Raw genomic sequence first — 101,117 nt, forward strand, 5'->3', positions numbered from 1 at the left:
CTAAGCTGTTGATTCTCTTTTTCAAGCTTGCGGTTGAACCACATATGGCCTCCGGATGGCATAGGTGCGGGCAGTCGATGTCAAAGGGAAACCTCTGGCTCTCTTGTCTCTGTCGATGCTGGCGGATCCCGGGCCGGATTTCACCTGTAAATGCAGGATCTTTGATCCTGATCCTGATTCCAATCGAGGCCACACGCATGACTGTGCAAAAGATCGCCGCAAAGAGGCAGGGTGAGGTAGATAAGAGGAAGAGGAAAAAGAACGCGGAAATACCGGCCCTACAAAAAATGAAGCCCAATGTCATCAAGACGTTGGGCTGTAAAAAGGTGCTACGGAATTGCGACTCTCATCGCAGAAAATTAGAAGGGGTCACCTTCTAAACTGGCACAGGGATATTAACGAGGCGCAAACGTTTTACATAGCGTAATAAACCAGGATTGAGAACGGCATCTCACTATTTAAAAAATTCCCTGCCAGCCACGGCCGCCCTCTTGGCAATCTTCCAAATATCAGTACAGCCTGTCACCAGAAACAAAAAAGCCCTGACAAGTCAGGGCCTTGCCGGTAATGAGGCAGACTAGAAGCGGCGCACGAACTCGCTCACCGGCAGCTCGCGCAGCTTGCGGGCCTCCAGCATGGGGGTACCGAGGTAGAGGAAGCCCACCAGCTGATCCTCCGGTGCCAGTCCCAACCCTTCATTGATCTGCTCGTCGAAAATGAACCAGCCGGAGCGCCAGATGCCGTTGAAGCCTTGGGCCTGGGCCGCCATCTGCATCGCCATCAGGGCGCAGCCGGCGGAGAGCTCCTGCTCCAGCCGCGGCACCTTGGGATGCTCCTGATAGCGGGTTGCCACCGCGATCAGCAGCGGTGCGCGCAGCGGGGCCTCCTGACACTTTTTGATGCTCTCCTCATCCTCGCCGCGGCTGCGAGCGGCCTGTGCCAGCAGGGTACCGAGCCGTTCGCGACCCTCCCCTTCGAACAGGATGAACTGCCAGGGGGTCAGGGTGCCATGATCCGGCGCCCGCAGCCCGGCCTTGAGGATATTGTCGAGTACCTCGCCGCTCGGGGCGGGCTCGGCCAGGCGACCACAGGAGTGACGATTCAGTAACAGGTGGAGGGCATCCATGGGCAGTTCCTTGTCAGGGGCTATGATGGCGCTACCTTAGCACAGCACCGGATGAAGAAAACCCCTGAGCATCAGGGGTTTGTCGCAATACGTGGCGGCCCGTCGACTAGATGACCGCAGCCAGTTCGGCCCCCTGGCGGATGGCACGCTTGGCGTCCAGCTCGGCGGCCACGTCGGCGCCGCCGATAATGTGTACCGGCTTGCCCGCCGCCTGCAGACCGGCCTGCAGCTCCTTGAGCGGCTCCTGGCCGGCACAGATGATCACCTGATCCACCGGCAGACACTGCTGCTGTTCGCCCACCTGAATGTGAAGCCCCTCGTCGTCGATGCGCAGATACTGCACGCCGGAGAGCATCTCCACCTTGCGGTTCTTGAGCACGGTGCGGTGGATCCAGCCGGTGGTCTTGCCAAGGCCGTCCCCCACCTTGCTCTCCTTGCGCTGCAGCAGCCAGACCTGGCGCTCGGGGGCGTCGATCACCGGGGCCATCAGGCCGCCGCGCTCGCCGAGCTGCTTGTCGATGCCCCACTCCTTGAGCCAGTGATCGCGACTGCGATCCCCCTTGCCCTCTACCAGGTATTCCGCCACGTCAAAGCCGATGCCGCCGGCACCGATCACCGCCACCTTCTCGCCCACCGGCTTGTGATCCCGCAAGACATCGAGGTAGCTCATCACCTTGGCATGCTCGATGCCCGGAATGTTGGGGGTGCGCGGGCGGATGCCAGTGGCGAGGATCACCTCGTCAAAACCGCCGCCCAAGAGGCTCTCGGCACTCTGGCGCTGGCCCAGATAGAGCTCGACGCCGCACTTCTCCAGCCGCTTGGCAAAGTAGCGCAGGGTTTCGTGAAACTCCTCCTTGCCCGGGATCTGCTTGGCAAAGTTGAACTGGCCGCCGATTTCGCTCGCCTGATCGAACAGGCTCACCTGATGGCCACGCTCGGCGGCGTAGCAGGCAAACGCCAGCCCGGCGGGACCAGCGCCCACCACCGCCAGCTTCTTGGGTTGGGGCACCCGACCAAACGTCAACTCAGTCTCGAAGCAGGCACGCGGGTTGACCAGGCAGGAGGCCCGCTTCTGCTTGAAGACATGGTCAAGGCAGGCCTGGTTGCAGGCGATGCAGGTGTTGATCTCGTCCGCCCGGTTCTCGGCGGCCTTGATGACAAATTCGGGGTCGGCCAGGAAGGGGCGCGCCATGGAGACCATGTCCGCCTCGCCGCCCGCCAGAATGCGCTCGGCCACCTCGGGGGTGTTGATGCGGTTGGTGGTGATAAGCGGCACACTCAGATGTTTCTTGAGCTCCGCCGTCACCCAGCTGAAGGCGCCGCGCGGCACGCTGGTGGCGATGGTGGGAATGCGCGCCTCGTGCCAGCCGATGCCGGTATTGATGAGGGTGACCCCCACCTGCTCCAGCGCCTTACCAAGGGCGATCACTTCCTCAAGGGAGGAGCCCTGCTCCACCAGATCCAGCATGGAGAGGCGGAAGATGATGATGAAATCCGGCCCGACCCGCTCGCGGATGGCGCGGACAATCTCCACCGGGAAGCGCATGCGGTTTTCGCTGCTGCCACCCCAGCCATCGGTGCGCTTGTTGGTGCGCTCGCAGATGAACTGGTTGATGAGATAGCCTTCCGAGCCCATCACCTCGACCCCGTCGTAGCCCGCGCTCCTGGCCAGTTGCGCGGTGGCGGCGAAGTCGCGGATGGTGCCGCGGATCTGGCGCTCGCTCATGGCGCGCGGCTTAAACGGAGAGATGGGGGCCTTGAGGGCGCTCGGCGCCAGGCTGAACGGATGATAGGCGTAGCGGCCGGCATGGAGGATCTGCAGTGCTATCTTGCCCCCCTCCTGATGCACCGCACTGGTCACCTTCTTGTGCTTGGCCACCTGCCAGGGAAAGCTCAGCTGGGAACCGTGGGGCACCAGCCGGCCACGCAGATTGGGGGCGATGCCGCCGGTCACGATGAGGCCGACCCCGCCCCGGGCTCGCTCGCCATAGAAGGCGGCCAGCTTGTCAAAGCCCCCCTTCTCCTCTTCGAGGCCGGTGTGCATGGATCCCATCAACACGCGGTTGCGCAGCTGGGTAAAGCCGAGATCGAGGGGGGTCAGCAGGGTCGGGTAACGGCTCATCATGAACTCCTTGTCGGGGCCGGGCTGGATGGCACCACGCCCATTCCCCGCCGCCCGGACTCAAGCCCGAGACACGGCGGCAGGATGGGTGGGCAGCTCACAGGGCCTCCAGTTAATTTTTTGTTATCAAACCGAGGCTAGAGTAAAGAATCGAAAATGCTTTTTCAAACAAATGTTTGGACAATTTTTCGGCGAACAGACGTGTTCCGAACAACCGGGCTCCGATCCTGTCCAAGCGGAAATGGCATTTCACCGGCCAACTGGTTAATAATGGCGCTTCCCTCCCCATTAACAGGGCGATAACGCGACTATGTCTATTTTCAAAGGTCTGGGTTGGCTGTTTCGCAGCCTGTGGCGCCTGCTCAATTTCACCCGGCTGATGCTGGTCAATCTGCTGTTTCTCGTCGTGGTCTTGATCATCGTCTTCAGCGTCAGCCAGAAAGAGGCGCCCAGCGCCCCCATCGAAGGGGCCCTCACCCTCAATCTCTCCGGCGTGCTGGTGGAACAGCGCTCGCAGACCGATCCCACGGTGCAGCTGCTGCGCCAGGTGGACAACAGCGACGAGCTGCCCAGCGAGATCGTCCTCTCCGATCTGCTGTGGGCCATCAAAAGCGCCAAGGATGACGATCGCATCAAGGCGCTGGTGATCAAGCCCCAGGGGCTGCAGGGCACCAGCTTCTCCAAACTGCAGGAGGTGGCGAGCGCCATCGATGCATTCAAGGAGAGCGGCAAGCCGGTCATCGCCATGGCCGACTTCTACACCCAGGGCCAATATCTGCTGGCCGCCCACGCCGATCACGTGCTGCTCAACCAGAGCGGCGCCGTGGTGATCGAGGGGCTTGGCGTCTACCAGACCTACTACAAGTCGGCGCTGGAGAAGCTCAACATCACCCCGCACGTGTTCAAGGTCGGCACCTACAAATCCTTCGTCGAACCCTACACCCGTGACGAGATGTCCCCCGAGAGCAAGGAGGCGAACCAGCGCTGGCTGGATCAGCTGTGGCAATCCTATGTGGCCGACGTGGCCGAGCAGCGGGAGATCGAACCGGACGCCGTGGCACCGGGCAAGGATCGCTTCCTCGAGCTGCTGCGCAAGGCCGGCGGCAACGCCGCCAACTACGCCCTCGACAACGGTCTGGTGGACCAGCTGGCGACCCGCGACGAGATGACCCAGGCGGTGATCAAGGAAGTGGGCGAGAGCGATGACCACGGCTGGAAGGGGGTGGGCCTCAAGGAGTATCTGGCCGCCATTCCGAGCCAGTATCCCCAGAGCGGCAAGGATGAGGTGGGCCTCATCGTCGCCAGCGGCGCCATCATGGATGGCGTCCAGCCAGCCGGCACCATCGGTGGCGACAGCCTCGCCGACCTGCTGGCCGATGCCCGCCGCGACGACAAGGTGAAAGCCCTGGTGCTGCGGGTCGACAGCCCGGGCGGCAGCGCCTTCGCCGCCGAGCAGATCCGCGCCGAACTGCTGGCCCTCAAGCAGGCTGGCAAGCCGGTAGTGATCTCCATGGGCAGCTACGCCGCCTCCGGTGGCTACTGGATCTCCGCCGATGCGGACAAGATCTTCGCCTCCCCCACCACCCTCACCGGCTCCATCGGGGTGTTCGGCATGTTCGCCACCATCGACAAGGCGCTCTCCCAGTACGGGGTACACACCGACGGCGTCGGCACCACCGACTATGTCGGCGTCGGCCTGACCCGGGCCCTGCCGGAACACGTCGGCCAGGCGATCCAGCTGAGCGTGGAAGACACCTACCAGCGTTTCGTCGGTCTGGTGAGCAAGGGCCGTGGCCTGAGCCCGGAAGAGACCGAGAAAGCGGCCGAAGGCCGGGTCTGGACCGGTCAGGATGCCAAGGCGCTGGGACTGGTGGACGAGTTTGGCGATCAGGAGGCGGCCATCAAGGCGGCGGCCGAGCTGGCCAACCTCAAGGAGTGGCAGGTCACCCCCATCGAGCAGGAGGAGTCGGCCAAAGACAAGTTCCTGCGCCAGCTGTTCGACAGCAGCGCCCAAGTGCTGGCTTCCCACCTGCAGAGCTGGTTGCCGGCCGGGCTTGGCAAGGCACTGGTGGAGGTAAACCGCAGCCTGGACCCGCTGACCCGCTTCAACGATCCGCAGGGCACCTATGCCCTCTGCCCGGTCTGTACGCTCTGATCGGCAGCAAACGAAAAAAAACCGCCTTGGGGCGGTTTTTTTTATGGCGTGCGGGTTGCGTTCAGCCCAGCAGGCCGGCGCCGTGCCAGTGGTGCAACTCAGCCAGCACCCGCGTCTCTCGCACCGTCCACTGCGGACAGGGGCCTGCCAGCTGGGTCTTGTTGGTCTGCAGCGCCTCGGCCAGTTCGAACCAGCCAGGGGTGAAACCGAGCCTTATCTCGTAGGGCTGGGGCTGCGGTTCACACCACTCCTCCCCCACCTGACAGAGGTAGTAGAAGGAGCGGATGCAGTAGGCGTCGTAGTCAGCCTCGCGGGCCGGCCGGTATTCCCGCGTCTCGCCGAGCAGGGCACCGACCGCCACCAGCTCGGCGCCGCACTCTTCGCGCAGCTCGCGCGCGAGGGCCGTGCGGTGACACTCCCCGTGCTCGATGCCGCCACCGGGAAACATCAGATCGCCGTTGACCTGGGAGTGCACCAGCAGCAGTTGATCGCCGCGCAGCACGACGGCCCTGACGGTGACCCGCTCCAGCTGGCGGCCATCTGTGTTGACCCGGCCGTGGGTGAGCCGGATGTCGAAGGGATGCGGCCAGTCGCTGGCCAGAGATTCAATATGATTCATCAGAGTTCAGGGACGATAGATCCCGCTTTTCAGTTGTTCGACCAGGGTGGCGGCCTGGCTGTCCAGGCTCTCCTGCTCTTGCTTGCTCAGGGAGTGATAGAGGCTGAAACGGGTGGCCGACACCTCGGCGGCATTCTGGAACGACTCGCTCACCTTGCCCCACAGATAGGCCTGCCCGTACTGCTTCTGGCCCATGTAGAGGGTGCTGAGGGAGGTGAGGATCCGGCCATTGACCTGATCCCCTTCCCGGTAGAGGGAGAGGGCGTGCTGCATCAGCGCGATGGCCTTTTGCGGCTCGCTCTTGGCATAGATGCCGCCGAGTGCCAGTTGCAGCTCGGGCTCCTCCAGCACGGGTTGCCCCTCCAGCGCCAGAAACTGCTGGCGAGCCAGCTCGTTGGTGTTGTTGGTCCAGTGCCAGAGCAGCAGGTAGGGATCTGTGGCGTTGCGGGTGGCGGCATCGAGCTGGGCCAGCTGTTCGCCGGCCGCCAGCATCCCCTCCACCCGCGGGCTCTTCTGCTCGCGGGCCCGCTTGTACTCGATGTTGGTGGAACGTTCAGCGCATTTGAGATAACGCTCCAGGCTGCGCATCAACTCATACTGGTGCCGCTCTGTTCCCTCCGCCTGCAGGTAATAGCGGGCCCGGATGATGTCGCTGCGTTCGTAACGACACCAGCCGTCGTCCACCAGATCCTCACAGAGGGCCGGGTAATTGGCACAGATGTTGTGGATCCTGTCATCGTCACAGGCGGTGAGCAGCAGGCTACAACAGAGGCCAAACAACAGGGAACGAGCTGGAAAAGGGGTCATGGTTCATATCTTGTTGGTAACAATTGCAGCCTGCCATGGCCACCCTTGGCTAGCAAACGGATTACATATCCATTACAATGCGCGCGCCGTATAAGGCCGCGACTGCAGAATAATATAACGAAATATACACCCCTACACTGATCTGCATTCGACGAATTTCTATTTGCCCCAACAACGTGAAATAAAGGATCTGGTTAATGACCCACGAGCACTATCTGCAGGCGTGGCAGGAGAGCCAGGAGCTCGCCGAAGCCATGCAACCCTTGATCGGTCGACTCTACCGCCAGCAGGGGATCGAGATCACCCTCTACGGCCGCCCGCTGCAAAACGCCTCCACCATCGATATCCTCAAGGCCCACCGGGTCGTTCGCCGCCACCAGGGAGCACCCCTCCCGATCCAACAGAGCTTTCCCCTGCTGCAAGCCATCCTGGCCCTGAACCCGACCGCCGCCGAGATCGATCTGGGCAAGCTGGCCGTGGGTTACTGGCAGGATCACCAGGATGAAGCCGGCATCGACGACTACCTGCGTGCCAAGCTGGCACCGGCCCTGGGTCGCGGCGTGCCGGCCCCCACCGACGTGGTGTTGTACGGCTTTGGCCGCATCGGCCGCCTGCTGGCCCGGCTGCTGATCGAGCGCACCGGCGCCGCCAACTCCCTGCGACTGCGCGCCATCGTGGTACGCGGTGGTCGTGACGGGGATCTGGAGAAACGCGCCAGCCTGCTGCGCCGCGACTCGGTGCACGGCCCCTTCAACGGCTCCATCGAAGTGGATGTGGAACGCAGTGCCATCATCGCCAACGGCACCTTCATCCAGGTTATCTACGCAAACAGCCCGGCCGACATCGACTACACCGCCTACGGCATTCACGATGCGCTGATCGTCGACAACACAGGGGTCTGGCGCGACGAGGCGGGGCTGTCTGAACATCTCAAGGCGCGCGGCGCCGCCCGGGTGCTGCTGACTGCTCCCGGCAAGGGGGAGATGAAGAACGTGGTGTTCGGGGTCAACCACGAGGTGATAGGGCCCGATGACAAGATCATCTCCGCCGCCTCCTGCACCACCAACGCCATCACTCCGGTGCTCAAGGTGATGCAGGACAAGTACGGCATCCGCCACGGCCACGTGGAGACGGTCCACTCCTACACCAACGACCAGAACCTCATCGACAACTATCACAAGGGCGAGCGCCGCGGTCGCAGCGCGGCCCTCAACATGGTGATGACCAGCACCGGCGCCGCCAAGGCGGTGGCCAAGGCGCTGCCCGAGCTCAAGGGCAAGCTGACCGGTAACGCCATCCGGGTGCCCACCCCCAACGTATCGCTGGCCATCATCAACCTGTCGCTGGAACAGACCACCGATCGGGAGAGCCTCAACGCCTATCTGCAGCAGATGGCGCTGAGCTCCGCCCTGCATCGCCAGATCGACTTCAGTGCCAGCACCGAGCTGGTCTCCTCCGACATGGTGGGCTCGCGTTTTGCGGGTATCGTCGACTCCCAGGCCACCATCGCCGAGGGGGATCACTGCGTGCTCTACGTATGGTATGACAACGAGTTCGGGTACAGTTGTCAGGTAGTGCGGGTGATGGAGCAGATGGCTGGCGCAGTCCGCCAGGATCTGCCGGCCTGACCCCGATTCGTCATGGCTCAATGTGCAAGGAGAAGGCCGGATGTCGTTTCAACAAGGTGAGTTTCTACAAGCAATCAGGCAGATGCCCGCAGAGGTGTACGAGCGCCTCAAGACGGCGGTCGAGCTCGGCAAGTGGCCCGATGGCAAGCCGCTCACCGACGAGCAGAAGGCCACTTCCCTGCAGGCGGTGATGGCCTGGCAGGCGATGCACCTCGACAACCCCGAGCACATGAACATCGGCCGTGACGGCGAGATCGTGATGAAGAGCAAGAGCGAGCTCAAGCGTCAGTATCGCGACGAGGAAGAGATAGTGCGGGTCGACCTCAACCACTGAGTCTGACCCACCCGTCACAACTAAAGAGGGGAGCCAATATGGCTCCCCTCTTTTTTCCTATCTATGCAGGGTGACTCATCCCCCTCATCCCCGACCCCTCTCCCGCCAGGGGAGAAGGGAGCAGGCTCGCACCTGCGAACAGTAAGCGGGCCACCTGCCGGCGATCTTCATGACAAACCTCGCCACCTCGATCTATCCCCTCTCCCGCCGGGAGAGGGTTAGGGTGAGGGGGAAACCAGTCAGGGGGTCAGCTCACCGCGCAGGGACTGCTGCATCAGCTCGCGGATGCGCGGCGCCGGCAGATCCTGGCTCAGCAGGAAGTGCAGCTTGGTCAGCGCCGCCTCGGCGGTCATGTCGAAGCCAGAGATGACCCCGGCCCGCGACAGGGCGTTACCGGTGGCATAGCCGCCCATGTTGACCTTGCCGTGCAAACACTGGCTCAGGTTGACGATGATGACGCCGCGGGCCGAGGCCTCGGAGAGCAGCGCCAGCATGGCCGGATTCTGCGGCGCATTGCCCACCCCGAAGGAGAGCAGGATCAGCGCTCGCACCGGCTGCTGCAGGATGTTGGCGATCACCTCGGCCGAGATGCCGGGGTAGAGGGTCACCACGCCGATGGGCTGGGGGGTGATGTCGTGCAGCACCAGCGGCCGCTCGGACGGCACGCCCAGCTCGCCCGCTTCCAGCGAGATGGCGATGCCGGCGTTGAGCAACGGCGGGTAGTTGGGCGAATCGAAGGCGTGAAAGCCGTCGGCGTGCACCTTCTTGCTGCGGTTGCCGCGATAGAGCTGGTTGTTGAAGAACAGTGTCACCTCGTGGATCGGGTAGTTGGCCGCGATGTAGAGGGCGTTGAGCAGGTTCTGCTGACCGTCGGAGCGCAGCTCAGCGAGCGGGATCTGGGAGCCGGTGATGATCACCGGCTTGTGCAGATCTTCGAGCATGAAGGAGAGCGCCGAGGCGGTGAATGACATGGTGTCGGTGCCGTGCAGAATGACGAAACCGTCGTACTTGTCGTAGTTGTCACGAATATCCTCGGCGATGCGCTGCCAGTCCGCCGGCGTCATGTCGGAAGAGTCGATGAGGGGTGCATACTCGTGAATATGGTAATCCGGCATCTCGGGGCGATGGAACTCGGGCATCCGCGCCAGACAGTCTTCCATGAAGCCCGCCATCGGCACATAACCGTGGTCGGAACGCTGCATCCCTATGGTGCCGCCTGTGTAGGCGATGTAGATGGACTTCTTCACACCCTCTCCTCTTTGATGGGCACAACACCCGCGAATCGTGGCTCACACGGGGCGAAACGGCGGCATCGACTGCCCGCCGTATTTGCCATGGGCCGAAAGCCCGCCCATGATAGCGCGCCGGGCCGCCGGCTCACATCCCACCAGTGCCGTCCGGCGGGCCAAAAACCGCCGAATTATAGGGACTGGCGCCCCAAATGACAGCCGGGAAATGGCCTGCGGCCGGTATTAAACGGCGACTAACCCAATAGTGTTAAATGTCACAAGATACATCAAGAGTGACCATTTATCTGACAAATGTGGATATAAGTGGTGCTTTTTGCTACTATCCGCTCGATTTTTCATAAATCTCATCTGGAAGCCTGACCTGTTCAGGCCCGCACTGGTCCCATTTTTACGTGGGGCGGGGGCATGTCGCCCCTTCTTTGTTGGCACCTGAGCCACACTGTTTTTATCCCGGCTGAATCTGTGAGTCTGCATCAACGAAAGACACAGCCAATCAACATGGGAGTACTGAATGCTACAACTTGATTCCTACGCCACCCTGGTCGCAGCCACCCTGGTGTTGCTGCTCGGTCGTTTGCTGGTGACCCGAGTCGGGCTGCTGCGAACCTTCAACATCCCCAAGCCGGTTGCCGGCGGCCTGGTGGTCGCTCTGGTGCTGCTGCTGCTGCGCTCCACCCTGCAGATGGAGCTGCAGTTCGATACCAGCCTGCAAACCCCGCTGATGCTGGCGTTCTTCGCCTCCATCGGTCTCTCCGCCGATCTCGCCAGCCTCAAGCGCGGCGGCAAGGCGGTGCTCACCTTCCTGCTGGTGGTCACCGGTCTGCTGCTGGTGCAAAACAGCCTGGGCGTGGGTCTGGCGACCCTGCTCGGTCTGGATCCCCACATGGGACTGCTGGCAGGTTCCATCACCCTCTCCGGCGGCCACGGTACCGGAGCGGCCTGGGGTGCCACCTTCACCGAGAAGTACGGGGTGCAATCCGCCGCCGAACTGGCCATCGCCTGTGCCACCTTCGGCCTGGTGCTGGGCGGCCTCATCGGTGGTCCGGTCGCCCGCTATCTGGTGAAAAAGGTGAAAGTACCCGGCGAGGAGCACAACCGGGATGACGCGCCGCAAGGCTTCGAGATGCCGGACATGGAGCGCCCGCTCACCACCTTCAGCCTGATCGAGACCCTGGCACTGATCGCCATCAGCCTGAAAGGGGGCGAGATGCTCTCTGCCTACCTCAAGGGCGGCGCCTTCGAGCTGCCGGTGTTCGTCTGCGTGCTGTTCGTCGGCGTGCTGCTGCGCAACGTGCTGACCCTGCTGAACTGGCACGAGGTGAGCGACCGCGAAGTCTCCCTGCTCGGCAACGTCAGCCTGTCGCTGTTCCTGGCGATGGCGCTGATGAGCCTGCGACTGTGGGATCTGGCCAACCTGGCGCTGCCCATCTTCGTCCTGCTGGCGGCCCAGACCGTGGCCATGGCGCTCTACGCCATCTTCGTCACCTTCCGGGTGATGGGCAGCAACTACGATGCGGCCGTGCTGGCGGCGGGCCACTGCGGTTTTGGTCTGGGGGCCACCCCCACTGCCATTGCCAACATGCAGGCCATCACCCAGCGCTTCGGCCCCTCCCACCTGGCGTTTCTGGTGGTGCCCATGGTGGGCGCCTTCTTCATCGACATCATCAACGCCATGGTGATCAAGCTGTTCCTGGCACTGCCCTTCCTGTAATTCCTTTCCCGTCAGACGTCTATGAACAGAGCCCACCCCTTGGTGGGCTCTGCCTTTTCTGCTCGCCAGCGGCACTACACCCCACCCTTCATGGCTGCCCGCGGCGAGGCACATAAACAAAAAGCCCCGCACTCGGCAGAGGGCGGGGCTTTGTCATGGCGGCCGTGCTCGCCGCGTTTCAGAACTTACAGGATAAAGGTCGAGACCTGCTGGTTCAGGTCGGTGGCCCGGCCTTTGAGGCTCTCGGCCTGATCCAGATCGCGCATGGCGGCGGCGGTGATCTCGTCACTCACGTCCTTGATGGCGGTGGTGTTCTGGGTGATCTCGCCGGTCACCTGGGTCTGCTCCTCGGCGGCGGTGGCGATCTGACCCGCCATGTCGGAGATGAGCGACACCGCCTGGGTGATCTCTTCGAGCGCGGCGGCGGCGGCATCGGCGTCTTTCACGCTGTTGTCCGCCAGCCCCTGGCTGGTCTGCATCAGGCTCACCGCACGGGCCGTGGTCTGCTGCAGGGTCTCGATGGTGGACTGGATCTCCTGGGTGGAGTCCTGGGTACGGCGCGACAGCACCCGCACCTCGTCCGCCACCACCGCGAAACCGCGACCCTGTTCACCGGCGCGGGCCGCTTCGATGGCCGCGTTCAGCGCCAGCAGGTTGGTCTGCTCGGCGATGCCCTGAATGGTGGAGAGGATGCCGGAGATAGCCTGGGCGTGGCGGCTCAGCTCGCCGATCACCTCGGTCGCCTGCCCCACTTCCTCGGCCAGACCATTGATGGACTGACGGGTCTGGTTCACCAGCATCTTGCCCTGCTCACTGCTCTGGGCGGATTGCTGGGCTGCGGCGGCGGTGTTCTCGGCGTTGCCGGCGATCTCCATGGTGGCGCTCGCCATCTCGGTGACGGCGGTGGCGACCATGGTCACCTCCTGCTGCTGGCGCTGCAGCTCGTCCACGGCGGCCTGGTTGGTCACCAGACTGCGCTCGGCATCGGCGTTCAGCTCGTTGGCCAGCTTGCGGATATTGCCGATCAGCTGATGCTGGCTGCCGACGAAGCGGTTGAAGCTGTTGGCCAGCTGACCCACTTCGTCGTTGGTGTCGATCTTGATGCGCTGGGTCAGATCGCCGTTACCGTCGGCAATGCGCGCCAGGGCCTGGGAGACCTTGCTGAGCGGGCCGAGCAGCATGCTGACCAGCCAGGAGATGGCGAGGATGCTGCCCACCAGCACCAGCAGGGCCAGGCCGAGCTGGGTCATCAGCAGGGAAGAGAGCGGCGCCTCCAGGGTCTCCTTGTCCAGTACCAGTACCAGCTCCCAGTCGGTATTGGGGATGTCCACCGCCCACAGCAGCTTGTCGCGCCCTTCGTTGTCGAAGTAGGCCGGCACCAGGCTGTTGCTGGTCTTGCTCTGCTCGATCAGGGCATTGGTCAGATCGTTGTCGATCTCGGTGGCCGGTTTCATCGCCTTGGCGGCGTCCTTGTAGGCGATGACGGTGCCATCCTTGTGCATCATGATGGCGAAACCGTCGGCAGGCAGCTTCATCTTGGTGACGTCTTCCACCAGCGAGGCGATGGAAAGGTCGCCGCCGACCACGCCGCCCTGAGCCGGCTGGGCCAGGGTCACCACCATGATGTTGTAGGCCACATCCAGATAGGGTTTGGTCACGATCAGGCCGCCCTTGCTCATCGCTTCCTGATACCAGCCGCGGGAGCGGGGATCGTAACCGTCACGGTTGATGGAAGGGTCGGAGTCGTTCATCTTGCCGCTGCTCTCGCCAAAATAGGTGAGCTGGAAGCGACCGGAGACTTGCGCCTGTTGCAGGGCATTGAGGGGTTCGGCACCGGCCTTGTTGCCGAGCGCCTGAATGACGTCGCGACGGGCCGCGAGCCAGTCACTGACACTGGCGGCCTGCTGGCTGCCGAGGCGTTGTACCTGTTCCTGACTGCCTTGCAGCAACAGGGACTTCTGGCTGGTATAGCTCTGCCAGGAGAGCAGCAGGATCACCAGCGACAGGGCGATCACCACCGACAACAGTATCTTCTGCTTGAGTGATAGGTTTTTCATCATGCGTTCTTCTTATGAGGTCAGGAACAGGATTTCCCAAAAAGTGCACAGCACTGCGTAGTTATTAACGACCCGTCGGCGCAAAACTAAACCGGAAAATGGGCCGGCGGGCGATATTTTCCACCGAGTTGGGGAAAACTGCACCAGAAATTGACTACGAGGCACGCACAAGGACAGCCGACCCTGTTTATTCCTTCCACAATTGGCTAGAATATCCCGTTTTTAAATCACATCGACCCCGAGAGTTTTCACGATGTTTGAAGTCAATCCTGTATTAAACAAGCTTAAGGAGCTGTCTGAGAGGACCGAGCTGCTTAGGGGGTACCTTTGACTATGACGCCAAGAAAGAGCGTCTAGAAGAGGTCAACGCCGAGCTGGAACAGCCGGACGTCTGGAATGAACCCGAGCGCGCACAGGCGCTGGGCAAGGAGCGCGTGGCGCTGGAAAACGTGGTCGGCACCATCGACACCCTGACCCAGGGCGCCGACGACGTGGCCATGCTGGTCGAGCTGGCCGTGGAAGGTGAAGACGAAGACACCTTCAACGAAGCCGTGGCCGAAGCCGACGTGCTGGAAACCAAGCTCGTGGATCTCGAGTTCCGCCGCATGTTCTCCGGTCAGCACGATCCCTCCGACTGCTACATCGACATCCAGTCCGGCTCCGGTGGTACCGAAGCGCAGGATTGGGCCAACATGGTCCTGCGCATGTACCTGCGCTGGGGCGATGCCCACGGCTACAAGCCCGAGCTCATCGAATGCTCCGAAGGCGACGTGGCCGGCATCAAGTCCGCCACCATCAAGTTCACCGGTGAGTATGCCTTCGGCTGGCTGCGTACCGAGACCGGCGTGCACCGCCTGGTGCGCAAATCCCCGTTCGATTCCGGTGGCCGTCGCCACACCTCGTTCTGCTCGGTGTTCGTCTACCCCGAGATCGACGATGACATCGACATCGAGATCAACCCGGCCGACCTGCGTATCGACGTCTACCGTGCCTCCGGCGCCGGTGGTCAGCACGTCAACCGGACCGAATCCGCGGTACGTATTACCCACATTCCTACTGGGGTCGTGGTACAGTGCCAGAACGATCGTTCCCAGCACAAAAACAAAGATCAGTGTATGAAGCAGCTGAAGGCCAAGCTCTACGAGCTGGAAATTCAGAAGCAGAATGCCGAGAAGCAAGCCCTCGAAGAGACCAAGTCCGATATCGGCTGGGGCAGCCAGATCCGTTCCTATGTGCTGGATGATGCGCGCATCAAGGATCTACGTACCGGCGTCGAAACCCGCAACACCCAGGCGGTACTCGACGGCGACTTGGACAAGTTTATCGAAGCTAGCCTGAAATCAGGCCTGTAAAAAAACAGAACAGCAGGAATCACCATGTCTGAACAAACCACTACTCCGGAAGTCGACCAAACTCTCGATCTGAACAACGAGATGCAGGAGCGTCGTTCCAAGCTGGCCGCCTTGCGCGCCCAGGGCAACCCCTTCCCCAACGACTTCCGTCGTGACAGCCTCTCCGGCGATCTGCACGCCGAGTTTGGTGACAAGAGCGCCGACGAACTGGCCGCACTGGGTAAACGGGTGAAGATTGCCGGTCGCATCATGACCCGCCGGATCATGGGCAAGGCATCTTTCGCCACCCTGCAGGACATGGCTGGCAAGATCCAGGTCTACGTCACTCGTGACGACCTGCCGGAAGGCTTCTACAACGAGCAGTTCAAGAAGTGGGATCTGGGCGACATCGTGGGTGTCGAAGGTACCCTGTTCCGCACCAACACAGGCGAACTCTCCGTTCATGTCTCCGACATTCGCCTGCTGACCAAGGCCCTGCGCCCGCTGCCCGAGAAGCACAAAGGTCTGACCGACCAGGAAGCCCGCTGCCGTCAGCGTTACCTGGATCTGATCGCCAACGAAGAGTCCCGCAAGACTTTCGTGACCCGTACCAAGGTCGTGGCCGGTATCCGCAAGTTCCTGAACGACAAGCGCTTCATGGAAGTGGAAACCCCCATGATGCAGGTCATCCCGGGTGGCGCGTCTGCTCGTCCGTTCATCACCCACCACAATGCGCTGGACATCGACATGTACCTGCGTATCGCTCCGGAACTCTACCTGAAGCGTCTGGTGGTCGGTGGTTTCGAGCGTGTCTACGAGATCAACCGCAACTTCCGTAACGAAGGTATCTCCGTTCGCCATAACCCCGAGTTCACCATGCTCGAGTTCTATATGGCCTACGCCGACTACATCGATCTGATGGATCTCACCGAAGAGATGCTGCGCACCCTGGCGCAGGACATCCTGGGCGACACCAAGATCCGTTACGCCAAAGAGGGCGAAGAGGGCCTGACCATCGATTTCGGTCAGCCGTTCCAGCGCCTCTCCATGGTTGACTCCATCCTGAAGTACAACCCGGATGTGACCCGTGACGATCTGGCGACCCTGGAGAAAGCCACCGCCGTCGCCAAGCGCCTGCACATCGAGCTGATGAAGAGCTGGGAACTGGGCCACGTGATCACCGCGATCTTCGAAGAGACCGTGGAACACATGCTGCTGCAGCCGACCTTCATCACCGAGTACCCTGCCGCCGTTTCTCCGCTGGCCCGTCGCAACGACCAGAACCCGGACGTTACCGACCGCTTCGAATTCTTCATCGGCGGCCGCGAGCTGGCCAACGGCTTCTCCGAGCTGAACGATGCGGAAGATCAGGCCGAGCGCTTCCAGGCTCAGGTTGACCAGAAAGCCGCAGGCGATGACGAAGCCATGTTCTACGACGCCGACTTCGTGACCGCGCTGGAACACGGTCTGCCGCCGACTGCCGGTCAGGGTATCGGTATCGACCGTCTGGTGATGCTGTTCACCAACAGCCACACCATCCGCGACGTCATCCTGTTCCCGGCTCTGCGTCCACAAAAGTAAGAGCCGAAGAAACAGGGCCGCAGCTGCACAGCTGCCGTCCATGACAATCAAAACGCCCCGCAACTGCGGGGCGTTTTTTATGGCAGGCACAAACCGGTGACGAACCTTCAATACGCCACCAGCTTGCCGCTTATCAGGCCACTGGCAGCAACCACTCCCCCTGCCACAAGGTGACGGCCTGACCGGCCATCAGCACCCGATTCTCCTGCAGTGCTAGTCGCAGCTCCCCGCCCCTTGCCGAGATCTGGCGGGCCCGCAACTGCCGTTTGCCAAGCCGCTCAGCCCAGAAGGGCACCAGGGCGCAGTGGTTGGAGCCGGTCACCGGATCCTCTTCCACCCCGACCCAGGGGGCGAAGTAGCGGGAGACGAAGTCATGGTCCGGGTCGCTCGAGGGAGCCGTCACCATCAGGCCGCGACCTGGCAGCGCGCGCAGGGCCTGAAAATCTGGGCTGAGCGCACGAACCTCCTCCTCGCAGGCGAGCTCCAGCAAGAACTTGGCGCCAGCCGCCAGGGTTTGCAGCGGCTGGCAACCGACCGCGGCCGCATAGGCCGGATCCAGAACGAGCGGCGCCGGAGCAATGCGCGGAAAATCGAGCCAGATCCACGCCCCTTCGCGCCGGGCCAGCAGCTCGCCGCTGCGGGTCTCGAAGCCAATCACCTCACCCTCTGCCACCGCCCCCGTCTGCCACAGCACGTGTGCCGCCGCCAGGGTGCCGTGGCCGCAGAGATCCACTTCCAGCTCGGGGGTGAACCAGCGCAGCTGATAGCGAGCATGGCCAAGGGGCACCAGAAAGGCGGTCTCCGACAGGTTGAACTCGGCCGCCATGGCCAGCAAGGTGGCATCCGGCTGACTCGGCCCCAGCACCACCACCGCCGGGTTGCCGCCAAAGGGCTGCCGGCTGAAGGCATTGACATGAAACAAGCTGATGGTCGACATTCACGTTTCCTGTATGGGTAATACGGGCTCATTCATCGCCCTTTATACCATGAGAGCCCTGTCGACCTGAGTCGCTTTGCGACCCTCTCCATCGCCTTTTTAATGCAGTAATAGAATAAAAAAGACATTTTTATTCTTTGTTGTTATCCATCACACCCCTTAACCTGACCAAAAATCAGACCATGGAAGACGTGTGTGATGCAATTGAAGGACTCCCTGACCAACCTGACTCCCCTCTCCGACGAGCAGCAGCGACAGCTGAGCCAGGCGCTATCGACCCTCAATACCCAGCAACTGGCCTGGGTCAGCGGTTATCTCTACGGTCTCTCCCAGGCGGGCAGCCAGCCTGCCGTGACCGGCACAGCCGCCACAGCCCCCAGCGGCAATCTGACCATTCTCTACGGCTCCCAGACCGGCAACGCCAAGGGCGTGGCCAGCGCCATCAAGGCGCAGGCCGAGGCCCGTGGCCTGCCGGTGACCCTCACCTCCATGGCAGACTACAAACCCAAGCAGCTCAAGAAAGAGACCCATCTGCTGGTGGTAGTGAGCACTTACGGGGAGGGTGAACCGCCGGAGAGCGCGGTCGATCTGTTCGAGCAGCTCAAGAAGGGCAAGGTCGGCAAGCTGGAAGGGCTCAAGTTCGCCGTGCTGGGGCTAGGTGACAGCTCCTATGAATTCTTCTGCCAGACCGGCAAGGACTTTGACAGCCTGCTGACCAAGGCCGGCGCCGATCGGGTGCATGAGCTCGCCAGCCTGGACGTGGATTATCAGGATGCCGCCAAGGCGTGGGGTGAACAGGCGCTCAATGCCATTGCCGCCACTCTCTCCACCGGTCCTGCCGGCAGCAGCGTGGCCAGCGCGGTACAGCAGGCGGTCGGCCACAGCCAGTACAGCAAGGAGAACCCCTTCCCGGCCAGACTCTCGGTCAATCAGAAGATCACCGGCCGCGACTCGACCAAGGATATCCGCCACATCGAGATCAGCCTTGAAGAGTCCGGCATCCGCTACCAGCCGGGCGATGCCCTCGGCATCTGGTTTGACAACGACCCCGCACTGGTGAACGAGGTGCTGGCGCTGGCCGATCTCTCCGGCGACGAGGCCACCGCCCGCGGCAGCCTGCGCGAAGTGCTCAGCCGCGAGCTGGAGCTGACTCGTTTGCACGGCGGCTTCATCACCGGTCTTGCCGAGATCTCGGGCAACGCGGCACTGAAAGATCTGGCTGGCGACAAGGCCCAGGTCAACGCCCTGGTGGCCTCTGCCCAGGTGGTGGATGTACTGAAACGCTTCCCGACCGCGCTCACAGCCGAACAGCTGCTGGGCCTGCTGCGCCCGCTCACCCCGCGCCTCTACTCCATCGCCTCCAGCCAAAGCGAGGTGGAAGAGGAGGTGCACCTGACCGTTGGCGTGGTGCGCTACCCGCAGGAAGACGGCACGGTGCGCAGCGGCGCCGCCTCCTCCTACCTGGCGGATCGGCTGGCCGAAGATGGCGAGGTGCGGGTATTCGTCGAGCACAACGACAACTTCCGCCTGCCGCCAAACCCCGACACCCCGGCCATCATGGTGGGCCCAGGTACCGGCATCGCCCCGTTTCGCGCCTTCCTGCAGGAGCGCGAGGCCCAGGGGGCCGAGGGCAACAACTGGCTGTTCTTCGGCAACCCGCACTTCACCCAGGATTTCCTCTATCAGGTGGAGTGGCAGCGTTATGTGAAGAGCGGGCTGCTCAGCAAGATCTCGCTGGCCTTCAGCCGGGATCAGGCCGAGAAGGTCTATGTACAGCACCGCCTGCGGGAAGCGGGCCAGGAGCTCTACCAGTGGCTGGAAGCAGGCGCTCACTTCTATGTGTGCGGCGATGCCAACCAGATGGCGAAAGATGTGCAGGAAGCCCTGCTGGATGTGATTGCGGAACATGGCCACAAGAGCCGTGAGGAAGCAGAAGAGTATTTGAGCGAATTGCGTCGTGCCAAACGTTATCAAAGGGATGTCTATTGATGAGCAAGCAACTGATTCCAGGGCCGGTGGAAGGACCGCTGGCCGACAACGAACGTCTGAAACGCGAGAGCGATCACCTGCGCGGCACCATAGCGCAGGATCTCACAGACCCGCTCACCGGCGGCTTCAACGGCGACAACTTCCAGCTGATCCGCTTTCACGGCATGTACCAGCAGGATGACCGCGACATCCGCCCGGAGCGCACCGCCCAGAAACTGGAGCCGCTGCACAACGTCATGCTGCGCGCCCGCCTGCCCGGTGGCATCATCACCCCGGCCCAGTGGCAGGTGATCGACAAGTTCGCCGAGGATCACAGCCTGTACGGCAGCATCCGCCTGACCACCCGCCAGACCTTCCAGTTCCACGGGGTGCTCAAGCGCGACATCAAGATGATGCACCAGACCCTCAACAGCACCGGCATCGACAGCATAGCCACCGCCGGCGACGTGAACCGCAACGTGCTCTGCACCAGCAACCCGGTGGAATCCGAGCTGCATCAGGAGGCCTACGAGTGGGCCAAGAAGATCTCCGAGCACCTGCTGCCCAAGACCCGCGCCTACGTGGAGATCTGGCTGGACGGCGAGAAGCTGGGGGGTGACGAGGAGCCGATCCTGGGTTCCAACTACCTGCCGCGCAAGTTCAAGACCACAGTGGTGATCCCGCCCCACAACGACGTGGACATCCACGCCAACGATCTCAACTTCGTGGCCATCAGTGATCACGGCAAGCTGGTGGGCTTCAACGTGCTGGTGGGCGGGGGTCTGGCCATGACCCACGGCGACACCAGCACCTACCCGCGCAAGGCGAGCGATTTCGGCTTCGTGCCACTCTCTCACGTGCTGGAAGTGGCCGCCGCCGTGGTCAGCACCCAGCGCGACTGGGGCAACCGGGTCAACCGCAAGAACGCCAAGACCAAGTACACCCTCGAGCGCGTCGGCGTCGAGGCCTTCAAGGCCGAGGTGGAGAGCCGCGCCGGCATCCCGTTCGGGCCGGTACGTCCCTATGAGTTCACCAGTCGTGGCGATCGCTTCGGTTGGGTGGAGGGGATCGACGGCAAGCACCACCTGACCCTGTTTATCGAAAACGGCCGCCTGCTGGACTTCCCGGGCAAGCCCCTCAAGACCGGCATGCTGGAGATCGCCAAGGTACACCAGGGGGATTTCCGTCTCACCGCCAACCAGAACCTGATCATCGCAGGCGTACCTGCCGGCGAGAAGGCCTGCATCGAAGCACTGGCACGCCAGTACGGCCTGCTGGATGACGGCGTCAGCGAGCAGCGCAAGCAGTCCATGGCCTGCGTGGCCCTGCCCACCTGCCCGCTGGCGATGGCCGAGGCCGAGCGCATGCTGCCTGCCTTCGTCACCGATATCGAAGGGCTGCTGGCCAAACACGGCTTGGCCGATGACGCCATCATCTTCCGGGTCACCGGCTGCCCCAACGGCTGCGGCCGCGCCATGCTGGCGGAGGTGGGTCTGGTGGGCAAGGCGCCGGGGCGCTACAACCTGCACCTGGGGGGCAACCTCGAGGGGACCCGCATCCCGCGCCTGCACCTGGAGAATATCACGGAGCCGCAGATCCTGGCCGAGCTGGATGCCCTGATCGGTCGCTGGGCCAAGGATCGCAACGCGGGCGAATGCTTCGGCGACTTCGTCATCCGCGCCGGCATCATAGCCCCGGTCATCGACTCCGCGAGGGACTTCTATGCAGCCTGATCAGACCGATACAGAGCGGCTGGCGCGTACCGCCGACGGCCGGCTCGATCTCGACGCCCTGCTGGCCTTGAGTCGCGAGGAGCAGGTCGAAGCGCTGGCCCCTATCAATCGGGCTCTCGATGCCATCAGCGCCCCCGAGCGGGTGCGCTGGGCGCTGGCCAACCTGCCGGGAGAGCACGTGCTGTCATCGAGCTTCGGCATCCAGGCGGCGCTGATGCTGCACCTGGTGAGCCGCGAGCAGGCCGATGTGCCGGTGGTGCTGACCGACACCGGTTATCTCTTCCCCGAGACCTACCGCTTCATCGACGAGCTGACCGAGCGGCTCGCGCTCAACCTCAAAATCTACCGGGCCGAGCTCAGTCCGGCCTGGCAGGAGGCCCGCTTCGGCCTCTTGTGGGAGCAGGGGGTAGAGGGGATCACCCGCTACAACCAGCTCAACAAGGTGGAGCCGATGGACCGCGCCCTGAACGAGCTCGGTGCCCGCACCTGGTTCTCGGGCCTGCGCCGTGAGCAGTCCGGCAGCCGGGGCAAGCTGCCGGTGCTGGCCATCCAGCGCGGTCGCTTCAAGTTCCTGCCGGTGATCGACTGGAGCAACAAGGACGTCTTCTACTACTTCAAGGAGTTCGACCTGCCCTACCACCCGCTGTGGGAGCAGGGCTACCTGTCGGTAGGCGACGTGCACACCACCACCAAGTGGGAGCCTGGCATGAGCGAGGAGCAGACCCGCTTCTTCGGCCTCAAGCGCGAATGTGGCCTGCACGAGGAGAACGGCGAGAACGACGGCTCCGGCATCTGATCCAGGCTGTCCACCCGCACGGCGCCCATAAAAAACGCCCGGCAACAGCCGGGCGTTTTTCTTTGCGCAAAGAGCGAGCTACCGCCCCTCATTACTTGGCGGCGGCGCGCGCCTGGGTCAGCCAGTCGTTCACCAGCGCCTCGTGACCCTTGAGCCAGGCGTCGGCGTGACGTTCCACGTCCGCCGGCTTGTTCTGCCCCTTGTTCATCAGGCCGTTCTGGACGTTGATGTCATTAAGCGGCAGCTTGACGATGGAGAACAGCCTGGCGGCTGCCGGGTTGGCCTCGGCGAACTGCTTGTTGGCGACGATGTGGATGGTGTTGACCGGGAAGCCGTAGTTCTTGCCGTTCGGCAGCCGGGTCTTGGCCGCATCAGGGCCGTCGGCGGGCACCTCCAGCCACACCACGTCCTTGCCCGGCACCAGCTCGCTGCTGAGCCAGTAGGGAGTCCAGGTGTAGTAGAGCACCGGCTTGCCGGCCTGGTAACGGGCACGGGTATCGGCGATCAGCGCCGCGTAGTTACCCTGCTTGTGGGTGACAGTCGGGGTCAGGCCAAACCCGGCCAGATGACGGTTGATCGCCTCTTCGCAGCCCCAACCCGGGTTGCAGCCCACCAGGTCGGCCTTGCCGTCGCCATCGCCGTCAAACAACGCCGCCAGTTTGGGATCCTTGAGCTGACCCAGGTTGGTGATGCCGTACTGGGTCGCGGTCTGCTTGTCGATGAGATAGCCCTGGGCGGCCCCGGCCACATAGGTGCCCTCGCGGAAGAACACCTTGTCACCGCCAGCTTGTTCATACTTGTTGTTTTGCAGCGGTATCCAGTTGAAGGCGAGGAAGGTGCCATCCCCCTGCGCCACCGAGGCGTAGGCCACGTTGTAATCCACCTCCTGGGCCGGCTGGACGTCATAGCCCAGGCGCGCCATCAGCTTGCTCACCAGCAGGGTCTGAAAACTCTCCTCCGGCAACGAGCTCTGCAGGGGCTGGACGCGCACGCCCTCCCCCGGCAGCTCGGTGCTGGCCATGGCGAGCGGGCCGAGCAGTTGGGAGCTCAACAGCAGGGAACCCAGGGTCAGCGTCTTGGTGATAAGCCTCATGCATTTACTCCTTTGTAATCGATTGACTTGTCGCGGCCGAGCAGGCGCAGCAGCAGGGCGGCGGGGCCGCGTTGATACCAGCGGCCGGTACGGCTGCGATCCGGCTGCCCCATCGCCTGGGTCAGGCGGTCGAGCACGATGGCCAGCAGCACGATGCCGAGGCCGCCGATGGAGGCGAGCCCCATGTCGAGCCGGCCGATGCCGCGCAGCACCATCTGGCCGAGGCCCCCCACCGCGATCATGGAGGCGATCACCACCATGGAGAGCGCCAGCATCAGGGTCTGGTTGACCCCGGCCATGATGGTGGGCATGGCGAGCGGCAGCTGTACCTTGAACAGCAGCTGGGAGGGGCTGGCGCCGAACGAGTGGGCCGCCTCCACCAGATCGGCTGGCACCTGACGAATGCCCAGCATGGTCAGCCGGATCATCGGCGGCAGCGCGAAGATGACGGTCACCACCACCCCGGGCACGTTGCCGATGCCGAACAGCATGACGATGGGGATGAGGTAGACGAAGGCCGGCGTGGTCTGCATCGCATCCAGCAGCGGCCGGGTCCAGCGCGACAGTCGCTCGCTCCTCGCCAGCAGGATGCCGACCGGCAGCCCGATCAGCACACAGAAGAATAGCGAGGTCAGCACCAGCGACAGGGTCACCATGGCATCGGACCAGGCGCCGATCAGGCCCACCACCACCAGTGAGAACAGGGTCCCCAGCGCCATGCGACCGTTCACCAGTTGCCAGGCGATCAGGGTCAGCAAGCCGATCATCAGGGTGGAGGGCACCGTCTGCAGCAGATGGGTCATGCCGCCCAGCGCCAGCTCCACAGGCGCACGGATCAGCTGAAACACGGGTCGCAGGTTGTCCACCAGCCAGCCGATGCCGCCCTCGACCCAGCTATCCAGCGGCACCAGCGCCTGCTGGAAGGGATCCAGCCAGTCGACGGCGGCAGTGGTATCGACCGCCTCGATCTGGTTCTGCCAGTCGGTAGCCTCAGCGTCGGTACTGCCCCAGGGATCGGCAACCTCGGTGGCAGTTGCACTGGCCCCCCAGGGGTCGACAGCAGCCTCATCGGCACGCAGGGAGGGGCTCGCCAGCAGCACCAGGGCCAGCAGCCCGCTCAGTAAAAAATGGGGATTCATCCGCTTCATGCCGGGGTACTCCTGTCCAGGGTGTTCAGCAGGTTGGCCTTGGAGATGAGGCCCAGGTAAGTGCCATCCTCCTCGACCACGGGCACCTGACAGGGAGCGGCCGCCACCTGGCTGATCAGTTCGTTGAGGGCGGTGTCCGCCAGAATGGGCTGGATGTCAGTCAGCAGCGCCTGCTCCAGGCTGCCTTTGGCCCTGACCGCCTGACCGAGCGACTCCACCGAGACGACCCCGATGAAGCGGCGCCGGCGATCCACCACGTAACCGAACTCCCGCTCCTGCTCCTTGAGCTGGCGCAGGGCGTTGCCGGGCCCGTCGGTGGTGTGCTTCTTGATGAGCGGCATCTGCTTGCGGCTGGCCACGTCGCGGGCGCTGAACACGTTGGCCAGATCCACCCCGCGAAAGAAAGCGCGCACATAGTCGTTGGCGGGCTGGTTGAGGATCTCGTCCGGGGTGCCGACCTGCACCAGCTGGCCGTCCTGCATGATGGCGATGCGATCGCCGATGCGCATTGCCTCGTCCAGATCGTGGGAGATGAAGACGATGGTGCGCTGCTGGCTGGCCTGCAGCTTGAGCAGCTCGTCCTGCATCTCGGTACGGATCAGCGGATCCAGCGCCGAAAAAGCCTCGTCCATCAGCAGGATGTCAGGGTCGTTGGCCAGCGCGCGGGCCAGACCGACCCGCTGCTTCATGCCGCCAGAGAGGGCATCGGGGAAGGCATCGATCCACTGACCCAAGCCCACCTGATGGAGCGCCTGGCGGGCGCTCTGCTGGCGCTCCGCCAGTGGCACTCCGGCCAGCTCCAGCCCGAAGGCGGTGTTTTCCAGCACGCTCAGGTGCGGCATCAGGGCGAAGGACTGGAATACCATGCTGATCTTTTTGCGCCGAACCTGACGCAGCTCGCTGTCGGAGATGGCGGCGATATCCTCGCCATCGATCAGCACCTGGCCGCGGGTCGGCTCGATCAGCCGGTTGAAGAGACGCACCAGGGTGGATTTGCCCGAGCCGGAGAGGCCCATCACCACGAAGATCTCCCCTTCGTCGATGGCCAGATTGACATCCTGGACCCCCAGGGTCTGCCCGGTTTTTTGCAGGATGCTGGCGCGGTCATGCCCTTTCGCCAGCAGTTTGAACGCTTTTTCCGGCTGATCGCCGAAGATTTTGTAGAGTGATTTAACCTCGAGTTTGACTGTCATATTGTCCTTTTTTCTTGGCCGACGACTTGCCTGGCAAACCGTCGAACGTGAGCCAATTACTTTCAACACTAAGTAATTTTCAGCCAAAACAAAAGAACCAAAAGAGTCCAAACAAAAAGACAAAATCACAAATAATTGATTTTTAAGGATTATTTAACACCATAAAAATTCATCAAAAGATGGTACAAGACTCTATATCAAGCCATGAAATGCAAATGAATTCAATCTAAACACCTGAACGATTGAGAAAGAAAGCCGGTAAAAGGCCAAGAAGATGCGCCAGACAAGGAAGGAATCGCGCGTATCTGCCAAGGGCAACAAAATAATTAGACAGCTAATGAATTTTTAGTTCCATTTTAGGAAAAAACAGAGAGGGCGCAGGTCAATCGATACCCTGATCAACGCCGCCATTCATCCCTAACGAGGCAGCTACGGGCAACAAAAAGGCCCCTTGTGCAGCACAAGGGGCCTTTTATCTGCCAGAGCGGTAACGTCGCCCGTCAGCGCCGCTGCCAAGTCTCGAAACAGTAGGAGTGGGGGTTCTTCTCGTCGGGCTGATGTGACTCGCGCTCGATGCACGACCAGTCGCCCTCGTCGAAGGCCGGGAAGCGGGTATCCCCCTCCACCGCCAGATCGATGCGGGTCAGATAGAGCCTGTCGGCCCGTGGCAGCAGCTGGCCGTAGAGATGACCGCCCCCGATCACCATCAGCTCGGCCACGTCGCTGCCGGCCAGCAACGCCAGCGCCGCCTCCACCGAATCGATGACCTCCACGCCGTCGGCCCGGTAGTCGGGGTTGCGGCTGATCACCAGATTGCGGCGGCCAGGCAGCGGCCGCCCGATGGATTCAAAGGTCTTGCGCCCCATCAGCACCGGCTTGCCCAGGGTCACCCGCTTGAAGTGGGCCAGATCTGCCGGCAGGAGCCAGGGCATCTGGTTGTCCAGCCCTATCACCCGATCGTGGGCCATGGCGGCAATCATGGAAATCATCATGGGGTCAACCTCTCGAACCGTCGGTCAGATAATGGGGCGGTTACGGTACACGACCAGGGAGGGGATCGCCAAACCGAAACTCAGGGCCCCCACGATAAACAGCGCCTTGAGGCCGTTTTCCACCGCGCTCTGGATAAGCTCCATGGTTACTCCGGAGATATTGAGCTCCACCACCGCGATCATCGCCTTGAACGCATAGCTGCCCGGGATCATCGGGATGATAGAGGCGACGCTGAACACCGGGCGCGGCGCCAGCAACCGGCGCGACCAGTAGACGCAGACAAAGCCGACCGTGGTCGCCGCCGCCAGGGTGGCCCACTCTATGGGCATGCCCTGATGGATCAGCATGGTGCGCAGACTGTGGGCCAGCGCACCGCCCATGGCACAGTACTTCAACATCCGTGGCGGCACGTTGAACAACATGGCAAACCCTACCGCCGGAATGGCCGACCAGAAGGCATCCTTGGCCAGCAGCCAGATGAAATCCATCATACCTTCCACCCCCAGATACCGGTCACCGACATGGCGAGAATGATCCCGATATGGTTCCGCACGCTGATGGATAGCCGGTTTGCCCCGATCAATAGAGTCGATACAACGTCAAAGCTCTTCATACCTTCCACCCCCAGATGCCGGTCACCGACATGGCGAGAATAATCCCTATCGCCGCGCTGATGGTCAGCAGGGTCGCCGTGCCCCAGCGGGCCAGCCCCATGTTGAAGTAACCCTTCACCATGTCGGAGACCGCGTTGATGAGCGGAAAGCCCGGCACCAGCAGCAGTACGCTGGCCGCCATGGCGAGATAGGGCTGCGCCCCCCAGTTGAAGAAGGTGGCGCTGGAGGCGAGCAGGGTGGCAATGAAACCGGTGGCGGCAAAGTTGATGAGGGGGCTGTGGTGATGGCGGGCGATCAGCTGACGCACCCGCATGGCGACCGAGGCCGAGAAGCAGGTCACCAGGAAGATGGGCCAGTCACCGCCAAACAGCAGGCTGAAAGCGCCGCAGGAGAGCCCCACCATGGGCACCACCAGCCAGGGGTGATAGTGAAACGGCACTATGGCATCGAGCCGCTGACGCACTTCCCGCGCGCCGATCAGCTCCTTCTCCGCCATGATGCAGATACGCTGGATCTCGCACACCACCTGCATGTTGATGCCATGCTCGCGCACCCGCCGGGTGGTGGTGACGCAACTGCCCTGATAGAGGCTGGTGAGCACGATGGCGCTGGAGGAGATGGCCATCTCGACGCTCTCCAGCCCGAGCGCCATGCCGAGCCGGACCGTGGTCTGCTCGATGATGCGACTCTCGGCCCCGAACTGGGCCAGCATCTGGCCCACCTTGACGATAATGCGGGTGATTTCCGTCTGCTGCTCCCGCGACAGCACCCGTCTTGGTGTGATACTTCTCATAATCCCTTCGAGTCGTAGCAAATTAAAAAAGTCTCGCCATATTAGCCTAACAATCGGCGCCATACATCTACACATATCACGCCAATAACCAAACTCAAATAAAATAAAAGGCGACACAAAAATACATCAAATGGATTACAAATCACGCCAAACTGTTCAACGTTCGTCAGCCAGCCTCACCCGGCAACTGCGCAGAATAACGGAGATATATTTTGATAATTACTCGGGAATAATATTATTTTTTCTTGCGGTAATAATCGCTAAAATAGAGGACATTGTTCTCCTTATATTCCGGCAGTGGTTCAGCATAATCAGGATTATTGAGATGAACCATTTCACAGCGCATGGAATAAAAGGAGTCGTGCATCATGGCGGCAATCCGGATGCAGCTGTCCAGGTTGTTTTTGGCCAGCTGACGCTGACAGTCGATGCGAAATTGCAGACCGCGCAGACGCATTTGCTGCTGCGGGCTGACCCGGTCGATCAGCCCCTCAATCTGCTGCTGCAGCAACTCGTCGAGCCGCTCGGGCTCCGCCACCGCCAACCGTTTCAAGGTATCAAAATCAGGCAACTCCATATGCCCTCCCGCGGCCAGCCGCTGCATGGTGATACTCAAACAACAACAATCGGTTCATATTTTCACCAATCGCATATGGAGTTATATAAGCCGAACCCCGCCGCGGTTCAATCCGCCGGGCCTGCTTTCCCCTCCTCTTGCGCCAAAAGATGACGGCGTGGTGGGAACCCAGACGGGTTATTCGTTATGGATCAACCGATTATTCCTGAATATCGATGGCGGGTTCGTTTATACATTTTTGGCACGGCAATATGCCGATGTTATGTCTTATTGAAAGGAGGCTGCCAATATGGTTTGCCATTTGACGCTCACCTTCGCGCCACCATCCGGCTGGTTTAACATATCTTGCTGATTATGTTATTTTATTTGCCACTTATAGCGGCAACCAAGAGCAGACCATGAGCAAGGCAAGAATCGGTATCGTCACCGTCAGCGATCGCGCCAGTGCAGGCATCTATGAAGACCTGTCCGGCAAGGCCATCATCGACACGCTGAACGCATATTTGACCTCGGCGTGGGAGCCCGTCTATCAGGTGATCCCCGATGAACAGGAGCAGATCGAAGCGACCCTGATCCGGCTGGCAGATCAGGAGCAGTGCAGCCTCATCGTCACCACCGGCGGCACCGGGCCGGCCAAGCGGGACGTCACCCCGGAGGCCACCGAGGCGGTGTGCGATCGCATGATGCCGGGCTTTGGCGAGCTGATGCGGGCCGAATCCCTCAAGTTCGTGCCGACCGCCATCCTGTCGCGCCAGACCGCCGGTTTGCGCGGCAGCTCGCTCATCGTCAACCTGCCGGGCAAACCCAAGTCGATCCGTGAGTGCCTGGATGCGGTCTTCCCCGCCATCCCCTACTGCATCGACCTGATGGAAGGCCCCTATCTCGAGTGCGACGAGACCGTCATCAAGCCGTTTCGTCCGAAGAAATAAAGGCTGGGCGGGGATTTGCCCCGCCCTTTGCTTATTTGCGGCCGTATACCTTGACCCCGGCCTTGCTCCCTTCCGAATTGCCGTACACCTCGATCCGCTTGATGCAGAGCCGGCTGCCGAGGGATTTCCACCCCGACTCCTGATCCTCTTTCAGATCCTTGTCGAAATAGAGGGTCTTGCTGCGATCGTTGCCATAAAACACCTTGACCCGCTCCAGGGTCAATTCGCGCCCTGCCTTGACCATGATGGATTTGGTCGGCCGGCAGGCGAGCATGGGAATGATGGCGGGATGATCGCCGACCCCGAGCAGAATGGTCTTGCCCAGCCGAAATTCATCATCGGCCATGGCGGGGGCGGCCAGCGCCCACAACAAGCTGGATAACAGAACGCCCTGCAGGACACGCAGCCGCGCGGCGGCACAAGAAAAACCAGATAACAAAGACATGATGCCTCCCGAAAAAAACGGGGGGCATATTAATTCATCAAGGCTAAACCCAGCCTGTACCGGCGCCCTGCCTGGCAGGGCACCGACACTCAGGACCAGCGTTTGAAGATGAGGGAGGTGTTGATGCCGCCGAAGGCGAAGTTGTTGGACATCAGGTACTTCACCGCCAGCGTGCGGCCACTGCCCACCACGTGATCGAGCGGGGCGCAGGCCGGGTCCGGCTCGGTCAGGTTGATGGTGGGGGCAAACCACCCCTCCTGCATCATCTCCAGCGCCAGCCAGGCCTCGATGGCGCCGCAGGCCCCCAGGGTGTGGCCGAAGTAGCTCTTGAGCGACGAGATGGGGGTGCGGTCGCCGAAGATGGCGGCGGTGGCATGGCTCTCGGCGATGTCACCGCGCTCGGTGGCGGTGCCGTGGGCGCTGATGTAGCCGATCTCCTCAGGCTGGAGACCGGCCTGAGCCAGCGCCATCTCCATGCAGAGCTGCATGGTCTCCTGCTGGGGTTGGGTCACGTGGGCGGCATCGCAGTTGGTGGCAAAGCCCACCAGCTCGGCGAGGATGGTGGCGCCGCGCGCCTGCGCATGCTCCAGCTCCTCCAGCACCAGGGTGCCGGCCCCCTCGCCTATCACCAGCCCGTCCCGCTGCCGGTCAAACGGACGCGGCGCCAGCTCGGGGTTGTCGTTCATCTGGCTGGTGGCAAACAGGGTATCGAACACCACGGCCTCCGACGGGCAGAGCTCCTCCGCCCCGCCAGCCACCATCAGGGTCTGGTAGCCGTGCTTGATCGCCTCATAGGCATAACCGATGCCCTGGCTGCCGGAGGTGCAGGCGCTGGAGGTGGGGATGACCCGCCCGCGCAGGCCGAAGAACAGCCCGGTGTTGACCGCCGCCGTGTGCGGCATCATCTGCACATAGGTGGTGGCCGTGATGCTGGCGGTGCTCTTGTCGTTGAGCATGACCCCGAAGGCGCGGATGGGATCCGTGCTGCCGGTGGAGGAGCCGTAGGCGATGCCGGTGCGTCCGTCGGTGAGCGCCGGGTTGTCCAGCAGCCCCGCCTGCGCCAGCGCCAGCTCGCTGGCGACGGTCGCCAGCTGGGACACCCGCCCCATGGCGCGGGTCTTCTTGCGCGGATAGTGGGCCGGCAGCGTGAAGTCCGGAATGGGGGCCGCCAGCCGGGTGTTGAGGCCGTCGTAGATGGCCCACTCCGGCATGTTCACCACGGCGTTGCGCCCCGCCTGCAGGCGGGCCCGCACACTCGGCCAATCCTGCCCGAAGGCGGTCACCCCGGCCATGCCGGTCACCACGACCCGCTTCATACCATGCCTCCGTTGATGGAGATGACCTGACGCGTGACATAGCCGGCGATGTCGGACATCAGGTAGGAGACCAGCCCGGCCACCTCGTCGGCCTGCCCCATCCGCTTGAGCGGGATCAGCTTCAGCGCCTCCGCCTTCACCTCTTCGTCCACCATGCCGGTGTCGATGAGGCCGGGGGCCACGCAGTTGACCGTGATCTTGCGCTTGGCAAGCTCCAGCGCCAGCGCCTTGGTGGCGCCCATGATGCCCGCCTTGGCGGCGCTGTAGTTGACCTGGCCCCGGTTGCCCATCAGCCCGGACACCGAGGAGATGGTCACGATGCGCCCACCCCGGCGCAGGCCGATCATCGGCATGATGCAGGGCTTGAGCAGGTTGTAGAAGCCATCCAGGTTGGTGTGCAGCACCCCGTCCCACTCCTCGTCGGTGAGGGCGGGGAAGGCGCCGTCACGGATGATGCCGGCGTTGCAGACCACGCCATAATAGGCGCCGTGTTCGGTCATGTCGGCCTCCAGCTGCGCGCGGCAGCCCTGCCGATCGGCGATGTCGAACTGGAGCAGACGCCCCTGCCCACCGGCTGCCTGCAGGCTGGCCAGAGTGGCTTCGGCCCCGGCCCGATCGCTGTGGTAATGCACCACGATGGAAAAACCGTCGGCCGCCAGCTTGAGGGCGATGGCGCGGCCTATCCCCTTGCTGGCGCCCGTGACCAATACGCTAGAGATCATGAAGCTTCCTCAGGCTAACAAATCGGACAATTCGCCGGGGCTCGGCTGGTAGGTGGAGAGTCGCGCCTGGGCGCACTCCTCCCCCGCCAGCAGGATCCGGCAATCAAAACTGGCCATGCCGCCGTCTTGCAACAGGCAGCAAGCCTCGATGGTGAGCAGGCTGCCGGCCGCAAAGACGGGGCGCAGGCAGCGGTACTTGCGACTGCCGAGCAGCATGCCGATGCGCACCGGCTCGCCGCGCAGACGCCCCTGCATGCCGGCCCAGGCGGCGATGGTCTGCGCCATCAGCTCGATGCCGACCCAGCCGGGCAGGTTGCCCTCACTATCCAGCAGCAGGGCATGGCGGGCACCGATGCGGGTCTCGCAGCGCGCCTGCTGGGCATCCGCCGCGCAGAGCCGATCCAGCAGCAGCATGGGGGCCTGATGAGGCAGCAGGGTCTCGATGGCGGGCAGTGAACCTGGCTCATTCATGGTGAACGCTCCCAAACAGCAGGCTGACATTGTTGCCACCAAAGGCAAAGGAGTTGGAGAGCACCCGGGGCGCCGCGAGCGGCACTTCACCGCTCACCAGCCGGATGGGCGCCAGCGCCGGATCCGGCGTCGTCACCCGCTGGGGTGGCAGCGGCAGAGCGTGCTCCAGCAGCAGGCAGGCGAGCGCCGCCTCGATGGCCCCCGCCGCCCCCAAGGCATGACCGGTGAGCGGCTTGGTGGAGCTGCAGGGCACCTCGGCACCAAACAACCGATGCACCGCCTGGCTCTCCATGGCGTCGTTGAGACGGGTGGCGGTGCCGTGCAGGTTGACGTAGCCCACCTGCGCCGGCGTCAGGCCCGCCTGGGCCAGCGCCATCTGCATGGCCGCCTCGGCGCCGATACCGTCTGGATGGGGCGCCGAGATGTGCCAGGCATCGGAGGACTCCCCCGCCCCCAGCAGCGCCAGCGGCGCAGGCGTGCGGCTCAGCAGAAACAGCGCCGCCCCCTCGCCGATGTTGATCCCCTGGCGCGCCTCATCAAACGGCTGGCAGCGCGCACAGCTGAGGGACTCCAGGCTGTCAAAGCCGTTGAGGGTGAGCCCGCACAGGCTGTCGGCGCCGCCCACCAGCACGGCGTCCACCAGCCCGGCCGCCAGCAGCCGCTGGCCGCTGATGAAGGCGCGCGCGCTGGAGGAGCAGGCGGTGGAGATAGTCCAGGCCGGCCCGGTCAGGCCGAGATGACGGGCCAGAAATTCCGACGGCGAACCCAGCTCCTGCTGGTGATAGTCAAAGGCGGGCGGCACGGCCTCCCCGCGCCGGGCGGCGGCCACCGCCAGCTCGGCCTCGCCGATCCCGGCGGTGCTGGTGCCAAGCACCAGCCCCACCCGCGCGGGGCCATGGGCCGCCAGCGCCTCGTCGAGAGCGGGCCTCACCTGGGCCAGCGCCGCCAGCAGCAGCTGGTTGTTGCGCGAGGCGTAGGGGGCCAGCGCCGCCGGTATGGCCGGCAACGCCCCCTCCACTCGCCCCACCGGGGTCTGGCGGCCATCCAGCAGCGGCGCCCGGTGGCGATCCAGCGGGCTCACACCCGACTGCTGCCAGGCCAGCAGCGCCTCGGCGCTGGCATCGCGCCCGATTCCCAGTGCCGAAACGAGGCCATAGGCGGCGATATAACAGCTCATTGGCTCAGGGTCTCCAGTTGCAGGCGATAGTGGAATACGTGCTGCTGCAGGCCGACCGGCTCGCGCACGCCGTCGACGTCGTGGTAGCGGATTTCGGTCACCAAAGTGCCGTCGGGGGCCCGCAGCCGGCGCAGCGGCCCCTCGTCGCGCAGCGTCCAGCCCGGTGGCAGCTGTGGCTGCCAGCTGGCGAGCGGCCAGTAGCAGAGCATCACGTCCGCCAGCACCTGGCTCACCGGCGGCATGCCGGTGGTGAGCAGCGGGCTGAGCTGGCGGGTGGAGATCCCCTGCTGGTCATAGCGCACCAGAAACAGCCGCACCCCGCTCGGGGTCAGCCCCACCAGGGTCAGCTGGCGGCCATCGGCCTCCAGCACCGTCATCAGCTGGTGAGTGCTCTCCCCCACGCTGGCGGTCAGCAGCTGCTGGCGATAGAAGGGGGCGGCCAGCACCGGGGCCGGCAGCGTCATGACGGTCCCCTTGTCGAGATAGGCGGTGGGGGTCGGCTGGCTGCTGCAGCCTGCCAGCAAGAGAATGATAAAGGCGAACAGTGGTCTCATGGTTGCTCCTGCTCCCGGTGATCGCGCACCGGCGGGGTGCATGCCGGCTTGTTCAATCCCTGTTTATCCAGCACCAGAGGCGACAACAGGAAGGCGGTAAAGATACCGCCGCTCAGCACCAGACCAAAGCCCGCGATGGCAGAGGTGTGGCTCAGCGCCAACAAACCGAACGAGAGCTGGGTGGTCAGGTTGGCCAGCAGGATGGCGAACATGGTCGAGCGCTGGCGCAGAGGATCCCCGCCGCTGTAGGCAAAAAAGAGGCTGTAGTCGATGCCGATGCCGAAAATGAGGCTCATGGCCAGCACCCCGAACAGGGTGAGCGGCTGGCCGCAGGCGGCCAGCAGGGCCAGCCCGGATCCCAGCGAAAACCCGCTGATCAGCAGGATCCGCCCCCCCTTGCGCCAGCCGAAGCGGGCCCACAGCAGTCCCCCCACCAGGGCGATCGCCACCAGCAGCAGTTCGGTGAGCTTGACCCGGTAGTGGGCGAACAGCTGGCTCCACTGATTGCGCGGATCCTGCCAGAACACCCCCTCCTGCCCCTCGGCCAGGGCCGCCACGGCGGCCGCATCGGTCACGCCGTTGACCGGCAGCCAGAGCGCCACCCGGCCATCGGCCATGGTATGCCACAGCAGCCGGCTGCCCTCGCTGACCGGGCTGGCCAGCCACTGCTGCGGGGTCAGAGGGTGCCAGGGGCGAGGCTCGGCCTTGACCGGCACCCCGGCCTGGTTGAGCCGCGTCACCACCTCTGGCAACAGACCCGTGAGGGCGGCGTGATCCGCCTGCTGCCGTGCCAGCGAGGGCAGCCACTGGGCCAGTGACACGAAGCCCGTCAGCTGCCCCTCTGCCTTGGCCTCGGCCAGTTTGCGGCTCATGGCCTCGAGCCGTTGCAACGCCGTTTCACCGTCGGCCGCCGTCACCAGGAAGCCGGTCATGCCCCCCTGCTGGCCGGTGAGGCGCTGGATCTGCCGCTCCTGCGCCTGCAGCTCGACGGGCAGCGGTTGCAGGCGGGCGATGTCGTCATCGACGGCCAGCCGGCTCAAGCCCGTGCCGATCAGGGTCAGCCAGAGCAGGGGCACGCCCCAGCGCAAGAGACGCCACTCGCGCCACCATGTGAGCCAGAGCGCCATCGGCACCAGCACGCGCGCCTCCCGCTGGGGCAACTCCCCGAGCCAGAGCGGGTACAGGCAGAGCACGGTAATGAATGACGCAGTCAGCCCCACCAGGGCGCACAGGGCCATCTGCTGCAGGCCGGGGAAAGGAGCGAGCCAGAGCAGGCCATAGCCGACCAGGGTGGCGAACAGCGCCATCGACAGGCTGGGCAGCAGGCGGGCACGGGTCTGGTGCGGACTCTCCTGCCGGCCATGCAGGCGCCGCTCGGTCAGGAAGTGGATCCCGTAATCTATGATGCCGACCAGGCTGGAGCTGATCACCAGGGTGAACATGTGCACCTCGCCAAACCACAGCAGCACCGCCAATACCCCCCAGGCGAGGCCGACAGCGATGGGCAGCAGGGAGATCCAGAGCGCCCGCAACGAGCGAAACGCCAGCCACATCAGCAGCAAGACCCCGACCGTGGAGCCGAGCCCTATGGTGGAGATGTCCTGCTGGGCCAGCTCGCTGGCATGCTGGCTGTAGAAGAGGGTGCCACGGCGCAGCAGCTCCACGCCCGGAAACTCGGCCTTGAGGTGTTGCTCCGCCTCGTTGAGCCGGCTCAGCAGCTCGCTGTTGCGGGCAAGGTCGAAGGCCGACAAGTCCAGCTCGGCGCGCAGCAGGTACCACTGCCGCCCGGCCTCGTCCCGGCTGATCAGCCAGCCGTGGTCGAGGCGCAGGGGGCTGGCCATCTGCCCCTGCACCGCGGCCCGGGTCAGCAGCAGGGGATCGGCCTGCCACTCGGTGCGGGAGACGCCGCCAAAGGGGCTGTAGATCTGGCCGAGCACCCACTGGCTCCAGACCTCTGGTCCCGCAGCCAGCCGCGCCCGGCTGCCCTCGTCGAGGCGCTGCCAGCCATAGTCATAGATGAAGCCTTGCCAGGCGGCGGCCAGCTCCGGCTGAGCGGCGCGCACCGCGCTGAGCTCGGGCAGGGACTGCAGGTCTTTTGCCCACGCCTGCGCCGCGGCCAGCCCATCCTGCCCCGCCGGCAGGCTCAGCATCCAGACAAGCTGCCTGTCGACCTGGCGCAGCAAGCCCTCACGCAGAGCGGGATCCAGCGCGGAGCGCTCCTCGTGGGGCAGCAGATCCATCAGGCTGGTGTTGATGCGGCTGTGGGAGAGTTGCCAGCCGAGCAGCGCCAGCGCCAGCGCGCTGAGCAGCAGCCAGAGCCAGGAGAGCCAGCGCCAGGTGGTTTCAGCTTGCAGCAAGAGGGGCTCTCCTCGTCCCGGCGGGGGCGCAGCACTGGCGCGTCATCGTGCTAGTGGGCAGCAAAGCGGGCATGCTCCTCAGGGGTCAGTGGCAGAGCGCGATCCCGCCAGTCCGTGAAACGGATACGGGTGCTGTCGCCCTGCTTGTCGGCGATGAGCAGCTGATCCAGCTGCCCCTGTCCGCTCAGGGTGAGGCTGGCAAACACCTTGTCGAGCGGTGCCAGGATCGGCACCAGCACCAGCTGCCAGCCCGCCTCCGTGCTGTGAAAATCGATGCTGAAGTAGCGGCTCAGGGTCGCCTCGTCCGAGCCGAACAGCGCCAGCAGCATCTGGCTGAACTCCAGCAGCTGGGGGTTGTCGATGACGGTAGCGGGCTGACCCGCCATCTGCTGCACCATGCGCGTCGGCGTCAGGACAAGGGTCAGCGGAAAGGGTTTCTGCTGCTGCCACCAGAGCCCCTGATCGCGCACCAGCAGCAGCTCGCCGGAGGCTTTGAGCGGCTGGCTCAGCCCCGCCACCTGCTTCTCCTGCTCGAAGCGGGCCTGCTTGGCCTGACTCAGGGCCAGCAGCTGCTGCACCTCGGCCCGGCTCAGGGGCGCCGCCTGCAGCGGCCATGTCAGCAGCAGGAGCAGACCGGCCAGCAGCGGCCTTGTCAGCCGGCTCATTGGCTCACCCCCAGCTTGTCCAGCAGCACCTGGGGCGAGGCCAGGCACATCTCGCCGCTCGCCTTGCTGACCGCCACCTGGATGCTGTAACCCTTGCTGGTGCGGGTGCCGCTCGCGGCGTCGCTCAGCAGATAGTCGATCTTCAGGCGATTCTGGTACTCGGTCAGGGTGGCACGCACCCGCACCCGCTGGCCGAAGCGCAGCGGCGCCAGGTACTTCATCCGGGTATCGATGATGGGCCAGAGGTAGCCGGAGGCCTCCATCTGCGGGTAGTTGTAGTCGATGAGATCGAGCAGGGCGCAGCGGGCCAGCTCGATGTAGCGAAAGTAGTGGCCGTGCCAGGCCACCGCCATCATGTCCACGTCGTGGAACGGAATGGTCACCTCGATCTCAGTACTGATCTGCCAGGGTTCATTCTGCATGGGTTGCCTCATTAATAGTGACCTTGTCTCAGTCCCGGTGCGGCCCATAGAGGGGATAGTGGCGCTGGCGAATACGGGCGATCAGCGCCCTCAGCTCAGGCTCGAGCCCCCGATCTTCCAGCAGCGGGGCAAACTCGGCTCGCACCTGCGCGACCATGCCAGCCAGCGCCGTGCCGAGCGGACGGGTGAAGGGGGTAGGCCGGGCCAGGCGCAGCTCGACACCCTGCACCGCCGCCAGCAGGCAGGCGGCCGCCACCTGTTCGGTCAGGGTCAGCACCCGCAGCGCATCGCGCGCCGCTATGGTGCCCATGCTCACCTTGTCCTGGTTGTGGCACTCGGTGGAGCGGGAGAAGACGCTGGCGGGCATGGTCTGCTTGAGCGCCTCCGCAGTCCAGGCCGAGACGCCGATCTGCACCGCCTTGAAGCCGTGGTTGATCATCTGCCGCCCCTCTGGCGCGCCGGAGAGGTTGCTCGGCAGGCCGCCGTTGAACTTGCTGTCCACCAGCTGGGCCAGCTGGCGATCCAGCAGGTCGGCCAGGTTGGCGACGGCCGCTTTCATGCTGTCCATCGCCATGGCGATGTGGCCACCGTAGAAGTGGCCGCCGTGCATCACGTGCTCCCCCTCCCCGTCGATCAGCGGGTTGTCGTTGGCGCTGTTGAGCTCGTTTTCGATGAGCTGACGCCACCAGGGCAGGCTGTCGGCCACCACCCCGATGACATGGGGGGCGCAGCGCAACGAGTATCTGTCCTGCAGCCGGTCGCTGTGGCGCGGCAGCTCGCCGGCCACCAGGTCTTCCCTCAGCCAGGCCGCGATGCCCTGCATGCCGGGGTGCGGCTTGGCGGCAAACAGCCGCTCGTCGAAGTGGAAGGCGTTGCCCCCCATGGCGACGCTCACCAGGGCGGTGATCCGGGTCGCCAGCCGCATCAGGTAGTCGGTGCGGGCGTAGGCGAGGCAGGCCAGCGCCGTCATCACCGAAGTGCCGTTCATCAGCGCCAGCCCCTCTTTCGGCCGCAGGGTCAGGGGGGTGACCCCCAGCTCCCGATAGACCTCGGCGGCGGGGCGCAGCACACCATCGTGATGAAGCTCGCGCTCCCCCACCAGCACGGCGGCCACGTAGGAGAGCGGGGTGAGATCGCCGCTGGCACCCACCGACCCCTCTTCGGGAATGCGCGGCACCAGATCCTGCTCCAGCAGCCAGCAGAGCCGCTCGAGCAAGGCCGGGCTGACCCCGGAGACCCCCTGCGCCAGCGAGCAGAGCCGGGTCGCCAGCACGGCGCGCGCGGCATCGAGCTCGAGATCCGCCCCCAGCCCGCAGCCATGGAAGCGGGTCAGGTGCAGCGGCAGCTCAGGCACCAGTTCGGTCGGCACCGGCCGGGTCACCGAGTCGCCGTAGCCGGTGGTCACCCCGTAGATGACCCCCTCTTCGGCCAGCAGCCGGTCGAGAAAGTCGGCGCCCCGCTGGATGCGGGCCATGAAAGCCGGATCCGGATTCAGTGCGGGGGTGGCGCGCCCTTCGGCCAGCGCCACCACGTCCTCTATGGTCAGCGGCTCGGCGCCGAAGGTGACCCTTCTCATCTCACTCTTGTTCATCGGTCAGCTGCCAGAAATCAAAAAAGTTGAACCAGTCCAGCGGGGCCTGCAGGCAGTGATGCTGCAGGCGATCGGCATAGGCCTGCACCCGGGACGCAAGAATCTGTTGGCGCCCCTGCCGTGGCAGGGGCTGGCCGTCGGCAAAGGGCTCGAAATGTACCCGAAAGCGGCCCTGCTCCTTGAGGCCGAACATCAGGTAGACCGGGCAGCCCAGCACGCTGCTGAGCACGAAGGGGCCGAGCGGAAAGGGCGCCGGCGCGCCGAGAAAGTCGGCCCAGATCACCCGCTTCTCCCGGGTCACCGAGGTGCGATCGCCGACGATCACCACCCACTCCCCTCGCTCCAGCTTCTCCTTGAGCAGGATGGCGGTATCGGCCCCCAGCTCCTGCACCTGGATGAGATTGAGGTGCGAATCCGGGCTTATCTGCTTGAGCAGGGCGTTGAAGCGGGCCGCGTGGCGGGTGAACACCAGCGCATTGATGCGCAGCCCCTGCTTGCGGCTGCCCAGGGCGCGGCACAGCTCCAGATCGCCTAAGTGGGAGCCCAGCAGCAAAACCCCCTGACCGCTGTTGATGGCGGCCTGGTAGTGCTCCGCCCCCACCAGCTCCACCTGTTGCTCCGTGATGTCGCCGCGCCAGCCCGCCAGCTTGTCGAGCGCCGCCTCGCCAAAGCGCAGGAAGTGGCGAAAGCTCGATCTCGGCTCAGGGGGCAACACCACACCGCTCGCATCGGCGAAGGACTCGAGGCGGGTCAGATAGGCTTGGGATGCCTGGCGCTGGGCCCGACCGGTCAGCCAGAAGTAGCCGATGACCGGGTAGAGCAGCAGGGAAAACCCGCGCCGCCCCAGCAGGCGATAGCTGGTCAGCATGATCTGCATGCCGAGCAGGGATCCTCGCTCCGGGGTGCGTGACCAGTGGGTACGCCGCTCACGCCACAGCTGCGCCGCCCGAGCGCCGAGACGGCGGGGCCAGCGGCCGATGCGCAGCAGCTGATCCCACAGCAGGCGGCACACCAGCCGGGTGTGCATCCAGGAGATGTCGCGGTTGTCGCGCCAGAGCTGGAAGTGGGAGCTGCCATCGGCGGGATAGATGACCCGGGTCGGCACGAAGCGCACCGCCACCCCGGCCCAGTAGAGGCGCACCATCACCTCGGTGTCGAAATCCATCCGCCGGCCGAGCGCCACCCGCTCGAGCAGCGCGCAGGTGGCCACCAGCGGATAGACCCGAAAGCCGCACATGCTGTCCTTGATGGCGAACGACAGCGTCTCGATCCAGACCCAGACATGGGTGATGTAGCGGCCGTAGAGGCGCCCCTTGGGCACGGAATCATCGTAGAGCGGGCGGCCGGAGACAAGCGCCGCCGGGTGCTTGTCCGCCTCGGCCAGCAGGGCCGGAATGTCAGCCAGATCGTGCTGGCCGTCGGCATCCACCTGCAGGGCGTGGCTGAAGCCGAGTGCATGGGCGCGGCGCAGCCCCGTCATCACGGCGCCGCCCTTGCCCTGGTTGTGGGGGTGGCGCAGCAGGGTAACCCAGGGGTAACGCGCGGCCAGCGCAGCCAGCTCGGCGGCGGCGACCGGCTCGCTACCATCGTCGATCAGCAGACAGGGCAGCCCGTATTCGGCCAGCCGTGCCAGCACGGCGGCCAGCGGGCCGGCGTGGTTGTAACAGGGGATGAGAATGCAGGGCGTCATGGGGTCAGCCGCACCCGTCCGCTGCTCGCTGGCTCATCGCCGAGCAGATAATGAAAGAGGAGCTGGCCCTTGTCCGCCTGCCACTGCAGGTGCAGGCTGCACTCGGCCCCGGGGCGCAGGGGGCGCTGGAACTTGAGCTGATCCACCCCGTGAAACGGCTGCGCCAGCTTGAGCAGGCTGGCGGCATAGTGCATCACCCAGTGGATCTGGGTCACTCCAGGCAGCAGGGGCGCACCGGGGAAATGGCCTGTAAACCAGGGCAAATCGGGATCGAGCCGCAGTTGCAGGCGCACCCCGTCGGCCAGCGTCTCGCAGGCCAGCACGGTGGGCAAGGTATTCGCTGGCAGAGTGTCAACCGAGAGGCTCATCGAACAGCTCCTTGAGTTGTGGCCAGGGCCGCTTGCCCTGAGCGTTGACGGGCATCTGCTCGACCCGGCGCACGCTGCGTGGCAGGGCAACCGGCTCGAGCCAGGGACGCAGCTGCTGGCGCAGGGCCAGCAGGAAACGCCCGGGCCCGAGCTCGGCCCAGCGGGCGGCGCCCAATTCGCTCAGCACCAGCACGGCGCCGAGGATCTGGCGCTGGCCCTGTTGCAGCGGCAGCACGGCGGCCGCTTCCACCTCCGCCAGCCCCTGCAGGCGCGCCTCCACCTCGTCGAGGGAGATGCGCTTCTCCTCCAGCTTGACCACCCGATCCTGGCGGCCCAGCAGCTCGAAACCGCCCTCGTGCAAGGCGATGCGATCGGCGCAGGCGAGCCACTCCGCCGTCGGCAGGAAGGGGGAGCGCAGCAGCAGGCCCTGCTCCGGGCCGACCCGCACCTCGACCCCGGGCAGTGTCGTCCAGGGAGTCTGTACCTGGTGGCGCTGACGCCAGCCGATGCCGCCGGTCTCGCTGCTGCCGAAGATCTCCACCGGCAGCTGACCGAACAGCTGTCTGGCCTGCTGGGCATCGCCCGGTTGCAGGGGGCCGCCGGAGGAGACGATCAGCCGGCAGCCGGCGGCAGCAATGGCCGGGTCGAGCCGGCTCAGAAACGCAGGAGAGGCGATCAGGCACCAGGGGGCCGTTTGCAGCGCCAGCTGCTCCGGATAATCGATGCTGCGGCGATCAAAGGGGATACCGAGACCAAGCGGCAACAGAATGCGAAACAGCAGGCCGTAGATGTGCTGGTGACTGACGCTGGCCAGCACCCGGGTGCCCGCCAGCCGCTCGCCCCACAACGCCATCTGCACCCGCAACTCCGCCTCCAGCTGGGGCCAGGCCTTGGAGATCGCCTTGGGCTCGCCGGTGGAGCCGGAGCTGAACAGGGTGAGACTGAGGCGCTCGGGCGGCAGGACCGCGCCGTCTGCATCCGGTTCGTCATCCGCCACCAGCAGCGGCAGCCTGAGCTGCGCCGCCGTGAGCGCCGCACCCGGCAGCTCGCCGTCGGTGAGCAGGCCGTCGAACTGGCTCTGCAGCGCCTGCAGACCGGCCAGCCGCTGATGGCCCGGCAGGATGGCCCTGTGCCCGCCGAGGGCGCAGGCAAGCAGCGCCTGGGCAAACAGCAGGCTGTCATCGAAACAGAGTGCCCAGCGCATGCTTGGCCGCTCGGGGCCGGCCAGACGGGCCATGGCCCGCGCCAGTTGCAGGCTGCCACGGCGCAGCTCGGCCAGGGTCACCTCGCCATCCGGGCCGAACGCCACCACGCGCTCGCCGTCCCGCTGCCAGATAGTTTGCAGCAGGGTCATGGGGCCAGCCTCTTGAGCAGGCGGCGGCGCACCAGATACTCAGCGCCCATCAGGCCGCCCATCAGGGCGTAGCTGATGAGACCGTTGTAGAGGCTCCAGAGCGCCAGATCCCTGTGCCAGATGGTGAAGGCCGCCAGCGCGCCGTTGATGACGAAGAAGCCGCACCAGACCTGGGTCACCCGCCGGGTGTAGCCGATGGCTGCCGGCGGCAAAGCGGGATCCTGCAGGCGGGCCAGCCGCTCCACCAGGCTCATGGGACGGGTCAGGCTCCAGCCGAACAGACAGAGCAGCGCCAGGCTCACCGCCAGCGGGTAGTAGAGCAGCCAGTGCCGGGCGCTGAACAGGGCAGACAGCAGGGTCAGCCCCAAGCCGATGCAGGCCAGCAGGCGGCCCAGCCAGAGCCACTCCGGCAAGAGGCCGAGCCGGACCCGCCCCTTGAGCAGGCCGGGCAAGAGCCGCAGCGAGAAGATGAGCAGCAAGCCGAGCAGCAGCGGGGTCTGACCGGCGTGGGTCAGCCCCCAGTAGACCGCCAGCGGGTAGAGCAGCAGGGCACCACCGGCCAGCCAGGAGAGCCAGCGCATCATGGCAGGGCGTGCACCGGCATCAGGCGTCGGCCAGCAGACGCTCGACCGCATCCACCACGTCATTGACGCTGCGCACCGACTTGAACTCTTCCGGCTTGATCTTCTTGCCGGTCAGCTTCTGCAGGTGCACCACCAGATCGATGGCGTCGATGCTGTCGAGCTCGAGATCCTGATAGAGACGGGCCTCGGGGGTGATGGCCTCTTCGTCGACCTCGAACAGCTCGACGAGGGCAGCCTTGATCTGGGCAAAGATGTCGTCACGGGTCATGGCTCAGGCCTCCCCTTTCGACTGGGCCTGCACCAGGGCGACCAGCGCCGTGACACAGGCAAAATGACGACGGGTGTTTTCATCCTCGGCGGAGAGCACGATGCCGTAGCGGCCCTTGATGGCAAGGCCCAGCTCCAGCGCATCGATGGAGTCCAGCCCCAGGCCGTCACCGAACAACGGCGCCTGACTGTCGATGTCGTCAGGGGTGAGCCCCTCGAGGTTAAGGCTGTCGATGATGAGTTGTTTTATCTCTAGATGCAGGTCTTGCATAACTGTTCCACATGCTGTCATTGGGGCCCCGGTTGCAGGGCCTGGGTGAGAAACCGGGTCAACTGGCGGGCGGCCAGCGCACTGCTCTGGCCGGTGGCGACCACCTCGTCCGCCGCCACTTGCTGCAGGAATTCTATGGTGAAAATCGGCTTATTTTCCGGGATCTTGAACCATTTGTCCTGCTTGGTGAGAAATCGGGTGCTGCAGTGGATCCGCACCAGTTGCAACGGCACCTGGCTGCGCACCGCCAGCTGGGCCGCACCGCGCTGCAGCTTGATGGGTTCGCCCGGGGTGGTGCGGGTTCCTTCCGGGAACACCAGCAACAGGCCGCCGGCCCGGATCCGCGCTTGGCACAGGGCCAGCAGATCCTCGCCTGCCACGTTGGGCAGGTAGTCGGCCGCCCGTACCACGCCGCCGATGAAGGGGTTGCGCCAGAGGGACTGCTTGACGATGCAGTCGCACACCGGCATCTCGGCCGCCAGCATGACGTAATCGAGCAGACTGGGGTGATTGGCCACCACCAGGGCGCCGCGCAAGTGGGCGGGCATGCCGCTCACGCGGTAATCGAGCACTCCCCAGCCGCGCAGCACGCCGAGAAACAGCCGAAAGCTGTGGCGAATGGTGAGCTGGGCCAGGGTACGGCGCCGCTCGCCGCGCAGACAGAGCGCCAGCAGCGGAAACCAGAACAGGGAGAGCAGCAGACCGCCCACTCCGAACAGGGTGAAGCCCAGAGCCGTGCCGATCAGCCGCCAACCCCGGTTCAGCAACGCTGCCATCTCCACTCCTGACGGTCGTCAGCGAGGAGCAGGCTCGGCTCGCCTCGCAGCAGGGCACGCCAGCAAGCCAGACTCTGGGGCAACGGGCGGGCAGCCGACTCGACGGTGCCACGCGCCCCCGCGCAGTGCCACTGGTCGCCCGCCGTCAGCACCAGCCCCAGCGCATGGGGTGGCGCCTCTTCCGCCAGCCAGGGGCGGTGAAACGCGGGCACCGGCCCCTCGAAGGCCACCAGCAACACCCGACGGGCACTGGCCTGCAGGGCGCAGACCGCTTCGGTCAGGCCCGCCATCAGGCTGTTCTCCCCGGCGGCCAGCGAGGTCATGGGGATGGCAGCCTTGCCCTGAATGGAGCAGAGCCCGGCGGCGGTGTTGTGCACCGACATGGAGAAATCGGTGGGCGACAACGCCTGCCCGTCCGCCAACGCCTGCAGCAGGGTCATGGAGCGGGCCAGCTCGCCGTGGCGGCTGACGAAGACGGCACTGTCTATCTGGTGGCGGGCCAGCAGGCTCAGCCCCACCTGCACCGCCAGCCGGGCGCCCTGACTCAGGCGGCGCGCCATCATCATCGGCAGCAAGGGGGTGGCGGGAAACGGCGGGTCGACCGGCCAGCGGCCCTGCTGCGCCCACGCCTGCCAGGCAGCCTCATCGGCCAGACCGGGTGACAGGGCCTGACTATCCAGCAGCGAGAAAGAGAGCATGTTTCGGGCAACCTGTCCTTACATCGATGGGTGGACGCGAAGATGATAAAAGGCACTCACCCGGCGGGCAGTGCCTGCTCCACGACATTGAATGGCGTCATCGGCTTAATACCGGCGGATAATACCATTATTCATCAAAAATAATAGCCAGCGCAGATTATCAACCGCCTTGGTGATTGAAAATAAACTATTTGTGTTGTCTCATTGCCACGCCCAAATTGATGAATATCCTTCCCAAGGAAAATATTATGAAACTCATTAATAAAATATCCCTGCTGCTGGCCTGTGCCCTGCTTGCCGCCTGCTCCACCAGTCAGCCAATTCGCAATATGGCAGCCAATCCGGTGCCCTTCAATCTGACCGAAGAACAGGTGGCCAATGCCATTATTACGGCCGGCATCAGCAAGAGCTGGGTAATGCGCCAGGAGCAGCCAGGACTAATTCGAGGCCAGGTCAATGTGCGCCAGCATCAGGCGGTGATCAATATTCCTTATAGCGCTCGCGATTATTCCATTAATTATGTGAGCAGCGTCAATCTGGACGACAAAGGCAAGGGCAGCATCCACCGCAGTTATAACCGCTGGGTACTGGGTCTGAATCAGGCCATTCAGGCTGAACTCGCCCGCACCCAGAGCCGCTGATCCGGCAGGAGCCACCCCGTGAATCACTATCAGGCGGATCCCTACAACGCGCTGGAAGCCATCAGCGAGGCCCAGAAAATCGCCTTCGGGCCCATGTTGTTCCAGGCCAGCTGGTGCCTGCGTGAAACCGGGGTGCTGGCCTATCTCGAGACCCGCGGCTCCCAGGGAGCCGCGCTGGCCGACATCGCCCAGGCGTGTCAGCTCAGCGAATACGGCGCCGGCGTGCTGCTGGACATGGGGCTCGGCGGCGGGCTCTGCTATCTGAGCGAGGAGCACTATGTGCTGGGCCGGGTCGGCAAATACCTGCTGCACGACGCCATGAGCCGGGTCAATCTCGACTTCACCCAGCACGTCTGCTATCAGCCCCTCGCCCACCTGCTCGACGCCATCCGTGACGGCACCCCGGCCGGTCTGCAGGAGTTCGGCCCCTGGCAGACCCTCTATCCGCACCTGAGCGAGCTGCCCGAGCCGGCCCGCCGCAGCTGGTTCGCCTTCGATCACTTCTACTCCGACTGGGCCTTCCAGCAGGCCCAGGACAAGGTGTTCGGCTATGAGCCGCGCCACCTCTACGATCTGGGTGGCAACACCGGCAAGTGGGCCATCGCCTGCGCCAGGCGGGATCCGGCGCTGCAGGTCACCATTCTGGATTTGCCCGAGCAGCTGGCACTGGCCAGCCGCAACATCGAGGAGGCGGGGCTGGCGGCGCGGGTACATGGCCACCCGGTGGATCTGCTGCAGGCGGGCCCCCTGCCCGGCGAAGCGGACATCTGGTGGATGAGCCAGTTTCTCGACTGCTTCAGCCACGCGCAGATCGTCGCCATCCTGAACCGGGTCAGACTGGCCATGAAACCGGACGCCCGGGTCTGCATCCTGGAGCTGTTCTGGGACAGACAATCCTTTGAAGCCGCCAGTTTCAGTCTCAACGCCACCTCCCTCTACTTCACCTGTCTGGCCAACGGCAACAGCCGCTTCTACCACTCCAAACAGCTGTACCAGTGCCTGCGCGAGGCCCACTTTCACGTGGAGGCCGAGCACGAGATCCCGGGGCCGGGCCACACCCTGCTGGTTGCCCGCCCGCTGCACACGAGGCCATAATGCCGCCATCGGCATGGAGATGATGATGAAACGAGAAGGAGCACGGCATGAGGCGTGACTGCATGACCCTGATGGCCCTCGGCCTGACCCTGGGCAGCCTGCTCGGCGGCTGCGCCGACATCAAGGAGGCGGGCAGAACCGTGGGGCACACCACCCGCAACGTGACCCGCGAGATTGGCCACACCACCCGCGACGTGACCCGGGAGATCGGCCACGGCACCCGGGATACCGTCAAGAAGGTCGGGGATGAACTGAGCAAATGAAAACAGGGGCCACGGCCCCTGTTTTCATGGTGTTCATGACCAGGCTCAGTTACCCCACATGGCCATCAGCTGAGACTCCATGGCCTCTTCCTGCTCATCCGGCAGCTCGGCGAAGAAGTCCAGCCCGGTCTGCTCCTCCACCGCATCCACCGTCACTATGTAGTCTGCCAGCTTGCTGGCCGACACGTTCTGCTGCGGCAAGATGAAGGCGATCGCCTCCTTGTTGGCCACATCCATCACCACCCGGTAATAGGCGTGGGGCACGGTCACGCCGTTGCCGATGGAGGCGTCGGAGTTGGTGAAGATGGGGCCGGTGATCACGTAGACATCCTGATAGGCGATGGCCCACTGCCGGGTCTTCTCCTCCAGGATGCGCCAGGCCCCCTGGTTGAGCGCCGGCAGCTGCGGGGTCATGTTGGTCAGCAGAAAGCTCTGCTTCATGGTGGTGGCGGTGGAGCGCATGTCCGCCGCCGGCGCCTGATGGCCGCGGTCATAACCTGAGCCCTTGTAGTCGGCCAGGGTGGCGCGGAACTGCACCGGCACCTCCTTGTCCTCAGCAAAGGCATCCTTGCGCGGCACCTGGCCTTGGGCGCTGGCGGCCGTCATCCGGTAAGAGACCCAGTCAGAGACCTTGGTGTCGTAGTTGTAACCGGCGGCATAGCCGTCCCGGCACAGCAGTTGACTGGATTGGCTGGGCACCCCGAGCTTGACGTGATCCTTGCATTGGAAACCCGCCGCCAGGCTCGGGAAGGTGGTGAGAGTGAATCCGATAGCCAGAACTAATTTATTGATATTATTCATTATTATGCCACTCCTTGTATTAGGCGGAGTGATTTGACACCAGGTCGGATGAGTAAGGCAATCGAACAAATTGTGAGCGTGCCGGAAATGTGAAGAGGGCTGCAAATCGGTAAAATCGACGCCGCCAGCTGGGGGATTGTCATCCTTTTGTCATTGTGTCAGTGCAGCAACTTTGACTGGCTTATCAGATAGATAGGCATGAAAAAGCGGAGCCGGTGGCTCCGCTGCAATCATCACTCCCGCTCAGCTCTTGACCTGAGGCCTGGGGGTATCGGGTTGGGAGGGCGGCAGAATAGGCAACACGATCTGCGGCTGCTCGCCGGTCAGGCTCTTGAGGTAGGCGGTCATGTCGTCCGCCTCCTGCTCGCTCAGGGTCTGGCCAAGCTGGATGTCCGCCATGATCTGCACCGCCTCCTTCAGATCCCACACAGAGCCGTCGTGGAAGTAGGGGTAGGTCAGCTCGATGTTGCGCAGGGTCGGCACCTTGAACCAGCCGATGAACTGCTTCTCGCCGGTCACCCCACCGCGTCCCTGGGCCGGGTTGTCGGTCTTGAACGGCTTGACCAGCCCCATCTTCTGGTAGGAGTTGCCGCCGATGGCCACCCCGTTGTGGCAGGCGGTGCAGCCCTTATCCTTGAACAGCTGATAGCCCTTCAGCTGCTGCGCGGTCAGCGCCTTGCCATCCCCCTTCAACCAGCGATCGAACGGCGCATTGGGGGTGACCAGGGTCTCCTCGAAGGCGGCGATGGCATCGGTCACCTCATCGATGCCGAAGTCTGCCTTGCCGTACACGGCGCTGAACCGGGCCCGGTACTCGGGCAGGGTGTGCAGGGTCTCCACCGCCAGCTTGTGGGTGAAGGCCATCTCCAGCGGGTTCTCGATGGGGCCCGCCGCCTGCGCCTGCAGATCCTTGGCGCGCCCATCCCAGAACTGCACGAAATTGAGGCTGGAGTTGAGCACGGTGGGCGAGTTGATCGGCCCCTCCTTCCACTTGTGGCCGAGGGAACTGACCTGGTTGTCTACCCCGCCGGTCGCCAGGTTATGGCAGGAGTTGCAGGAGATGGCGTTGGATTTCGAGAGCCGCTGCTCGAAGAACAGCATCTTGCCCAGCTCGACTTTTTCCGGTGCGCTCACCTTGGCCGCTTCCACCGGCTGGATCGGCTCGTTCGCCCACCCCATCCCTGGCAGGCCCAGCGCCAGCAACAGACAATATTTATTCATTTTTTCTCTCTCCCTTGTGGCTGTGCATAACAGCAGCCTCAGCCTGCCCGGGAAAGCCTGTGCATTATTTGCTCAAGATCAAATGAGACCAACAAAAACCACATTAAAAACAAGTGATTAATATATTTCAGACGGACTGATGGCGGGGACTTGCGCGGCAAAAAAGAGCTGAATTCCGATGAATTAATTATGAGCAAATTCATCTGCGATAACAGCCAATTAATTAGATTGCTGTCATTGAATAAAGCGATTATTCAATATGCAGGCGTGGCCGCCCATTATTTAGATTCATATAAAATGCATCATAAATATCGTCGGCGATCACCCAGCCAATAATAAAAATACCGTCTGACCTTCTGTATCCCGCAATTCAGATGATGCCTTCCGTTATTTCCTCGTCAATGCAGGAAACGGATCGCCGTGCTTTTCAATCAAGATAAGGATGCATGATGAGAAAGTCCCTGTTGGCCGCCGCCCTGTTGCTCTGCCCCGCCGCCTTCGCCGCCACCCCCCATTGGGAATACAGCGGTGAGGCCGGCCCGGCGCAGTGGGCCAGACTGACCCCGGAATTTGGCCAGTGCGCGGGCAGCAACCAGTCGCCGGTCAACCTCGACGGTCTGGTCGAGGCCGAGCTGGCCCCGCTGCAGTTTCACTACCTGACGGGGGGCCGCAGCGTCACCAACAACGGCCACACGGTGCAGGTCGACTATGCCCCTGGCAGCAGCCTTGAGCTCGACGGCATGCGCTTTGAGCTCAAGCAGTTCCACTTCCACGCCCCCAGCGAAAACCTCATCAAGGGCCACTCCTATCCGCTGGAGGGGCACCTGGTGCATGCCAACACCAAGGGTGAGCTGGCGGTGGTGGCGGTGATGTTCGAGCCGGGCCAGGCCAATGCTGCCCTGAGCCAGGCCTGGCAGGTGCTGCCAGCCAAGGCGGGAGAGAGCCACGCCTTCAAGAAACCGATCTCGGCCGAACAACTGCTGCCCACCAAACGCGACTACTACCGCTTCATCGGCTCGCTGACCACCCCGCCCTGCTCGGAAGGGGTGCGCTGGCTGGTGATGAAGCAGCCGGTGCAGGTGAGCCAGGCCCAGATCGATGCCTTCAAGGCGGTGATGCACCACCCCAACAACCGCCCCGTACAGCCGCTGCACGGTCGACTGGTGCTGCAATAACGTCCCCGTCGCTCACCGAGCCAACATGAAAAAGAGGGCCCGTGGGCCCTCTTTTTTCATTCACCACGAGCCGTTACAGGCTGGCGGCGATGCGCGCCCCCAGCGCGGCGTTGTTCAGTACCAGCTGAATGTTGGCTGCCAGCGAGTTGCCACCGGTCAGTTCGCACACCCGGGCCAGCAGGAAGGGGGTGGACTCCTTGCCCTTCACCCCCTGCTCGTCCGCCTCTTGCAGTGCCTGGGCAATGGCGGCGTCAATGTCGGCCTTGGGCATGGCAAACTGGGTCGGGATCGGGTTGGCCACTACGGCGCCACCCGCCAGCCCCAGCTCCCACTTGAGGCGCAGCGCCTGCGCGATCGCCGCCGGGCTCTCGAGGTGGTAATCCACCTTGAAGCCGCTCTCGCGGGTGTAGAAGGCGGGCAGCTCCTCGGTCTGGTAGCCGATGACGGGCACGCCCTGGGTCTCGAGGTACTCCAGGGTCAGACCGATGTCGAGGATCGACTTGGCACCGGCGCAGACCACGGCCACCGGGGTCTGGGCAAATTCCTGCAGGTCGGCCGAGATGTCGAAGGTCTCCTGGGCACCGCGGTGCACCCCGCCGATGCCGCCGGTGGCGAATACCCGGATCCCGGCCATGGCGGCAATGATCATGGTGGAGGCCACCGTGGTCGCCCCCAGCCCCTTGTTGGCCAGCACGAAGGGAATGTCGCGGCGGCTGCACTTGGTGGCGGCATGACCGGCCCGGCCCAGCGCCTCCAGCGCCCCCTCATCCAGACCCACCTTGAGGCGGCCATCGATGATGGCGATGGTGGCCGGCACGGCGCCGTTGTCGCGCACCACCTGCTCGACCTGGCGCGCCGTCTCCACGTTCTGCGGATAGGGCATGCCGTGGGAGATGATGGTGGACTCCAGGGCCACCACCGGCTTGCCGGCAGCAAGGGCTTCAGCGACGACCGGTTGGATATCGAGGTAAGCGTTCAACATGGGTACTCCTCCAGCATGCGTTCAACGGCGGCCTTGGATAGGCCAGAAAAGACGGTATCGGAACAATTGACGGTGAGGGCGGCGCAACCGAGGGCGAACCGGGTTGTCTCCATGATGCCCTGCTCCTGCAACCAGGCGTGGGCCAGCCCCGCCATGAAGGCATCGCCGCCGCCGGTCACGTTGACGACCGGGCTGCCAAGCACGGGCAGATGGCCCTGGCACTCCCCGTCGCTATAGAAAATCCCCTGATCGCCGAGGCTCAGGAACAGCCGCTGCACCCCGGCGCGGTGGAACCAGGCCGCCGCCATAGGCCAGGTGTCGGGCCCGGCGATAGTGAAGCCGCACAGCTGCTCCGCCTCGCTGCGGTTGGGTTTGAGGGTGTGGATGCGGTGCAGCCAGGGGCGGATCTTCTCCACCTTGGCCACCGAGACAGTGTCGACGAAGATGATGTGCTCCCCCTGGCGCTCGAACAGCCAGTCGAGGGTGTGGGTGGCGAGGTTGGTGTCGAGCACCCAGAGCCGGGCCGCGCCAAGAAAACCGCTCAAGGGGGTGAGCCTGGCCGGGGTGAGCTGCTCGATGATCGCCATGTCGTTGACGGCGCAGCTCATCTCGCCACTGCCATCGTGCAGGCTGAGGTAACAGGAGGTCGCCTGGCCATCCAGCATCAGCACCTGGCGCACGTCGACGCCGGCACGCTGGGTCACGTCCAGCAGGTGATGGCCGTATTGATCATTGCCCACCGCGCTCAGCAGCCGGGTATCGGTGCCGAGGCGCGCCAGGTTCTCGGCGATGTTGCGCCCCACCCCGCCAGCCGAGGTGCGTACCTTGCCGGGATTGGAATCCCCGATGCGCAGGTTGTCGTGGCTGCAGCCGCAGATATCCATGTTGGCGCCGCCGATCACCACGGCGTAGGGCCCTTCGCGCAGCACATAACCGCGCCCCTGCACATAGCCCTGGCGCATCAGGCTGGAGATATGGCTCGCCAGCGCCGAGCGGCTGATGCCGAGTCTGTCTGCCAGCTCCTGCTGGGCAATCATGGGGTCCTGGCGCAGCAGGGCGAGGATCTCTTGCTCACGTTCCGTCATAGACAAACATCCAGTTACAAACGTTTGTCCATTATTTCCGAAAAACGTTTACCCGCCATCGCCTCGTGCAAAAATTGTCGGCTTGCGCACAAAAAATCACCGGGCAAAACCCGGTGACAGGAAAACGGTTTTCAGATGGTGCCATTCACCCCAGCAACACCCAGACCTCGCCGGCACTGTGCATCACCGGCCAGCAGGCGACCCGCAATGCCGGGTCGTCCAGGCAGCGGCCATCCGCCAGGGCATAACGCTGCTTGTAGAGCGGCGAGGCCACTACCGGCTCACCGTCGCAATCCCCCACCAGGCCGCGGCCCAGCACCGCCACCCCGGTCAGGGGATCCACCGCGTCCAGCGCATAGACCCGCTCACCGAGCCGGAACAGCGCCAGCGCCCTGCCCCCCAGCCAGGCGCTGCGCCCCGCCTGCTCCGGCAGGGCGGCCAGCTCGCATGCCCGCAGCCACTCGCCATGCTCCGATGGCAACATATCGTCCTTGAGTCTGTTCATCTCAACCTCCCGTTCCTTATGGCTGCTGCCCAACTCACAGCTACCGTTCATACCCTCTCCTTGATAGTGATGACTGGCTTGCAACACGCAGGCCCGGTTCATACCACCGCCTTGACTGCGATATCCGGCACCCACTGACCCCGCTCCTCCCGCCGTGGCGGCGTCTGGTCCTCGGGCCGGTTGACGAAGGCCTCGAACAGTTTCAGCTTGTCCGGATCCGCCAGGGTACTCTTCCACTCGCACTGCCAGCTGCCGACGATCCCCTCCATCATGGCTTCCAGCTCGGCGCCGATGCCGAGCCGGTCCTCGATGATCACCGACTTGAGGTAGTCGAGCCCCCCCTCCATGCCCTCCATCCAGACCGAGGTGCGTTGTAGCCGATCGCCGGTGCGCACGTAGAACATCAGCAGCCGGTCGATGTAGCGGATCAGGGTCGCCTCGTCGAGATCGGTGGCGAACAGGTCGGCGTGGCGCGGCCGCATGCCGCCGTTGCCGCACACATAGAGGTTCCAGCCCCGTTCGGTGGCGATGACGCCGATGTCCTTGCTCTGGGCCTCGGCGCACTCCCGGGTGCAGCCGGAGACCGCAAACTTCAGCTTGTGGGGAGCCCGCAGCCCCTTGTAGCGGTGCTCCAGGGTCTGGGTCAGGGTCATGGAGTCCTGCACCCCGTAGCGGCACCAGGTCGAACCCACGCAGGACTTCACGGTGCGCACCGACTTGCCGTAGGCCTGGCCGGTCTCGAACCCCGCAGCCACCAGCTCTCCCCAGATGGCGGGCAGCTGATCGACCCGGGCACCGAACAGGTCGATGCGCTGGCCACCGGTGATCTTGGTGTAGAGGCCGTACTTGCGCGCCACCTCGCCGATGGTGATGAGACCGTCCGGGGTGATCTCCCCGCCCGGAATGCGCGGCACCACCGAGTAGGTGCCGTCCTTTTGCAGGTTGGCGAGGAAGGCATCGTTGCTGTCTTGCAGGGCGCGGTGGGGCTGCGCCAGCACGTGCTCGTTCCACAGCGACGCCAGGATGGAGGCGACCGTCGGCTTGCAGATGTCGCAGCCCAGCCCCTTGCCGTGCTTGTCGCGCAGCGCCTCGAAACTCTTCAGCTCGCCGACCCTGGCCAGGTGATAGAGCTCCTGACGGCTGTGGGCGAAGTGCTCGCACAACCCCTTGTCCGCCTCGACCCCGAGATCCTCCAGGGTCTGCTCCACCACCTGCTTGAGCAGGTTGCCGCAGCCACCGCAGCCGGTGCCCGCTTTGGTGCAGCTCTTCACCGCCGCCAGCTCGTGATTGCCCGCCTTGACGGCGGCCACCACGGCCCCCTTGCTGACGTTGTGGCAGGAGCAGAGGATGGCGCTGTCCGGCAGCACCAGAGGCGCGGGGACGGCCCCCGCCTCCCCCACCAGCAGGGAGAGCGGCGGCTGGGGCAGTGCCACCCCGTTCTGGTAGTACTGCAGCAGCCGCTCATAATCGGCGCCGTCTCCCACCAGGATGGCGCCGAGCAGCCGGCTCCCCTCGCCGTCGGTCACCAGCTTCTTGTAGATACCGTTGACCCTGTCCAGCAACAGCAGCTCCTGGGCGCCGGCGGTGCTGGCGTGGGCGTCGCCGATGGAGCCCACGTCCACCCCCATCAACTTGAGCTTGGTGGACATGTCCGCCCCCGCGAAGCGGCTCTCGCCGCCGCACAGGCTGGCCACGGCGGCCCGGGCCATCTGGTAGCCGGGGGCCACCAGCCCGAAGATGCGGCCCTGCCAGAGCGCGCATTCGCCGATGGCGAGGATGGCGGGATCCGAGCTGTGGCAGCCGTCGTCGATGCAGATGCCGCCGCGCTCGCCGATGTTCAGCCCGGCCTGACGGGCCAGGCCGTCGGCGGGTCGGATGCCGGCCGAGAACAGCAGCACGTCTGTCTCCAGATGAGAGCCATCCTTGAAGCGCAGCCGGTGGCGGGCCTGCTCCCCATCCTCGATGCACTCGGTGGCCTTCTCCACCAGCACCTCGACCCCGAGCGCCCGGATCTTGTCCCGCAGCACGGCGCCGCCGCTCTCGTCGAGCTGCACCGGCATCAGCCGCGGGGCAAACTCCACTACCTGGGTCTTGAGGCCGAGCAGGCGCAGCGCGTTGGCCGCCTCCAACCCGAGCAGACCGCCGCCGATCACCACGCCGCTGCGCGCGCCGGCGCAGGCATCGCGGATGGCGGCGAGATCCGCCAGGGTGCGATAGACGAAGCAGCCGGCCCGCTGATGGCCAGGGATGGGGGGCACGAAGGGGACCGAGCCGGTCGCCAGCACCAGTCGGTCGTAACCGAACTGCTTGCCACAGGCCAGGGTCAGGGTGCGGGTGTCTCTGTCCAGCACCTCCACCTCGGCCCCCAGCCGCAGCTCTATGCCCTGTGCCTCGTACCAGGTGGGATCCGCCATCCGCAGCGCCTCGGGCGCCTTGCCGCCGAATACCTCGGAGAGGTGCACCCTGTCGTAAGCGGGATCCGGCTCGGCGCCGAATACCGTCACCTCGAAACGCTCGAGGCCGCCGGCCGCCACCAGCTGCTCGATGAAGTGATGACCCACCATTCCATTGCCTACCACCAGCAGCCGCTGTTTCTCAATCCTTTCTGGCGATTCGACGAAGTGATGATCGAGCAAATCCATGCCGTTACCCACCACCTGCACTCTCTGCTTGTTGTCCATATTTCTCTTCCTTGAATAGATGGGCTCAGGCCCGGCGCTGACTGCGAACTGGCTCGGCCACCTTGAGGGGGGTCACCTTGCGCTGCTTCTCGTAGAGGAAGCGCAGCACCTGCTGACGCAGCTTGTGGTAGTGACCATCGTTCGCTAGGGCGACCCTGTCTCTGGGCCTTGGCAAGTCCACTGTCAGGATCTCCCCGACCGTGGCGGCGGGGCCATTGGTCATCATCACGATGCGATCGGAGAGCAGCACCGCCTCATCCACGTCGTGGGTGATCATGATGACGGTATTGCCAAGCTCGGCCTGAATGGCCATCAGCGCGTCCTGCAGATGGGCCCGGGTCAGGGCGTCGAGGGCGCCGAACGGCTCGTCCATCAGCAGCACCTTGGGGGAGAGTGACAGGGCACGGGCGATGCCGACCCGCTGCTTCATCCCCCCCGACAGCTCATGAGGCATCTTCTGGCTGGCGTGCTCCATCTGCACCAGGGAGAGGTAGTAGTCCACCCGCTCCGCCACCGCCCGCCGGTTCGGCTCCACCTGCCCCACCGCCAGCGCCACGTTCTGCCGGACGCTGAGCCAGGGCAGCAGGGCATGGTTCTGGAACACCATGGCCCGCTCCGGGCCCGGCCCCGCCACCTCGCGCCCGTCGAGGATGATGCCCCCCGTGGTGGGCTCCAGCAGCCCGGCCACCAGGTTGAGCACGGTGCTCTTGCCGCAACCGGAGTGACCGATGAGGGAGACGAACTCCCCCCGTTCGATACGCAGGTTGACCCGGCTGAGGGCCTCGAAGCGCCCCTGCTCCGTCTCGAACGAGATGCCGACGTCGCTTAACTGCAGATAACTCTTCATTGGCTCTTCTCCCGCCTGAATATGAAATTGGTTGTTAACGCAGCACCTGGCGCTTGTCCTGAAGCAAAGCCACTGCTGCAGGGCCTGGTTGCCTGCCGGCGGCCCTAGCGCAATACCTGGCGTTTGTCCCAAGAGAGCCACTGCTGCAGAGCCAGCATGCCCCTGTCCAGGGCGCAGCCGATGAGGCCAATGGTGATCACCGCCACCATGATGCGGGCCAGCGAGGTCGAGCCGCCGCTCTGGAACTCGTCCCACACGAACTTGCCGAGCCCCGGGTTCTGGGCCAGCATCTCCGCCGCGATCAGCACCATCCAGGCCACCCCCAGGGAGAGCCGCAGCCCGGTAAAGATCATGGGCAGGGCGCCGGGCAGCACGATGCGCCGCACGTGGGTCAGGAAAGAGAGCCGCAGCACCCGGCTGACGTTGTGCAGATCCCGGTCCAGCCCCGCCACCCCAACGGCGGTGTTGATCAGGGTTGGCCAGAGGGAGCAGAGGGTCACTGTCAGCGCCGAGGTGAGGAAGGACTTGGCGAGCCAGGGCGTCGGGCTGGCGTAAAGCGCGCTCACCACCAGGGTGATGAGCGGCAACCAGGCCAGCGGCGACACCGGTTTGAGCAGCTGGATCACCGGGTTGGCGGCGCGATAGAGCCCCTGATTCATGCCGAGCAGCACCCCGCACGGAATGGCTATCAGGGTCGCCAGCCCAAAGCCGCACAGCACGGTGAGCAGGCTGGTCCCTATCTGATCGAAGAAGGTGGGGCGCCCTGTATAAGGGCGCAGCTTCACCTCGGCCGCCGGATCCGCGGCCAGCCGCTCGGCGTTGCGCACCCGCTGGCGCTCGAGGAAGGCGCTCGCCTTCTCCCGCTCGGCCAGGTGATCCTGACCCAGCGACCAGAGCTGGCTGGCGGTGGCGAGCGGCCCCGGCAAGGTGCCCAGGCTGGTCTGCACCTGACTCGCCCCCCACTGCCAGAGGCCGAGGAACAGCAGCACGCCCAGCAGGGGCTGCACCAGGGTTTTCCAATCCATGATTTTCCACTGATGTCGTTTCATTGTGCGCTCCTCGCTCATTGCACCCGCTCATCGCCCTTGAGGCCGATGGCGAACTGCTGCAGATAGGCGTTGGGGTGGCGGCCGTCGTAGATGAGGCCGTCGATGAAGCCATCCTGCGGGCCGCGATAGCCCTGCTCACTGGCAAAGTCGGGGAAGTCCTGCGCCTTGAGCTTGCCCTCGGCGATCAGCGCCTCGGCGGCCTGGCGGTAGACCTCGGGTTGATACACCGCCTTGGCTACCTGCTCGAACCAGGCATCCGGCTTGGCCTCGGGGATCTGGCCCCAGCGCCGCATCTGGGTCAGATACCAGATGGCGTCCGAGTAGTAGGGGTAGGTAGCGTGATGGCGAAAGAAGACGTTGAAGTCCGGCAACTGGCGCACGTCCCCCTTGGCGTACTCGAAGGTGCCGGTCATGGAGCTGGCGATCACCGCCTCGTCCGCCCCCACGTACTCGGGTTTTGCCAAGAGTCTGGCCGCCTCGCGCCGGTTGCCGTTCTGCTCGGCATCCAGCCACCAGGCCGCCCGCAGCAGCGCCTTCACCAGCCGGATGTGGGCGTTGGGGTGGCGCTCGGCCCACTGCCGGGTGACGCCGAACACCTTCTCCGGGTTGTTGCGCCAGATCTCCTGATCGGTGATGACCGGCACCCCGATCCCCTTGGCGAGCGCTTGCTGGTTCCAGGGCTCCCCCACGCTGTAGCCGGCGATGGTGCCCGCCTCCAGGGTGGCGGGCATCTGCGGCGGCGGCGTCACCGACAGCAGCACATCCGCCTGGCGCTGGCCCGAGTTGTCCCCCAGCTTGGGCGCATAGAAACCAGGGTTGAGGCCGCCGGCCGCCAGCCAGTACCTGAGCTCGTAGTTGTGGGGAGAGACGGGGAACACCATCCCCATGTTGAACGGCTTGCCCGCCTGCCGGTATTGCTCCACCACCGGCTTGAGGGCGGCGGCGCTCACCGGCGCCGGCACCTTGCCCGCCACCGACTTGGGCAGTTGGGCCGCCATGGCGGCCCACACCGGCTTGGCCACCGTGATGGCGTTGCCGTTGAGATCCATGGCAAACGCCGTCACCAGCTCGGCCTGGGTACCGATGCCGATGTGAGCCGCCAGGGGCTGGCCTGCCAGCATCTGGGCGCCGTCCAGCTCGCCGTCGATCACCCGATCCAGCAGGATCTTCCAGTTCGCCTGGGCCTCGAGGGTGACGTAGAGCCCCTCGTCCTCGAAATAGCCACGCTCATAGGCCACCGCCAGCGGCGCCATGTCGGTCAGCTTGATGAAGCCGAGCTTGATCTCCTCCTGCTCGGGCGCCCCCACCGCGGCCAGCGCCGGCAGTGACAGCACCGCCAGCAGCATCCCCGCACATCCTTGTCGTCTGTTCATGCCATTCCCTCGCTCGGTTCCTGTTCCGGGCTGTCGCCCGCCTGCCTCGTTGCAGGATGACGACCAAAAAAAAGCCCCACCGATCCGGGATCGGTGAGGCTTCTTTGCCCTGTTGCCGGTGGAGCCTTGCGGCCTCACCACTGCGTCTTGTTCTGTCTGTTCGTTGATTCACTTTCCGTGCCAATCTGGCCGAGCCGCCGTTGGCGGGCCCTGAGCGGCCCGGGAGCCCCTTCCCTGTCCGTTTCTGCCCCTCAATGAGGCGCCGTTGCACCAAAACGGTTTGTCAGTCCCTTCAGAACCGGTTCGCGATCTGTCACGAGAGGTCGTCAGCAAGGTAAAGAGCTGCGCAGGAACCGGAGTTTATAGACATAAATGAGGATTCCGAGCAGCACATGAGCCTTGATCACGGCCTCGCAGTAGGAGCGTGGACCCGGTTCTCAGGCGGGCAGTGCCAAAAGAAGCTGCCGTGCCAGCTCCCCTAGGCTCAGGTGGCGGCTCATGGCAGTGCTGCGCATCAGCCGGTAGGCCTGCTCCTCGTCCAGCCCCTGATGGCGCATCAGCCGCCCCTTGGCCTGCTCGATCAACCGCCGCTCCACCAGCTGCCGGCGCAGCTCGCTCTCGGTCTGCGCCAGCGCCTGCACCATGGCCAGCTGGCTGCGGGCCAGTCGCAACCACTGCTCCACCGGCTCCTTCTCCCCGCACGGGTGGGGCACCAGCAAGACTCCCTGTTGCAGCAAGGCCTGCTGCGCCTCGCCCCCCAGCCGCTCGCAGAACAAGAGGCGCGGCTTGTCAGGCCAGAGGGAGAGACCGAGCCGCGTCTCGGCGTCGAAACGGCGACTGCTGACGAGCAGGGCGTCTCCCTGCCCATCCGGGCTCAGCAGCTGGCGAGCGTCGAGGATCCTGGGCTGATGGCCATACTGGCTGACCAAGAGGGCCAGCCGGTTGGCCTGACCCGGCTCGTCGGCGTGGATCAGCAGGCGGGAAACGGGGCCAGCGGGGCCCCCTGAAGTGAGAATGGTCATGGCGCTCCTTGCCAACGGCATTCGATTGGTCTGTCACCACTGTGGTCTGTCACCACAGAGGCAACATGAGCGCCAACTGTTTGAATCTACCCCCTTTTTATTCCTCTGGAGGTAGTAGAGGTAGAGGGGGAACGGCGGCTCAGGCCACCCGATCCAGCGCCTGTCCCAGCAGGCCCTGCAGCTCGGCCCGCAGGCGCACCACCTCCCCCATGATCATCAGCACCGGGCTCTGGCCGAGCAGGGCCAAGGCGGCCTGCGCCAGCCCGTCCAGCCGGGTCTCATGGACCTGCTGGCGGGCGCTGCAACCGGCCACCACCAGCGCCACCGGCAGATCCGGTGAGGCACCGGCCGCCAGCAACCCCTGCCGGATCTCGGCCGCCCGCTCCAGCCCCATGTAGAACACCAGGGTGTGGCCGGCCCGGGTCAGCCCCTGCCAGCCCTGATAGTCGCCCTCGTCCATCAGGTGGCCGGTGACCAGGGTCAGGGAGTGGGCCAGCCCCCTGTGGGTCAGCGGGATCAGGCTGCTGGCGGCGCAGCCGAGCGCCGCCGTGATGCCAGGCACCAGCTCGGCCTCGATGCCGTGGCGCGCCAGGTGCAGTGCCTCCTCACCGCCACGGCCGAACACCAGGGGATCGCCCCCCTTGAGCCGCACCACCCGCTTGCCGGTGCGAGCCAGCGCCAGCAGCAGGGCGTTGATCTGCGCCTGACTCGGGCTCGGCTCGCCGCAGCGCTTGCCCACGTCGAAGCGGGCAGCCCCCTGGGGAATGCGGGCCAGGATCTCCTCCCCCACCAGGCGGTCATAGACCACCACCTCCGCCGCCTCGATCCGCTGCAGCGCACGCAGGGTCAACAACTCGAGCGGGCCTGGGCCGGCCCCTACCAGACTGATTTGGCTCATCACACACTCCTTGTATCCCGTCTTAAGCGGTGGCGATAAAAACATGCTTAATCAATAGCTTGTCGATCTCTGGCAGGCAGGTTCCGCAGTTGCTGCCGCAGCCGAGCAGGGCCTGCAGCCCCGCCAGCTCGCTCACCCCCTGCCGCACGATGGCGTCGACGATGCGCTGCTCCGACACCCGCAGGCAGGAGCAGATCAGCCGGCTCTCCCCCAGCAGGGCCGCGTTCAGGGTCTGGCTCAGGGCTCCCGCCTGCAGCGGGGTGCCGAGCAGGCTCGCCAGCAGCTCGACCTTGATGTCCGGGCGCCGCTCCCCCACCAGCAGCAGGCCATCGATGCGATCCCCGGCCAGCGCCACGGCGAGCCAGCCCGACGCCAGCGGCAGTCGCAGCCAGCGCCCCTGGGTTGCCAGCCGCTGCCACAGGGCTTCGGGCGCCTCTGACCAGGAGGCCAGCAGGGTGCAGTTGCCCTCCGGCAACGGGCGCCTGGCCCACCAGTCCAGCGGCTCGCCCCAGTCTCGCCGACCGAGCCAGAGCCCCTGCCAGCGAGTCGGCTGCGGCTCGGCCCGCACCCGGCCCTGCTTGAACATGGGCTGGCCGGAAAGGGGATCCACCACGGCGGCGATGAGGCGATTGACCGCCCCCAGACTGCACTGGCTGTCGGTCCAGTGCATGGGCAGGAAGGCCTCCCCCTCCCTGAGCCCCTCGTCCAGCCCCACCAACAGCCGCGCCTCCCCGAGCTCGTTGTGAAGGCGCACCAGATCCCCCTCCTTGAGCCCCAGCGCCAGCAGGCTGGCGGCGCCGAGCCGCACCCTGGGCCAGGGCTCGGCCTCCTGCAGGCGCGGCACGTGGCCGGTGCGGGTCATGGTGTGCCACTGATCCCGCAGCCGACCACTGTTAAGCAGCAAGGAGAGCCCCGCCGGCGGCCGTACCGCTTCTGGCGCAGCGACAGGCTCGGGGGGAAAGCACTGGGCCAGGGGCAGCAGACGGGCCCGGCCATCCGGGGTGGCAAAGCGCCCGTCCTCGAACAGCCGGGCACGGCCCTGGGGCCAGCGGGCATTGACGGGCCAACTCAGCGGCGCCAGCGCCTCGAATTCGGCGCGGCTGAGGCGGGCCAGCCCCGAGATGTCGAACTGGCGTTGCCCCTCGTTCTCAAAGCCTGACAGGGCGGCGTGCTCGCAGAAGATCTCGTGCTCGTGCTCATAGGCAAAGCCCTCGCCGAAACCGAGCCGGCGGGCCAGCTGGGTCAGCGCCCACCAGTCGGGCTTTGCTTCCCCCGGCAGGGGCAGGAAGGCGCGCTGGCGGCTGATGGTGCGCTCCGAGTTGGTGACGGTGCCGCTCTTCTCCCCCCAGGCGGCGGCGGGCAGCAGCAGGTGGGCGAGGCGCGCCGTGTCGGTGTTGGCGGTCACCTCGGAGACCACCAGCAGCTCGCAGCGAGCCAGCGCCTCATGCACCCGGTTGCCGTCCGGCAGGGAGACCGCCGGGTTGGTGCCGAGCACCCAGAGTGCGCGGATCTCCCCCCGGTGCACCGCCTCAAACAATTCGACCGCCTTGTGGCCGGGGCTGCCCACCATGGTCGGACTCTGCCAGAAGCGTTGCACCCGATCGCGCTCGGCCTCGCCAAAGCCCATGTGGGCCGCCAGCTGGGTCGCCAGCCCGCCCACCTCGCGCCCGCCCATGGCGTTGGGTTGCCCCGTTATGGAGAAGGGGGCGGCCCCTGGCTTGCCGATGCGCCCGCACAGCAGATGGGCGTTGATGATGGCGTTGGCCTTGTCCACCCCCTGGTTGGACTGGTTGATCCCCTGGCAGAACAGGCTGATGGTTTTGGGGGTGCTGGCAAACAGCCGGTAGAAGCCGAGCAGATCCCCCGGCGCCAGATCGCAGCGCTGGGCCACCGCCTCCAACTGCCAGGCCGGGTCGTCCAGCGCCGCCGCCAGCGCCTCGAAGCCGCTCACATGGCGCGCCACGTAATCCTTGTCCCAGCCATCGTGATCAAGCAGGTAACGGCACAGCCCGTTCCACAGCGCCACGTCGCTGCCGGGCCTGAGGGCCAGGTGCAGGTCCCCCTGCTCCGCCGTCATGGTACGGCGCGGATCCAGCACCACCAGCCTGAGCTCGGGGCGCCGTGCCCGCGCCTGCTGCAGGCGACGAAACAGCACGGGGTGAGTCCAGGCGGTGTTGGCGCCGGTGATCACCACCAGATCCGCCAGTTCCAGATCCTCGTAGCAAGCGGGCACCAGATCCTCGCCGAAGGCGCGCTGATGGGCCGCCACCGCCGACGACATGCAGAGCCGGGAATTGGTATCCACGTTGGCACTGCCGAGATAGCCCTTCATCAACTTGTTGGCGACGTAGTAATCCTCGGTGGTGAGCTGGCCCGACAGGTAGATGCCGATGGCCTGTGGCCCGGATTCGGCCAGAATGGCGGTGAAACGCTCCGCCAGGGTATCCAGGGCCTGCTCCCAGCCGATGCGCTGCCCCAGCCAGCGCGGATAGAGCAGGCGATCGGGGAAATCCAGGCTCTCCAGCAGACTGGCCCCCTTGACGCACAGAGCTCCCGCGTTGGCCGGGTGCCCCTCATCCCCCTGCAACTGCCAACCATTCCCCTCCCGGCTAAGCCGGATGCCGCAGCCCACTCCACAATAGGCACAGGTGGTGTTCATTCCCTTGCTCCTCGTCGTCCGACTCCCCATCCCTGGATCGCCGCTGCCATGGCCCATAAAAAAAGCGCCCGCCCCCCGCTGGGGACGGACGCCTTTGTCCGGATAAGCCGCATTTACTCTCTCCTGGGATGACTGCAAACCCCGCGCCAGAATGCAAAATGCGCCTGGACGGCGATCGGCAGCGAGCGGCTGCGCCGGGACGGTGCAAGCGCCCCCTTGTTGGGCCCGTCAGGCGGGAGTTCATGCCCAGGCTGGGCAAGGGGCGGCGCGGGAGTATAATGCGGCCGCCACAGAGGAGAGCGAGATGAGAGAGTCAGACCACGAATGCCTGCCACCACAGGGGGACGAGTCAGCACCGCATGGCGACGCAGGCTATTGCTGCATCGGGCTGGTCAACCCCAAGTCACCGGAGAACGTGGGGGCCGTGATGCGGGCCGCCGGCTGCTACGGGGCGGACGAGGTCTACTACACCGGCAACCGCTTCGAGCTGGCGCGCCGCTTCGCCACCGATACCAAGCAGATGGTGGAGAAGATCCCCCTGCTCGGGGTCGACGATCTGATGGAGATGGTGCCGGCCGGCTGCACGCCGGTGCTGGTGGATCTGATCGAGGGGGCCACCTCGCTGCCGGACTATGTGCACCCGGCGCGCGCCTTCTACATCTTCGGCCCGGAGGACGGTACCCTGGATCCCGCCCGCTTCAAGGCGGTGCAGGAGGTGATCTACGTCCCGACGCACGGCTGCATGAACCTGGCGGCCTCGGTCAACGTGATCCTCTACGACCGGCTGGCCAAGCAGTTGCGCAGCAACTCGGCAAGCTGACAGAAAAGTTCCTGCACAGGTAGCCAGCCCCCGGCGCAGGGCGCTTTAGTTGCCAGGGGCTAGCCTCTGCTCCTGCTGCTTGATGAAATCGCGGTAGTAGTCGTAGAGCTGGTAGCGCCGGTAGATCTCGGCCAGGGTGCCGTGTCGCACCAGATTGACCATGCCTTGATCCCAGAGCTGTTGCAGGCTGCGCCCCTTCTCGGTATCGGCAAAGATGGGATAGGTCGGGACCCAGCGCAGGAAGATGCGCTGCATGTTGGCGGGGATGGCGTCCGCCGAGTAAAGCACCCCGGCGGTCAGGTAGTAGCGATAGCGCTCCTTGGCCAGCAGCTGCAGCGCCATGTCGTGGCTGTCGATCTCGTGCCAACGCATGGAGACAGGTATGTACTTGTCAAAGGCCCAGCCCCGCAGCCATACCACCCCCTGCCCGCTCAGACTGTGCTCCCCTTGCCACTGAGGCCGCCACTTATTGAGCATCAGCACCGTCAGATCATCGGCCGAGGCGGGATGACGGGGTTGCAGCACACCGCTCACCTCGTCCCGATAGACCCCCATCGCCATGTCGCCCCCTTTCTGGGCGATCACCGCCAGGGCCCGCTTGTAGGGCACGATGCGCGGGATGACCTGGTAATCGTTGGGCTGATAGATGGCCCGCACTATGTCCAGATAGACGCCCCTGCCATCCGGCTGGCAGAAGCCCGGCCAGTCATCGCAATAGACATCGAGGGGATCGGCCCGACCCGGCCAGCAAATCAGCAACGTCAATGAAAGCAACAAACGAATCATGTCTTACCGTTTCTCCGCAGGCGATGCCATTTGCAGCCGCGCCCAAGCCATTTCCCATGATATGAAGATCTGACGGCAACGCACCTCTTTTTCCCGGTTTTGCGAGCGAGTCGAGGGTTATTGCCCGCTGAATCGGTATTATTGACAATAAGATTCATTAGTAACCCAACATAGGGGAGCCTTCATATGCCATCCATTAAAACCCTGCTCTGTCCGGTCGATTTTTCCCAGATGTCACAAGCCGTGCTCGACTATGCCGTCTTCATGGCCCAGAGCCACCAGGCCGAACTGAAACTGGTCCACGTGGTGGATCAACTGCACGGCTTCGACAGCTACAAGATCCTGCACATGACCGCCATCGAGATCACCCACGAGATGGAGCGTCAGGCCAAGAGCCAGATGAAGGAGCTGATCGCCAGCCTGCCGATTCCGGCCACCTTCGAGGTGCGCTTCGGTCGCGCCGCCGACGAGATCGTCGTGCAGGCCAAGGAAGAGAAAGCCGACCTGGTGGTGATGGGCAGCCACGGCCGCTCCGGCATCAGCCATCTGCTGGTAGGCAGTGTGGCCGAGTCCGTGGTGCGCCATGCCCCCTGCCCCGTGCTGGTGGTACGCAAGTAGCCCCAACGCCAGACTCACTGCAAAAGGCCAGCATCTGCTGGCCTTTTCTATTTGGGCTCGCGGGCCGGCCTCAGCCGTGAGCGTAGATGACGCTGCCCCCCTTGATGATGTCGATGATGGCCCTGGACTGCTCCTTGGGCAGTGCGGGACAGCCCCAGCTGCGGCCCAGTTTGTCATATTTGCGCAGATGGCGCGGGCTGGCATAGTCGGCGCCGTGCACGACGATGGCCCGCTTGCGTGCATTGCTGTTCTGGCCTGGGCTCAAGCCGTCGAGGCGCAGCGAATAGCCGTGCTTGCCCTGATAGGTCTCGGCGGTGCGATAGACCCCGAGCGAGCTCTTCATGGAGTTGAACTGGTTGGAAAACTGGTTGGCGGCCAGCTCGCCCGAGTTGCGGCCATGGCTGACCCAGGTGTGGTAGAGCAGCTTGTGGCGCTTCACGTCGATGACGAACAGCCGGCGCATGGTCGAGGGTTTGCTGTAATCGATGATGGTGAGAATGGGTTTGCGCTTGTGGCGCACGCTCTGGTAACTGTTGATGGCCTTGCGAAATACCTGTTTGTCGAGCTTGCCGGCCAGCCCCAACTGGCGGTAGAGATCCTGATCCCAGCTGGCGTGGCTGTTGCTGCTGAAGCAAATCGCCCCCAGCAGCAGCGGCAACCCCAGCCAGAGCGCGCCCCAGCGCTTCATCCAATCTGTTTGCTTCATCCTTGAATCTGCTCCCGTTTTTGTGGCTAGCGCAGCGCTCAAAATATCGCCACACCTCGCTGGATAGTTATATGCAAGCCCCTGATAGCAGGCAAGAAAAAAGCAAAAAAATGCCGACCTGAGTCGGCATCTTCACACAGGAGCACAAAGGCGTCAGGCGCGACTCAGATAGTCTGCCAACCCCACCCACTTGTAGCTGGTGAGTTCGGTCAGCCCCATGGGGCCGCGGGCATGCAGCATCTGGGTCGAGACCGCCACCTCGGCGCCCAGCCCGAACTGGCCGCCGTCGGTGAAGCGGGTGGAGGCGTTGACGTAGACCGCCGCCGAACCGGCCCCGTTGACGAAACGCTCGGCATTGGCCAGATCGTTGGTGAGGATGGCATCGGAGTGGCCGGCGTTGTGCTCGCGCATATGGGCCAGCGCTTCGTTCACATCCGCCACCAGCTTGACCCCCAGGGTCAGCGAGAGCCACTCGGTATCGAAGTCTTCCGGGCCGGCAGCACGCAGGCTGTCGGCGCCCGCCAGCAGCGGCAGGGCCTCGGGGGTGGCGACCAGGGCCACCTTGCGCTCGTTCATCAGGCCGACCAGCTGCGGCAGCAGGGTCGCGGCGACCTTCTCGTGCACCAGCAGGCTGTCGAGGGCATTGCAGGCGGAGGGGCGCTGCACCTTGGCGTTGTCGATGACCACCAGGGAGCGCGCCAGATCGGCGCTCTCGTCCACAAAGATGTGGCTGATGCCAAAACCGCCGATGATCACCGGAATGGAGCTGTTCTCCTTGCACATCTTGTGCAGCCCGGCGCCGCCGCGGGGGATGATCATGTCAACGTAACGGTCGAGGCGCAGCAGCTCACCCACCAGCGCCCGATCCGGGTTGTCGATGTATTGCACCGCATCGCGCGGCAGGCCGGAGGCCGCCAGCGCACTCTGGATCACCCGCACCAGCTCCAGGTTGGAGTGGAAGGTCTCGCGCCCGCCGCGCAGTATGCTGGCGTTGCCGGTCTTGAGGCAGAGGCTGGCGATGTCGATGGTGACGTTGGGACGCGCCTCGTAGATGACACCGATGACCCCGATGGGCACCCGGCGGCGGGAGAGGCGCAGGCCGTTCTCCAGCACCCGGCTGTCGATTTCGGCCCCGACCGGATCGTCCAGAGAGATCACCTTGCGCACGTCCGCCACGATACCGGCCAGCCGGGCCGGGTTGAGCAGCAGCCGATCCAGCATGGCGTCTGACAAGCCCGCCGCACGGCCGGCAGCGATGTCTTTCTCGTTGGCGGCCAGGATCTGGTGGCTGCGCGCCTCCAGCTCGTCGGCGATGGCGGCCAGCGCCCGGTTCTTCTGCGCCGTGCTGACGGTGGCCAGCTGATAGGCGGCTTCACGGGCCGCCTGCCCCATTTTCTCCAGACTCATCTCTCTTCCCTTTGGTTCTTGCGGGGCCGCCCGATGGCGGCGTCCCCCTTATCTTGATGTGCCGCTGCCCTTGCGTGGCAGCGGCTGGCAGCTCACAGCAGCACCATGTCGTCGCGATGGATGGCCACGGCACCGTAGCCGTAACCCAGCACCTGTTCGATGTTGTCCGAATGGACGCCGCGCAGCTTGTCCAGCTCCAGATGATTGTAACGGCAGATGCCGCGCGCCAGCTCGGCCCCCTTGGGATCGAGAATGCGCACCACGTCGCCACGCACGAAATCGCCCTTCACCGCCACTATGCCCTTGGGCAGCAGGCTGGAGCCCTTCTCCTGCATGGCGGCCACGGCGCCCTGATCCACCTGTACTTCTCCGTGGGGAGGAGGCCCTGCCAGGATCCAGCTCTTGCGCCCTTCCAGCGGTGACGCCAGCGCCGGGAACAGGGTGCCGATGCGCTCGCCCTTGGCGAGACGGCCGACCACTTCCGGCATCTGGCCGGTGGCGATCACCACGTTGACGCCGGCGCGGCGCGCCACGTCGGCGGCCTGCAGCTTGGTGGCCATGCCGCCGGTACCGAGCCCGCTGACGCTGTCACCCGCCAGCTTGCGCAGGGTGTCGTCGATGGTCTGCACCTCTTCGATGAGCTGGGCATCCGGGTTGGTACGGGGATCGGCGGTAAACAGCCCCTTCTGGTCGGTGAGCAGGATCAGCAGATCCGCATCGGCCAGGATGGCGGCACGGGCGGAGAGGTTGTCGTTGTCCCCCACCTTGATCTCGGCGGTCGCCACCGCGTCGTTCTCGTTGATGACCGGGATGATGCGGTGATCGAGCAGGGTACGCAGGGTGTCGCGGGCATTGAGGTAGCGCTCGCGATCTTCAAGATCGGCGCGGGTCAGCAGCATCTGACCGATGTGCAGCCCATAGAGGTTGAACAGATCCTGCCACACCCGGATCAACTGGGTCTGGCCGACGGCCGCCAGCATCTGCTTGTTGGGCAGGGTTGGCGCCAATGGAGGGTGGCCCAGATGCTCACGGCCGGCCGCAATGGCCCCCGAGGTGACCACCACGACCCTGTGGCCGTGACGGTGCAAGGCTGCACACTGTCTGACCAGCTCGACCATGTGGGCACGATTGAGCTGGGAAGATCCCCCGGTGAGCACGCTGGTGCCCAGTTTGACGACTATGGTTCTGTTTTCCATGGGAGCAAAAAGGCTGAAATATAAGGAATCCCTTTATACCCACGGCCCTGTTGCCCTGCAAGGCAATTAACACCAGGGCAGCGGCGGGTGCAGGCAAAGCGGAGAGAGCGGCAAAGAAACGCCCCGCCAGCCGATGGATGGCTGGCGGGGCGGCGGGTCATCAGGCGGCGGTGACGGTCAGCTCGTTGGTGACCTGCTCGGCGGGAGCGAGCTGGCAACCAAGCTGGTGCAGCTTGTCGCTGATGAGCTTGTAGAAGTGGTTGAGGGTACGTTCGACCTCTGCCTGATGCTTCTTGGGCAGCGGCTTGTTGAGCCACTCCCCTTCGGCGTTGTAGAAGCCGACCTGATAGTGATAGCTGAAGCTGTGATCCTGCTGCGCCAGCACCAGCCACCAGCCCCAGAATTCCCGTTTGTCCGGCGCCGGCTTGGCGCTGACACAGACGGAAAGGCAGTCGAAACGGTAACGCCCCTCTTCACACAGGTCCTCACGTAAATAGGGGCCAATCGCGGCAAACTGCCTCAGCAGTCGCTTGTAGGTCACTCTTTCTGACATGTTAACCTCCCTGTTGAACAAGCCACATCACCCTGGGATGACGTTATATTTTAGCGCTATATCATGTACATAGGTGCTTCTTGAGCCAGTCGACCATCTCTTTCAACGCCTCGTCGTATACCTCCAGCAAGGGTTGCTTGTCGAACACCACCGCCTTGCCGTTACGGCTGGCGGACGCCAATGCCCGGACATCCTGCTCGGGACAAATAAAATCTTTCTTGTGTCCAATACTCAATATCGGCACGGAAGTGCGAGTCCCCAGCAATCCTTGCGTCTTGAGTGAAAATACCTGGCACTTGGTACGCAGCGACTCCCATTGGGCCGCATCAGCCCCCAGCCGGTTGGCCAGCCCGTCCCGCATCATGCGCGGGCAGCGGGCAAACATCTCCTGATTGGTAAACACCTGATTGACGCCGGCGCCGATGCAGACCACGGTCCTGAGCTTGAACGGCTCGATGAAGGCGAGCCGCGCCGCCACATTGCCCGCCAGGCGAAAACCCACCATGGCGATGCGCTGGTGATCGACCCAGGCCACTTCGGACAGATGATTCAATACCGCCTGATGCAACCGGCTGGTGTCCTGCACCAGCGGCCAGTGCTCGGCATAGCCGATGCCCGGCATATCGAGCGACAACATGCCGATGCCGTTGGGCTCCAGGCACTTGAGATAGAAATTGAGGAAGTCGACCTGCAGCGAGTCGATGCCACCGCTGACGATGACCAGGGGCACCGGCTTGTCGGTAGTCGGCAGGTGCAGGTAGCCCTGAATGTGCTTGCCGCGAAACGGCACCTGCAGCTCCTTGAGCGGCACTTTGAACAGGCGCCCCGCCTCGCGGTAGGCCATGTTGCCGAGCAGTTGGGCCTGATCCGCCAGCTCGTCATTCTTTAGATGGGGATAGCTGGCGATGGAGTAGTAGCGCACCGCCTTGAGCAGGCTTTTCAGGGCAGCGGCCCGCTCGCCCTGTGCCACCAGCTCGCGACCCCGGTTGAAGTAGCGGCCGGCCAGCTGGCTCCACTCATAGACCCAGTTGCCGGGCACATAACCCTTGATGGTATCCAGAAAGCGCTCGTGGGTACGCTCGCCCTCTCCCATGGCGATGCAGGCCAGGGTCTGCTCCACCTCGACCGGGTCCGCCCCCTGCCAGGCCCAGGTCGGCCGGCGCAGCAGACGATACCAGCGCGATGACATGGAACCGTCGATGAAGGTCTCGTCGACATTGTCATCCTGCTCCGCGACCGGGCTGGAATTGGAGACTTCAGAGGTCTCCAGCACCTTTTTTACCCGGGTAAAGAGCTTCTCGGTCAGGTTAAGGTCGTCGTTCAAGTCCAAAGCTATTACTCATACTGTCATGCAATGGCTCCATCTTAACCACTTTTCCCGCCCGGCAGCCAGTTGCACCACAAAAAAACAGGGCTCCATATAGGAGCCCTGTGAAGCTGATTCGCTGCTTACTCTTCGTCGCAGATCGGCGTGGCAAACTCCAGCGCCATATCCCACGGCTGTTCGATCCAGGTGTCCTGCGGGATGGCGACTTCGAAGTCATCCAGCAGTTGCTCACCCATCGGCTTGGCGAAGATCGCGATGAACTTGGCCTTGGGGTAGAGCTCGCGGATCGCCTTGGCGGTGGTGCCTGTGTCCACCAGATCTTCCACCACCAGCCAGCCTTCGCCGTCACCCGCGGTGGTGGCGGCCTTCACCACCACCAGATCACGCTGGTTGTTGTGGTCATAGCTGGAGATGCAGAGGGTTTCGACGTTGCGGATGCCAAGTTCACGCGCCATCAGTGCAGCCGGTACCAGGCCGCCACGGCTGACCGCGATGATCCCTTTCCATTGGCTGACGGGCAGTTGACGACGGGCCAGACGGCGCGCTTCACGTTGCAGGTTGTCCCACGATACGTAGAATTTTTTTGGCATGCTATCGATCTCAACGAGTTATAAAAACAATCACTTACGACTTGAAAACCCGTGCTGACGCACGTGATTTCGTTAATGCTGACGGCCCTTTTTCCCAAATTCGGCTTGCACCACGACCGCCTCGGGAGAAGACCCTCGGCAGCGAAAACAGATGCAATGGAAGCAGGATGGGCAGAGCTGGCGGTCATGTCACAGAGGGGGCAGGACCGCAGACAGGCTGTTGGGCGGGCATGATACCATCGTTTGCGGATAAATTGACTGGCAAACGTATGCGAAATGCAGGAAAAAAATCGAAGCAAGTCCGGCTGACTCCCTCTTTTCCCTCTCCCGGGCGGAGTTCGCCGAGCAGTAGATAAAAAAATAGCAGGGGGAGGATGGATTCCTCACTCGCCTGCTGTTTTCGATCTGCCTGTCAGCCCGGCCGGCAACCTGCCTTAACGGCGGCTGGCGTAGGGGTTCGGATAGTTGAAACCCTGGGTATAAAGAGACTGGGCGAACCAATAGGTTGAATTGCTGCCTGACATCATAAACTCCTGATTGCTTAACAAGTTACGTACCTTAATGCGGGTTCAGATCCTTGAACGGACACTCGGTTCCATGGAGGCGCACTTGCTTTGCTTCGGTTCCCTGGAGGCATTCATCGTCATCCTGACGGGTGGCGAACCACGGTCGTTAATTTACCAGCCGGTGCCATAAACTCAATATTTTTGTGATGCGAGTCACAAATTTTCTTTTGTGCTGGTTCGTTTCGTCCATAGCGGAGCTGTACGCTGCCATTCCCCCGCTTGCCAGCACAAGCCGCCCGCAATTTGCGCTGATCGCTCACATTTTTGTGTGATTGACTGTATTATCGTTATCCTCTTGCTCGCCCCGCTACCGGGGCCCTGTCATCTTCCGTGCTGGTAAGGAGTCCCGACGTGGCACAGCTTAGTTCTCTCTCTCCCAAACTGATTTGGCATTTCTTCGAACAGATCTGCTCCATCCCCCACCCTTCCAAGCACGAAGCCCAGCTGAGCGCCTGGATCGTCCAATGGGCACAAGGGGAAGGTCTGGCGGTCAAACAAGATGCCGTCGGCAACATCATCATCAAGAAACCGGCCACGCCGGGGATGGAAAACCGCAAGGCCGTGGTGCTGCAGGCGCACATCGACATGGTGCCGCAGGCCAACGCCGACACCCAGCACGACTTCACCAAGGATCCCATCGATGCCTACATCGACGGTGAATGGGTCACTGCCCGCGGCACCACCCTGGGCGCCGACAACGGCATGGGCATGGCCGGCTGCCTGGCCGTGCTGGCCGACAAGACCATCAAGCACGGTCCGCTGGAAGTGCTGCTGACCACCGACGAAGAGACCGGCATGACCGGCGCCTTCGGTCTGGAAGCGGGCTGGCTGGAGGGCGAGATCCTGCTCAACACCGACTCCGAAGAGGATGGCGAGGTCTACATGGGCTGCGCCGGCGGGGTGGATGCCAATATCCGCTTCCCGCTGGAGCTGGTCGCCGCCACCGAGGGCGAAGGTTTCGAGCTGCTGGTCAAGGGCCTGCGCGGCGGTCACTCCGGGGTCGACATCCATCGCGGCCGCGGCAACGCCAACAAGCTGCTGGTGCGTCTGCTCAAGGCCGCCGAGCCGCTGGGCGTGCGTCTGGCCGAGATCCATGGCGGCACCCTGCGCAACGCCATCCCGCGCGAGGCCCGTGCCAAGCTGCTGGTGCCCGCCGCCAGCGTCAACGAATTCAAGGCCCTGGTTGACCGTTATACCGGCATCTACCAGAGCGAGCTCGCCGCCACCGAAGCCAACCTGACTGTGCTGCTCACCACCCAGGAAAAACCGGCCCAGCTGATGAGCGAGTCCCTGCAGGCCCGCCTGCTGGACTCCCTGATGGCCTGCCCGAACGGTGTCATCCGCATGAGCGATGCCATCCCGGGCGTGACCGAGACCTCCACCAACCTGGGTGTCATCAAGACCCAGGATGGCGAAGTGTACGTACAGTGCCTGATCCGCTCCCTCATCGACTCCGGTCGCGAGAGCGTCGAACAGATGACCCGCTCCCTGTTCAATCTGGCTGGCGCCAGCTGCGAGTTTACCGGCGCCTACCCGGGCTGGGCACCGAACGTGGACTCCCCGGTAATGGCCTTGGTACGCAACAGCTACCAGACCCTGTTCGGCGAGATGCCGAACGTCATGGTGATCCACGCCGGCCTCGAGTGCGGTCTGTTCAAGAGCGCCTACCCGGAGTGGGACATGGTCTCCTTCGGCCCGACCATCCGCGGCGCCCACGCCCCGGGTGAGAAGGTGCACATTCCGGCAGTCGAGCGGTTCTGGCAGCTGCTGGTTCACGTGCTGGAACAGATCCCGGCCAAATAAGCCCGCAGGTCAAGGCCGATCGGCCACACCAAATACCCCGCCAGGTGCGGGGTATTTTTTTGCCTGCTCCAACCCCCCTGGCATGTTTCCCCTCGAAACCGCCGGACGGCTCCGCCGCCCCCATCCGTGGCTCATCCAGACCCGTCAGCCAGACCACGGGTATCAATCTGAGAGCCTGCTGAAACCGTCTCCATAAGCAACCTTGGATTTGAAAACCCTTTCTATGATTTATGTAAATTTACAACACAAAAAGTTGATCCAGCTCACAGAAGGCCATAGGATAAAAGCGTGACCCAGGTCACAGATAACAAATCAACGACAGAGCAATGAGGTGAATATATGTTTGAGAATCTGGCAGTTCTGTTCCACCTGAAGGGTGTAACCAGCAAGAAAGGCGTCGTAGAGAAAGATACCTATGCGCCGGCAACCCGCAACTACTACTTCCGCTATGGTGCCTGATGCCGCCAGCGGGCAATTTCGTGAAAGCGTGATCAAACATTTAAGTAGTAAAATTACAAGAAACAGCAATCCACACAGCAGCCATCCCCTTGCGGGGAGCTGTCCTGCCCTGGCCAGATGTTCCACGGCCAAACCTGAACTCCAACCATGAAGATGGGGCCCGCAGGCCCCATTTTTTATTCGCTGTTTCCCGTGCCATCTTGCTGCGATGCGGGCACCGGCATCATACCGCCTTTCCCAGGGGGATCGCCTCGGCCAGCGGCAACGGCGTGTGGCAGGCCACCTGATGATCGGCCCCGTCGCACGGCTGCAGGCTCGGCGCCTTGGTGCGGCACAGCTCGCCGGCGTAAGGGCAGCGCTGGTGAAAGTGGCAGCCGCTCGGCGGCGAGATGGGAGACGGCACATCCCCCGTCAGCAGGATGCGCTGGCTGCGCCGACGCGGGTCCGGCACCGGAATGGCCGAAATCAGCGCCTGGGTATAGGGATGGCGAGGCGCCAGGTAGAGCGACTGGGCCTCGGCCAGTTCGACGATCCTGCCCAGATACATCACCGCAATCCGATCCGAGATGTGCTTGACCACCGACAGGTCGTGGGCGATGAAGATGATGGCGAGGTTCATCTCCCGCTGCAGGGTGAGCAGCAGGTTGACTATTTGGGACTGCACCGACACATCCAGCGCCGACACCGCCTCGTCACAGACCAGCAACTTGGGCTTGAGGGCGATGGCCCGGGCGATGCCGATGCGCTGGCGCTGGCCGCCAGAAAACTCATGGGGATAGCGATCCACCGCGCTGCCGGGCAGCCCCACCTTCTCCAGCAGCTCCTGCACCCAGACACGCCGCTGTTCGGCGTTGCCCTTGCCGTGGATGACGAAGGGCTCCTCCAGGATCTGCCCCACCGTGTGACGGCTGTTGAGGGATTCGGCGGGATCCTGAAACACGATCTGCATCTCCTGGCGCAAAGATCGCATCTCTTTGGGCGGGAGGTGGGTGATGTCGCGCCCCTCGAAGGTGATGGTGCCGGCGGTCGGCTCGAACAGCTTGAGCAGGGTGCGCCCCAGGGTCGATTTGCCGCAGCCGGACTCGCCCACCAGCCCCAGCGTCTCCCCCTGCTTGAGATCGAAGCTGATGCCGTCCACCGCGTAGACATGGTACTTCTTGCGCAACAAGCCACCGCCCAGCTGGAAATGCTGCTTCACGTCGCGCACCGATAAAAGCGTCTTCATACGGCTAGCTCCCTCCAGTGGTGGCAGGCCACCCCATGCCGCTCGGCGAGCTGCTCGGTGGCCGGAATGGCGCTCACGCAGATCTCGGTGGCATGGGGACAACGGTTGGAGAAACGGCATCCGGCCGGCATCTCGTGCAGGGCGGGCACCTGACCCGTGATGGTCTTGAGCAGGCTCTTGGGCTCATCTTCGAGCCGCGGGATCGAGCTCATCAGACCATGAGTATAGGGATGGCGCGGATGGTCAAACAGCTCGAACACGTCGGCCTGCTCCACCGCCCGGCCGGCATACATCACCACCACCTCGTCGCACAGCTCCGCCACCACCCCGAGATCATGGGTGATGAAGATGATGGCCATGCCGGTCTGGGCCTGCAGCGCCTTCATCAACTCCAGGATCTGGGCCTGAATGGTCACATCGAGCGCCGTGGTCGGCTCGTCGCAGATGAGCAGCGCCGGCTCGCAGGCGAGCGCCATGGCGATCATCACCCGCTGGCGCATGCCGCCGGAAAGGTTGTGGGGATAGACGGCAAAGCGCTGGGCGGGTTCGGGGATCCCCACCTTCTGCAGCATGGCGATGGCCGCTTCCCTGCGCTGGGCCTTGCTGTAGTCGGGACGGTGGAGGCGGAACACCTCCATCAGCTGATCGCCGACCGTCTGCACCGGGTTGAGCGCCGTCATCGGCTCCTGAAAGATCATCGAGATACGGTTGCCGCGCACCTTGTACATCTGATCCGGCGCAAGCGACAGCAGCTCCTCCCCCTGAAAGCGGATGGAGCCCGCCACCACCTGACCATGGGGTTTGGGCAACAGCCCCATGATGGCGAGCGAGGTGACGCTCTTGCCGCAGCCGGACTCACCGACCACCCCCAGCGTCTGACCCGGAGCCACCTTGAAGCTGACCCCGTCGAGCACCTTGATCTTGCCGTCATCGACGGCAAACTCCACCGCCAGATCGCGCACCTCCAGAATGGGGGGCTTGCTCTGATCATCCCCCCCATGATCCCGGGCGCCCGGGTGGGGAGCCTGTGTGTTGGACATGACTGCTGCTCCCTTCTGCGCCATATCAATGACGTGCATAAGTCTTGTCGAGCAGGTTGATGGGCGTCAGCGCCTCCCCTGCCTCCTTGGCCTTCAGGGTCTCTTCCTTCACCTTGGGATCGAGCCAAAGCAGGCCGCCGCTGCTGTGAGGGTAGCCATCCATGGGCCAGTAGAGCAGATCCGGCGTGTTCTTGGTGGCGGGCACCTCGGGCAGCATCACGTAGCGCCAGCTGCTGGCCCGCACGTAGTTGAGCTGCACCCCGGGCACGAAGATGGCGAGATCATAGATGCGCTGCTGGATCTGGCGGGAGATCTCGGCCCGCTTGGCCATGTCGAACTCGACGTTGTAGGCGTCGATCAGCCCATCGAGCTCTTTGTCAGCCACGTTGAACAAATTGTTGGTCTGCGGCTTGTTGGCGTTGGCCGAGTGGAACGACTCCCAATACTGCGGATAGAGACCACCGCCGCCCCAGCCGAGCCAGGCCGCCTCGTGTTTCTTCTCCAGCATCGCCTTGAAGCCGGTGGCGCCGTCCACCAGGTTGAGATCCAGATCCAGCCCCGCCTTCTTGGCCTCTTCTTTGAGCACGGTCAAACGCTTGGAGTGCTCCTGGCTGGTGTAGGTGAGCGCCAGGGTCAGCCGCTCCCCCTTGTCGTTTTGCAGGATGCCGTCCGGCCCCGGCTTGGCGTAACCCGCCTTGGCAAAGTAGTCGCGAGCCTTGGCGATGTCATAGGCCCGCTCCGGCAGCTGCATGTCGGTGAACTCGCCAAAGCCCGAGCCGAAAGTGGTGGCTCTGTCATAGTCGCCGCGCAGCACGGTCTTGATCATCTTGTCGATGTTGAAGGCGTGCTGGATGCCGAGCCGCACGTTGAGGTCAGCCAGCTTGGGATTGGCGACATTGAGGTGAACCCCCTGCCCGCCCTGCTTGGTGTCGGTCATGGCCATCACCTTCTGCACGTATCCCTGCTTGTACTCGGGGGTGACCGCTTTTTCATGCCACCAGTTGGGCAGGATCATCTCGAAGGTATCGAGCTCCCCTTTCAGGAAGTGACGAAAGGCGATGTTGTGATCGCGGATCACCTGCACCTTGATGGTGTCGAGGTTGAACCTGTGCTGGTTGTAGCGATCGTCCTTTGCCCACCACTCCTTCTGCTTGCTGAAGGTGATGGACTTGCCCTTCTTCACGTCGCTCATCACGTAGGGGCCGGTGTTGGGCACCACGGCCCAGTTGTATTGCTTCACCCAGTTGGGGGTGAGCTTGTAGTAGTGCTTGGGCTGGGGCCACAGCTCGGTGGTGTTGAGCAGGTCCAGCTTGGCCTTGCGGGTACCCGCCTTGACCAGAATGGTGTGGTCGTCAACCTTCTCCACCGCCACCACTTCGGTGGTGTAGTAGTTGTTGAACCAGGGCCCCTTGATGTCCTTGGATCGCATCATCTCGTAGCCGAAGGTGTAGTCATCGGCGACCACCGGCTTGCCGTCGGACCACTTGGCGCGCGGATCCAGCTTGAAGTAGACGGTCTGGTTGTCCGGCGCGATGGCCCAGTGGGTCGCGAGCGACGGAATGGGGTTGCCGGTATTGGGGTGGAAGCTGATGAGCCTCAGCTGGTTGTCCATGATGAAGGAGCGGAACGCGCCGTTGGAGTCGGGACCCACAGTGCGAAATGTCAGTGGGAAACTGTCCACGAACATGGTGATGCTGCCACCGGGCAGCGCCTTGGGCGAGGCGAACACAGGGTCGGTGTCGTTGGTCTCCCATTTGAGATCCGCAGGCAGGCTGGCCGCCCACACCCAGGATCCGTTCACCAGCACAAAGAGAGCACCTATCCATTTGATTTTATTTTTCATGTTTGACTTCCAGGTCATACCCCTGCACTGGGGGCTTGTCGATTCAAGGGTGAGCAACCCGGGGCCATAAGCCCGCCCCTGGTCACTGATAACGGGTAAATTTGCGCGGATCGAACGCCTCGCGGATCGCCTCGCCAATGAAGGAGACCATGATCAGCACCAGACTCACCGCTGCCACCACAGAGCTCACGATCCAGATGGCATCCAGATTGTTGATGCCCTGGGAGAGCAGCTCCCCCCAGCTCGGGGTGGGCGGAGCCAGGCCAAAGCCCAGGTAGTCCAGCGCCGTCAGGGTGGAGATGTTGCCCACCACGGCAAACGGCGCCAGGGTGACGATCATCATCAGGGTGTTGGGCAGAATGTGGTGGAAGATGATCCGCCCGGTGCCGGCCCCCTGGGCCCGCGCCGCCATCACATAGTCCCGTGCCCGCTCCTTGTAAGTGAGGGTGCGCATGTACCAGGTGATGCCCATCCAGCCGAACAGCACGTTGATGGCCACGAACAGGCCGAAGTTGGGCTTGGCCAGCGACACCAGGATCATGATGACGTAGAGAAACGGCACCTGGGACCAGATCTCGATAAAGCGCTGCAGCACCAGGTCAAACCGCCCGCCGAGGAAGCCCATCATGCAGCCGATGGTGACCCCGATGGCATAGCTGGCCACCAGCGCGATGAAGGCAAAACCGATGGCGATGCGAAAGCCGTAGACCAGCCGCGCCAGCACGTCGCGGCCGCTGGTGTCGGTGCCGAGCAGGTGACGCTCGGCCAGGCTCGGCGCATAGGGTGGGTAGGCATCCTGCTTGAAATCCTGCTCATAGGGGTTCCAGGGCACCGGTGGCAACACCACCCAATCCCCCTTGCCATCGGCGGCGAATTTGTCTTTGAGCTGGCGATAGTTGGTCTCGTACTCGTAATCGAGCCCGAACTGCTGACCCGGGATCACGTCACCATAGGTGGGAAAATAGAGCTCCCCCTGATAGCTCACCATCAGTGCCCGGCTGTTGACCAAGAGCTCCGCCAACAAGGAAAGCAGCACCAGGGTGGTGAAGATGATGAAGGAGTAGTAACCGCGCTTGATCGACTTGAAACGCTTGAGTTTTTTTAAGGTGACAGGGTTCATGTTCACTCTCCGAACCGCACACGGGGGGCAACAAAAGGTGCAACGCAGATATCGGAGACGATATGGCGTGATATCAGTATCGGCATGACAAGAGAGATTGGATTCATGCTCACTCTCCAAACCGCACGCGGGGATCGACCAGGGCAACGCAGATGTCGGAGACGATATTGCCCACCAGCATCAGCATGGAAGTGATGGCCAGAATGCCCATCACGGTGGGGTAATCCCGCTCGACGATGGCCTCGTAACCGAGCAGACCGATGCCGTCGATGTTGAAGATGGTCTCGATGAGAAAGGAGCCGCCGAAGAAGACGGTGAGCACCGATCCTAGGTGACTGGCGATGGGGATCAGGCTGTTGCGCATCGCATGATCGGTCACCGCCTTGCGAAACGGCAGCCCCTTGGCCACGGCGGTGCGCACGTAATCCGCCGACAGGTTCTCCATCAGGCTGTTCTTCATGGTCATGGTGAGGATGGCGAAATCACCGATGGCGTAGGCGATAAGCGGCAGCAAGGCATGGGCGAACACGGTGCGGATCTGATCCCAGCTGCTCTCCATGCCGTCGAACTCGTCCCCCGGGAAGCCCCCCATGGGCAGCCACTCCAGATGGAACGCGAACACTGTGATGAGGAAGATACCCACCACGTAGGCGGGCAGCGCATAGGCCATGTAGATGAACATGGAGCTGAGCGAATCGAAGCGGCTGTTGTGCCTGAGCGCCTTGGCCACCCCGAGCGGGATGGAAACGGCATAACTGAGCAGAAAGGTCGCCAGCCCGAAGAAGGCGGTCACTGGCAACCTGTCCTTGATGAGGCCCCACACCGGCTCGTAATAGCGGGTCGATTCGCCAAGATCCAGTACCGCCAGCTTCTGCAGCCACTCCCAATAGGCAACCAGCATGGGCTTGTCGAGCCCGTAAAAGGCCTTGAGCTCCTCGATCTGCTCATCGGAGAGCGCCTGCGCCCCCTTGCTGCCGCTGGAGCGGCCCGATTCGTTCTGAGAAACCTGGGCTTGCAGCAGCATGCGTTCGACCGGGCCGCCCGGCACGAAGCGGGTGATGGTGAAGACGAGCAGGGTGATACCGAGAAACGTCGGGATGATCAAAAGCATCCGACGTAAGAAATACGACAGCATGGTGGAACCTCGTCCTTGTTGTTCTTTTATGGCCAGTCACATCCGGTGACGGGCCTGTCCTTCCTGGCATTACTCACTGGATAGCCGGTTATTGACAGACTATCCGCTCGGTCACTGTAAAAGCTCTGCAACAAAAATCAAGTAGAACGAAGGGCATGACATGCCCCTTTGGCAAACCGTGGAATTTACTGTGAGTTTTTTATGAAAAAGCCAACTTCAAGATAAAAAACTGCGACATGAACAATTTAAATAACGTTTAAATTTTCAATCAAACCTACAAAAACAGCATCACGAAAACATCTTTTTTATATAAAACAACAAGATATGATAAATCAGAATTAAATCACCCTTCTCTATATGGGCAAGCTGAAATCCGGCTCGACAATGCAATCTGAACCTCAGCCGAACACGCTACCAAAACAGAAAATAATGCTAAAAAAGTCTTGGTTAACAATATAAAAACTAGCGAGACATCCCCCTTATCGATAAGTTCAAAATTAATCAATAAAATGGAAACCACTCATTTTAACATCGATTTCACATCGTGAAATATCATCAAGTCAGAATAAACCGCTGCGAAACCGGAAGTATTAAAACATAGTCAGCTTATTGCGCCCCCCTTCCCCATCCACACCGCCTCAATTGACGTCAACCGTCAAAGCTTGATAAGCCTTACGCATCGCTCCAACGAGGGCGGTATGGAAGCAAACAAAAAAACAACCAGGAAGGATATAAGCGATGCTTAGGAAAAGCAGACTCTCTGCTGCCGTAGCGTTTGCCTTGGCGAGCGCGGCAGTAGTGGCCACCCCTGTCTTGGCCGAAGAGGGCCAAAACGTCGAAAAACTCCAGAAGATCAAGGTTACCGGCTCCCGTATCTCGCGCGTCGACGTGGAGGGCGCCACCCCGGTCGTCGCCATCAGCAAGGCCAAGATCGAGCAATCTGGTCAGCAGACCGTGGCCGACTACCTGAAGCAGGCCTCCTACAACTCCTTCGGCAGTATCTCCCCCTCTTCCGGCAGCTCAGCCCAATCCCAGGCCACCGTCAGCCTGCGCGGCCTTGGCTCCGAGCGCACCCTGGTGCTGCTCAACGGCAAGCGGGTCGCCGGATCTCCCTCCATGGGGGGTAGCTCCATCAACCTCAACTCCATCCCCATGGCGGCGGTGGAGCGGGTGGAAGTAAACCTGGACGGCGGCTCTGCCCTGTATGGTTCCGATGCCATCGGCGGCGTCATCAACGTCATCCTGAAACAGGACTATGAAGGGCTGGAATTCCAGGGCCGTATCGGCTCTCCCACCGAAGAGGGTGGTGACGAGAAGAGCGGCTCCATCGTCAGCGGTATCACCGGGGAGAAAGGCGCCCTGATGATGGTCTACGAGCACGACGTCAAGGACGAGATCTACTACAAGGATCGCGACTACCTGGCCCGTGAAGGTGCCTCTGCACCCAGCCTGTATGGCCGCAACATCAAGGGTATCGACGCCGCCACCGGCAAGACCGTGACCCGTACCCTGGATGGCATCGACTGTGCCAATACCGGCCCCGGCTTCGTACCGGTCGGTACCGCCTGTCGCTTCGACTTTGCCCAGGTCGCCGCCAAGACCGCTTCCCGTACCCGGGACACCGTCTACGTCAACGGTCGCTATCACATCAATGACAACGTCGACTTCGTACCCCAGCTGATCGGCTCGCGGGTCACCAGCTTCGGCCGCTTTGCCCCGGCCGCCGGCCCCTTCTCCATCGACGGCACTACTCCGGGCGGCGCCGAACTGCTGGCCGACAACGGCTTCATCGGCGAGAAGGCCACCGTCTACTACCGCTTCAGCAACGTCGGTCCCCGTGACAACCATGTCACCGACATGACCGGCAGCATGAACCTGGGCTTCGAAGGCACCCTGCCGACCGAAGCGGTGGGCGATGTGGAGTGGAATGCGGGCTACATGTATTCCAAGACTGACAACAAGAACCGCGGCACCGGCTATGTGCTGAACCCGGCGGTCCAGCAGGAGGTCGACAGCGGCAACTTCAAGAACGGCGAGTTCTCCAGTGCCGCCACCAACAGCCTCTCCTATGACACCAGCCGCACCTCCAAGATGGACTTCTTCCAGTGGTACGGTGGCCTGGGCTGGAGCATGGGTGAACTGCCGGCCGGCCCCATCGGCTGGTACCTGGGGGCCGAGTACAACGACTGGGTCTACTCCGACACCTATGACAGCCAGTCTGCGGCCGGCAACGTCATCGGTTCTTCCGGCAACTCGGGCGGTGGCGTGCGCGACGTCTTCGCTGCCTACATCGAGAGCCTGATCCCCATCACCGAGCAGATCGAGCTGAACCTGGCCGGTCGTTTCGACAAATACAGCGACTTTGGCAGCGCCTTCTCGCCCAAGGCGAGCCTGCGTTACCAGCCACTGGACAACCTGTTGTTCCGTACCTCCTGGTCGCAGTCCTTCCGCGCCCCGGGCCTGGAAGATCTGTATGCAGCCGATGCCGACTCCGCCGACTTCGCCAAGGACTATGTCTCCTGCCAGGCCAACGGTGTCGCCAACTGTCCGGAAGAGCAGTACTCCACAGTGCGTCAATCCAACAAGAACCTGAAGGAAGAGACAGCTGACACCTTCGGCATCGGCGCGGCCTACAGCCCGATCGACGATCTCAACCTCTCACTGGACTACTACTACATCAAGATTGATGACGTGATCCAGCTGGCCACCACCCAGACCCAGTTCTATCAGGAGCTGAACACCGGCAGCAACCCGAACGTCATCCGCGATGCCAACGGCGATGTGGAACAGGTTTACGCCGGCATGGTCAACCTGGGTCAGCTCAAGACCAGTGGTCTGGACTTCAAGGCTGACTACAAGTACGACTTCAACGTCGTGACCGTGCGCTACGACTTCGGCAGCACCTACATTCTGAAATACGAAGAGGGTCTGTTCGCCGGTGGTCCCATGGTCGACAAGAAGGGCTGGAATGCCAAGCCTGAACTGCGCTTCAACTCCGGTGTCGGGGTCAATGTGCCGCAGTGGTGGAACATGGACGCCTACCTGAGTGCCAACTACATCGACTCCCAGAGCCAGGACTACGTGGATGGTCAGACAGAGGGCCATATCGCCTCCCAGACCACCTGGAACCTGAACGTCGGTGTGGACACCCCCTGGAACGGCAAGCTGCAAGCCGGTGTGAAGAACATGTTCAACGTAGGCCCCTCGCTCTCCAGCGACGGCTTCACCTACGACGAAGATCTCTACAGCATCGACGGGCGCATCGTCTACCTCGACTACACCCAGAAGTTCTAATCAACTCCCGTTGAGATATAAACCCAAGCCGGCCCGGTCGGGCCGGCTTTGCCCAACGTCCAAGGAAGTTACGGAGATAGGGTAATCCTATGAAAACAAGGACAATTACAATGAAGAAAGCGCTCCTCGGCAGCCTGGTTTCTGCTGCCTTGCTGACCAGCTTCAATCTGAGTGCCGCCTCTGCCAGCCAGGCAGTGGACGCTCAAGCCGCCACCGACAATGCATCCAAAGTTTCCCAGCAGAAGATCGACAACTACGCCGACTCTGCCGAATCCGCCCTCGCCCAGTACAAGGCCGCCTTGCGTCAGGTCGACAGCCTGCGTACCTACAACGAGCAGGTGGGCAAGATGGTCGACTCCCAGAGCAGCGAACTGGCCTCGATGCAGCGCCAGATCGCCCAGATCGATCAGACCAGCACCGAAGTGGTGCCGCTGATGCTCAAGATGATCGACTCCCTCGAGCAGTTCGTGGCGCTGGATCTGCCGTTCCAGAAGGTCGAGCGGGAGGATCGCGTCGCGGCCCTGACCGACCTGATGAACCGGGCCGATGTCACCATCTCCGAGAAGTACCGCAAGATCCTGGAGGCCTACCAGATCGAGGAGGGCTTCAGCCGCACCATCGAATCCTACAAGGCCAGCCTGGCCAAGGATGGCGGCGAGAAGACCTATGAGTTCCTGCGCGTCGGCCGCATCGCCCTGCTCTACCAGTCCCCGGACGGCAATGAGACCGGCATGTGGAACAAGAAGACCCGTCAGTGGGAAGAGTTGCCCCAGGAGTATCGCAGTGCAGTGGAACAGGGCCTTCGCATCGCCAAGAAGCAGGCGCCCCCCGCCCTCATCAAGCTGCCGGTTCAAACTGCGGAGAAAGCATCATGAAAGGAATCAAACTTGCCATCGCCTCGCTGATCGCGGGCGCGACCCTGATCACCCTGCCGGTGACCGCCGCCGAGAAACCGGTGGACCTGAACGCCCTGCTCAATCAGGTCAAGGCCGCCAGCACCACCGAATCCCAGCTCAACAAGGAGCGGGAAGCCCGCTTCCTGGCCGACAAGAACGAGCAGGCCGCCCTGCTGGCCAAGGCCAAGGCAGAACTGGCCGCCGAAACGGCCAAGGGTGAGCGGCTCAAGGCCACCTTCGATGCCAACGACAAGCAGCTGACCGAGCTGACCGAGACCCTGCGCCAGCGTGCCGGCAACATGGGCGAGATGTTCGGGGTACTGCGCCAGTTCGCCGGCGAGTTCAAGGGGATCTTCAACGCCTCTGCCCGCCGGGTCGAGCATCCGGAGCAGACCGCCCTGCTGACCCGCCTGGCCGAGAGCAAGGAGCTGCCCTCCAGCGATGACCTGACCGCCTTCTGGACCACCACCCTCAGCCGCATGGTCGACGGTGGCAAGGTGAGCCAGATCCCGGCCACCGTGGTCTATGGCGAAGGCAACCAGGCCGAGAAGACCGTGACCCAGATCGGCGAGTTCAACACCGTCTCCGAAGGCAAGTACCTGACCTTCGTGCCGGAGACCGGCAAGTTCGAACAGCTGCCCCGCCAGCCCGACAAGGGGGTGCTGGAGCCCATCGCCGACTTTGAACAGGGTGGCGGCGGCGTCAAGCCGATCTTCGTCGACCCGTCCCGCGGCGTGATCCTCTCCCTGCTGGTACAGTCGCCGACCCTGAAAGAGCGGATCGACCAGGGTGGTGAAGTGGGCTACGTCATCATGGTGCTCGGCGTGCTCGGCACCCTGCTGGCGCTGTTCTGCGGCGCTCGCCTCTCCCTCATCGGCGGCTCCATGCGCAAGCAGCTCAAATCCGATCAGATCATCAAGGGCAACCCCATCGGCGAGATGCTGGGGGCCTACCAGAGCCATCGTGGCGACAACATCGAGGATCTGGAGTCCAAGCTCGACGAGATCATCCTGCGCAACGTGCCCAAGTTCGAGAAGGGCATCAGCATCATCAAGCTGATCGCCTCGGTCGCGCCGCTGCTGGGTCTGCTGGGTACCGTGGTCGGCATGATCGCCACCTTCCAGGCCATCACCCTGTTCGGTACCGGCGATCCCAAGCTGATGGCAGGCGGTATCTCCGAAGCCCTGGTCACCACCATGCAGGGTCTGGTGGTCGCCGTGCCCATGCTGTTCCTCTACACCATCGTACAGACCCAGAGCCGTCGTCTGATCCAGGTGCTGGAAGAGCAGAGCGCCGGTTTCGTCGCCCGCTACCAGGAACGTCTGCACGCCTCCAAAGCCGCAGCGTAAGGAGTCACCCATGTGGTTCTGGTTGATTGAAGAAGTCGAGTCGGTCCGCCGGTTTCTGGGATTGGGGGGCGACGTACTGGTCGCCCTGTTCTTCCTGACCCTGATGATGTGGGCCCTGCTGCTGGAGCGCTGGTTCTACTTCATGGCGGTCTACCCCAAGCAGGTGAAGCAGACCAAGGCCGCCTGGCTGGCCCGCAGCGATCACCTCTCCTGGTCCGCCAAGCAGATCCGGCGCGAGCTGGTCTCCCGGGTGGCCATGGCGGTGGACAAGGGGATGCCGGTCATCAAGGTGCTGATCGCCCTCTGCCCGCTGATGGGGCTGCTCGGGACCGTGGTCGGCATGGTGCAGGTGTTCGACACCCTGGCCATCACCGGCACCGGCTCACCGCGGGCGATGGCCTCGGGGATCTCCAAGGCGACGGTACCGACCATGGCAGGCATGATTGCCGCCCTTTCCGGCCTGTTTTTTGTCAACCAGCTCGATCACAAGGCCAAGCTGGCGGTCGAGAAGCTGGAAGACAACCTGAAACACGGTTGATGCAGGATGCACTCCCCCGCCGGGCCCGGCTCTGGCGGGGGCACAGAACAAGCAAGGAGTTTTTGCCATGAGAAAACGTCACAGCGACAGCAGTGCTGATGAGGCGGCCATCGATTTGACCCCCATGCTGGACATAGTGTTCATCATGCTGATCTTCTTCATCGTCACCACCTCGTTCGTCAAGGAGTCCGGCGTGGAGATCAACCGCCCGAGCGCCAGCACGGCCGAGACGGTGAAGAAGGGGAACATCATGGTCGCGGTCCGTGAAAACGGCCAGGTCTGGGTCGACAAGCGCATCGTCGAAGTAGGCGCCGTGCGCGCCAACATCGAGCGGCTGCGGGCCGAAAACCCGGAGAGCGCCGTGGTGATCCAGGCCGATACCGAATCCCGTTCAGGTCTGGTGGTCCAGGTCATGGATCAGATCCGCATGGCCGGTGTCCAGAACATCTCCATCGCGGCGAGCAAGAGCAGCTGATGCCGGAGCGAGCACCATGAGATACCTGATATCGTTGGCGGTCTCCTGTGTGGTGGTGTTCTTCCTGTTTCTGGGAATGAACAAGCTCATCACACCGGATCATCGGGAGTTGGTGGAGAAGGAGGACGTCAGCATGACCGACTTCATCCGCATCAAGCCTCAGGAGACCCTGCAAGAGAGACAACGCGAGCTGCCCAAGCCGCCGCCCCCGAACCGGCCCCCTCCCCCTCCCGAGATGGAAGTGGCCAGCACGGATCGGCCGCAGATGGAGAGCTCGCCGATGGACATGCCCAAACTCGACATCCCGGTCAACATCGGTGGCGGCAACGCCCTCGGTGCCTACAGCACCGGTGGCGGTGGTGGCGGCATGGGCGGCAACAACGGCGCCATTCCGCTGGCGACCTTCGAGCCCATGATGCCCCGCAAGGCGGCTCTGGCCGGCCTTGCCTCCGGCAAGGTGCTGGTGGAGTTCACCGTCACCGAGCGCGGCACCGTCAGCAACGTGCGGATCGTCAAAGAGGATCCCCGCAGCTACGACCTCGGCAAGGCAGCACGCCAGACCATCGCCAAATGGACGTTCAAGCCGGCCATGGTGGATGGCAAGCCTCAGGCCACCCGCATGCAGCAAGAGATCGAGTTTGCGACCAACTAAGGAAGGTGGCGATGAAAAAGTTACATACCCTGATCCTCGCCCCGGTCGCCATGGCGGTGCTGCTCAGCACCGCCGGGTGGGCCGCCGAGCAGCCCGCCCTCTCTGACCGCGCCTACCGCGCGGTCAACAAGGCGCAGGCACTGATCACCGAGAAGAAATACGGCGAGGCCAATGCCAAGCTGCAGGAGGCGCTGTCCGGCGCCGGCGAGCGGGTCTACGACAAGGGGGTCATTCTGCAGACCCTGGGCTTCGTGGCGGCGCAGCAGGAGAAGTACGGTCAGGCGACCAAGTACTTCGCCGATGCCATCGCCACCGGCGGGCTGCCCCAGCCGGTGGCCCAGCAGGTGCGCTACAACCTGGCCCAGCTCTACATGGCTGAGGGGAACTTCAAGGCCTCCATCAGCACCATGAACCAGTGGTTCGCGAACCTCGGCAAGGACGAGAAGCCGACCCCGCACGCCTACATCACGCTGGCCAACGCCCATGTGCAGCTCAAGCAGTATCGGGAAGCCATACCGGCGGTGGACAACGCGATCAAGCTCTCCGCGGGCAAGGCACCGGAGTCCTGGTATCTGCTGAAGATGGCGGCCCACTACGAGCTGAAACAGTACAAGCCGGCCACCGAGGTGCTGACCGCGCTGGTCGACCGCTATCCGGAGAAGAAGAAGTACTGGACCCAGTTGTCGGCCATGCACATGCAGGCGGGCAACGATGGCAAGGCGCTGGCGGCGCTGGAGGGGGCCTACAACCTCGGCATGCTGACCGAGGCGGCCGAGTTGCAGCGTTTGGCCAACTACCTGGCCTTCGCCGGCATCCCCCACCGCGCCGCCCGCGTGATGGAAAAGGCGATGAAGGAAGGGACCATCGAGAGCAACGCGGCCAACTACAAGACACTGGCCAACTACTGGCACCAGGCCAAGGAGCTGGACCCGGCCATCGATACCCTGGCCAAGTCCTACAAGCTGGCCCCCAGCGCCGAGCTGCAGCTCAAGATGGCGCGCATGATGATCCAGAGCAAGCGCTACCAGGATCTGGTGGCATTCGCCGCCAAGCCCGCCGCCAATGCCAGCGGCGAGCAGCGGGCGGATCTGAAGTTCCTGACCGGGGTCGCCTATTTTGAGCAGCAAAAACCGAAGGAGGCGCTCTCCGCCTTCACTCAGGCTGCCCAGAACGGCAACGTCAGTGGCCGCGCTTCCCCTTGGATCAGCTTCTTGAAAGAGCAGCAGGGCGGCGCCGTCACCCAATAAGCAACCCAGGCGTGCCGGCCCGGTGGCATTTGTTCCCGGCATGGCACGCAATGACACCCGGCAGGACGGGCACCCTCCCAGCCCTGCCGATCAGCAACAAGGGGGTCACCCCGCAGATTGCCTTGGTGGCAATTGGCCGCTCCCCGGAGCGGTCTTTTTTATGCCTCTACCCTCTACCTTTGTCATCTCACCATAAAAAAATCCGGAGCCTGGGCTCCGGATTGGGTCATTGCCTTGCGAGAGGACAGGCTGAGTACCGGCCTGCCTCTGAAATGGTCATCAGTTCAGTAGCTGCATACCAGCTTCCAGCTGCCATCGCCCGCCTTGGGCTCGCTGCTGGTCCACCAGTTGGCCTGCCACACCGCCTTGTTGTTGGTCATCCGGTCACCGCCGTTGGCGTGATCCCCCTGCGGCCAGGTCGGATAGGCCTTGTAGGCGGCCGGGTTGACGTTCTGGCTGCTGCAGGTGGCGCCGCCCGGGTTCTCGCCGCCACCACTGCTGCCCAGCACCGCCTCCGGCAGGGTCGGGAACTCGGCCTTGAGGCCCGCAGTCTGGGTCCCACTGATGATGCGGATACCGCTTGGCACACCGGCGGCCGGCAGATAGTAGGTCATCGCCACTTCCACGTCGCTGCCCGGCGCCCACGCCTTCCAGGTCGGCAGCGTAAAGGCCGCCTTGTGGAAGTCCTTCTCGTTGGCGATGCCGTCGGAGTTCTGGTTGCCGCCGCTCTCCACCACTTTCAGCCCCATCCCGCTCTGGTCGGTGATGGTGTCGGAGGTGGAGGTGGGCACCAGGAACTCGATGCGAGTACCGCCCGGAATGGTCTGGGTCGAGTTGTTGGTGAGCTTCAGGGTCGGGTTGATCGGGTAGTTGGAATCCCCCTCCTTGAAGCCGGAGAGGCTCACCGCGATGTCGAGCTGGGCGGTTGGCGCCGCCAGATCGTTCTGCTTGGTGTCGTACTTGGCTGCCTTGGCGAACTTCTCGTAGGCGAGCGTGGTCAGCGTGCTGCCCATGCCGTACTCGTTCTTGGCCGGATCGAAGGCGTAGTCACCCGCCATCTCCCAGAACATGACCCCGCCCAGGCCCCGCTTGATGATGTAGTCGAGCTTGTGGCCCATGGACTCTTCATCTTCGGTGGAGAGGAACACCTTCTTCTCTTCGTTCCAGAGCCAGGGCGCCTGCGCCTTGTCATCGTAGTAACGCACGTACTTGCCCTGCATCACGTGAGCCGGGTTGTTGGGATCCAGACCCCAGGCCTGGCCGTAGCTCGGCATGGTGGTGATACCCAGGCTGGCGGCATTCTCCAGGTTCTTGGCATGCCACATGGGCACGGCGCCACCACCGATCTCCTTGCCGTTCTTGTCGAGATCATGCCAGATGTTGTCGATGCCGACCGCCCCGTTGCCGCACGGAATGGTGCTGCCACCGGTGCCCGGCTGACAATCGCTTTGGCTCGGCAGGGCTGCCTTGCCGGCCAGGCCGTGGGTGCCACCGCTGACCCCTTGCCAGCCGCGGGTGTAGTAAGGCACGCCCACGTTGATCTTGCCGGCCGCCAGGGCGCCACGGAAGTAGTGGGCAGACCAGGCCGCGTTGAGGTAGCCGATGCCGCCAAACTGGCTCTGGGTATAGACGCCCCAGTGGGCAAGTTCGGCATCCGCCTTGTTGTCGAACAGGGCGGCGTTGTGACCGACGAAGTTGTTCCAGGCGCCGTGGAAGTCGTAGGTCATCAGGTTGACGTAGTCGAGGTACTGGGTGACCTGGAAGTTCTCCATGCCGCGCAGCAGATAGGCCGAGGCCGGCGAGGCGATGGTCAGCATGTACTTGCGGCCATCCTCGCTGCCGGCGCTGTCGAGCTTGCTGCGCAGGGTCTGCATCAGCACCTTGTAGTTGGCAAACAGCTTGCCACGGCACTGGTTGGAGAGCGGGAAGTCATTGGGGTTGCCCGCATCCTTCATGGAGGTGGGGTATTCGTAGTCGACGTCGACCCCGTCAAAGCCGTACTGACGGATGAAGCTCACCGCCGAGTTGGCAAAGGCGTTGATGCCGTCGCTGTTGACCGAGCAGTCACCCTTGGTGGTGGCGGTATAGAAGCCGCGGGTATCGGCCCAGCCTCCCACCGAGATCAGGGTCTTCACGTCCGGATACTGCTTCTTGTACTTCGACAGCAGGTTGAAGTGGCCCTTGTAGGCAAACTCCGGATCCATCTCGGCACCCGGCACGCCGTCCCAGGTCATCTTGGTCGCCGAGTCGTCCACCTTGATGGTGTGGCTCTGCTCGTCCACCGCCGCGAAGGCATAGTTGATGTGGGTGATCTTGTCCCAGGGGATATCGCTCACCAGATAGGAGGGCAAGCCGTTCTTGCCGGTACGCCAGGAGGTGAAATAACCGATGACCCGACGGGCGTGATCATCCCCCATGCACTCGTAACCGTCCGGGCGGTAGATCTGGCGAATGTCGCAGGAGAGGTTGCCACCGGTGGGCGGCAGGGCTGCCTCTTCCACCTGTACGTCGACCTGGCTCGATTCGCCGCTCAGGTTCTCCTTGTCGGTCGCCACCAGCTTGAGGCCGGCCAGCCCCTTGCTCTGGGGCGTCCAGTTCACCTGCCAGGGGGCACTGGTGTCTTCACCCACCTTCTTGCCATCGACGAACAGCTCGACCCTGGCGACGTCGTTGTTGGCATCGGTGACGTTGCCGCTCACCGCCACGCTGCGACCCAGGGTCACCTTGGCGCCGCTGGCCGGACTGCTGATGCTCACCTTGGGCGCCTCCGGCGCCACCACGGCGGCGACGTTGAAGTTCGAATCCGCCTCGCTCAGCACCTTGCCATCTTTATCCAGTGCCCGTGCCTTGAGGGCATGGGCGCCGACACCGGCGGCACTCCAGCTGCCGTTCCAGGGCGAGGCGCTCGCCGTGGCGACCAGCTTGCCGTCGATGAGGTATTCCACCCGAACCAGCGCCGTCACCGGGCCGCTCAGGGTCACCGCCAGCGCGACGCTGGCCCCCTCGTTGAAACTGGCGCCGGCAGCTGGCGAGCTGACGGCTACGCCGAGTGCCGGGGGCGGCACGTCCCCGCCATACAGCTTCCAGGCATCGGCCCAGACCACACCCACTCCAGGAGCGTAGTGATAGGGCGAGGCCCCGCACCAGCCGGAGTAGGGAAATTCTTTGCACTCATAGAGATTGCCGACGTTGCTGACGATGTCGCCGGCCTTGTAGGCAGTACCGGCCTGATAGGCGGGATAGGCGGGATAGGCAGCCTGTGCCCAGGCGGGCATGGCAGCCAAAGCCACCAGCATGGCAAGCCTGCTGGGCCTTAGGGTCTGTTGCATATTGTTATCTTCCTTGTTTTGTCTTGGCATTGGTCACCAAGGCAAAGAACAAGCGCAACCTGTGTGATGGGCGCAGACAACTGGCAATGGACCTGCCACAAACGTCACCCTCACCCTGGGAAGCCCCGCTATCTGGATCGCGCGATCTGAAGACCGGAGGCATTGCGTCCCGGCATCTCGACCGGTTTGCCCTTTACCTGGGTTCCGTGAGGAACAAGCCGAGTATAGGAATCAACCAGCCGAGCCTCAATCTTCATTCTCGAGGAAAAATATGTGGATGCCAGCCAGATCACATTTTCACTGATGTGACGAAATAACTCTTTTGTCATTAATTTCATACTGTTAGCCAAGTCAAAAAAACCGGCATTGCCCTCATTTGTATCCCCGTAATGTGCGTTGGCTCACTGGTATGACATGCCAGAAATGTGACAATGCGCGCCCTTGGCCGATGCGCCAAGGCTATGGAAACACTGGCAAAAAATAAAAAAGGAACAGTTATGAAAGGAACACGTACCCTGCTGTCGCTGGCCGTGGGGCTTGCGCTCGCCTCCCCGTCCGTCTATGCCGCCGGCTTCAGCTGCCCGGCCGACAGCGCCCTCACCCCGATCCCGGTCATTCAGGGCAGCGGCGACAAGAGCCCGCTCATTCCCGCCGACAAGTTCGAAAGCCCCCAGAGTGTCATGGTCAAGGCAGTGGTCTCTGGCCTCGGCGAGAGCCTCAACAAGGGGTTCTACCTGCTGGATGTGCAGGGCGACGGCAACCCCCAGACCTCGGACGGCATCTTCGTCTTCCTGAACGACAAGAACTTCGCCAGCAAGTACCCGGACATCAAGCCGGGTGCCGAAGTCTGCCTGGAGGCCAAGGTCGAAGAGTATTACAACCACACCCAGCTCAAGCCGGTGTTTGACAGCGGCACCCCGCGCCTGCAGGTCGTCGCCCAGGGCTCGGTCCCGGCCGCCATCCCGCTGCGGGTGCTGGAAAACGAAACCCTGGCCCGGGCGCTGGAGCGCCACGAAGGGATGCGGGTACGGCTCGACGCCGACAGCGCGCTCAAAATCAGCCGCAACTTCAGCTATGACTACGCCGCCCGGCGCAACAACCTGGTGCTCTCCCACCAGGCGCCGCTGATGAAACCGACCCAGCTGCACGACGCCGACAGCAAGGCCGCCAAGGCACTGGCCAAGGCCAACGCCGGCAACCGGGTGTTCCTCGAATCGGACTTCAAGGCCGCCGACAGCAAACTGCCCTGGCTGCCGGCCTGGGAGCCGGAGCAGGGTTACCTGCGCATCGGCGACGCCCCGGTCAATCTGGACGCCATGGTGGGCTACAGCTACAACGAGTACCGGCTGATCGTGCCGCAGGATCAGGTGATCACCGCCGGCGATCTGCTGCGCACCAGCGACAACGACCGCCAGAGCGCCCCGGCCCGTGCCGACGGCACCGATCTGCGCGTCGGCAGCTTCAACGTGCTCAACTACTTCACCAGCCACTCCAGCGTGGGCGGTGCCCTCAACGTGCTGTGCAAGGATCAGGCGGATGCAGACAGCGCCAAGGGCTGCAACCGGGGCGCCAAGAATCTGGAAGATTTCCAGAAGCAGCGCACCAAGATCGTCAACGCCATCACCGAGATGGATGCCGACCTGCTCGGCCTGATGGAGATGGAGAACAACGGCTTTGACAGCCACTCCGCCATCAGCGACCTGGTACAGGCCCTCAACGCCCAGCAGAAAGAGGCGGGCAAGCAGTACGCCTTCGTCACCCTGCCCAAGGCGCTGCTGCAGGGCGAGCACTACTTCGGTGGCGACGCCATCATGGTGGCCATGATCTACCGGCCGGCCAAGCTGGCACCGCAAGGGGACGCCAACGTCATCACCCTGCCGGTGCAGAAATACCTGGATGCCAAAGGGGTCGAGAAACAGGCCTCTCAGCGTGACTCCCTGGTGCAGACCTTCACCGTCGAGGGCAGCAAGGATCCGCTGACCCTGGTGGTCAACCACCTGAAATCCAAGGGTTCAGGCTGCCTCGAGAACCTGGACGGCAAGGAGCCGGCCGATCTGCAGGGCAAGTGCACCGAGTTCCGGGTCAGTGCCGCCAAGGTGCTGGGCGACGCGGTGAGCAAGCTGCCCGGCCAGGTGCTGCTGGTGGGCGACTTCAACTCCTACGCCCGGGAAGATGCGATCCGGGTGCTGACCGACTATGTGCCGACCGACGGTCAGCGCAAGATTGTCTCCGCCTCCCAGACCTTCCTCGGTGACCAGGTCTTTGAGCAGACCGGCAGCGAAGTGGCCAAGAGCTACGGTCTGGTGGACATGAACGTCAAGTTCAACAAGGAGAAAGCCATCTCCTACAGCTACGAGGCCGAGCTCGGCACCCTGGACTATGCCCTCGCCAACCCGGCGCTGGCCGGCAAGGTGATCGCCGTGGCCGACTGGCACATCAACTCGTTCGAGAGCAACCTGTTCGAGTACGGCCGGGACTTCACCGGCGACATGATCAAGTCGGACAACCCGTTCAGCGCCTCCGACCACGACCCCATCATCGTCGACCTCAAGCTGAAAGAGGAGAGCAACGGCGGTGGTGGTGCCATGGGCGCCCTGCTGCTGGCGCTGTTGCCGCTGGCCTGGCGTCGTCGCCACGGCTGATGCCCCATCACCATCAAACCAAAAGCCTGCAGCGATGCGGGCTTTTTTATGGGCCGGCCGGTACGCCCGGTGAACGGAGCGCAAAACAAAAAGGCCACCGCAGTGCGGTGGCCTTTTCTACTTTCGTTACGAAAGATGGTGGAGCTACGCGGGATCGAACCGCGGACCTCTTGCATGCCATGCAAGCGCTCTCCCAGCTGAGCTATAACCCCGATGTATGTGAGTGACGCTGAGTCACTCTGAATTTGGTGGAGCTACGCGGGATCGAACCGCGGACCTCTTGCATGCCATGCAAGCGCTCTCCCAGCTGAGCTATAACCCCAACTCACCTCGGCGCTACCAAAGTTATCTCCGGCAACGGAGGCGCATGATAGGCACCGACCGCTTTGCTGTCAACCCAAAAATAACGCCTATTCGCGCGTTTAGTCAAAATTCAAGCAGTTAGCCGATTTAACCGGCAATGACACAGCTATCTCGCTGTTTTATGTCACAAAACCGGCCTTTGGCCAAAAACAAAGGGCCCCCGTACGGGAGCCCTTTCTCAAGCACTGGCTAGCGCTTATTCGGCGGCCATGCGCGCTTCGATGTACGCCAGAGCGCGGTCGATACGAGCGAGTACCCGCTCCTTGCCCACCAGCGCCATCACGGCGTCGATACCTGGGGACTGACCCAGCCCGGTCACCGCTACGCGAAGCGGCATACCGACCTTGCCCATGCCCTGACCCAGCTCGGCGGCAGTGGCTTCAATCAGCTCGTGCAGCGCTTCGGTGGTCCAGCTATCCAGGGCAGCCAGCTTGGCCTTGGCCAGGGTCAGCGGCTCGGCAGCAACGCCGCGCAGGTGCTTCTTGGCAGCCGCTTCGTCGATGGCCTCAAAATCTTCGAACAGGTAGCGGCTCTGGGCGGCCATCTCGACCAGGGTGTTGCAGCGCTCGGCCAGCAGAGTCACAACCTCTGGCAGTGACGGGCCCTTGCTGGTGTCGATCTTCTGGTTTTCCATGTGCCATGCCAGATGCTTGGCCACATAGGCCGGATCCAGGCTGCGCATGTAGTGGTTGTTCAGCCACAGCAGCTTGTCAGTGTTGAAGGCAGAGGCAGACTTGGAGATGGCATCCAGGCTGAACAGCTTGATCATCTCGTCCAGGCTGAAGATCTCCTGATCGCCGTGGGACCAGCCCAGACGCACCAGATAGTTCAACAGCGCTTCCGGCAGGTAGCCGTCGTCACGGTACTGCATCACGGAGACTGCACCGTGGCGCTTGGAGAGCTTGGCACCGTCGTCACCCAGGATCATGGAGACGTGGGCAAACTCCGGCACCGGCGCGTTCAGCGCCTTGTAGATGTTGATCTGGCGCGGGGTGTTGTTGATGTGGTCTTCGCCACGCACCACGTGGGTGATCTCCATGTCCCAGTCATCGACCACCACGCAGAAGTTGTAGGTCGGCGCGCCGTCGGTACGGCGAATGATCAGATCGTCGAGCTCGGTGTTGGCGAACTCGATGCGGCCACGGACGTGGTCGTCGAACACCACGGAGCCTTCAGTCGGGTTGCGAAAGCGAATGACGTGCGGCGCATCCGCCGGGTGATCGTGGGCATGGTCGCGGCACTTGCCGTCATAGCGGGGCTTCTCGCCGTTGGCCATCTGGCCTTCGCGCAGCGCTTCCAGCCGCTCTTTGGAGCAGTAGCACTTGTAGGCACGGCCATCTGCCAGCATCTCGTCGATCAGACCGTTGTAGCGATCGAAGCGCTTGGTCTGGTAGTAGGGGCCCTCATCCCAGTTCAGCTCCAGCCATTCCATGCCCTCAATGATGGCGTCGATCGCCTCCTGAGTGGAACGTTCCAGGTCGGTATCCTCGATACGCAGCACGAACTCACCGCCCTGGTTCTTTGCAAACAACCAGGAATAGAGTGCGGTACGGGCACCGCCGACATGCAAAAAGCCGGTCGGGCTGGGAGCAAAACGGGTTTTGACTTTCATCTTTAAGCCTTGTGTAGAGGGCCTTGGGCCAATTCGTTAAAAAAACCGTCGCATTTTAGCACCGACAATGACGGATGGGAAAACCATGCAGCCGCAGCGGGCAAAAGTAGGGGGTTGCACAGGCGTCCCAGCCGCTTGCCGCCTGATATTTGAAGGGGATCGCAAAACAAAATCCCGGTTTCCGTTTTGCTATGACAAGTGTTGGAGAGCTGCCTCCTCCGGCCGATATCCAAATAACGCTCACCAACAAGGAAGAGACGATGCAGTTCCGTTCTATCCAGAATCGCATTCTGGTGATGGCCGGGATCGCCATGACCGCCGCCCTGGTCATCCTGATCCTGCTCAACCAGTACTCGGGTCAACAGACCCAGAAGCTGACCATCAGCTCCAGCCGCGCCGCCCTGCAGCAGGAGGCATGGCAGAAGGTCAGCGCCAACGCCCGTGCCGAGGCCGCCACCATCACCCAGTTGCTGCAAAAGGGGCTCTCCTATACCCAGCAGATGGCCAGCGCCCTCGCCCTGCAGCAGGAGGGCAAACTGCCGCTGGATCGCCTGCAGGCCACCGATCTGCTCAAGGCCCAGCTCGCCCTCGAACCTCAACTCTACGGCGCCTTCGCCGGCTTCGAACCCAACGGCTTCGACGGCCAGGATGCCAGCTTCGCCGGCCAGACGGCGCTGGGCAGTGACAGCAAGGGGCGCTTCGTACCCTACTTCTATCGCGACAAGGAGAGCATCGGCACCGACCTGCTGCTCTCCATTGAGAAGAGCGATCCAGATGAGTTCGGCAATCCGGCCAACGACTACTACGCCTGCCCGAAACGGGAGGGACGCTCCTGCCTCATCGACCCCTTCAAGGTGGACATCAACGGCCAGCAGGTGCTGGTGAGCACCATCACCACCCCCATCATGGTGGGCGGTCAGTTCAAGGGGATCGCCGCGCTCGATCTAGCGGTGGACTCCATCAGCCGTCAGGCCCAGTCCCTCAACAGCAACATCTATGACGGCAAGGGCGAAACCCTGATCGTCAGCGCCGCCGGCGTCATCACCGGCACCAGCGGCGATGCCAGCCTGCTCGGCAGCCGCGCCGACAAGCTGCTTGGCAACGGCTGGCAGCAGTACCTCAAACCCGAGGTTCAGCGCCAGGAGCTCGACGATGCGTTCCGGATCTCGGTGCCCATCGCGGTGCCGGGCATGAGCCGCAACTGGGCCATCATCGTCACCCTGCCCTACAAGGTGGTGCTGGCCGGGGCCGACCAGCTGGAAGCCCAGCTGAGCGACATGAACCGGGCCGCCATGACCCAGCAACTGGTGGGCGCCGTCGTCGTGCTGGTGCTGGCGCTGGCCACCATGCTGGTCATTGCCCGCAGCATCACCGGCCCCATCCGCCAGATGGTCAGCCTGGTGGATGACATCGCCGATGGCGAGGGGGATCTCACCAAGCGGCTCAATACCCAGTCCCGCGATGAATTGGGGGACTTGGCCAAGGGCATCAACCGCTTCATCGACAAGCTGCAGGTGCTGCTGGGGGATGTGCTCAAGACCGCCAGCGAGGTCAACCGTCACGCCGGCGACACCGATCGCATCGCCGGCCAGACCGACACCAACCTGCAGCACCACCAGGCGGAGATGGAGCAGATGCTGACCGCGGTGCAGGAGATGTCCTATGTCAGCCAGGAGGTGGCCACCCACGCCAACAACACCGCCGACTCGGCCAAGCAGGCCCAGGGGGCGGCGGATCAGGGCAAGGTACGCTTCCAGCAGGTGATCCAGTCGATGCACAAGGTGGCGGCCGAGGCCGGCAAGGGTGCCGAGGTGGTCGAGGGACTGGCCCACGACAGCGAGCAGATCACCAGCATCCTCACCGTCATTCAGGGGATCGCCGATCAGACCAACCTGCTGGCGCTCAACGCCGCCATCGAGGCGGCCCGGGCCGGCGAGCAGGGCCGCGGCTTCGCGGTAGTGGCCGACGAGGTACGCAAACTGGCGGGCAACACCCAGCAGGCGGTGCAGAATACCCAGGAGCTGATCGAGAAGATCCGCCACAGCTCGGCCAACGCGGTCAACGCCATCAACCAGAGCCAGCAGCTGACCCATCAGGCGGTGGGCGAGGCGGATCTGGCGGAAGAGGCGCTCGGCAGCATCTATCAGGCCATCTCCACCATCAACGACATGACCTACCAGATCGCCTCCGCCGCCGAAGAGCAGAGCTCGGTTTCCGAGACCGTCTCCGGCAACCTGTCAAAAACCAACGCACTGGCCAACGACATCGCACTGGATGCGACCGAAACGGCCAAAGCCAGCCAGGCGTTGCGCCAGGCGGCCGAGCGTTTACAGCAATTACTGGGACAATTTCGTCTCAGCTGATAATTTTCCACCTCAGGACTCTCCCCCTCGGGGGCGAGTCCGTTTACCATAGGCACGAATTTGCCTGATGGCAGGCAATGTAGTGAGAGGTAAATGCCGTGCCCACCCCGGACCGTCGCCCCCGTGGCCACAACAGACGAGCCCAGCAGCGTCGCCAAGACGAATCACAAGGATCCCTGCTCCATCGTATCAATGCCGCCACCCTGCCCCTGCGTCAACGCATCGGCCAGGGCATGAGCGGACTTGGCCAACGCGGCCAGGAAGCCAAAACAGGCAAGTTCAAGCTGGCCAGCCCGCTGCCGCGCAAGCACACCATAGGGCTGCTGATCCTGATCCCGCTCTGGTTGCTGGTGCTGGCCTGGGAGCCGGCAGTCCCCGCGCCCAAAGCCGCGCCGTCCGGTTCGCTGGCGGTCCCCATCGCCGTACCGGCGCAGGCCCTCACCGTCGGCAATGGCGCCGCAGGCAGTGCACCGGCCGCTGCCAAACCGGTCGAAGAGAAGGTGGATGGCACCTGGCTGCAGCACGACGTGCAAGCCGGCGAGACTCTCTACTCTATCTTCCGCAAGTTCGAGCTGCCGGGCGCCGAGCTGAGCCGCCTGATCGCCATTGAAGGGCCTGATCGGCCGCTGACCCGCCTGCAATCGGGGCGGGCCGTGTTCATCCTGATCGATGACACCCGCCGCATCCAGCGGGTCGAGATCCGCTCCTACGGTCAGGCCATCTACCGCTACGACCGACAGGGTGAAGGATTCGCCCTCAAGGAATGAAACAACGGGAGGCCTGGTGCCTCCCGTTTTTTTGACCTGAGTCCATGAAATAAGCCGCTGAGTTCACAATATTTTTAGCTTGCTCAAAAAATGAAAAGTGCCAAATTGACAAGGGATCGCGCTCACGTACAATCGTTTGTGCTTTAGACAGGGATTGTTCTACATGCTACTGGGACAAATTGACGTGGTCAGTCATGCTTCAACCCCTGATTTCTAGGCAAATGCTGCCCAACAAGGCTTAGTTTCATTTTGTTATAGATAGGACTTACCACATGTCTGACATTCGCACCGGCCAAGTAAAATGGTTCAATGAGACCAAGGGTTTTGGCTTCATCGAGCAATCCCAGGGACCGGACGTTTTCGTTCACTTCTCCTCCATCCAGAGCGCCGGTTTCAAGACCCTGGCTGAAGGTCAAAAAGTCCAGTTCACTGTGACCCAGGGCAAAAAAGGCCCTCAGGCTGAGAACGTTACCCTGCTCTAAGCCACGCCAGTGAGCCTGTAGGAGGAGCCATCGGCCCTCCTATTTTTTTGCCCGCCGTTTCCCCCTCCCCGCCACGCCCATAAGTCTGCCCGCAGCAACAGCCCCCCTCCTCCCGACAATTATAAGCTTGCCTATAACCACAGCCCTCCCCAGCACCTGCGCACGAAGCGTCTACAGAAGATATGGGTCTACTCAGCTGAACGCCGGATACGACAAATCATCGCGGCGCGATGTGATCGACAATTCAAAGGGATGATGAGGACTTCGAAGAGATATTGGATTCGTGAGCTTGGGGGAGAGAGATTGAATTTGAAGAGAGATTGGAGCGGGAAACGAGACTCGAACTCGCGACCCCGACCTTGGCAAGGTCGTGCTCTACCAACTGAGCTATTCC

The 101,117-nt window shown here is 63.4% G+C and carries 86 protein-coding genes, 2 tRNA genes, 1 pseudogene and 1 riboswitch (1 of these 90 only partly in view); of the genes and pseudogenes, 28 read left to right on the forward strand and 61 right to left on the reverse strand.

What is annotated here, in order from left to right:
- The 3 genes from OKC29_RS09730 to OKC29_RS09740 form a co-directional block, all read right to left on the reverse strand.
- Positions 1 to 44, reverse strand: the beginning of a protein-coding gene (locus OKC29_RS09730) for a methyl-accepting chemotaxis protein (protein ID WP_073351407.1). The gene continues 1,036 nt to the left of window position 1, outside the view; only the first 44 of its 1,080 coding nucleotides appear in the window; it begins with the start codon at positions 42 to 44; its stop codon lies off the left edge, out of view.
- Positions 45 to 577: 533 nt separating this feature from the next.
- Positions 578 to 1,126 (reverse strand): NAD(P)H nitroreductase, encoded by a 549-nt coding sequence (locus OKC29_RS09735; RefSeq protein ID WP_024944291.1) that lies wholly within the window; start codon positions 1,124 to 1,126, stop codon positions 578 to 580.
- A gap of 106 nt (positions 1,127 to 1,232) precedes the next feature.
- Entirely contained in the window at positions 1,233 to 3,248 is a 2,016-nt protein-coding gene (locus OKC29_RS09740) for an NADPH-dependent 2,4-dienoyl-CoA reductase (protein WP_043167201.1), read from the reverse strand.
- A 310-nt stretch (positions 3,249 to 3,558) separates the two neighbouring features.
- On the opposite strand from OKC29_RS09740, the gene sppA reads away from it, so the two are divergent.
- On the forward strand, positions 3,559 to 5,403 hold the full coding sequence (gene sppA, locus OKC29_RS09745; RefSeq protein WP_073351411.1) for a signal peptide peptidase SppA: 1,845 nt from the start codon (positions 3,559 to 3,561) through the stop codon (positions 5,401 to 5,403).
- A gap of 61 nt (positions 5,404 to 5,464) precedes the next feature.
- Here the strand turns inward: sppA and OKC29_RS09750 are convergent, their stop codons facing one another.
- Together OKC29_RS09750 and OKC29_RS09755 are read right to left on the reverse strand one after the other, a co-directional pair.
- Positions 5,465 to 6,022 (reverse strand): NUDIX domain-containing protein, encoded by a 558-nt coding sequence (locus OKC29_RS09750; protein WP_073351413.1) that lies wholly within the window; start codon positions 6,020 to 6,022, stop codon positions 5,465 to 5,467.
- Between the two features lie 6 nt (positions 6,023 to 6,028).
- On the reverse strand, positions 6,029 to 6,829 hold the full coding sequence (locus OKC29_RS09755) for a DUF2989 domain-containing protein (protein ID WP_073351415.1): 801 nt from the start codon (positions 6,827 to 6,829) through the stop codon (positions 6,029 to 6,031).
- Between the two features lie 197 nt (positions 6,830 to 7,026).
- Between OKC29_RS09755 and OKC29_RS09760 the strand changes: the two genes are divergently transcribed.
- Positions 7,027 to 8,457, forward strand: a complete 1,431-nt coding sequence (locus OKC29_RS09760) for a glyceraldehyde-3-phosphate dehydrogenase (protein WP_017409322.1) — start codon at positions 7,027 to 7,029, stop codon at positions 8,455 to 8,457.
- Positions 8,458 to 8,497: 40 nt separating this feature from the next.
- Positions 8,498 to 8,791, forward strand: coding sequence for a YeaC family protein (locus OKC29_RS09765; RefSeq protein WP_011707127.1), 294 nt, complete (start codon positions 8,498 to 8,500; stop codon positions 8,789 to 8,791).
- A 239-nt stretch (positions 8,792 to 9,030) separates the two neighbouring features.
- Here the strand turns inward: OKC29_RS09765 and ansA are convergent, their stop codons facing one another.
- Entirely contained in the window at positions 9,031 to 10,038 is a 1,008-nt protein-coding gene (gene ansA, locus OKC29_RS09770; RefSeq protein ID WP_024944297.1) for an asparaginase, read from the reverse strand.
- 514 nt (positions 10,039 to 10,552) lie between these two features.
- On the opposite strand from ansA, the gene gltS reads away from it, so the two are divergent.
- The gene (gltS, locus tag OKC29_RS09775) at positions 10,553 to 11,752 is read left to right on the forward strand and encodes a sodium/glutamate symporter (protein ID WP_016351764.1); all 1,200 of its coding nucleotides are present in this window, start codon (positions 10,553 to 10,555) and stop codon (positions 11,750 to 11,752) included.
- 185 nt (positions 11,753 to 11,937) lie between these two features.
- On the opposite strand, the gene OKC29_RS09780 is transcribed toward gltS, so the two are convergent.
- The gene (locus OKC29_RS09780) at positions 11,938 to 13,809 is read right to left on the reverse strand and encodes a methyl-accepting chemotaxis protein (RefSeq protein ID WP_029299260.1); all 1,872 of its coding nucleotides are present in this window, start codon (positions 13,807 to 13,809) and stop codon (positions 11,938 to 11,940) included.
- A 253-nt stretch (positions 13,810 to 14,062) separates the two neighbouring features.
- Here OKC29_RS09780 and prfB point away from each other — a divergent pair.
- Positions 14,063 to 15,161, forward strand: a protein-coding gene (gene prfB / locus OKC29_RS09785; protein ID WP_011707133.1) for a peptide chain release factor 2 whose coding sequence is annotated in 2 segments (ribosomal slippage) — positions 14,063 to 14,137 and positions 14,139 to 15,161 — 1,098 coding nt in all. Because the reading frame shifts where the segments join, the coding sequence is not laid out codon by codon here.
- Positions 15,162 to 15,185: 24 nt separating this feature from the next.
- Positions 15,186 to 16,721, forward strand: coding sequence for a lysine--tRNA ligase (gene lysS, locus OKC29_RS09790; protein ID WP_011707134.1), 1,536 nt, complete (start codon positions 15,186 to 15,188; stop codon positions 16,719 to 16,721).
- A 133-nt stretch (positions 16,722 to 16,854) separates the two neighbouring features.
- On the opposite strand, the gene OKC29_RS09795 is transcribed toward lysS, so the two are convergent.
- The gene (locus tag OKC29_RS09795; RefSeq protein WP_073351419.1) at positions 16,855 to 17,658 is read right to left on the reverse strand and encodes a PhzF family phenazine biosynthesis protein; all 804 of its coding nucleotides are present in this window, start codon (positions 17,656 to 17,658) and stop codon (positions 16,855 to 16,857) included.
- A gap of 198 nt (positions 17,659 to 17,856) precedes the next feature.
- Between OKC29_RS09795 and OKC29_RS09800 the strand changes: the two genes are divergently transcribed.
- Genes OKC29_RS09800 through OKC29_RS09810 form a run of 3 tightly spaced genes read left to right on the forward strand, consistent with a single transcriptional unit; the run spans position 17,857 to position 22,155 of the window.
- A complete protein-coding gene (locus OKC29_RS09800; RefSeq protein ID WP_162275831.1) occupies positions 17,857 to 19,647 on the forward strand; it encodes an assimilatory sulfite reductase (NADPH) flavoprotein subunit in 1,791 nt (596 codons plus the stop codon).
- Positions 19,647 to 21,359 (forward strand): assimilatory sulfite reductase (NADPH) hemoprotein subunit, encoded by a 1,713-nt coding sequence (gene cysI, locus OKC29_RS09805; protein WP_073351423.1) that lies wholly within the window; start codon positions 19,647 to 19,649, stop codon positions 21,357 to 21,359. Before OKC29_RS09800 ends, cysI begins: the two co-directional genes overlap by 1 nt.
- Positions 21,349 to 22,155 carry a phosphoadenylyl-sulfate reductase gene (locus tag OKC29_RS09810; RefSeq protein ID WP_073351425.1) on the forward strand — a complete coding sequence of 269 codons (807 nt, stop codon included), beginning with the start codon at positions 21,349 to 21,351 and terminating at the stop codon, positions 22,153 to 22,155. The genes cysI and OKC29_RS09810 overlap by 11 nt, the downstream gene beginning before the upstream one ends.
- A 91-nt stretch (positions 22,156 to 22,246) precedes the next feature.
- Here OKC29_RS09810 and proX read toward each other — a convergent pair whose 3' ends face one another.
- From proX to OKC29_RS09845, 7 genes are all read right to left on the reverse strand, one after another.
- Positions 22,247 to 23,248 carry a glycine betaine/L-proline ABC transporter substrate-binding protein ProX gene (gene proX, locus OKC29_RS09815; protein WP_073351427.1) on the reverse strand — a complete coding sequence of 334 codons (1,002 nt, stop codon included), beginning with the start codon at positions 23,246 to 23,248 and terminating at the stop codon, positions 22,247 to 22,249.
- Positions 23,245 to 24,396 (reverse strand): glycine betaine/L-proline ABC transporter permease ProW, encoded by a 1,152-nt coding sequence (gene proW / locus OKC29_RS09820; RefSeq protein ID WP_005348125.1) that lies wholly within the window; start codon positions 24,394 to 24,396, stop codon positions 23,245 to 23,247. Before proW ends, proX begins: the two co-directional genes overlap by 4 nt.
- A complete protein-coding gene (gene proV / locus OKC29_RS09825; protein ID WP_049048238.1) occupies positions 24,393 to 25,589 on the reverse strand; it encodes a glycine betaine/L-proline ABC transporter ATP-binding protein ProV in 1,197 nt (398 codons plus the stop codon). The genes proW and proV overlap by 4 nt, the downstream gene beginning before the upstream one ends.
- A gap of 500 nt (positions 25,590 to 26,089) precedes the next feature.
- Positions 26,090 to 26,581 (reverse strand): type 3 dihydrofolate reductase, encoded by a 492-nt coding sequence (gene folA / locus OKC29_RS09830; RefSeq protein ID WP_073351429.1) that lies wholly within the window; start codon positions 26,579 to 26,581, stop codon positions 26,090 to 26,092.
- A 24-nt stretch (positions 26,582 to 26,605) separates the two neighbouring features.
- The gene (locus tag OKC29_RS09835) at positions 26,606 to 27,073 is read right to left on the reverse strand and encodes a threonine/serine exporter family protein (RefSeq protein ID WP_073351431.1); all 468 of its coding nucleotides are present in this window, start codon (positions 27,071 to 27,073) and stop codon (positions 26,606 to 26,608) included.
- A 118-nt stretch (positions 27,074 to 27,191) separates the two neighbouring features.
- Positions 27,192 to 27,989, reverse strand: coding sequence for a threonine/serine exporter family protein (locus OKC29_RS09840; protein WP_011707144.1), 798 nt, complete (start codon positions 27,987 to 27,989; stop codon positions 27,192 to 27,194).
- Positions 27,990 to 28,224: 235 nt separating this feature from the next.
- Positions 28,225 to 28,566, reverse strand: coding sequence for a DUF3135 domain-containing protein (locus OKC29_RS09845; RefSeq protein ID WP_073351432.1), 342 nt, complete (start codon positions 28,564 to 28,566; stop codon positions 28,225 to 28,227).
- Between the two features lie 398 nt (positions 28,567 to 28,964).
- Here OKC29_RS09845 and mog point away from each other — a divergent pair, with 398 nt between their 5' ends.
- Complete coding sequence (gene mog / locus OKC29_RS09850; RefSeq protein ID WP_016351777.1) at positions 28,965 to 29,495, forward strand: molybdopterin adenylyltransferase; 531 nt, start codon at positions 28,965 to 28,967, stop codon at positions 29,493 to 29,495.
- Positions 29,496 to 29,526: 31 nt separating this feature from the next.
- Here mog and OKC29_RS09855 read toward each other — a convergent pair whose 3' ends face one another.
- From OKC29_RS09855 to OKC29_RS09940, 18 genes are all read right to left on the reverse strand, one after another.
- Positions 29,527 to 29,940 carry a DUF2541 family protein gene (locus OKC29_RS09855; protein ID WP_039214738.1) on the reverse strand — a complete coding sequence of 138 codons (414 nt, stop codon included), beginning with the start codon at positions 29,938 to 29,940 and terminating at the stop codon, positions 29,527 to 29,529.
- An 89-nt stretch (positions 29,941 to 30,029) separates the two neighbouring features.
- Positions 30,030 to 31,256, reverse strand: a complete 1,227-nt coding sequence (locus OKC29_RS09860; RefSeq protein ID WP_073351433.1) for a beta-ketoacyl-ACP synthase — start codon at positions 31,254 to 31,256, stop codon at positions 30,030 to 30,032.
- Positions 31,253 to 31,978 (reverse strand): 3-ketoacyl-ACP reductase FabG2, encoded by a 726-nt coding sequence (locus OKC29_RS09865; protein ID WP_073351435.1) that lies wholly within the window; start codon positions 31,976 to 31,978, stop codon positions 31,253 to 31,255. Before OKC29_RS09865 ends, OKC29_RS09860 begins: the two co-directional genes overlap by 4 nt.
- Positions 31,979 to 31,987: 9 nt before the next feature.
- Entirely contained in the window at positions 31,988 to 32,449 is a 462-nt protein-coding gene (locus OKC29_RS09870; RefSeq protein WP_073351437.1) for an ApeP family dehydratase, read from the reverse strand.
- Complete coding sequence (locus OKC29_RS09875) at positions 32,442 to 33,626, reverse strand: beta-ketoacyl-ACP synthase (protein ID WP_073351439.1); 1,185 nt, start codon at positions 33,624 to 33,626, stop codon at positions 32,442 to 32,444. The genes OKC29_RS09870 and OKC29_RS09875 overlap by 8 nt, the downstream gene beginning before the upstream one ends.
- Positions 33,623 to 34,180, reverse strand: a complete 558-nt coding sequence (locus OKC29_RS09880; protein WP_073351441.1) for a DUF3261 domain-containing protein — start codon at positions 34,178 to 34,180, stop codon at positions 33,623 to 33,625. Before OKC29_RS09880 ends, OKC29_RS09875 begins: the two co-directional genes overlap by 4 nt.
- Positions 34,177 to 36,537 (reverse strand): MMPL family transporter, encoded by a 2,361-nt coding sequence (locus tag OKC29_RS09885; protein ID WP_073351443.1) that lies wholly within the window; start codon positions 36,535 to 36,537, stop codon positions 34,177 to 34,179. Before OKC29_RS09885 ends, OKC29_RS09880 begins: the two co-directional genes overlap by 4 nt.
- A gap of 50 nt (positions 36,538 to 36,587) precedes the next feature.
- The gene (locus OKC29_RS09890) at positions 36,588 to 37,202 is read right to left on the reverse strand and encodes an outer membrane lipoprotein carrier protein LolA (RefSeq protein ID WP_073351444.1); all 615 of its coding nucleotides are present in this window, start codon (positions 37,200 to 37,202) and stop codon (positions 36,588 to 36,590) included.
- Positions 37,199 to 37,624 carry an acyl-CoA thioesterase gene (locus OKC29_RS09895; RefSeq protein ID WP_042065889.1) on the reverse strand — a complete coding sequence of 142 codons (426 nt, stop codon included), beginning with the start codon at positions 37,622 to 37,624 and terminating at the stop codon, positions 37,199 to 37,201. Before OKC29_RS09895 ends, OKC29_RS09890 begins: the two co-directional genes overlap by 4 nt.
- 28 nt (positions 37,625 to 37,652) lie before the next feature.
- On the reverse strand, positions 37,653 to 39,215 hold the full coding sequence (locus tag OKC29_RS09900) for an HAL/PAL/TAL family ammonia-lyase (RefSeq protein WP_073351445.1): 1,563 nt from the start codon (positions 39,213 to 39,215) through the stop codon (positions 37,653 to 37,655).
- Entirely contained in the window at positions 39,202 to 40,905 is a 1,704-nt protein-coding gene (locus tag OKC29_RS09905; protein ID WP_073351447.1) for a glycosyltransferase family 2 protein, read from the reverse strand. Before OKC29_RS09905 ends, OKC29_RS09900 begins: the two co-directional genes overlap by 14 nt.
- Positions 40,902 to 41,273: a 3-hydroxyacyl-ACP dehydratase FabZ family protein gene (locus OKC29_RS09910; protein WP_073351449.1), complete on the reverse strand. Its 372-nt coding sequence runs from the start codon at positions 41,271 to 41,273 to the stop codon at positions 40,902 to 40,904. The genes OKC29_RS09905 and OKC29_RS09910 overlap by 4 nt, the downstream gene beginning before the upstream one ends.
- Positions 41,257 to 42,627 carry an AMP-binding protein gene (locus OKC29_RS09915; protein ID WP_073351450.1) on the reverse strand — a complete coding sequence of 457 codons (1,371 nt, stop codon included), beginning with the start codon at positions 42,625 to 42,627 and terminating at the stop codon, positions 41,257 to 41,259. Before OKC29_RS09915 ends, OKC29_RS09910 begins: the two co-directional genes overlap by 17 nt.
- Complete coding sequence (locus OKC29_RS09920) at positions 42,624 to 43,211, reverse strand: hypothetical protein (RefSeq protein WP_174892448.1); 588 nt, start codon at positions 43,209 to 43,211, stop codon at positions 42,624 to 42,626. Before OKC29_RS09920 ends, OKC29_RS09915 begins: the two co-directional genes overlap by 4 nt.
- 19 nt (positions 43,212 to 43,230) lie before the next feature.
- Entirely contained in the window at positions 43,231 to 43,479 is a 249-nt protein-coding gene (locus tag OKC29_RS09925; RefSeq protein ID WP_011707160.1) for an acyl carrier protein, read from the reverse strand.
- Between the two features lie 3 nt (positions 43,480 to 43,482).
- Positions 43,483 to 43,749: a phosphopantetheine-binding protein gene (locus OKC29_RS09930; protein WP_162275763.1), complete on the reverse strand. Its 267-nt coding sequence runs from the start codon at positions 43,747 to 43,749 to the stop codon at positions 43,483 to 43,485.
- 17 nt (positions 43,750 to 43,766) lie between these two features.
- Positions 43,767 to 44,525 (reverse strand): lysophospholipid acyltransferase family protein, encoded by a 759-nt coding sequence (locus OKC29_RS09935; protein ID WP_016351793.1) that lies wholly within the window; start codon positions 44,523 to 44,525, stop codon positions 43,767 to 43,769.
- Complete coding sequence (locus tag OKC29_RS09940; protein ID WP_073351456.1) at positions 44,510 to 45,223, reverse strand: beta-ketoacyl synthase chain length factor; 714 nt, start codon at positions 45,221 to 45,223, stop codon at positions 44,510 to 44,512. Before OKC29_RS09940 ends, OKC29_RS09935 begins: the two co-directional genes overlap by 16 nt.
- 176 nt (positions 45,224 to 45,399) lie before the next feature.
- On the opposite strand from OKC29_RS09940, the gene OKC29_RS09945 reads away from it, so the two are divergent.
- Genes OKC29_RS09945 through OKC29_RS09955 form a run of 3 tightly spaced genes read left to right on the forward strand, consistent with a single transcriptional unit; the run spans position 45,400 to position 47,222 of the window.
- Positions 45,400 to 45,864, forward strand: a complete 465-nt coding sequence (locus OKC29_RS09945; protein ID WP_011707164.1) for a hypothetical protein — start codon at positions 45,400 to 45,402, stop codon at positions 45,862 to 45,864.
- Between the two features lie 18 nt (positions 45,865 to 45,882).
- Positions 45,883 to 46,959 (forward strand): methyltransferase, encoded by a 1,077-nt coding sequence (locus OKC29_RS09950; RefSeq protein WP_073351457.1) that lies wholly within the window; start codon positions 45,883 to 45,885, stop codon positions 46,957 to 46,959.
- Positions 46,960 to 47,006: 47 nt separating this feature from the next.
- On the forward strand, positions 47,007 to 47,222 hold the full coding sequence (locus tag OKC29_RS09955; RefSeq protein ID WP_017409353.1) for a hypothetical protein: 216 nt from the start codon (positions 47,007 to 47,009) through the stop codon (positions 47,220 to 47,222).
- Between the two features lie 45 nt (positions 47,223 to 47,267).
- Here OKC29_RS09955 and OKC29_RS09960 read toward each other — a convergent pair whose 3' ends face one another.
- Together OKC29_RS09960 and OKC29_RS09965 are read right to left on the reverse strand one after the other, a co-directional pair.
- The gene (locus tag OKC29_RS09960) at positions 47,268 to 48,023 is read right to left on the reverse strand and encodes a DNA/RNA non-specific endonuclease (protein WP_011707167.1); all 756 of its coding nucleotides are present in this window, start codon (positions 48,021 to 48,023) and stop codon (positions 47,268 to 47,270) included.
- Between the two features lie 243 nt (positions 48,024 to 48,266).
- Positions 48,267 to 49,244 carry a cytochrome-c peroxidase gene (locus OKC29_RS09965; RefSeq protein ID WP_073351459.1) on the reverse strand — a complete coding sequence of 326 codons (978 nt, stop codon included), beginning with the start codon at positions 49,242 to 49,244 and terminating at the stop codon, positions 48,267 to 48,269.
- A gap of 449 nt (positions 49,245 to 49,693) precedes the next feature.
- Here OKC29_RS09965 and OKC29_RS09970 point away from each other — a divergent pair, with 449 nt between their 5' ends.
- Positions 49,694 to 50,419, forward strand: a complete 726-nt coding sequence (locus OKC29_RS09970; protein ID WP_073351461.1) for a carbonic anhydrase — start codon at positions 49,694 to 49,696, stop codon at positions 50,417 to 50,419.
- 73 nt (positions 50,420 to 50,492) lie between these two features.
- On the opposite strand, the gene OKC29_RS09975 is transcribed toward OKC29_RS09970, so the two are convergent.
- The 10 genes from OKC29_RS09975 to OKC29_RS10020 all read right to left on the reverse strand — a co-directional run bounded on the left by OKC29_RS09975 (position 50,493) and on the right by OKC29_RS10020 (position 63,520).
- Positions 50,493 to 51,401, reverse strand: coding sequence for a pseudouridine-5'-phosphate glycosidase (locus OKC29_RS09975; RefSeq protein WP_073351463.1), 909 nt, complete (start codon positions 51,399 to 51,401; stop codon positions 50,493 to 50,495).
- Complete coding sequence (locus OKC29_RS09980) at positions 51,395 to 52,486, reverse strand: PfkB family carbohydrate kinase (protein ID WP_024943589.1); 1,092 nt, start codon at positions 52,484 to 52,486, stop codon at positions 51,395 to 51,397. The genes OKC29_RS09975 and OKC29_RS09980 overlap by 7 nt, the downstream gene beginning before the upstream one ends.
- A gap of 145 nt (positions 52,487 to 52,631) precedes the next feature.
- Positions 52,632 to 52,991 (reverse strand): nitrite reductase small subunit NirD, encoded by a 360-nt coding sequence (nirD, locus tag OKC29_RS09985; RefSeq protein ID WP_024943588.1) that lies wholly within the window; start codon positions 52,989 to 52,991, stop codon positions 52,632 to 52,634.
- Between the two features lie 98 nt (positions 52,992 to 53,089).
- Positions 53,090 to 55,672 carry a nitrite reductase large subunit NirB gene (nirB, locus tag OKC29_RS09990; protein ID WP_073351467.1) on the reverse strand — a complete coding sequence of 861 codons (2,583 nt, stop codon included), beginning with the start codon at positions 55,670 to 55,672 and terminating at the stop codon, positions 53,090 to 53,092.
- A gap of 25 nt (positions 55,673 to 55,697) precedes the next feature.
- On the reverse strand, positions 55,698 to 56,519 hold the full coding sequence (locus OKC29_RS09995; RefSeq protein ID WP_073351469.1) for an ABC transporter ATP-binding protein: 822 nt from the start codon (positions 56,517 to 56,519) through the stop codon (positions 55,698 to 55,700).
- A gap of 104 nt (positions 56,520 to 56,623) precedes the next feature.
- Positions 56,624 to 57,544, reverse strand: a complete 921-nt coding sequence (locus OKC29_RS10000) for an ABC transporter permease (RefSeq protein WP_232090982.1) — start codon at positions 57,542 to 57,544, stop codon at positions 56,624 to 56,626.
- 38 nt (positions 57,545 to 57,582) lie between these two features.
- Entirely contained in the window at positions 57,583 to 58,941 is a 1,359-nt protein-coding gene (locus tag OKC29_RS10005) for a CmpA/NrtA family ABC transporter substrate-binding protein (protein WP_232090981.1), read from the reverse strand.
- 437 nt (positions 58,942 to 59,378) lie between these two features.
- Entirely contained in the window at positions 59,379 to 59,963 is a 585-nt protein-coding gene (locus tag OKC29_RS10010; protein ID WP_073351473.1) for an ANTAR domain-containing response regulator, read from the reverse strand.
- A 139-nt stretch (positions 59,964 to 60,102) separates the two neighbouring features.
- On the reverse strand, positions 60,103 to 60,861 hold the full coding sequence (gene cobA / locus OKC29_RS10015) for a uroporphyrinogen-III C-methyltransferase (RefSeq protein ID WP_073351474.1): 759 nt from the start codon (positions 60,859 to 60,861) through the stop codon (positions 60,103 to 60,105).
- 22 nt (positions 60,862 to 60,883) lie between these two features.
- Positions 60,884 to 63,520: a nitrate reductase gene (locus OKC29_RS10020; protein ID WP_073351476.1), complete on the reverse strand. Its 2,637-nt coding sequence runs from the start codon at positions 63,518 to 63,520 to the stop codon at positions 60,884 to 60,886.
- Positions 63,521 to 63,824: 304 nt separating this feature from the next.
- Here OKC29_RS10020 and OKC29_RS10025 point away from each other — a divergent pair, with 304 nt between their 5' ends.
- Complete coding sequence (locus OKC29_RS10025; protein WP_060389871.1) at positions 63,825 to 64,340, forward strand: RNA methyltransferase; 516 nt, start codon at positions 63,825 to 63,827, stop codon at positions 64,338 to 64,340.
- 45 nt (positions 64,341 to 64,385) lie between these two features.
- Here OKC29_RS10025 and OKC29_RS10030 read toward each other — a convergent pair whose 3' ends face one another.
- Positions 64,386 to 65,126 carry a hypothetical protein gene (locus OKC29_RS10030; RefSeq protein ID WP_073351477.1) on the reverse strand — a complete coding sequence of 247 codons (741 nt, stop codon included), beginning with the start codon at positions 65,124 to 65,126 and terminating at the stop codon, positions 64,386 to 64,388.
- 186 nt (positions 65,127 to 65,312) lie between these two features.
- Between OKC29_RS10030 and OKC29_RS10035 the strand changes: the two genes are divergently transcribed.
- Positions 65,313 to 65,744, forward strand: a complete 432-nt coding sequence (locus OKC29_RS10035) for a universal stress protein (protein WP_005297901.1) — start codon at positions 65,313 to 65,315, stop codon at positions 65,742 to 65,744.
- A 70-nt stretch (positions 65,745 to 65,814) separates the two neighbouring features.
- Here the strand turns inward: OKC29_RS10035 and OKC29_RS10040 are convergent, their stop codons facing one another.
- From OKC29_RS10040 to gpt, 6 genes and pseudogenes are all read right to left on the reverse strand, one after another.
- On the reverse strand, positions 65,815 to 66,450 hold the full coding sequence (locus tag OKC29_RS10040; protein ID WP_073351479.1) for a murein L,D-transpeptidase catalytic domain family protein: 636 nt from the start codon (positions 66,448 to 66,450) through the stop codon (positions 65,815 to 65,817).
- A gap of 153 nt (positions 66,451 to 66,603) precedes the next feature.
- Positions 66,604 to 67,869, reverse strand: a pseudogene (locus OKC29_RS10045) (glutamate-5-semialdehyde dehydrogenase); the annotation flags it as partial.
- Between the two features lie 80 nt (positions 67,870 to 67,949).
- On the reverse strand, positions 67,950 to 69,053 hold the full coding sequence (proB, locus tag OKC29_RS10050; RefSeq protein WP_011707186.1) for a glutamate 5-kinase: 1,104 nt from the start codon (positions 69,051 to 69,053) through the stop codon (positions 67,950 to 67,952).
- A gap of 160 nt (positions 69,054 to 69,213) precedes the next feature.
- Positions 69,214 to 69,606 (reverse strand): sigma factor-binding protein Crl, encoded by a 393-nt coding sequence (gene crl / locus OKC29_RS10055; RefSeq protein ID WP_073351482.1) that lies wholly within the window; start codon positions 69,604 to 69,606, stop codon positions 69,214 to 69,216.
- A 61-nt stretch (positions 69,607 to 69,667) separates the two neighbouring features.
- Positions 69,668 to 70,936, reverse strand: coding sequence for an esterase FrsA (gene frsA, locus OKC29_RS10060; protein WP_011707188.1), 1,269 nt, complete (start codon positions 70,934 to 70,936; stop codon positions 69,668 to 69,670).
- A gap of 119 nt (positions 70,937 to 71,055) precedes the next feature.
- Entirely contained in the window at positions 71,056 to 71,523 is a 468-nt protein-coding gene (gene gpt / locus OKC29_RS10065; protein ID WP_011707189.1) for a xanthine phosphoribosyltransferase, read from the reverse strand.
- Positions 71,524 to 72,440: 917 nt separating this feature from the next.
- On the opposite strand from gpt, the gene OKC29_RS10070 reads away from it, so the two are divergent.
- Positions 72,441 to 73,892, forward strand: coding sequence for an aminoacyl-histidine dipeptidase (locus OKC29_RS10070; protein WP_073351483.1), 1,452 nt, complete (start codon positions 72,441 to 72,443; stop codon positions 73,890 to 73,892).
- Positions 73,893 to 74,574: 682 nt separating this feature from the next.
- Here the strand turns inward: OKC29_RS10070 and OKC29_RS10075 are convergent.
- The 5 genes from OKC29_RS10075 to OKC29_RS10095 form a co-directional block, all read right to left on the reverse strand.
- Positions 74,575 to 75,576, reverse strand: coding sequence for an ABC transporter ATP-binding protein (locus OKC29_RS10075; protein WP_017410949.1), 1,002 nt, complete (start codon positions 75,574 to 75,576; stop codon positions 74,575 to 74,577).
- Positions 75,573 to 76,616, reverse strand: coding sequence for an ABC transporter ATP-binding protein (locus OKC29_RS10080; RefSeq protein WP_073351484.1), 1,044 nt, complete (start codon positions 76,614 to 76,616; stop codon positions 75,573 to 75,575). The genes OKC29_RS10075 and OKC29_RS10080 overlap by 4 nt, the downstream gene beginning before the upstream one ends.
- Positions 76,617 to 76,641: 25 nt before the next feature.
- Positions 76,642 to 78,459 (reverse strand): extracellular solute-binding protein, encoded by a 1,818-nt coding sequence (locus tag OKC29_RS10085; protein WP_073351486.1) that lies wholly within the window; start codon positions 78,457 to 78,459, stop codon positions 76,642 to 76,644.
- A gap of 82 nt (positions 78,460 to 78,541) precedes the next feature.
- A complete protein-coding gene (locus OKC29_RS10090) occupies positions 78,542 to 79,585 on the reverse strand; it encodes an ABC transporter permease (RefSeq protein ID WP_026080473.1) in 1,044 nt (347 codons plus the stop codon).
- A gap of 103 nt (positions 79,586 to 79,688) precedes the next feature.
- Complete coding sequence (locus tag OKC29_RS10095) at positions 79,689 to 80,714, reverse strand: ABC transporter permease subunit (RefSeq protein ID WP_017410946.1); 1,026 nt, start codon at positions 80,712 to 80,714, stop codon at positions 79,689 to 79,691.
- Between the two features lie 738 nt (positions 80,715 to 81,452).
- On the opposite strand from OKC29_RS10095, the gene OKC29_RS10100 reads away from it, so the two are divergent.
- The 7 genes from OKC29_RS10100 to OKC29_RS10130 all read left to right on the forward strand — a co-directional run bounded on the left by OKC29_RS10100 (position 81,453) and on the right by OKC29_RS10130 (position 89,165).
- On the forward strand, positions 81,453 to 84,008 hold the full coding sequence (locus OKC29_RS10100) for a TonB-dependent receptor (protein ID WP_073351487.1): 2,556 nt from the start codon (positions 81,453 to 81,455) through the stop codon (positions 84,006 to 84,008).
- Between the two features lie 110 nt (positions 84,009 to 84,118).
- A complete protein-coding gene (locus tag OKC29_RS10105; RefSeq protein ID WP_016351821.1) occupies positions 84,119 to 84,883 on the forward strand; it encodes a DUF3450 domain-containing protein in 765 nt (254 codons plus the stop codon).
- Positions 84,880 to 86,253: a MotA/TolQ/ExbB proton channel family protein gene (locus OKC29_RS10110; RefSeq protein WP_017410944.1), complete on the forward strand. Its 1,374-nt coding sequence runs from the start codon at positions 84,880 to 84,882 to the stop codon at positions 86,251 to 86,253. The genes OKC29_RS10105 and OKC29_RS10110 overlap by 4 nt, the downstream gene beginning before the upstream one ends.
- A gap of 10 nt (positions 86,254 to 86,263) precedes the next feature.
- Positions 86,264 to 86,791, forward strand: coding sequence for a MotA/TolQ/ExbB proton channel family protein (locus tag OKC29_RS10115; protein WP_010633019.1), 528 nt, complete (start codon positions 86,264 to 86,266; stop codon positions 86,789 to 86,791).
- Between the two features lie 67 nt (positions 86,792 to 86,858).
- Positions 86,859 to 87,266 (forward strand): ExbD/TolR family protein, encoded by a 408-nt coding sequence (locus OKC29_RS10120; protein ID WP_010633018.1) that lies wholly within the window; start codon positions 86,859 to 86,861, stop codon positions 87,264 to 87,266.
- Positions 87,267 to 87,282: 16 nt separating this feature from the next.
- Positions 87,283 to 87,918, forward strand: coding sequence for an energy transducer TonB (locus OKC29_RS10125; protein WP_016351824.1), 636 nt, complete (start codon positions 87,283 to 87,285; stop codon positions 87,916 to 87,918).
- Positions 87,919 to 87,929: 11 nt separating this feature from the next.
- Positions 87,930 to 89,165 (forward strand): tetratricopeptide repeat protein, encoded by a 1,236-nt coding sequence (locus tag OKC29_RS10130; RefSeq protein WP_024941433.1) that lies wholly within the window; start codon positions 87,930 to 87,932, stop codon positions 89,163 to 89,165.
- Positions 89,166 to 89,449: 284 nt separating this feature from the next.
- Here the strand turns inward: OKC29_RS10130 and OKC29_RS10135 are convergent, their stop codons facing one another.
- Positions 89,450 to 92,494, reverse strand: a complete 3,045-nt coding sequence (locus OKC29_RS10135; RefSeq protein ID WP_162275764.1) for a glycosyl hydrolase family 18 protein — start codon at positions 92,492 to 92,494, stop codon at positions 89,450 to 89,452.
- Positions 92,495 to 92,609: 115 nt separating this feature from the next.
- Positions 92,610 to 92,695: riboswitch (cyclic di-GMP riboswitch) on the reverse strand.
- Positions 92,696 to 92,991: 296 nt separating this feature from the next.
- On the opposite strand from OKC29_RS10135, the gene OKC29_RS10140 reads away from it, so the two are divergent.
- Entirely contained in the window at positions 92,992 to 95,136 is a 2,145-nt protein-coding gene (locus tag OKC29_RS10140) for an ExeM/NucH family extracellular endonuclease (RefSeq protein WP_073351490.1), read from the forward strand.
- Between the two features lie 136 nt (positions 95,137 to 95,272).
- On the opposite strand, the gene OKC29_RS10145 is transcribed toward OKC29_RS10140, so the two are convergent.
- The 3 genes from OKC29_RS10145 to gltX all read right to left on the reverse strand — a co-directional run bounded on the left by OKC29_RS10145 (position 95,273) and on the right by gltX (position 97,111).
- Positions 95,273 to 95,348 (reverse strand) — tRNA-Ala (locus tag OKC29_RS10145).
- Between the two features lie 34 nt (positions 95,349 to 95,382).
- A tRNA-Ala gene (locus tag OKC29_RS10150) sits at positions 95,383 to 95,458 on the reverse strand.
- Between the two features lie 237 nt (positions 95,459 to 95,695).
- A complete protein-coding gene (gene gltX, locus OKC29_RS10155; RefSeq protein ID WP_073351492.1) occupies positions 95,696 to 97,111 on the reverse strand; it encodes a glutamate--tRNA ligase in 1,416 nt (471 codons plus the stop codon).
- A gap of 260 nt (positions 97,112 to 97,371) precedes the next feature.
- On the opposite strand from gltX, the gene OKC29_RS10160 reads away from it, so the two are divergent.
- The 3 genes from OKC29_RS10160 (at position 97,372) to OKC29_RS10170 (ending at position 100,723) form a co-directional block, all read left to right on the forward strand.
- Positions 97,372 to 99,474 carry a methyl-accepting chemotaxis protein gene (locus tag OKC29_RS10160; RefSeq protein WP_162275765.1) on the forward strand — a complete coding sequence of 701 codons (2,103 nt, stop codon included), beginning with the start codon at positions 97,372 to 97,374 and terminating at the stop codon, positions 99,472 to 99,474.
- Between the two features lie 98 nt (positions 99,475 to 99,572).
- Positions 99,573 to 100,241 carry a LysM-like peptidoglycan-binding domain-containing protein gene (locus OKC29_RS10165; RefSeq protein ID WP_011707208.1) on the forward strand — a complete coding sequence of 223 codons (669 nt, stop codon included), beginning with the start codon at positions 99,573 to 99,575 and terminating at the stop codon, positions 100,239 to 100,241.
- A 272-nt stretch (positions 100,242 to 100,513) separates the two neighbouring features.
- The gene (locus OKC29_RS10170) at positions 100,514 to 100,723 is read left to right on the forward strand and encodes a cold-shock protein (protein ID WP_011707209.1); all 210 of its coding nucleotides are present in this window, start codon (positions 100,514 to 100,516) and stop codon (positions 100,721 to 100,723) included.
- Positions 100,724 to 101,117 lie beyond the last annotated feature (394 nt).

It is taken from the genome of Aeromonas sp. QDB34, from assembly GCF_027705405.1.
GTDB lineage: Bacteria > Pseudomonadota > Gammaproteobacteria > Enterobacterales > Aeromonadaceae > Aeromonas > Aeromonas hydrophila.

Coding starts and splice junctions, on each gene's coding strand:
- OKC29_RS09735 (WP_024944291.1), bottom strand. CDS start 1,126: ATGGATGCCCTCCACCTGTTACTGAATCGTCACTCCTGTGGTCGCCTG.
- OKC29_RS09740 (WP_043167201.1), bottom strand. CDS start 3,248: ATGAGCCGTTACCCGACCCTGCTGACCCCCCTCGATCTCGGCTTTACC.
- sppA (WP_073351411.1), top strand. CDS start 3,559: ATGTCTATTTTCAAAGGTCTGGGTTGGCTGTTTCGCAGCCTGTGGCGC.
- OKC29_RS09750 (WP_073351413.1), bottom strand. CDS start 6,022: ATGAATCATATTGAATCTCTGGCCAGCGACTGGCCGCATCCCTTCGAC.
- OKC29_RS09755 (WP_073351415.1), bottom strand. CDS start 6,829: ATGACCCCTTTTCCAGCTCGTTCCCTGTTGTTTGGCCTCTGTTGTAGC.
- OKC29_RS09760 (WP_017409322.1), top strand. CDS start 7,027: ATGACCCACGAGCACTATCTGCAGGCGTGGCAGGAGAGCCAGGAGCTC.
- OKC29_RS09765 (WP_011707127.1), top strand. CDS start 8,498: ATGTCGTTTCAACAAGGTGAGTTTCTACAAGCAATCAGGCAGATGCCC.
- gltS (WP_016351764.1), top strand. CDS start 10,553: ATGCTACAACTTGATTCCTACGCCACCCTGGTCGCAGCCACCCTGGTG.
- OKC29_RS09780 (WP_029299260.1), bottom strand. CDS start 13,809: ATGAAAAACCTATCACTCAAGCAGAAGATACTGTTGTCGGTGGTGATC.
- lysS (WP_011707134.1), top strand. CDS start 15,186: ATGTCTGAACAAACCACTACTCCGGAAGTCGACCAAACTCTCGATCTG.
- OKC29_RS09795 (WP_073351419.1), bottom strand. CDS start 17,658: ATGTCGACCATCAGCTTGTTTCATGTCAATGCCTTCAGCCGGCAGCCC.
- OKC29_RS09800 (WP_162275831.1), top strand. CDS start 17,857: ATGCAATTGAAGGACTCCCTGACCAACCTGACTCCCCTCTCCGACGAG.
- cysI (WP_073351423.1), top strand. CDS start 19,647: ATGAGCAAGCAACTGATTCCAGGGCCGGTGGAAGGACCGCTGGCCGAC.
- OKC29_RS09810 (WP_073351425.1), top strand. CDS start 21,349: ATGCAGCCTGATCAGACCGATACAGAGCGGCTGGCGCGTACCGCCGAC.
- proX (WP_073351427.1), bottom strand. CDS start 23,248: ATGAGGCTTATCACCAAGACGCTGACCCTGGGTTCCCTGCTGTTGAGC.
- proW (WP_005348125.1), bottom strand. CDS start 24,396: ATGAAGCGGATGAATCCCCATTTTTTACTGAGCGGGCTGCTGGCCCTG.
- proV (WP_049048238.1), bottom strand. CDS start 25,589: ATGACAGTCAAACTCGAGGTTAAATCACTCTACAAAATCTTCGGCGAT.
- folA (WP_073351429.1), bottom strand. CDS start 26,581: ATGATGATTTCCATGATTGCCGCCATGGCCCACGATCGGGTGATAGGG.
- OKC29_RS09835 (WP_073351431.1), bottom strand. CDS start 27,073: ATGATGGATTTCATCTGGCTGCTGGCCAAGGATGCCTTCTGGTCGGCC.
- OKC29_RS09840 (WP_011707144.1), bottom strand. CDS start 27,989: ATGAGAAGTATCACACCAAGACGGGTGCTGTCGCGGGAGCAGCAGACG.
- OKC29_RS09845 (WP_073351432.1), bottom strand. CDS start 28,566: ATGGAGTTGCCTGATTTTGATACCTTGAAACGGTTGGCGGTGGCGGAG.
- mog (WP_016351777.1), top strand. CDS start 28,965: ATGAGCAAGGCAAGAATCGGTATCGTCACCGTCAGCGATCGCGCCAGT.
- OKC29_RS09855 (WP_039214738.1), bottom strand. CDS start 29,940: ATGTCTTTGTTATCTGGTTTTTCTTGTGCCGCCGCGCGGCTGCGTGTC.
- OKC29_RS09860 (WP_073351433.1), bottom strand. CDS start 31,256: ATGAAGCGGGTCGTGGTGACCGGCATGGCCGGGGTGACCGCCTTCGGG.
- OKC29_RS09865 (WP_073351435.1), bottom strand. CDS start 31,978: ATGATCTCTAGCGTATTGGTCACGGGCGCCAGCAAGGGGATAGGCCGC.
- OKC29_RS09870 (WP_073351437.1), bottom strand. CDS start 32,449: ATGAATGAGCCAGGTTCACTGCCCGCCATCGAGACCCTGCTGCCTCAT.
- OKC29_RS09875 (WP_073351439.1), bottom strand. CDS start 33,626: ATGAGCTGTTATATCGCCGCCTATGGCCTCGTTTCGGCACTGGGAATC.
- OKC29_RS09880 (WP_073351441.1), bottom strand. CDS start 34,180: ATGAGACCACTGTTCGCCTTTATCATTCTCTTGCTGGCAGGCTGCAGC.
- OKC29_RS09890 (WP_073351444.1), bottom strand. CDS start 37,202: ATGAGCCGGCTGACAAGGCCGCTGCTGGCCGGTCTGCTCCTGCTGCTG.
- OKC29_RS09895 (WP_042065889.1), bottom strand. CDS start 37,624: ATGCAGAATGAACCCTGGCAGATCAGTACTGAGATCGAGGTGACCATT.
- OKC29_RS09900 (WP_073351445.1), bottom strand. CDS start 39,215: ATGAACAAGAGTGAGATGAGAAGGGTCACCTTCGGCGCCGAGCCGCTG.
- OKC29_RS09905 (WP_073351447.1), bottom strand. CDS start 40,905: ATGACGCCCTGCATTCTCATCCCCTGTTACAACCACGCCGGCCCGCTG.
- OKC29_RS09910 (WP_073351449.1), bottom strand. CDS start 41,273: ATGAGCCTCTCGGTTGACACTCTGCCAGCGAATACCTTGCCCACCGTG.
- OKC29_RS09915 (WP_073351450.1), bottom strand. CDS start 42,627: ATGACCCTGCTGCAAACTATCTGGCAGCGGGACGGCGAGCGCGTGGTG.
- OKC29_RS09920 (WP_174892448.1), bottom strand. CDS start 43,211: ATGATGCGCTGGCTCTCCTGGCTGGCCGGTGGTGCCCTGCTGCTCTAC.
- OKC29_RS09925 (WP_011707160.1), bottom strand. CDS start 43,479: ATGACCCGTGACGACATCTTTGCCCAGATCAAGGCTGCCCTCGTCGAG.
- OKC29_RS09930 (WP_162275763.1), bottom strand. CDS start 43,749: ATGCAAGACCTGCATCTAGAGATAAAACAACTCATCATCGACAGCCTT.
- OKC29_RS09935 (WP_016351793.1), bottom strand. CDS start 44,525: ATGGCAGCGTTGCTGAACCGGGGTTGGCGGCTGATCGGCACGGCTCTG.
- OKC29_RS09940 (WP_073351456.1), bottom strand. CDS start 45,223: ATGCTCTCTTTCTCGCTGCTGGATAGTCAGGCCCTGTCACCCGGTCTG.
- OKC29_RS09955 (WP_017409353.1), top strand. CDS start 47,007: ATGAGGCGTGACTGCATGACCCTGATGGCCCTCGGCCTGACCCTGGGC.
- OKC29_RS09960 (WP_011707167.1), bottom strand. CDS start 48,023: ATGAATAATATCAATAAATTAGTTCTGGCTATCGGATTCACTCTCACC.
- OKC29_RS09965 (WP_073351459.1), bottom strand. CDS start 49,244: ATGAATAAATATTGTCTGTTGCTGGCGCTGGGCCTGCCAGGGATGGGG.
- OKC29_RS09970 (WP_073351461.1), top strand. CDS start 49,694: ATGAGAAAGTCCCTGTTGGCCGCCGCCCTGTTGCTCTGCCCCGCCGCC.
- OKC29_RS09975 (WP_073351463.1), bottom strand. CDS start 51,401: ATGTTGAACGCTTACCTCGATATCCAACCGGTCGTCGCTGAAGCCCTT.
- OKC29_RS09980 (WP_024943589.1), bottom strand. CDS start 52,486: ATGACGGAACGTGAGCAAGAGATCCTCGCCCTGCTGCGCCAGGACCCC.
- nirD (WP_024943588.1), bottom strand. CDS start 52,991: ATGAACAGACTCAAGGACGATATGTTGCCATCGGAGCATGGCGAGTGG.
- nirB (WP_073351467.1), bottom strand. CDS start 55,672: ATGGACAACAAGCAGAGAGTGCAGGTGGTGGGTAACGGCATGGATTTG.
- OKC29_RS09995 (WP_073351469.1), bottom strand. CDS start 56,519: ATGAAGAGTTATCTGCAGTTAAGCGACGTCGGCATCTCGTTCGAGACG.
- OKC29_RS10000 (WP_232090982.1), bottom strand. CDS start 57,544: ATGGATTGGAAAACCCTGGTGCAGCCCCTGCTGGGCGTGCTGCTGTTC.
- OKC29_RS10005 (WP_232090981.1), bottom strand. CDS start 58,941: ATGAACAGACGACAAGGATGTGCGGGGATGCTGCTGGCGGTGCTGTCA.
- OKC29_RS10010 (WP_073351473.1), bottom strand. CDS start 59,963: ATGACCATTCTCACTTCAGGGGGCCCCGCTGGCCCCGTTTCCCGCCTG.
- cobA (WP_073351474.1), bottom strand. CDS start 60,861: ATGAGCCAAATCAGTCTGGTAGGGGCCGGCCCAGGCCCGCTCGAGTTG.
- OKC29_RS10020 (WP_073351476.1), bottom strand. CDS start 63,520: ATGAACACCACCTGTGCCTATTGTGGAGTGGGCTGCGGCATCCGGCTT.
- OKC29_RS10025 (WP_060389871.1), top strand. CDS start 63,825: ATGAGAGAGTCAGACCACGAATGCCTGCCACCACAGGGGGACGAGTCA.
- OKC29_RS10030 (WP_073351477.1), bottom strand. CDS start 65,126: ATGATTCGTTTGTTGCTTTCATTGACGTTGCTGATTTGCTGGCCGGGT.
- OKC29_RS10035 (WP_005297901.1), top strand. CDS start 65,313: ATGCCATCCATTAAAACCCTGCTCTGTCCGGTCGATTTTTCCCAGATG.
- OKC29_RS10040 (WP_073351479.1), bottom strand. CDS start 66,450: ATGAAGCAAACAGATTGGATGAAGCGCTGGGGCGCGCTCTGGCTGGGG.
- proB (WP_011707186.1), bottom strand. CDS start 69,053: ATGGAAAACAGAACCATAGTCGTCAAACTGGGCACCAGCGTGCTCACC.
- crl (WP_073351482.1), bottom strand. CDS start 69,606: ATGTCAGAAAGAGTGACCTACAAGCGACTGCTGAGGCAGTTTGCCGCG.
- gpt (WP_011707189.1), bottom strand. CDS start 71,523: ATGCCAAAAAAATTCTACGTATCGTGGGACAACCTGCAACGTGAAGCG.
- OKC29_RS10075 (WP_017410949.1), bottom strand. CDS start 75,576: ATGAAGACGCTTTTATCGGTGCGCGACGTGAAGCAGCATTTCCAGCTG.
- OKC29_RS10080 (WP_073351484.1), bottom strand. CDS start 76,616: ATGTCCAACACACAGGCTCCCCACCCGGGCGCCCGGGATCATGGGGGG.
- OKC29_RS10085 (WP_073351486.1), bottom strand. CDS start 78,459: ATGAAAAATAAAATCAAATGGATAGGTGCTCTCTTTGTGCTGGTGAAC.
- OKC29_RS10095 (WP_017410946.1), bottom strand. CDS start 80,714: ATGCTGTCGTATTTCTTACGTCGGATGCTTTTGATCATCCCGACGTTT.
- OKC29_RS10100 (WP_073351487.1), top strand. CDS start 81,453: ATGCTTAGGAAAAGCAGACTCTCTGCTGCCGTAGCGTTTGCCTTGGCG.
- OKC29_RS10105 (WP_016351821.1), top strand. CDS start 84,119: ATGAAGAAAGCGCTCCTCGGCAGCCTGGTTTCTGCTGCCTTGCTGACC.
- OKC29_RS10110 (WP_017410944.1), top strand. CDS start 84,880: ATGAAAGGAATCAAACTTGCCATCGCCTCGCTGATCGCGGGCGCGACC.
- OKC29_RS10115 (WP_010633019.1), top strand. CDS start 86,264: ATGTGGTTCTGGTTGATTGAAGAAGTCGAGTCGGTCCGCCGGTTTCTG.
- OKC29_RS10120 (WP_010633018.1), top strand. CDS start 86,859: ATGAGAAAACGTCACAGCGACAGCAGTGCTGATGAGGCGGCCATCGAT.
- OKC29_RS10125 (WP_016351824.1), top strand. CDS start 87,283: ATGAGATACCTGATATCGTTGGCGGTCTCCTGTGTGGTGGTGTTCTTC.
- OKC29_RS10130 (WP_024941433.1), top strand. CDS start 87,930: ATGAAAAAGTTACATACCCTGATCCTCGCCCCGGTCGCCATGGCGGTG.
- OKC29_RS10135 (WP_162275764.1), bottom strand. CDS start 92,494: ATGCAACAGACCCTAAGGCCCAGCAGGCTTGCCATGCTGGTGGCTTTG.
- OKC29_RS10140 (WP_073351490.1), top strand. CDS start 92,992: ATGAAAGGAACACGTACCCTGCTGTCGCTGGCCGTGGGGCTTGCGCTC.
- gltX (WP_073351492.1), bottom strand. CDS start 97,111: ATGAAAGTCAAAACCCGTTTTGCTCCCAGCCCGACCGGCTTTTTGCAT.
- OKC29_RS10160 (WP_162275765.1), top strand. CDS start 97,372: ATGCAGTTCCGTTCTATCCAGAATCGCATTCTGGTGATGGCCGGGATC.
- OKC29_RS10170 (WP_011707209.1), top strand. CDS start 100,514: ATGTCTGACATTCGCACCGGCCAAGTAAAATGGTTCAATGAGACCAAG.